At 59.2% G+C, this 115,343-nt stretch carries 86 protein-coding genes, 1 tRNA gene and 6 pseudogenes (2 of these 93 cut by a window edge); 55 read left to right on the forward strand and 38 right to left on the reverse strand.

Annotated elements, in window-relative coordinates:
• Together IFR23_RS13265 and IFR23_RS13270 are read right to left on the reverse strand one after the other, a co-directional pair.
• Positions 1-165, reverse strand: partial view of an O-antigen ligase family protein gene (locus IFR23_RS13265; protein WP_192976336.1) — the start only. 1,197 nt of this gene lie to the left of the window's left edge; 165 of the gene's 1,362 nt are visible here — the first part of the coding sequence; it begins with the start codon at positions 163-165; its stop codon lies off the left edge, out of view.
• Positions 166-351: 186 nt separating this feature from the next.
• Positions 352-1,986, reverse strand: coding sequence for a hypothetical protein (locus tag IFR23_RS13270; RefSeq protein ID WP_192976337.1), 1,635 nt, complete (start codon positions 1,984-1,986; stop codon positions 352-354).
• A gap of 50 nt (positions 1,987-2,036) precedes the next feature.
• Here IFR23_RS13270 and IFR23_RS13275 point away from each other — a divergent pair, with 50 nt between their 5' ends.
• The 8 genes from IFR23_RS13275 to IFR23_RS13310 are packed head-to-tail and all read left to right on the forward strand — an operon-like array spanning position 2,037 to position 10,671.
• Positions 2,037-3,410, forward strand: coding sequence for a glycosyltransferase family 4 protein (locus IFR23_RS13275; RefSeq protein WP_197978443.1), 1,374 nt, complete (start codon positions 2,037-2,039; stop codon positions 3,408-3,410).
• Positions 3,407-3,979: a dTDP-4-dehydrorhamnose 3,5-epimerase gene (gene rfbC / locus IFR23_RS13280; protein WP_192976338.1), complete on the forward strand. Its 573-nt coding sequence runs from the start codon at positions 3,407-3,409 to the stop codon at positions 3,977-3,979. The genes IFR23_RS13275 and rfbC overlap by 4 nt, the downstream gene beginning before the upstream one ends.
• Positions 3,980-3,992: 13 nt before the next feature.
• Positions 3,993-5,045, forward strand: coding sequence for a dTDP-glucose 4,6-dehydratase (gene rfbB, locus IFR23_RS13285; protein ID WP_192976339.1), 1,053 nt, complete (start codon positions 3,993-3,995; stop codon positions 5,043-5,045).
• Positions 5,042-5,953 (forward strand): dTDP-4-dehydrorhamnose reductase, encoded by a 912-nt coding sequence (rfbD, locus tag IFR23_RS13290; RefSeq protein ID WP_192976340.1) that lies wholly within the window; start codon positions 5,042-5,044, stop codon positions 5,951-5,953. The genes rfbB and rfbD overlap by 4 nt, the downstream gene beginning before the upstream one ends.
• A complete protein-coding gene (gene rfbA, locus IFR23_RS13295; protein WP_192976341.1) occupies positions 5,950-6,828 on the forward strand; it encodes a glucose-1-phosphate thymidylyltransferase RfbA in 879 nt (292 codons plus the stop codon). The genes rfbD and rfbA overlap by 4 nt, the downstream gene beginning before the upstream one ends.
• 43 nt (positions 6,829-6,871) lie before the next feature.
• Positions 6,872-8,134: a rhamnosyltransferase WsaF family glycosyltransferase gene (locus tag IFR23_RS13300; RefSeq protein ID WP_192976342.1), complete on the forward strand. Its 1,263-nt coding sequence runs from the start codon at positions 6,872-6,874 to the stop codon at positions 8,132-8,134.
• Between the two features lie 23 nt (positions 8,135-8,157).
• Positions 8,158-9,213, forward strand: a complete 1,056-nt coding sequence (locus IFR23_RS13305) for a rhamnan synthesis F family protein (protein WP_192976343.1) — start codon at positions 8,158-8,160, stop codon at positions 9,211-9,213.
• A complete protein-coding gene (locus IFR23_RS13310; protein ID WP_274599186.1) occupies positions 9,214-10,671 on the forward strand; it encodes an oligosaccharide flippase family protein in 1,458 nt (485 codons plus the stop codon). It abuts the gene before it with no gap.
• Between the two features lie 169 nt (positions 10,672-10,840).
• Here IFR23_RS13310 and IFR23_RS13315 read toward each other — a convergent pair.
• The 3 genes and pseudogenes from IFR23_RS13315 to IFR23_RS13325 all read right to left on the reverse strand — a co-directional run.
• Positions 10,841-11,221 (reverse strand): annotated as a pseudogene (locus IFR23_RS13315) (DUF4158 domain-containing protein); the annotation flags it as partial.
• A 1,034-nt stretch (positions 11,222-12,255) separates the two neighbouring features.
• Positions 12,256-12,381: a hypothetical protein gene (locus IFR23_RS20445; protein ID WP_274599187.1), complete on the reverse strand. Its 126-nt coding sequence runs from the start codon at positions 12,379-12,381 to the stop codon at positions 12,256-12,258.
• Positions 12,382-12,547: 166 nt separating this feature from the next.
• Positions 12,548-12,763: pseudogene (locus tag IFR23_RS13325) on the reverse strand (transposase domain-containing protein); the annotation flags it as partial.
• A 52-nt stretch (positions 12,764-12,815) separates the two neighbouring features.
• Between IFR23_RS13325 and IFR23_RS13330 the strand changes: the two are divergent.
• A complete protein-coding gene (locus IFR23_RS13330) occupies positions 12,816-14,375 on the forward strand; it encodes a hypothetical protein (RefSeq protein WP_192976345.1) in 1,560 nt (519 codons plus the stop codon).
• Between the two features lie 52 nt (positions 14,376-14,427).
• Here IFR23_RS13330 and IFR23_RS13335 read toward each other — a convergent pair whose 3' ends face one another.
• A complete protein-coding gene (locus IFR23_RS13335; protein ID WP_192976346.1) occupies positions 14,428-14,583 on the reverse strand; it encodes a hypothetical protein in 156 nt (51 codons plus the stop codon).
• Here IFR23_RS13335 and IFR23_RS13340 point away from each other — a divergent pair.
• Positions 14,582-14,752, forward strand: a complete 171-nt coding sequence (locus IFR23_RS13340) for a hypothetical protein (protein ID WP_192976347.1) — start codon at positions 14,582-14,584, stop codon at positions 14,750-14,752. The two genes, IFR23_RS13335 and IFR23_RS13340, sit on opposite strands and share 2 nt — an antisense overlap.
• A 2,405-nt stretch (positions 14,753-17,157) precedes the next feature.
• The gene (locus IFR23_RS13345; protein WP_192239743.1) at positions 17,158-17,421 is read left to right on the forward strand and encodes a hypothetical protein; all 264 of its coding nucleotides are present in this window, start codon (positions 17,158-17,160) and stop codon (positions 17,419-17,421) included.
• Between the two features lie 527 nt (positions 17,422-17,948).
• On the opposite strand, the gene IFR23_RS13350 is transcribed toward IFR23_RS13345, so the two are convergent.
• Positions 17,949-18,782 carry a type 1 glutamine amidotransferase gene (locus tag IFR23_RS13350; RefSeq protein ID WP_192976348.1) on the reverse strand — a complete coding sequence of 278 codons (834 nt, stop codon included), beginning with the start codon at positions 18,780-18,782 and terminating at the stop codon, positions 17,949-17,951.
• Positions 18,783-19,349: 567 nt separating this feature from the next.
• On the opposite strand from IFR23_RS13350, the gene IFR23_RS13355 reads away from it, so the two are divergent.
• The 3 genes from IFR23_RS13355 (at position 19,350) to IFR23_RS13365 (ending at position 20,383) form a co-directional block, all read left to right on the forward strand.
• A tRNA-Lys gene (locus tag IFR23_RS13355) sits at positions 19,350-19,449 on the forward strand.
• A 350-nt stretch (positions 19,450-19,799) separates the two neighbouring features.
• On the forward strand, positions 19,800-20,054 hold the full coding sequence (locus IFR23_RS20635) for a type II toxin-antitoxin system HicA family toxin (RefSeq protein ID WP_192976349.1): 255 nt from the start codon (positions 19,800-19,802) through the stop codon (positions 20,052-20,054).
• Positions 20,051-20,383 (forward strand): type II toxin-antitoxin system HicB family antitoxin, encoded by a 333-nt coding sequence (locus IFR23_RS13365; protein WP_192976350.1) that lies wholly within the window; start codon positions 20,051-20,053, stop codon positions 20,381-20,383. Before IFR23_RS20635 ends, IFR23_RS13365 begins: the two co-directional genes overlap by 4 nt.
• Before the next feature lie 278 nt (positions 20,384-20,661).
• Here the strand turns inward: IFR23_RS13365 and IFR23_RS13370 are convergent, their stop codons facing one another.
• Positions 20,662-21,219 carry a hypothetical protein gene (locus IFR23_RS13370; protein ID WP_192976351.1) on the reverse strand — a complete coding sequence of 186 codons (558 nt, stop codon included), beginning with the start codon at positions 21,217-21,219 and terminating at the stop codon, positions 20,662-20,664.
• A 310-nt stretch (positions 21,220-21,529) separates the two neighbouring features.
• Between IFR23_RS13370 and IFR23_RS13375 the strand changes: the two genes are divergently transcribed.
• The 13 genes and pseudogenes from IFR23_RS13375 (at position 21,530) to IFR23_RS13435 (ending at position 42,763) form a co-directional block, all read left to right on the forward strand.
• A complete protein-coding gene (locus IFR23_RS13375; protein ID WP_192239739.1) occupies positions 21,530-21,727 on the forward strand; it encodes a hypothetical protein in 198 nt (65 codons plus the stop codon).
• A gap of 743 nt (positions 21,728-22,470) precedes the next feature.
• Positions 22,471-22,749, forward strand: a complete 279-nt coding sequence (locus IFR23_RS13380) for a hypothetical protein (protein ID WP_192976352.1) — start codon at positions 22,471-22,473, stop codon at positions 22,747-22,749.
• Positions 22,750-22,819: 70 nt separating this feature from the next.
• The gene (locus IFR23_RS13385) at positions 22,820-23,461 is read left to right on the forward strand and encodes a hypothetical protein (RefSeq protein WP_192239737.1); all 642 of its coding nucleotides are present in this window, start codon (positions 22,820-22,822) and stop codon (positions 23,459-23,461) included.
• 646 nt (positions 23,462-24,107) lie between these two features.
• Positions 24,108-24,245 (forward strand): annotated as a pseudogene (locus IFR23_RS13390) (IS481 family transposase); the annotation flags it as partial.
• 267 nt (positions 24,246-24,512) lie between these two features.
• Complete coding sequence (locus IFR23_RS13395) at positions 24,513-31,607, forward strand: autotransporter outer membrane beta-barrel domain-containing protein (RefSeq protein ID WP_244655670.1); 7,095 nt, start codon at positions 24,513-24,515, stop codon at positions 31,605-31,607.
• Between the two features lie 1,015 nt (positions 31,608-32,622).
• Positions 32,623-33,381, forward strand: coding sequence for a helix-turn-helix transcriptional regulator (locus tag IFR23_RS20450; RefSeq protein ID WP_274599188.1), 759 nt, complete (start codon positions 32,623-32,625; stop codon positions 33,379-33,381).
• Between the two features lie 111 nt (positions 33,382-33,492).
• Positions 33,493-34,047: an acyl-homoserine-lactone synthase gene (locus IFR23_RS13405; RefSeq protein WP_192976354.1), complete on the forward strand. Its 555-nt coding sequence runs from the start codon at positions 33,493-33,495 to the stop codon at positions 34,045-34,047.
• A gap of 67 nt (positions 34,048-34,114) precedes the next feature.
• A complete protein-coding gene (locus IFR23_RS13410) occupies positions 34,115-34,735 on the forward strand; it encodes a GntR family transcriptional regulator (RefSeq protein WP_192976355.1) in 621 nt (206 codons plus the stop codon).
• 154 nt (positions 34,736-34,889) lie between these two features.
• Positions 34,890-35,807 carry a nucleotidyltransferase and HEPN domain-containing protein gene (locus tag IFR23_RS13415; protein WP_192976356.1) on the forward strand — a complete coding sequence of 306 codons (918 nt, stop codon included), beginning with the start codon at positions 34,890-34,892 and terminating at the stop codon, positions 35,805-35,807.
• Positions 35,808-36,369: 562 nt separating this feature from the next.
• A complete protein-coding gene (locus IFR23_RS13420) occupies positions 36,370-36,939 on the forward strand; it encodes an RNA polymerase sigma factor (protein WP_192976357.1) in 570 nt (189 codons plus the stop codon).
• Between the two features lie 32 nt (positions 36,940-36,971).
• Positions 36,972-37,970, forward strand: a complete 999-nt coding sequence (locus tag IFR23_RS13425) for a FecR family protein (protein ID WP_192976358.1) — start codon at positions 36,972-36,974, stop codon at positions 37,968-37,970.
• A gap of 120 nt (positions 37,971-38,090) precedes the next feature.
• Positions 38,091-40,649 (forward strand): TonB-dependent receptor, encoded by a 2,559-nt coding sequence (locus IFR23_RS13430; RefSeq protein WP_192976359.1) that lies wholly within the window; start codon positions 38,091-38,093, stop codon positions 40,647-40,649.
• Entirely contained in the window at positions 40,643-42,763 is a 2,121-nt protein-coding gene (locus IFR23_RS13435) for an Atxe2 family lasso peptide isopeptidase (protein WP_192976360.1), read from the forward strand. Before IFR23_RS13430 ends, IFR23_RS13435 begins: the two co-directional genes overlap by 7 nt.
• On the opposite strand, the gene IFR23_RS13440 is transcribed toward IFR23_RS13435, so the two are convergent.
• From IFR23_RS13440 to IFR23_RS13450, 3 genes are read right to left on the reverse strand one after another with little or no spacing between them, the layout of a single operon-like run.
• Entirely contained in the window at positions 42,737-44,533 is a 1,797-nt protein-coding gene (locus IFR23_RS13440; RefSeq protein WP_192976361.1) for an asparagine synthase-related protein, read from the reverse strand. The two genes, IFR23_RS13435 and IFR23_RS13440, sit on opposite strands and share 27 nt — an antisense overlap.
• Positions 44,530-45,198: a lasso peptide biosynthesis B2 protein gene (locus IFR23_RS13445; protein WP_192976362.1), complete on the reverse strand. Its 669-nt coding sequence runs from the start codon at positions 45,196-45,198 to the stop codon at positions 44,530-44,532. Before IFR23_RS13445 ends, IFR23_RS13440 begins: the two co-directional genes overlap by 4 nt.
• A gap of 44 nt (positions 45,199-45,242) precedes the next feature.
• Positions 45,243-45,362, reverse strand: a complete 120-nt coding sequence (locus tag IFR23_RS13450; RefSeq protein ID WP_192239727.1) for a benenodin family lasso peptide — start codon at positions 45,360-45,362, stop codon at positions 45,243-45,245.
• A gap of 583 nt (positions 45,363-45,945) precedes the next feature.
• Here IFR23_RS13450 and IFR23_RS13455 point away from each other — a divergent pair.
• Positions 45,946-46,290 carry a hypothetical protein gene (locus tag IFR23_RS13455; RefSeq protein ID WP_192239726.1) on the forward strand — a complete coding sequence of 115 codons (345 nt, stop codon included), beginning with the start codon at positions 45,946-45,948 and terminating at the stop codon, positions 46,288-46,290.
• A gap of 4 nt (positions 46,291-46,294) precedes the next feature.
• On the opposite strand, the gene IFR23_RS13460 is transcribed toward IFR23_RS13455, so the two are convergent.
• The 3 genes from IFR23_RS13460 to IFR23_RS13470 form a co-directional block, all read right to left on the reverse strand.
• Positions 46,295-46,480: a hypothetical protein gene (locus IFR23_RS13460; protein WP_192239725.1), complete on the reverse strand. Its 186-nt coding sequence runs from the start codon at positions 46,478-46,480 to the stop codon at positions 46,295-46,297.
• A 259-nt stretch (positions 46,481-46,739) separates the two neighbouring features.
• Positions 46,740-47,009: an SOS response-associated peptidase family protein gene (locus tag IFR23_RS20565; protein ID WP_192976363.1), complete on the reverse strand. Its 270-nt coding sequence runs from the start codon at positions 47,007-47,009 to the stop codon at positions 46,740-46,742.
• 164 nt (positions 47,010-47,173) lie between these two features.
• Positions 47,174-47,725, reverse strand: coding sequence for a hypothetical protein (locus IFR23_RS13470; RefSeq protein ID WP_192239723.1), 552 nt, complete (start codon positions 47,723-47,725; stop codon positions 47,174-47,176).
• 798 nt (positions 47,726-48,523) lie between these two features.
• On the opposite strand from IFR23_RS13470, the gene IFR23_RS13475 reads away from it, so the two are divergent.
• The 12 genes and pseudogenes from IFR23_RS13475 to IFR23_RS13530 all read left to right on the forward strand — a co-directional run bounded on the left by IFR23_RS13475 (position 48,524) and on the right by IFR23_RS13530 (position 61,952).
• Positions 48,524-49,120 carry a lytic transglycosylase domain-containing protein gene (locus IFR23_RS13475; protein ID WP_192976364.1) on the forward strand — a complete coding sequence of 199 codons (597 nt, stop codon included), beginning with the start codon at positions 48,524-48,526 and terminating at the stop codon, positions 49,118-49,120.
• A complete protein-coding gene (locus IFR23_RS13480) occupies positions 49,117-50,445 on the forward strand; it encodes an LPD7 domain-containing protein (RefSeq protein ID WP_192976365.1) in 1,329 nt (442 codons plus the stop codon). The genes IFR23_RS13475 and IFR23_RS13480 overlap by 4 nt, the downstream gene beginning before the upstream one ends.
• Positions 50,446-50,454: 9 nt before the next feature.
• A complete protein-coding gene (locus tag IFR23_RS13485) occupies positions 50,455-50,787 on the forward strand; it encodes a TrbC/VirB2 family protein (protein WP_244655671.1) in 333 nt (110 codons plus the stop codon).
• 1 nt (position 50,788) lies between these two features.
• Positions 50,789-51,124, forward strand: a complete 336-nt coding sequence (locus tag IFR23_RS13490) for a type IV secretion system protein VirB3 (protein ID WP_192976366.1) — start codon at positions 50,789-50,791, stop codon at positions 51,122-51,124.
• Positions 51,117-53,483 (forward strand): VirB4 family type IV secretion/conjugal transfer ATPase, encoded by a 2,367-nt coding sequence (locus IFR23_RS13495; protein ID WP_192976367.1) that lies wholly within the window; start codon positions 51,117-51,119, stop codon positions 53,481-53,483. Before IFR23_RS13490 ends, IFR23_RS13495 begins: the two co-directional genes overlap by 8 nt.
• Complete coding sequence (locus IFR23_RS13500) at positions 53,416-54,207, forward strand: type IV secretion system protein (protein WP_244655672.1); 792 nt, start codon at positions 53,416-53,418, stop codon at positions 54,205-54,207. Before IFR23_RS13495 ends, IFR23_RS13500 begins: the two co-directional genes overlap by 68 nt.
• A 316-nt stretch (positions 54,208-54,523) precedes the next feature.
• A complete protein-coding gene (locus IFR23_RS13505; protein ID WP_192976368.1) occupies positions 54,524-55,570 on the forward strand; it encodes a type IV secretion system protein in 1,047 nt (348 codons plus the stop codon).
• A 557-nt stretch (positions 55,571-56,127) separates the two neighbouring features.
• Positions 56,128-56,732 (forward strand): annotated as a pseudogene (locus IFR23_RS13510) (virB8 family protein).
• 1 nt (position 56,733) lies between these two features.
• Positions 56,734-57,738 carry a TrbG/VirB9 family P-type conjugative transfer protein gene (locus tag IFR23_RS13515; RefSeq protein ID WP_192976369.1) on the forward strand — a complete coding sequence of 335 codons (1,005 nt, stop codon included), beginning with the start codon at positions 56,734-56,736 and terminating at the stop codon, positions 57,736-57,738.
• Position 57,739: 1 nt separating this feature from the next.
• Entirely contained in the window at positions 57,740-59,026 is a 1,287-nt protein-coding gene (gene virB10 / locus IFR23_RS13520; protein WP_192976370.1) for a type IV secretion system protein VirB10, read from the forward strand.
• 3 nt (positions 59,027-59,029) lie between these two features.
• Positions 59,030-60,064, forward strand: a complete 1,035-nt coding sequence (gene virB11, locus IFR23_RS13525; protein ID WP_192239712.1) for a P-type DNA transfer ATPase VirB11 — start codon at positions 59,030-59,032, stop codon at positions 60,062-60,064.
• 1 nt (position 60,065) lies between these two features.
• The gene (locus IFR23_RS13530; RefSeq protein WP_192976371.1) at positions 60,066-61,952 is read left to right on the forward strand and encodes a type IV secretory system conjugative DNA transfer family protein; all 1,887 of its coding nucleotides are present in this window, start codon (positions 60,066-60,068) and stop codon (positions 61,950-61,952) included.
• 488 nt (positions 61,953-62,440) lie between these two features.
• Here the strand turns inward: IFR23_RS13530 and IFR23_RS13535 are convergent, their stop codons facing one another.
• Positions 62,441-63,430: a zinc-dependent alcohol dehydrogenase family protein gene (locus tag IFR23_RS13535; protein WP_192976372.1), complete on the reverse strand. Its 990-nt coding sequence runs from the start codon at positions 63,428-63,430 to the stop codon at positions 62,441-62,443.
• Positions 63,431-63,485: 55 nt separating this feature from the next.
• Positions 63,486-64,253: an NADPH-dependent F420 reductase gene (locus tag IFR23_RS13540; RefSeq protein WP_192976373.1), complete on the reverse strand. Its 768-nt coding sequence runs from the start codon at positions 64,251-64,253 to the stop codon at positions 63,486-63,488.
• A gap of 86 nt (positions 64,254-64,339) precedes the next feature.
• Between IFR23_RS13540 and IFR23_RS13545 the strand changes: the two genes are divergently transcribed.
• The 7 genes from IFR23_RS13545 (at position 64,340) to IFR23_RS13575 (ending at position 72,657) form a co-directional block, all read left to right on the forward strand.
• A complete protein-coding gene (locus IFR23_RS13545; protein WP_192976374.1) occupies positions 64,340-64,720 on the forward strand; it encodes a winged helix-turn-helix transcriptional regulator in 381 nt (126 codons plus the stop codon).
• Between the two features lie 1,205 nt (positions 64,721-65,925).
• On the forward strand, positions 65,926-67,707 hold the full coding sequence (locus IFR23_RS13550) for an EAL domain-containing protein (RefSeq protein ID WP_192976375.1): 1,782 nt from the start codon (positions 65,926-65,928) through the stop codon (positions 67,705-67,707).
• A 175-nt stretch (positions 67,708-67,882) separates the two neighbouring features.
• Positions 67,883-68,197: a phosphonate transporter gene (locus IFR23_RS13555; protein ID WP_133021470.1), complete on the forward strand. Its 315-nt coding sequence runs from the start codon at positions 67,883-67,885 to the stop codon at positions 68,195-68,197.
• An 11-nt stretch (positions 68,198-68,208) separates the two neighbouring features.
• Positions 68,209-69,498: a sensor domain-containing diguanylate cyclase gene (locus IFR23_RS13560; protein ID WP_192976376.1), complete on the forward strand. Its 1,290-nt coding sequence runs from the start codon at positions 68,209-68,211 to the stop codon at positions 69,496-69,498.
• A gap of 298 nt (positions 69,499-69,796) precedes the next feature.
• Positions 69,797-70,954 (forward strand): type II toxin-antitoxin system HipA family toxin, encoded by a 1,158-nt coding sequence (locus tag IFR23_RS13565; protein ID WP_342344960.1) that lies wholly within the window; start codon positions 69,797-69,799, stop codon positions 70,952-70,954.
• Positions 70,951-71,937: a helix-turn-helix domain-containing protein gene (locus IFR23_RS13570; protein WP_192976378.1), complete on the forward strand. Its 987-nt coding sequence runs from the start codon at positions 70,951-70,953 to the stop codon at positions 71,935-71,937. The genes IFR23_RS13565 and IFR23_RS13570 overlap by 4 nt, the downstream gene beginning before the upstream one ends.
• Before the next feature lie 192 nt (positions 71,938-72,129).
• Positions 72,130-72,657: a recombinase family protein gene (locus IFR23_RS13575; protein ID WP_192239894.1), complete on the forward strand. Its 528-nt coding sequence runs from the start codon at positions 72,130-72,132 to the stop codon at positions 72,655-72,657.
• A gap of 289 nt (positions 72,658-72,946) precedes the next feature.
• Here IFR23_RS13575 and IFR23_RS13580 read toward each other — a convergent pair whose 3' ends face one another.
• Entirely contained in the window at positions 72,947-73,411 is a 465-nt protein-coding gene (locus tag IFR23_RS13580) for a GAF domain-containing protein (RefSeq protein WP_192976379.1), read from the reverse strand.
• A gap of 524 nt (positions 73,412-73,935) precedes the next feature.
• Between IFR23_RS13580 and IFR23_RS13585 the strand changes: the two genes are divergently transcribed.
• Together IFR23_RS13585 and IFR23_RS13590 are read left to right on the forward strand one after the other, a co-directional pair.
• The gene (locus tag IFR23_RS13585; RefSeq protein WP_192239896.1) at positions 73,936-74,178 is read left to right on the forward strand and encodes a DUF6894 family protein; all 243 of its coding nucleotides are present in this window, start codon (positions 73,936-73,938) and stop codon (positions 74,176-74,178) included.
• A gap of 408 nt (positions 74,179-74,586) precedes the next feature.
• The gene (locus IFR23_RS13590; protein ID WP_192976380.1) at positions 74,587-75,093 is read left to right on the forward strand and encodes a GNAT family N-acetyltransferase; all 507 of its coding nucleotides are present in this window, start codon (positions 74,587-74,589) and stop codon (positions 75,091-75,093) included.
• A gap of 360 nt (positions 75,094-75,453) precedes the next feature.
• Here IFR23_RS13590 and IFR23_RS20285 read toward each other — a convergent pair.
• Together IFR23_RS20285 and IFR23_RS13605 are read right to left on the reverse strand one after the other, a co-directional pair.
• Positions 75,454-76,112 (reverse strand): annotated as a pseudogene (locus IFR23_RS20285) (IS110 family transposase); the annotation flags it as partial.
• A gap of 1,300 nt (positions 76,113-77,412) precedes the next feature.
• On the reverse strand, positions 77,413-77,934 hold the full coding sequence (locus IFR23_RS13605) for a transposase (RefSeq protein ID WP_342344961.1): 522 nt from the start codon (positions 77,932-77,934) through the stop codon (positions 77,413-77,415).
• 167 nt (positions 77,935-78,101) lie between these two features.
• On the opposite strand from IFR23_RS13605, the gene IFR23_RS13610 reads away from it, so the two are divergent.
• Complete coding sequence (locus IFR23_RS13610; RefSeq protein ID WP_192976384.1) at positions 78,102-78,836, forward strand: Crp/Fnr family transcriptional regulator; 735 nt, start codon at positions 78,102-78,104, stop codon at positions 78,834-78,836.
• 659 nt (positions 78,837-79,495) lie between these two features.
• On the opposite strand, the gene IFR23_RS13615 is transcribed toward IFR23_RS13610, so the two are convergent.
• On the reverse strand, positions 79,496-79,798 hold the full coding sequence (locus IFR23_RS13615; RefSeq protein ID WP_192976385.1) for a hypothetical protein: 303 nt from the start codon (positions 79,796-79,798) through the stop codon (positions 79,496-79,498).
• Positions 79,799-80,197: 399 nt separating this feature from the next.
• On the opposite strand from IFR23_RS13615, the gene IFR23_RS13620 reads away from it, so the two are divergent.
• Positions 80,198-82,336 (forward strand): prolyl oligopeptidase family serine peptidase, encoded by a 2,139-nt coding sequence (locus IFR23_RS13620; RefSeq protein WP_192976386.1) that lies wholly within the window; start codon positions 80,198-80,200, stop codon positions 82,334-82,336.
• 240 nt (positions 82,337-82,576) lie between these two features.
• On the opposite strand, the gene IFR23_RS13625 is transcribed toward IFR23_RS13620, so the two are convergent.
• Genes IFR23_RS13625 through IFR23_RS13640 form a run of 4 tightly spaced genes read right to left on the reverse strand, consistent with a single transcriptional unit; the run spans position 82,577 to position 86,901 of the window.
• The gene (locus tag IFR23_RS13625) at positions 82,577-84,799 is read right to left on the reverse strand and encodes a molybdopterin cofactor-binding domain-containing protein (RefSeq protein ID WP_342344958.1); all 2,223 of its coding nucleotides are present in this window, start codon (positions 84,797-84,799) and stop codon (positions 82,577-82,579) included.
• Positions 84,796-85,287 carry a (2Fe-2S)-binding protein gene (locus IFR23_RS13630; RefSeq protein WP_192976388.1) on the reverse strand — a complete coding sequence of 164 codons (492 nt, stop codon included), beginning with the start codon at positions 85,285-85,287 and terminating at the stop codon, positions 84,796-84,798. Before IFR23_RS13630 ends, IFR23_RS13625 begins: the two co-directional genes overlap by 4 nt.
• Positions 85,284-86,573, reverse strand: coding sequence for a cytochrome c (locus tag IFR23_RS13635; RefSeq protein WP_192976389.1), 1,290 nt, complete (start codon positions 86,571-86,573; stop codon positions 85,284-85,286). The genes IFR23_RS13630 and IFR23_RS13635 overlap by 4 nt, the downstream gene beginning before the upstream one ends.
• A 19-nt stretch (positions 86,574-86,592) precedes the next feature.
• Positions 86,593-86,901, reverse strand: coding sequence for a hypothetical protein (locus IFR23_RS13640; protein ID WP_192976390.1), 309 nt, complete (start codon positions 86,899-86,901; stop codon positions 86,593-86,595).
• A gap of 90 nt (positions 86,902-86,991) precedes the next feature.
• Here IFR23_RS13640 and IFR23_RS13645 point away from each other — a divergent pair, with 90 nt between their 5' ends.
• Complete coding sequence (locus IFR23_RS13645) at positions 86,992-87,654, forward strand: Fe2+-dependent dioxygenase (protein ID WP_192976391.1); 663 nt, start codon at positions 86,992-86,994, stop codon at positions 87,652-87,654.
• 82 nt (positions 87,655-87,736) lie between these two features.
• On the opposite strand, the gene IFR23_RS13650 is transcribed toward IFR23_RS13645, so the two are convergent.
• Both IFR23_RS13650 and IFR23_RS13655 read right to left on the reverse strand, forming a co-directional pair.
• On the reverse strand, positions 87,737-88,117 hold the full coding sequence (locus IFR23_RS13650) for a low molecular weight protein tyrosine phosphatase family protein (RefSeq protein ID WP_192976392.1): 381 nt from the start codon (positions 88,115-88,117) through the stop codon (positions 87,737-87,739).
• Between the two features lie 8 nt (positions 88,118-88,125).
• Positions 88,126-88,818, reverse strand: a complete 693-nt coding sequence (locus tag IFR23_RS13655; protein ID WP_192976393.1) for a phytanoyl-CoA dioxygenase family protein — start codon at positions 88,816-88,818, stop codon at positions 88,126-88,128.
• 908 nt (positions 88,819-89,726) lie between these two features.
• On the opposite strand from IFR23_RS13655, the gene IFR23_RS20290 reads away from it, so the two are divergent.
• Positions 89,727-90,806 (forward strand): ABC transporter ATP-binding protein, encoded by a 1,080-nt coding sequence (locus tag IFR23_RS20290; protein WP_244655685.1) that lies wholly within the window; start codon positions 89,727-89,729, stop codon positions 90,804-90,806.
• Here the strand turns inward: IFR23_RS20290 and IFR23_RS20640 are convergent.
• The 10 genes and pseudogenes from IFR23_RS20640 to IFR23_RS13710 form a co-directional block, all read right to left on the reverse strand.
• Positions 90,729-91,100, reverse strand: a pseudogene (locus tag IFR23_RS20640) (Fic family protein); the annotation flags it as partial. The gene IFR23_RS20290 and the pseudogene IFR23_RS20640 overlap by 78 nt on opposite strands.
• Positions 91,081-91,299: an antitoxin VbhA family protein gene (locus IFR23_RS13670; RefSeq protein WP_192976394.1), complete on the reverse strand. Its 219-nt coding sequence runs from the start codon at positions 91,297-91,299 to the stop codon at positions 91,081-91,083. The gene IFR23_RS13670 and the pseudogene IFR23_RS20640, both read right to left, overlap by 20 nt.
• Positions 91,300-92,016: 717 nt before the next feature.
• Entirely contained in the window at positions 92,017-100,503 is an 8,487-nt protein-coding gene (locus IFR23_RS20570; RefSeq protein WP_192976395.1) for a calcium-binding protein, read from the reverse strand.
• 80 nt (positions 100,504-100,583) lie between these two features.
• Complete coding sequence (locus tag IFR23_RS13680; protein ID WP_192976396.1) at positions 100,584-101,978, reverse strand: HlyD family type I secretion periplasmic adaptor subunit; 1,395 nt, start codon at positions 101,976-101,978, stop codon at positions 100,584-100,586.
• Positions 101,975-104,122 carry a type I secretion system permease/ATPase gene (locus IFR23_RS13685; protein ID WP_192976397.1) on the reverse strand — a complete coding sequence of 716 codons (2,148 nt, stop codon included), beginning with the start codon at positions 104,120-104,122 and terminating at the stop codon, positions 101,975-101,977. The genes IFR23_RS13680 and IFR23_RS13685 overlap by 4 nt, the downstream gene beginning before the upstream one ends.
• A 104-nt stretch (positions 104,123-104,226) precedes the next feature.
• Positions 104,227-104,901, reverse strand: coding sequence for an IS5 family transposase (locus IFR23_RS13690; RefSeq protein WP_197978445.1), 675 nt, complete (start codon positions 104,899-104,901; stop codon positions 104,227-104,229).
• A 902-nt stretch (positions 104,902-105,803) separates the two neighbouring features.
• A complete protein-coding gene (locus IFR23_RS13695; RefSeq protein WP_192976398.1) occupies positions 105,804-106,310 on the reverse strand; it encodes a MucR family transcriptional regulator in 507 nt (168 codons plus the stop codon).
• Between the two features lie 86 nt (positions 106,311-106,396).
• Complete coding sequence (locus tag IFR23_RS13700; protein ID WP_192976399.1) at positions 106,397-107,311, reverse strand: DUF4238 domain-containing protein; 915 nt, start codon at positions 107,309-107,311, stop codon at positions 106,397-106,399.
• 44 nt (positions 107,312-107,355) lie between these two features.
• The gene (locus tag IFR23_RS13705; protein WP_192976400.1) at positions 107,356-108,072 is read right to left on the reverse strand and encodes a hypothetical protein; all 717 of its coding nucleotides are present in this window, start codon (positions 108,070-108,072) and stop codon (positions 107,356-107,358) included.
• 522 nt (positions 108,073-108,594) lie between these two features.
• Positions 108,595-109,095 (reverse strand): hypothetical protein, encoded by a 501-nt coding sequence (locus IFR23_RS13710; RefSeq protein ID WP_244655675.1) that lies wholly within the window; start codon positions 109,093-109,095, stop codon positions 108,595-108,597.
• Positions 109,096-109,226: 131 nt separating this feature from the next.
• Between IFR23_RS13710 and IFR23_RS13715 the strand changes: the two genes are divergently transcribed.
• Both IFR23_RS13715 and IFR23_RS13720 read left to right on the forward strand, forming a co-directional pair.
• Positions 109,227-110,000, forward strand: a complete 774-nt coding sequence (locus IFR23_RS13715) for a hypothetical protein (RefSeq protein ID WP_192976401.1) — start codon at positions 109,227-109,229, stop codon at positions 109,998-110,000.
• A 232-nt stretch (positions 110,001-110,232) separates the two neighbouring features.
• Positions 110,233-111,078, forward strand: coding sequence for a hypothetical protein (locus IFR23_RS13720; protein WP_192976402.1), 846 nt, complete (start codon positions 110,233-110,235; stop codon positions 111,076-111,078).
• Between the two features lie 272 nt (positions 111,079-111,350).
• Here IFR23_RS13720 and IFR23_RS13725 read toward each other — a convergent pair whose 3' ends face one another.
• Together IFR23_RS13725 and IFR23_RS13730 are read right to left on the reverse strand one after the other, a co-directional pair.
• On the reverse strand, positions 111,351-113,339 hold the full coding sequence (locus IFR23_RS13725) for a DUF262 domain-containing protein (protein WP_197978446.1): 1,989 nt from the start codon (positions 113,337-113,339) through the stop codon (positions 111,351-111,353).
• A 35-nt stretch (positions 113,340-113,374) separates the two neighbouring features.
• Positions 113,375-115,343 carry the 3' portion of an ATP-binding protein gene (locus tag IFR23_RS13730; protein ID WP_192976403.1) on the reverse strand. The gene runs 1,499 nt beyond the window's last position, so 1,969 of the gene's 3,468 nt are visible here — the last part of the coding sequence; the start codon falls outside the window, past its right edge; its stop codon occupies positions 113,375-113,377.

Here is a 115,343-nt window from a genome sequence, read left to right on the forward strand (position 1 = left end):
CGTTAGCATCGCGATGACGAGCGTCTCACCGAGACCCGTGACGCCCCCCCCAGCCAAGGTCAGCCCCGTAATCTGAACCAAGATCGCGATGACCAGCGATCGTTCGCCATGCGCCACCCGAAACATGGCCATCGCCCCGTTCCGGCCGGCTTTGTTTTCGGCCATCCCCTTTGCGGATCGTCCGTGTCGAGAGGTCTGCGAGGGTCGCGATCTGGATCGTGAGGTCGGCGCCATACTATACCCGGTAGATGAACATACGCGCGCCTTTAGCGTGGCAGGTACACTTCGTCACGCGTCAACACTGTCGAGGCCGTTGACGTCGAGAACCAGCGCCCAGCTTACGCTACCGGATTACACTGGCGTAGAGATCGCTACCCACTCGCCAGACGAGCGGATCCACCCTGTTACCAGCACGTCACCCGAACGCGAGACGCCACGTGTCGGCGCCAGATGCTTACAATAGGTTCCATCGGGAACGTTGCCTAGCGTATCGGTCGCACGAGGCCTGTCCCAGCCCATGACGCGACCCGTCACGACCGCTTCGCTTCCTGCAAGCGATTGCGGTGCGCCTTCGATGATGAGATCGCCCTCGATCCGCCCCGACAGCCTCAAAGCCGCCTGTCGGATCGCAACACGTCCGACGATGCAGGATGCCGCATCGACCGTCACGGTTTGATTAACGATGCGCAAAACGCCGTCCTGGGCCACGAACCGCGATCCGCCAAGAACGTGCAGATGTCGTATCCGACCGTCTCCGGTCACGACCACGCCGGTGGCACGGCTCGCAGTCAGGATCAATTCGCCGTCTACCCGTCCCTTTTGCGGCCGTAGAGCACGTATCTCGCAGCTGATTGCGACCGCGCTCAGTCCGGGCGGCATGAAGCCAAGTTCGATAGAATCGAGACGCGTGCCGAGAAACGTCCATTCGGCTCCGATCGCCAGCCCATGAACCTGCCCGCCCGTTACGGTTACTCGCCCATTCTGGCTGTTCGCGGGGGTCATCGTCGCGATTGGATTGTAGAAATTGACGACTCCACCGGTCGCATCGACCTCGATCGGGATATTGCCTTCCACGCGAAAGTTACGACACTCGGCTTGAGCACTGACGACACGCATCGATGCGCGGTCCGGGTTGTTCGCCTGAAAGCGCACCGATCCAAATTCGCACGAGCCGCCCAGAAGCCAGGTTGGTGTTCCTGCGACTGCGGTGATGCGCTCGCTATGTATCTTCGCAAACGCGCACATCAGCGTGTTGGGATGGACATACATCGCCTGCATCGCCGCCAATTCGACCTGCACGCGCACCCAGACGCTTTCGTTGCAGTTACCGGTGGGCGAGCCGCTGACCTCAAACGCGTAGTGGCGCGCGTTGCCACATTCCTCGACGCTTTCGGCGAGAAACGTCGTGTCGAAGCAGATGGTATGACGGATGCCGAAACCCGAGAGCTTGTAGGCCCGCGCGTAGCGGATCATGCTCGACATCAGCGGTTCCTTCTCGTCCGGATGACCGAACTGGATACCATTCACCGCCGGTCGCGTGTCCTTGACGATTCTGCCATCCGGACCGAACTGGGCCTCACCCGTACCGTAGATCGTGACGTTGAAATCCGGGACCAGGCCGGTGACGGTCAACGCGGTGTATCCGCTGCCACTGACATAGAACCCTGGATCGGTCACGCCGTAGCTCTGCCGATCAAAGACGACACCGACGTTGCGCGCGACCAATGGTCCGCTGATCCGGACCCTCAGACCGCCGAAATGGGCCGTCCGCCCCCCCGCCTGCGCGCAGGCATCGAGAAAGGCCTGCACACGGCGTGTCTCGTCGACATCGTCGCGACCGGTAATGCCGAAATCGGTGGCCGACAATATCTGGCGGGTCATGCTGCCGGGTGCCGTCGTCGCCGCACGATCGCTCGCGGACAGCAGCATCATCGGCGCGACGCCGACCATTGCTCGACGTACGGGGTCAACAGGAATTTCAGCCATCTCGATCCTTCAAAGAGCCAAAAAAAACGACAACGCGAAATCGCAACGGCATGTCCAGCCGCATGCGGTGCGGCGATCATACTATAATGACGAATGGTCTAGTTTGCGTCCGTGAGCGGCTCGCGCACGTGGTTGACGCTCTCTTTCCCTCTACGTACGGGCCTGCCATGCAAGACGGTAGTAGCGCGCTCCCCTCCCCTCCCCCACTTCCCGAGAAGGACTTGATGAAGGTCGCGATCATCCATGACTGGCTGACGCTGAAGGGCGGCGCGGAAATTTGCCTGGAGGAGTTCTTGCGACTGTATCCACAGGCTGATTTATTTTGCGTCGTGGACTTCCTGCCTGAACACGAGCGCGACTTCCTGCAAGGCCACCGCATCACGACCAGCTTTGTCCAGCGGCTGCCAGGCGCTGCCAAACGCTACCGGTCGTATCTGCCGCTGATGCCGATCGCGATCGAACAGCTCGACGTGACTGGTTACGATCTGGTCCTGAGTTCGTCTGCGTCAGTCGCCAAGGGCGTCATTACCGGCCCTGACCAGATTCATGTCGCCTATACACACAGCCCCGTCCGCTATGCCTGGGATCTTCAGCATCAGTACCTCAACGAAGCCGGGCTGGTTCGCGGCGTCAAGAGCTGGTTGGCGCGGATCGTCCTTCACTACATCCGATCCTGGGACAGCCGGACTGCCAACGGTGTCGATCAGTTCATTGCCAACTCGCAGTTCATTGCTCGTCGCATCCAGAAGGTCTATGGCCGAAAGGCGACCGTGATCTACCCGCCCGTCGATATCGACCGTTTCACGGTCGCCGACCGACGCGAGGATTTCTATGTCACGATCTCGCGGATGGTTCCCTACAAGCGGATTCCGCTGATCGTCGACGCATTTGCCAGAATGCCCGACAGGCGGCTGGTGGTGATCGGCGACGGCCCGGAAATGGCGGCGGTGCGCGCCGTGGCGGGACCAAATGTGACAATTCTGGGGAAGCAGCCCGACACCGTCGTCGTCGACCATCTGCAACGCGCCAAGGCGTTCGTGTTCGCTGCCGAAGAGGATTTCGGCATCGCTCCAGTCGAGGCGCAGGCATGCGGCACGCCGGTGATCGCCTATGGCAAAGGCGGTGCCCTCGAAACGATCCGTGGCTATGATGGCAGCGATCAGACCGGCGTGTTCTTTGGCAATCAGTCCGTTGAGGCGATCGTTGCCGCAGTCGAGCATCTCGACCGCCGCCTGTCCGCAATCTCGTCAGACGCGTGCCGTGCCAATGCCGAACGTTTTTCCACTTCGCGCTTTCGCCGGGAAATCGTGAATTTTATCGACACCGCGATGATTGCTGGCCCCGGCCATGCCGGCGATAATGTTGCGTTGTCTCAAGACCTGCGTTGCGATCCCGCCACGATGCCGGTAACCGCTCGGGAATGATTGACCAATCCTCCCCCGTCCGGCTAATCGCCCCAAAACGCTTTGGCGATGCCCGCGGCTGGTTCACCGAAGTCTATTCGGAGCCGACCTTCGCGAAGCTGGGTATCGACTGCACATTCGTGCAGGACAACCACTCGCTGTCGGTGCCTGCCTACACATTACGAGGCCTGCATTTTCAGACTCCTCCCCATGGACAGGACAAGCTGGTCCGGTGCGTTCGGGGACGAATTTTCGATGTCGCGGTCGATATCCGCAAAGACTCGCCAACCTTTGGCAAGTGGGTAGGCGCGGAACTGTCTGCCGATAACGGGCATCAGTTGTTTATCCCGATCGGTTTCGCGCATGGCTTCGTGACGCTCGAGACAGATTGCGAAGTAACCTATAAATGTTCCGACGTTTATGCACCCGCACATGATGGCGGCATCCGCTGGGACAGCGTCGGCATCGACTGGCCAATGCCAGCCGGCACCAGCCCCGAATTGAGCGACAAGGACCGTATCCAGCCGGGCCTTGCCGAATTCGACAGTCCGTTCGCCTATGATGGCCGGCCGCTCGTCCCCCTCGCCTGAAGGACAATATTCCATGCGCATTTTCGTCACCGGCGGGGCCGGCTTTATTGGATCGGCCCTCGTACGCCACCTCATCGAGAACACCGACCATGAGGTGCTCAACTTCGACAAGCTGACCTATGCCGGCACGCTGTCGACGGTCGAGCGGGTCGCCAATTCGAACCGCTACCGCTTCGTCCAAGGCGATATCTGCGACGCAGATGCGGTGAAGGCGGCGATCGCCGAATTCAAGCCCGACGTGATCACCCATCTCGCGGCCGAGAGCCATGTCGACCGTTCGATCGACGGCCCCGGAGCTTTCATCCAGACCAACATGGTCGGCACTTACACGATGCTCGCCGAGGCTCGCGCCTATTGGCTGGAACTGGACGAGACCGCCAAGGCGGCATTCCGCTTCCACCATATCTCGACCGACGAAGTCTATGGCTCGCTTGGCGATACCGGTCTGTTTACCGAAGAGACGCCGTACGATCCGCGCTCGCCCTATTCGGCGTCGAAGGCTGGGTCGGACCATCTCGTCTCGGCCTGGGGCCACACGTTCGGGCTGCCGGTGCTTATCACCAACTGCTCGAACAACTACGGGCCCTATCACTTTCCCGAAAAGCTCATTCCGCTGATGATCGCCAAAGCGCTCGATGGCGGCGACCTGCCGGTCTACGGCAAGGGCGATCAGGTCCGTGACTGGCTGTTCGTCGAGGATCATGTCCGCGCGCTGCATGCGGTGTTCGAAAAGGGCCAGCCCGGTCGCACCTACAATGTCGGCGGCAACAACGAGAAGCAGAACCTCGAGGTCGTCAAGACGCTGTGCGCGATCCTCGACCGGCTGCGTCCGCGCGCCGACGGCAACTCCTATGTCGAGCAGATCAGCTATGTCGCCGACCGCCCTGGTCACGATAAGCGCTATGCGATCGACGCTACCCGCATCAAGGACGAGCTCGGCTGGACACCCGCCGAGACGTTCGAGACCGGGATAGAGAAGACCATCGCTTGGTATCTCGACAACGAAGCCTGGTGGCGTCCGCTGGTCGCTGACAAGGCGTCTGAGCGCCGCGGGGTCGCTGCATGACATCGGCCACGAAGGTGGTGCTGGTCACCGGTGCAGGCGGGCAGCTTGGGACCGAGCTGCAGCGCTGCGCCTGGCCCGAGGGCTGGACGGTCGTTGCAGTCGATGTCGCCGAACTCGACCTTACCGATACCATAGCGATCCGCGCGCGCGTGGCGGCAGGGCATGACGGCCAGCCGTTCGCCGCGGTCGTCAACGGTGCCGCCTATACCGCAGTCGACAAGGCCGAAACCGATATCGTCACCGCCTGGGCGGTCAACGCAATGGCCCCGGCTGCATTTGGCGAAGCCTGTGCGCAAGCGGGCATACCGCTGATCCAGGTGTCGACCGACTATGTCTTTGCGGGCGACAAGACCGGTGCGTGGGACGTTGGCGATCCGGTCGGTCCGCTCGGCGTCTATGGTGCTTCCAAGCTCGGTGGCGAGCTCGCGGTGCAGACCTCGGGCACGCGACATGCGATCGTGCGGACTGCCTGGGTAGTCTCAGCGCATGGCAGCAACTTCATCAAGACGATGCTGCGCGTCGGCGAAACGCGCGACAGCCTCTCGGTCGTCGCCGACCAGCGCGGCAGCCCGACCAGCGCGGCCGATCTGGCACAGGCCCTGGCAACGATCGCGGTACGCCTTGTCGAGGACGCGAACGCGCCCACCGGCGTCTTCCACTTCTCGAACGCCGGCGATATCAGCTGGGCCGATTTCGCGACCGAAATCTTCCGCCAGTCGGCCGCGCGAGGCGGCCCTTCGGCCAATGTCGTTCCGATCCCGAGCAGCGACTATCCGACGCCTGCCGCACGCCCCGCCAATTCGCTGCTGAGTCACGCCGCGATCCAGACCGCGTACGGCATCGCGCCACGCCCCTGGCAGGCGGCGATAAGCGATATCCTAGACGAATTGATCGGAGTAGCGAAGTGAAGGGCATAATTCTGGCCGGCGGGTCTGGCACACGGCTTCATCCGGCAACGCTGGCGGTGAACAAGCAGCTTCTGCCGATCTACGACAAGCCGATGATCTATTATCCGATGTCCGTGCTGATGCTGGCCGGTATCCGCGAGATTCTGATCATTTCGTCACCCGAATATCTCGACAATTACCGGCGCTTGTTCGGCGATGGATCGGCGCTCGGCTTGACCATGGCCTATGCCGAGCAGCCAAGCCCCGACGGACTCGCACAGGCTTTCACGATCGGTGCGGACTTCATCGGCGACGATCACGTCGCGCTGGTCCTGGGCGACAACATCTTTTTCGGTGCCCACCTGACTGACCTGTTGGCCAGCGCAGTCGCACGCAAGGACGGCGCAACGGTGTTCAGCTACCGAGTCGACGATCCCGAGCGCTACGGCGTTGTCGAACTGGGCGAAGGCGGCAGGGCGCTGTCGCTCGAGGAAAAGCCCGAGGCCCCCAAGTCCAATTACGCCGTGACGGGGCTATATTTCTACGACAACCGGGTCGTGGATTATGCCCGCAACCTCAAGCCTTCGGCGCGGGGCGAACTGGAGATCACCGATCTCAACCGAATCTACATGGAAGCCGGCGACCTGTTCGTCGAACAGATGGGCCGCGGCTATGCATGGCTCGATACCGGCACGCATGACAGCCTGCTCGAAGCTGGCGAGTTCGTCCGCACGTTGCAGCATCGCCAAGGCGTCCAGGTCGCGTGCCTCGAGGAGATTGCGTTCGAACAGGGCTTCATCTCGGCCGATCAGGCGCGTGCAGCCGGCGAACGGTTCAAGAAGACCAACTACGGCAAGGCGATCCTGCAAGCCGTCGACGGCCAAAAGACGCGATAATGCGATACCCCGCCCTGCGGGGTTCGTCATACAAAGGCTGATCATGACATTTCTTCGTCCGATGTTCGGCCTGCTGCCGGTAGATCTGCAGCGCTCGATCCGCCAGACGGTACAACGACGTCGTGCGGCAAGGCCTCAGACAGTCGACGTGCTGACCAGCAAGGCTTTCCCCAATTTGCGTCCGCTAAAGATTGTGCCGGCGTTGGCAGGCCCTTGCGTCACGATGGTCACCGACAGCGTCGCCCCCGGTCAATTGATGGGCGGGGTCGGCACCGCGGTACTGCTCGCGGCCAGCATCGCGCACGCACGCAATTGGAGGCTTCGGATCGTCGTGCGCGAATTCCGCTGCGACGACCTCGCTGTCCGTACCCTACTCGCTTTGCAGAAAGTCGTTTTCGACGGACCGATCGAGATCATTTTTTCCGATGGCTCCTCGTCCGATCCGGGAGTTCCTCTGAACACGGACGATCTGGTCATCACCACGTCTTGGTGGGGGACGTGGTCTACCCGCAGAACGGTTCCGGCACGACAGATCGTCTATCTTCTCCAGGAAGACGAGCGAATGTTCTATGCGGGCGGCGATCAGCATCTGTTGTGCGACGAGACGTTGAACGATCTTGAGATTCGCTATGTCGTCAACAGCACATTGTTGATGACCCATTTTCAGGCGACCGCGACCCTTGGTCCCGCAAACCATGGCATAGCCTTCGAACCGGCTTTTCCCGATACCATCTATTACCCTGAAGCTCGTGGTGCGCGACGCAATCTCGTTTTCTATGCGCGACCGGATCATCCCCGGAACTTGTTCCTGCGCGGTATCGAGGCGCTCGATTTCGCGTTCGCGGCAGGGCTGTTCCCGGCCACGCAGTGGGACGTACATTTTTTCGGGGTCAACGTGCCGCAGGTCACATTCCCCGGTCGGCCTATACAGGTCCACAACACCCTGCCCTGGCATGACTATGCCGCGTTGATGCGGCGCGCCGATCTCGGTTTCTCGCTGATGTATACGCCCCACCCCAGCTATCCGCCGCTCGATTTGGCCGCGAGCGGCGCCGTGGTGGTGACGAACCGCTTTGGGCCCAAGGGAGAAACGGCGCAGTATTGCGATAATATCATTTATTCGCCGCTCGCGGTCGAAGCGCTGGTCGAGGGGTTGATCAAGGGCATTGCACGAGCCGAAGACACGCCCTCCCGGCACGCGGCGTACGAGCGGGCGGACCTGAACCGCGACTGGGCGACATCGTTCGCGCCCGTCCTCACGGCGTTAGCGGATGATGCGGCCATCGCGGTTTCCCACCCCGCGTGACGTCTGCCAATGGCGCTAGCCCCGTGGAAATAGACGAGCACCGTATTCGGCAGGCGCGGCGCGTATGCCTGTTCGCGCATTACCACCAGGACGGGATCGTTGCGGTCCACGTCCTTCACTACCTGAGGGCGTTGCGTGATGCGGGCTTCGTCACGGTGGTGCTCTCGACTGCATCGCTCGACACCGAAGGGTGCGACGCGTTGCGCAACGCCGGAGCAGACGTCATCCTGCGAGAGAATCGTGGCATGGATTTTGGCGGCTGGATCGAGGCCTGCCGACGCTTCTTCCCGCTACGTGCGGACCTGCTGCTGCTTGCCAATGACAGCGTCTACGGGCCGCTTTCCGATCTGTCGGCATTCGTGGACCGGCTTCTTGCACATGAAGCCGACTTTTACGGCGCCGTGGAATCGCAAGAGATCGCACCGCATCTGCAGAGCTGGTTCGTCATGTTGCGCCCCGCCGCTTATCGATCGCGGGCTTTTACCGAACTCATGTGTACGCCTATGCCCGAGATGGCCGACAAGCTGGCCTTGGTGACCCGCTACGAAGTCGGTCTGACACAGCATCTGGCCGCAGCAGGACTACGCTATTATGCCGCATTCTCGCTTCGAGGGCGTGATGGCATCGCTCGGCGCTATCCGTACAATCCTGCCCACCTTCTGTGGCGTGAGATGATCGATGCGGGCGTCCCGTTCGTCAAAATCGAGTTGTTGCGGCTGAACCGCATGCGCGTGACCGATACCGCCGCCTGGCCGATCGTCGTTGGATCGCATACGCCTGACCTCGTCGCCATGATCGAAGCCGATCTGACGGTACGGAGGCCCCTGCCCCGGCCTGGCTTCGGCATGATGAGCGCGTGGCCGCAAATCTACTGGCCAGAAATACGTGCGACGATCGTGTCAGATTATCACGCATCGCCGCACGGCCGCGGCATCACGGGCCTGCTGCATCTCGCGGTGGCACGGTCGATCCTTGCTTTGACACGAGTGCCGCGTCGGCTTCACGCCCGCTGGCTATCCCGGCAAAGGCCATCGCAGCCAAGCGATTCACAGCCAGGCCTACAAACGAAAGAGCGTTGAATGTCAGTTCGTCGTTCCCTCGTCTGGTCCTATGGCGGCCAGATGACGACGCTGGTGGTAACGTTCGCCACCTCGATCGTCGTCGCTCGATCGCTAGCCCCACGGGAAATGGGTATCTACGCCTTGGCGGTTGCGGTGTCGGGGGTTCTCGGAGTATTTTTGACGTTCGGCACCCAGGCTTATCTGGTTCGGGAGGAGGCACTCGATCCGCGCGCCGTCCGATCGGCGTTTACCGTCAATCTGCTGCTCAGCCTCATCTTGTCGTCATGCTTGGCCATCGCCGGACTGGCGGAACTCGCATGGCAGCAGTCCGAGCTAGCGATCGTCTTTTTCATTATGGCGATCGGGCCTTTGTTCTCGGCGTTCGAATTCATACCGGTTGCGCTGTTCATGCGCGATATGCGCTATGATGTAATTTCGGCAGTTTCCGTACTGCGCGCGATCACCACTGCCGTGGTTACGCTTAGCTTCGTACTTTCGGGCAGCGGCGCTCCTGGTTTGGCAGTGGGACCCGTAGCGGCAAATCTGCTGTGCTCACTGACGTTCATGCTGTTACGTCGCCGGGACTTGGTGTTTCGTCCCGGTTTCTACCAGTTTCGGACAATCATGGTGTTTGGTGTCCAGATGCTGTCGATCAGCGGGGTCGCCCAACTCGCGCAACGCAGTTCCGACATCATTCTCGGCCAGATGCTTGGACTAGCCGCTTTGGGCCTCTATGCCCGTGCCTCGGGACTCGCAACGCTGATTTTTCTCAACGTCTACGGCCTCGCGACCGGTGTGATCTTCGTTCAACTTTCACGGGACCTGCGCGAAAAAGGCGAAATGCATCAAACGTTTGTGCGCGCGCTGCGGATGATAACAGGTGCCATGTGGCCGCTCTTGATCGGGATCGCCGTACTGGCGGGGCCGTTGGTCTTGACACTTTACGGCGCCAAGTGGCTGCCCGCGGCATTACCCCTTGCCTTGCTGATGATAGCCCAATTCATCGTGCTTGGATTTGGCATGAACTGGGAATTGTTCGTGCTGCGCCAAGAAACCGGCCGGCAGACTAAGATCGAATTGACGCGCGCTGTCATCGGTACCGTAATCTTCGCAATCGGCTGCATGTTCGGCATTGCTGCGGCGGCTTTAGGCCGGATTGGGGAAGCCTTGGTCGGCTATATACTCTATCGCCCGCATATCGATCGCTTGGCGGGTACCGTCCCCGGAGAGATACGAGGAATCTACGCAGAAAGCCTGCAATTGACCGCAGTTGCCGTCGCTCCAGCGGTCGCCGTCATGGCGTGGTGGCACTGGTCGCCTCACGTCCCTTTGCCGTTGGCTGGCGCAGCGATAATGCTCGGTATACTGGGGTGGTTCGCCATTCTTTACAAAAGACGTCACCCGATCGCGCAAGAGGTTATGCTGCTGGCACGAACCATCGGGCGTTTAATCCCGGCCCCTAGAGGTCGCACATAGATAACTTCCAGCATCTCGATCTGAAAGAACGTCGCAAGTTATGCCGGCAATGCCACTGGCTTTGTCGCCTGTTCCTGCGTGCACTCTACGCGCTCTGGTTCCGGATCACGCCGCCAGCAAAGAAACATCGGCAGGGCGCCACGGCTGCCACACCCGCCTTAGCTTGAGCGCGTCGGCAACTTCCTACCGCAGGCAGCACGATCCGGTCGAGCCGCAAGCGATCGACCATGCCGGCGACGATTGCCTCGCCCCGATCGGTCGAAGTGGCGATCTCCGATCCCAGCGCCAGCATCGATCGCACGTCGGTTCGGTCGAAGGCGCGCAGACCGAGATACGCTTCGATCTCCGCGCGATGCTCGCGCAGCGTAGTCGCGCGAGCAGAATAGTCGGCGAAGTCGTCGGTTCGGCAACCGATCTGGTCGGCGAGCAGCGACAGCATGGCGGCAGGCACCGCCTCACCCGGCAGCAGCGCACGCCCCGGATGGCGCAGGTAGCAGAGCTGCACCGCATAGCCGAGCCGGTTCGGTCCGCGCCGGCGCCGCGACACCTGACCATCCCAGGATGGTTCAGCTGACACTGTTTCGTAATTGACGATAGCTGCCAGTGCGCACCGCGGTAGCGGAGACGCTTCAGTGCACTACTCAAGCGCTAAGCGTTAACGCCTTGCTGTCGTCGAGCTTTGTCTGCATCATGGCCCACGCAGGGTAGATCAAGCTGGCAACCATCCTGTGGGATCTTCCCGCCGGGCATTATCACGTCCGTCCATAACGGTCGGGCGGTCCATGGGTCGCCCTGGTGGCATATGCGCATCAAGTCGCCTCAAGACTCACCTCGCTTAACATCGCGTCTTCTCAAGATGCGGTGATGCTGGCGCGTGAGGTGCGGTCATGCCGCTTCATCCGACTGCCCCCGATCATCGGTCTCGCCGAACGCGCGCCGGCGCGCGCGCATCATGAGCGGCAAGGCGGCGCCGATAGCGAGGGATCGTAACCCGGTCTCCGCAGATCTAGCCTCTGATCTGCCCGGTTCGGGTGACCTTGATGCGCTCTACCGCGAGGAAGCCCCTCGTCTCGCCCGATATTTNCACGGATCAGACCGGCAAAACAATCTATATCCCGCCCCCCGTGCGCACTGTACAGCCTGAAGATCGTTCCGGACCCGTCGGTGGGCCGGTCAGCAATCCCCTTTCTAGCATTCAGACGCCCCCTTCCGGGGGGTGCTAACATCGCCCTTTAGGTTTTGGTGAGTCGAAGACAGCTAACGACTTAGCCCCCCCTTAATTTTGGCATCGCGACGACGGATCTGAGATGCCGATCCGTTGACCCAGGGTACTTCGCGCGCCTAGGCAAGCGTGACGATAAGATTAGCCAGCGGCCGGGAGTACGCGCCCTTGCCTCTTCCACGTCCTCGACACCAGAGCGGTCGCGACATAGATTTATCCGGTACCAGGCAACCCTGGAAGATGAAGGACCTCGCAGCGGCCAGCGAAGCTCAGCGAGCGGCATGATACGCAATTTGTCGAGCTGTCGAGTACGCATCAGATAGAGGCCGCGGATTGACGGCTCGTGGAGCCGGTCTGGTACGTTAGTCCTTGTCGAGAAAGGCCTCGAAACCTTCTTCGGCCAGCGCGCTTTGGAAGGCTGCATCAGCGTCGCGATCGGTTTCGAACTTGGCGTCCCAGACGATCGAGGTGTTGTGATCGTTGACCACTTCGAGCGACTACCCTCGCTCGGTAGCTAGACGGACGATGTGGACTTCCAGTCGCCGGCCACCTTGCTCGATCGACCGGTTCAGCGAAGATTCGATCAGTTCGGGTTCAGGTTGGGAATCAGTCATCAGACAGCCTCTTACACGAGCGGTGTTTTGCGAAGACTATCTATTCCCAGGGCAGCAGCTCGTGAAGCCGGGACTGCGGCAGATCAGCGATGCGGGCAAGTACATCGGTAAGCCATGTGAGCGGATCGACGCCATTGAGCCTGGCGGTGCCGATCAGGCTGTACATCAACGCAGCGCGCTTACCGCCGCGATCCGAGCCGACGAACAACCAGGCTTTCCTGCCCCGCGCTATGCTGCGCAGCTCTCGCTCGTCCGCGATCCGCGCCGACCGCTCGATCAACGCCGGGTCGACGCGATGAAGTGGCTGCATGGTTCGAGCTATCGTACTCGTCGCCGGAGTAACCTTCGCCTTTGCCGAAGCCATCCGCGGTTCGATCCGCGTCTGCGGACTTGATGCTGACGTTGTCGACGGACTCGGGTGTGTTGCGCTCGGTCATCGGGATCCCCTTTTGTCCGGCAAGCTTAACGCACAAGCCGACACCCCGGGCGCGGATCCATCATCCGGCCAACAACCACTTCCTCGCTTCCGCGGGCTCCCCGCTGAAGTATTGAACGTCTCGGCGTCCTGCAGCTCGCTCGACCTGCATTCGTGCAAGCGTCTGGCTCGTGACGATCGCAATGCGCTTGGATTTGGTCGCGTGGTTGTTCAGGACCCGCTGGAACCCGCCGATCGCCTCTTGGGACTGGATCAGCATCTCACGCATGTCGACCAGGGTGAGGTGCTGGTTCGGACCGCACTGGAGCTCGCGATGAGCGATGTTGCGCGCCTGTTCGAACGCGTCGATGTCAGGCTGGGCGAAGAACCCGCCTATGATGATTGTCACCAGGTTGAGTGTCGGGGCGGCGGTTATCGTGAAGCGTGGGGCCATTTCAGTTTAATATTAAGTGAGCGTTACCAAAGCGTTGCACCAACGCCCCCGATCACCGGATCGCAAAAACGAGGTGAGATATCCAGTCGCATGGGGCACCTAGTTGTTTCGCTCCGCTGCTTCACTGCGAAGAGTATCCACGCCGATATCGGCGATCCCGATTTCGCCCCGCGCCCAGCGGGCAAGCAGATTGAGGTACCAGGCCTGATCTTCACGCGACAGATTACCGGGTCGGTCCAAGCGTTCCAACGAATGGCGGTCCGTCGGCATTCACCGCTCCTCCACGATTACAATTCCGATCAAGCTCGGTGCCTAATCTTGATTTATTCCAATCGCACTTACAAAAGTTTGGTTCCGCCGGGCTCCACAGCGGTCGGATGTTGGCAGGAACTAACAATAGCTGACACGCAGGATCGGATTGAGACGATGGCGCGGGCGGGCAGGACAAGTACGAAAATCAAACGTCAATCGAAGACCCCGGCGCAACTGATGGCTGATGCGGTGGCGACTAAGGGCGAGGCCATCGGGGCACCGGCGATCCAGGTCGCGCGCGGACTGCGTGCTATCGTCGATGTGCCCTTGCGCGACGCCGGGCGCGAGCTGACCGAGCACACGCTGATCAACCGGGGCGGTACTCCAGTCGCGCGCTGGAAGGCTCCCAAGTTGCTGTCGGATAGCCACGTCGCGGCGATCGACCACTGCGAGACACTCTGGTCGCGGCTGGGAGGCAAGGCCTTGGTCATGGACCTCGCGCGCATCCCCGGCGCTGGGCAGGGTAACGGGTGGGCAGAGCAGGAAGCGCTTGACGATCTGAAACGGATCAAGGGCTACGTGCCGCCGAAGTACTGGAGCCTTTTCGAGAACGTGTGCCGCTTTGACATGGCCGCGGGTTTTGCTGGATCGGACCTCACGGCCTGCCGAATTGATCAGGTGAGCGCCGCTCGGAAGACCGTGCAGTTCGGGGCTGACATTATCGCGATGAAGGAGCAATTGTTCTAACTATTGACAGGTATTGCCCTCTCGCAAGAAGCCCGGCGAGAGGGCGGATCGGCTACTTCTTTTCAGCAACGCCAGCACTCACTGCGACTGGCGCGGCGGGGGCAACGATCATCGGTGCCGAGGCCGGAACCACAGCAACCGAGATGTCCTCGTCAACGAATGCGTTCACCGGTGCACCGAGCGGAATTTCGGCGCTGGTGCCGGTCATGAAGAAGCCAGCGATCGGGAGCAGGGCAACGGCACCGACAACGCCAGCCGTGCCCGTTGTGCCCTTAAAGATCGCCGTCGAGCCGCTGCTGGAGGTGCTGAACGAGCATGTCCAGCAGCACCTCGCCTCCTTCGGCAAGCCGGAAGCCGACTTCGCAAACGCAGAGTAAGGACGAACGGCTAGAACGATCGTGGCGGCGAGGGATCACCCCGCCGCGACGCATCAGCGTCCCCGAGTGGGCCGATCGCTTCCGCAAGCTGGCGCCTGAAGCCGGCTCGACGTCAGGCGATTGGTCGACACGGACCGTAGAGATTGCACGCGGGCCTACCGTCCATTTCGGATGGCGACGCTCGTCGCCGGCACCAGCCCATGATGGATGGGCTTCGGCGCCATGCGCTTTGTCCTCGTCCTCGCGAAATCGATTGCGGGCCAGCTTTCGGCGGCCAAGGTCGAGTGACGTAACGGCCCGCCCCCAGGGTCAGCCAAGAGCGGGCCGGCCATTCACTTTCCGGGTCGTGGCTGAGCATAAACGCCAGAGCAGCAGAGAGGTTCACCGGTAACGGCCCGCCCTGATAGCCAAGAGAGATACAGGACGGGCCGACTAGGGCCGGAGGACAGCCTTCGCCCATGGTTTATGGGTACTGGGAAAGAGAGCCGCAAGTTAGGCGCAGCGGCCAGCCTATCCGGAAAACTGCTGAGAAAAACGGATAGGCTGACCGCCTCGGTAGCCCGCGTATCGAGCCTCGCAGCGGATCAGCGTGGGAGCAAACCGCGCTGCGGGTAAACAGGTACGTAAACCTGTCCATTCCAGACGCAAAAAAATTTGAGCTTTAACGGCCCGCCTCAAGCGCCGTGTGAACGCGAGACGGGCCGGCCGGAGCTTTGGAGCAAACCCCAGCGAAGCCTGAACCGCTCGCCGAGAATATCGCCTCACCTTGGAAGGAATATACATGACGATGGCTAATGAGCCGGCGTGGCTTTGCCATGCCCGGTCCCTTAGTCCCGACATTCGAACATTTCCGGCGGCCGATATCGTAATTTCGATAATGGCTGACCGGGGGGCGTGCGATGACCCGGCAACTGATGAGTTCATACCCTCACGTCCGGGTCACAGCCGTGACTACGGGTCAGCGTGGACGACGCACCGCTTGCCGCAATCTACCTCCTATTGGATCGCAGTCACGGTGAGCCCGACTTGCGCAGGGCAATCTAGAATGACAGCAATACTGACGGGTTCTGGCAAATGATCCGACGACGAGTCGAGCCGCACCCTGCGGGAGCCAGATCCCAAACGTAAGAACGGAGTTGAAAAATGCACCGTAGAAACCGTTTTGCAGTACTTTCAGCAGTTGCGTTAATTTTCGCGGGAGGTGCGCCAGTTTCCGCACAAACCTATTCCTGCGGAACAGACGGCACGGAGTACGCTCTTGCCGCCGGTCCCGTAGGTTCCGAAGCATATGAGAATGCGCTCGAGCAGTATCGCGCATACTGTAGCGAATATGGCGGTGGTGGCGGTGGCAACTACGGCGGCGGCGGCGGTAGTGGCGGCGGTGGTGGTATTGGTCTGGGAGACCTATGCACCCAACACCAGTGCGTCAGTCCTCAATAAAGTACTATGACGCATCAGCTGCCAGGTCTGGTGGTCGAATGCTAACGAGCTGACATCTGAAGGCTCACTCGGGGGCTCGCTCATCGGCCGAGCCCCTGGAGCAACTGACCGCGCGGAAGGAGGCGGATGCGGCGATGGCTAAAATCGAGGCCATCGCCGGTACGTCAACTATCTAATGCACCGCGGCAGGGAGGCGTCTTGGGAATGCTCTACCTGCCGCGACACCCCGTAGGTAACGGGAATTAGAGAAGGTGCAACCACTCATTCGTCACCACTTCGTTCAGCGGCGGTGCTTGAATCAGGTTGATCGAGATCACCACCTTTTTTGGGGCAATCTACCTGTCCCGTTAACTTTCCAAACCCAAAACGGTTGAATGCTTTTCCCCCACAATTTCGATCTCATCGAGCTTGAGTCGGGCCGTCGGCGTCATGTCGTATTGGCGTCTCGAGCTATGACCGTGCCGCTCATCGAGATGCACTTGAACCTCGCGGCGTACTACGAGGAAAGCTTCAATGTGCTGTCTGGATTGGCTACGACCCGAGGCGAAGCTACCGATGCTGTCACGCGCATAGCCTGTAATAATGTGTCTGCTCTTGCCGTGCCGCAGAAGCCATGCTGCGAAACGCGGAGAGTGCGCCCCTGATCGGCAAGCGGATGAAGGAAGACGACGCGACTGCGGTCTTCCAGGCGATGTACGGTAGCGGGGCCTATATCCCGATCCGGTTCGGAGGCGGTTTACCTACCCTGCCGGCCCCGGTCCCTGATGTTGCGAAGCCCGCCCCTCCCCGCCAGATGCGGCCGGCGCAGCGACCGGTGTACGAGCCCTACGCGTTCTATCCTGATCCCCACGGGCCAGAGTGGGATGCATAACCAAGCTCGATCCGTAGCGGACATATTCGAACAAACGGCTATCTTAGTCGTTCGACGTGCGTGGCAGGCAATGCCGCACTCCTGGAGAAGCTTTATGAACATCAAATTTTTGACGATGGCCACGGCTGGCTTGGCAATGATCGCCGCCCCTGTCGCAGCAAGCGCAGCCCCTGCGAATTCCGCATCGAGCCTCTCGGTTTCGAAGCCGGTTCGTGCCGGCACGGCAGCAAACGCCAAGAGCAAGCTGGCCGAAGGTTCGAGCATCGTTCCGCTCGTGATCGGCGCAGGTGTCATCGCCGGTGTCGCCTACCTCATAATCGATCATGAGGACAAAGACGACAACTCCGACAGCAACTAAAACAGGAGGTCCGGTGCTGCGGCATCGGACCTTACCGACTCATGACTCTCTATCCTGATGAGGAAGGGCTGGAGTTCGTGGCTCGGCCTGTTCGCGGCTTGGCCTAATGTCGCCTGCTACCCTTGGCCGCTAACGACACTCTCCCATCCGGTACTGACGCCAGTATCTATTCCACCGTACAGCCGCTCCGGAGGCGACCGCCGCACATGAAAGCGATCGGCCGTCGGGCAGCATGCATCGCGCGACGACACGACTGTAGCTCTTGCCGGTCGCCTCGCATCGCAACGTTCTGCTCAGCACAAGCCGTTCGACGATTTGTTGGCTGCGCTTGGCGGCGGCATTGTCGCACCGATAGTTCATCCGACGCGAATCTGCAGCCCGGCAGGGCGAAGCATTTTCGAAGTCCGGCGCCTGCACCCCCGCGATCCGAACCTTGATGCCGTTCGAGCACCACAGGGGGCCGTCGCCATCGTGAACGCGCGTTACGGTACAAGCAAACGTAGTGGGAGCCGCGGCAAGAAGCACGATCAGCATTTGGCGAGATGCTCGAGGAAATTCGTTAGTTCGAGCCTGCGGCTCTCCTCATCCGCGAACTGGTGATCTACCCCTAGCGCCCAAAGAGCAGTTGTTCGGCCCGCGTCACCCTGCAGCACATCGAGTTGGTCGGCTCGGCGTTCGACATCTCCTACGGTCTCCGCCAGCCCAGCATCGACAATGTCTGATGCTTGGCGACGTAACGCTACCGCAATTTCACCTGGGGCCAGTTCTGGATGATACTGGACGCCCCAGAAAACTCCGCCACCATGCCGTATCTCGACGGCCTGCACATGGCTTACCGCGTTGCTTGCCAGCAGCGTTGCGTTAGCTGGCAGTGTCTCTACCTCATCGCCGTGGATCGCGGGAGCATCCCAGCAAGGACCCCGCCCGCTCAGTAAGGGGTGATGGCGGCCTTCGTCGGTAGGGGTAATCCGGCGCGAGATGCCCGCCTCCATTCGTTTCATCTTGCGGACAGTCCCTCCCGCGGCAGCGACTGCGAGTTGCAACCCGGCACACGAGCCGAACGATGGTGTTCCGGAGGCGAAGACGCTTGTCATGAAGGCCAACTGCCGGCGGACCTCGGCGCTATTGTCATAGACGTGCAGAGGGGCGCCGGTGACGAAGACGGCGTCGTATTGAGCCAAATCAGATGGCATGAGCGACGCCGCATCGGCGTCAGCTGGTGCAACGATCGTGACGTCAGCTTCAGGCCGCAATTGGCTGAGTGTGGCCGCGTAGGTTTCGCCTGAGCTTTTACCGGCATGCTTGCGCCGCTCGTCACGTTCGGTTGCCGTTTCACTCTCGGCGACTAGGAATTTAGGCAAACGAAGTCCTTTTGCGGCGGGCCGGGGGAATAGCGGCTCGTCATTCGCTAACGATCTCGATGACCATATGGCACAACTCGGAACGATCATCTGCCTCGCGTCGTACTAGTGCTGATGCTCTACGACACTTGCCCTTGAAACGGTCCACGCCCGCTGTAACGCCAGACGGAAGGTACATCGTCGTCCGCGGACGCCTGTGGCGGCGAGCAAACCCGCATCTGCCCGATGATGAGCGTACGGCACTCGTTACGCAACTGATGAACGCGCGACGGGCGGTACGCGCAGCACTGGCATCCCCTAATGACCCAGCCTTGGCAGAAGCGCGCGCCAGCGTGAACGCTGCGAAAATCGGCTTAGGCGAACGCGGACCGGTGTGGTGGGACGATGACGTCGACCTGAACCGGCACCTGGCTCGCAACACGTCCTATGCCGAATGGTATGACACTCTCGATCAACAGACATGATCAAAGCGCCGCGATGCGATGTAGAAAAGGGGAGTGCGTGCCGGTAATTGTGACGCGCTAACGCGTTCTGACAAATAAGGCCTTCCCTCGGTAACTCTACACGGTACAGATCGATAAGATGTCGGGACCGACGCTAAAAACATTGGATAAACTGCTGACTCTTAATCAGCGGGTCCTTGGTTCGAGCCCAAGTGTGTCCACCATCCTCCACTTTAAATACAAACGATTTTCTCGGTGGCGGAGCTTTGTTCTCCCGACATGTTCCGACACGGTCTTCCGGCAATTTTGCTTGGAAGCTTATGCTTCAACCTCATGTCCGAGGCGTAATTTTGGCCATGTCATCAGAGCCATCGATGCACCCTATGGCTTTGCCCCGCCCTACCAATGCTAGCGGGACCGGCTTTCAGACGTGTTCGAGCAGGTTCCCCGCCGCCCCCACAAAGCGGAACTGGGCCGGCCTTTGTTAAGCAAGCCTTTTAGTGGCTCCGTTTTGATACCACGGTGATATCACTTTCTGCTTGCAATGCTGACAGTGCTGTCACTATATGCTTGCATGAAGGGCAGGCATTCCAAGACGCTCAAAGCGGTTTTTAAGAACCCAGTGTCAGGAATAATCAACTGGGACGACATTGAGTCCTTGCTGAAGGCTGCCGGGTGCAACGTAATCGAAGGCGACGGATCGCGCGCCCGGTTTGAGCGAGATGGCGTAATAGCTAGTTTCCACAGGCCGCACCCCGCCAAGGAGGCGAAGTTTTACCAAGTCCGTGACGCTCGTGACTATTTGACTAAGCTAGGAGTTGAGCCATGACCGACATTGTGTCCTATAAAGGCTTTTCGGCACGTATCGAGTTTGATGCCGATGACGGCATTCTTGTTGGCAGGATCGCCGGCATAAACGATGTAATCGGTTTTCACGCAGATGATTTGCGTGGCATCGTACCTGCGTTTCATGAGGCAGTTGACGATTATATCACTACATGTAAGCAGATCGGCAAGGAGCCTGAGCGGTCTTATTCTGGCAAAATAATGCTGCGTGTATCGCCCGAGCTTCATGCCAAGATTGCACTTAAAGCTGAGTTGACTGGAAGAAGCCTCAACCAGCTCGGTGAGCAAGCACTCATGGCGGTTGCCGAATAAGAAGATCGCGACACCTACTACAGGTGATGTATATAACGCGAGTAAGCCACCCTAGCCGCGCATAGCCAGTAACCTCGTCAGGTCTCGCACGCTGGTGTAAATGCTGTTGGTACAAACTAGCGCGAGGCCTAGGGCAACGCCGTTTCTACGGGGTAACTAAGTCAAGCAGGTGAGCCCGCCGTGCTGCGCCAATGCGCCGGGCCTTTTCAGCATTCGCCTTGTTATACATCCGAGTAACAGCCAGCGTCTTATGCCCTGAAACCGCTCGCACGTCGTCCTCACCCGCGTCGCCGATCTCCGTGATCCCCATGTCGAAACCCGGTAAACGTCATATCCTTGGGTAGGCCGGCTTCCACGCAGATTTGGCGATGGATCGACGACATGCGCCGTTCCCTGTACTTTTTCCCGCTGCGCTCCTCAAGCACGATCATCTCGGCGTCAGCGGTGACCATCGTACGCGACCGAGCAAGCTCCTCTTCCAGTTCAGGATATAGCGACACCGTCTCTGGCTTGCCGTCTTCACCGGTCACGACGATCGACAGCGGCAACGTGACCGGGTTACCGGTCTTGGACTGCGCCAAGCTGATCTCTTCGCCTGGCCGATACCCTGCCCACTCGATGCCACGCCGCTCGACACCGTCCGGATCCCCAAATCCGAACGCGTCCCAGACGCGCTGACAGCATTCAAAGCACAGCGCGACGGCAGTCGCCATTGACTGGAAGCCCAGCTTACGCGTTGTCTCGCGGTAGAGGTTGTACTCTGCCCTGCTGGTCTCGCGATTGCCCTTAGCGGCCGTGCTGGACAGGCCCATGCCTTTGAGCGGGTTCTCCTTCACACTGGTGACCGGTGATGACGAGCTGCCCAAGTCTAGAAGAGCCGGCAGACCTGCATGGCGTACGACGCCTGAGGGCCGCGCATGCAGAAGCGGACAGTCCCGCGCCGTTCCCACTCGCGCAGCTGAGCTTCAGCGACACCGGTGTAGGCGAGCGCCAACTCCCTATTCATTGCGACAGGCCAGTCAGGCAGCCGTTCTAGTGCAAGGCCCATCAGCTGCCGCTCCAGAGGGTTGGGGAGGTATAGGATGACGGCCGGGAGCCCGCAGACCGAAGTCGCGCGTTCAAACCCCTCCAGCAAAGGAGCAGACCATGACCGACGGCAATCCTACCGACCCGAGCGCAGCTGACTTCAAGGAAACGGCCAAGAAGAGCACCGAAGCCGGGATCGCCGATGAAAGCGCGGCGTACGAGCAGGCGATCGAAAGCGACGACGAGGACAACGACCAGGTCGCCGAGGGCAAATGGAAGTCGACCGACGACGGCAGCGGCACCAGCGAAACCGACTGAACGCGAAGACGCCGGCACGGTGCGTGAAAGCCTGACACCCGCACCGTGTCGGCCGGGCCGAAAAGTTGCCCACCAAGCTGATACAACCAAATCGAATCCATACTGCCCAGTATCAATATGGTTTCCCCGGCGGCGTGCTATGAATGCCGGGTCGAAAGAAAATAAGGGGGACATGCCATGAACATTCCTTGGAATGAACTGGCAACGCTGGTCCGTATCACGGACCGGTCTAACGGCGCGGAAGCTGACAGACAGATCCTGTTTGAGGGTCCGCTGTACCGCGTGATCGCGAAAGTTGCTGGTACCCCTAAAGATGGGCGCCGCGGCTTCTCGGTTTCGCTACCCGATCGCCGAGTCCGGCCGCACACGTTCGACGGGCATGCCCTTCTGGCTCTGATTGCGGATCCAACCCGTCCGCTATGAGGCGACGCCGCATCTCGCCTGTAAGAGCGGCACAGGGCAAGTTCGCCTGCCGGAGCTGATCGATGGATCGTCATGCAGCAATTTTGCGGAACGGCGTCACGGTAGTGTCGATCTCTTCGCCCTGCCCTACTCGATCCCAACCATCAGGGCCGCCACCGGGGCCCGCCCAGCGCCCGCAATCGCGAGACGCGAAACGCGAGGGTCTCAGGAAAATAGCTTCCCTGCATCCCTGCGAGGCGGACAGCGACCTGCTCGATGCCAAGCGGCTGGCCGAGCGGTACGAGGACGAGGCGTTCGTCGGGATCAAGGATCTAGCGTGCGTGGCCAAGTTCACGATCGACAAGCGCGATCGCATTCTGGCCGAGTGGCCGCGCATCGTCCGGTTCGCCGCGGTCGAGTTCGCCGAGAAGCGCAACATGGCGTGCATCGCCGTACTGCACGTCCCTGCCCGCAGCGGCGTCCGGCGTGATGCGCATGTCCACCTGGTGGCGCCCGCTAGGGAGCTGGGGCCGGATGGGTACGGCGCCTTCCTGAGGCCGTTCGCCACGGACGCTGGCGGGCCGGAGATCGCGCGGGCTTGGGCCGCTCGGATGAAATAACACCTGTCCTTAACCCTTAGACTTGATGAAGATGTGTTCATGTCGCGAATCGCGTCAAAGGAGATGACTGATGACTGACGTGACGACGACGGCTGACAGCAACAGCAGACTGGCGCACCTGTTGAAGAGCTGGATGGTATCGCCCAAGACGATCGGCAATCGTACCTTTCGCGGCAGCTGCGTCGTCGCCGAGGTCATGCACGTCACCTATCAGCAGCAGTCGACGACGTTCGGCCGCACGGCTGGCGTCTTCGGTTTGAGCAAGGACGGCGACGGGTTCGTCACCGGGGGCGGCGGTTTCGTCGATACCGTGCACAAGGGCGTCGTGACGGCCGTCTTCCGGGATCAGGACGGCGCCGAGCAGACGCTGGAGCTGCCGGCTGGCGTCGCCGCGCGTGAAGGCGCAGTGACTCGCCTGGACATGATCGATTCGAAAGTGATCTCGGCAACGAACATCTCCGGCAAGGGCCGCTTGATCCGTGTCCTCGACGCCACGAGCTTCATCGACATGCCGCAAATCGGAAGGTTCGAGATCGCGCTCGCCATCATCGGAACGTTGATGGTCGTCATCGGCCTGCAGAAGGTCGACCTGTCGGTCGCATTTTGGGGATTGGTCGCCATAGGCGTAGGAGCTTTCAAGATCTGGCGCATCGCCAAGGCGAAGCGGGAACGACAAGAGCTTGAGGGATACATGGGTGAGGTCTGCGCTTAACGACGTGGGTCCAGCTTCTGGCTGGCTCGTACCGGACTGACAAACGCATAGGCTGGCGCTGGCCATCCACGCTCGCATCGGTAAAAATAGCCGATGAGATACTTCGACAATATGGTGACCAATGATCCGGCCGAGCCCCAGCTCGACATGTGGCTGGTCGATAAGTAGAGGCTCGGTCTAGACCCGTACCGGACTGGGCGCGGATGCCCCCGCCCCAATCCGCTGATCGATCTCTCACGATAATCGACATGCTCACCGATTCCAGCACAACCCTATCCAGTCGGAACCTCAGTCTAGAGGTGAGTAAATCTTACTGTAAGCACCATAGCTGTTCTTGGATATCACGAGGTTATAGAGATATGTTTCGCTTCCTCATCTCATCACAAGTTATCTGAAAAAGCGGGCTATCCGCTTGGGACTTAAATATATCGGCTAGATCGAGCAGGTCTTCATCTTGGAGCCCCGTAATCGATGCTTCAATTCGAGCAAGACGGATTGCCACACGAAAGCCTTCCTCGGCCCGCCGTTTAGTACGTATTTTTAACATGCCTGCTATTAACATGAACCAAGCAAGAATGGCAAAGTCCTAGGTGTTTGATCCCACGGTTTAAGGTGCGATCCTTTCGTTAGAATGGAAGGAAGCAGTATGGGACAGGTACGTCACGGGAGCGCCACGACCACGCACGCCGTCCGACCAGCAATACAGCGATCGCAAGCTTCGCTCTCGACGCTGAGCCGGGAGCTTGGGATCAACCCGAAGACGGTGGCGAAGTGGCGTAAGCGGGTCGCCCACGCAAATGACCGCTCGACGACCCAACTTCGCGGCACGGTAGCGGTTTGACGAGTAGCGGCATGAGGCCATTAACGTCGAGATCGAGGCGATCGGACCAGACATAATCGCCGTCCTTCCGCACAGCAGCTCGGAAGTGGGAGCAGGTCGCGTACATATCGATCAAACTGGCCAACAGTAATGGATACGCGTGGACACGCATCCGATAGAAAGATAATGCTTTCGTCATAAATATTGGGGGAATGCATGAAGGTCGGGGAAATGACGTCGCGCACGCGGCGTGTTCGTATGTGCGCGTTGCAGACGAGCGCGATGTTGGCAGCCGTGTTGGTTGCAGACCCGGCGTTGGCACAATGCTCACCCGATCCCACCGTCGCCAGCAGCACCACGACCTGCGCGGGCACCGACACAGACGGACTTTCGGTAACGACCTTCAATACGCGCATCATCGTGGCAAGCGGGGCGATCGTACGGCCAGGCAGTGCAGCGGCCGCAGTCACGAGCAACTCGAGCAGCGCCGTCTTTCAGGTCGACGGGCTGATCGATGGCGGGGCCGGAAAAGCAGGTTTGTTCGTGACCACTGCAGCGCCGTTCACGACTGTATGTGTCGACCCGTATGCGGGCGCCTCGGTCAACTATTGCACGCCCGGTTCCACCTACACGACCTATCCATCGTCCAGCGCCAACATCTCGATCGCACAAGGCGGCAGGATCACCGGCGCGCAAGGTATCCTACTGCGACGTGATCCCAGCAACACCAACGGATATGTCTCCGCATCGATCGACAATGCAGGTACAATTACCGGCACGGCAGGTCCTGCCATACTTATGGACCCGTCGACGGGCATCGGGTCAATGTCCATCACCAACCGTGCAACCGGACTGATCGGCGGGATCAGCGGCGCCGTCTCTTACATCACGAACGCGGGGACAATCGATGGGGGCAATATTGCAGCCCTTGCATCGAGCGTACAGGGGACGAACGTTATCAACACTGGCCGGATCGTCTCGAACGGCCAAGCTACGACCCTGAGCAGCATCGGTTTTCTATACGTCAACAACGCAGCGGATGCGGTGATCGGAGCCAGTACAACCGCGATCAACACTAGCGGTGCGCTGTCGCTGGTCAACGCCGGCACGATCAACGGATCGGTCATCTCGACCGCAGGATCCGGATTCAGCAGCACGATCGATACGCGCCAGGGCGTGATCAACGGCGATCTTGTGCTGGGCGCGGGGAACGACACGCTGCGTGCGCGCTATGACGTCGCGACGGGCCGGATCGCCTCGATCACCGGAACGATCGACGGTGGAGCGGGGAGCGATACGCTGGCGATCGGCGTCGATGCCAATGCGGTGTTCACCCGCGCGCTGCTGCCGACCAATTTCGAACTGCTCGGCTTCGACCTGAGCAACAATGCGGTGGCGACGCTGGCCGCGGGCTTTACGTCCGGCACCGGCGTATCGGTCAGCGGCACCGGCGCGCTCGTCAACCAAGCCGCGCTCGTGACCAATGGGCAGGCCGTGGTCGCTGCATTCTCGTCCTATGGTCTCGACTTCACCAACCAGGGGTCGATCACCGCAGCGCTCGGCGGCATCGGCCTGTTTGCCGTGGGTACGCCCGCGACAGTGACCAATTCGGGCACGATCACCGCCAATGGCGGCTCGGGCGTCCAGACCTATACGACGCTGACCAACAGCGGCACGATCACCGCGACCGGAACCGGCGCTGCGGTCATCTATGGCACGCTGGCGAATAGCGGTACGATCCGTTCGACCGGGGGTATCGGCGCCACGATGTCGGGCGGGAGTTTTAGCGCATCGACCAATGACGGGACGATCGTCGGCGCGACCACCGGCCTCTCGCTGTCGAGCGGACGACTGGTCAACACCGGCGCTATAACGGGCGGCACCACGGGCGTTTCGCTGGGATATAGCAGCACGCTGATCAACGCCGCCTCAGGCACGATCACGGGCGGTACCGCGGCAGTCAGCGGCACCGGATCGCCCGTCGTAATCGTCAACGCCGGCCAGATAGTCGGTACGGTGAACCTGGTTTCGCCTTACAGCTTCGATTCGAGCAACGATGTGTTCGTAGACGCGGGCGGCACGGTAACCGCCGCGATCAGGTTGGGTGGCGGTGACGATATGCTCGTCCTCGACTTGGCAAACATAGACACGCGACCGCTCGCAGGGGCGATCGGCGGGGTCGATGCGGGCGCCGGCTATGATACGCTGCGCTATCGGGTCAATGCCGATGCCAGCGCGGCACTGGCACTGACCAACGGGTTCGAGGGTCTCGCCTATGAACTAACCAACGCCGCGGCGCTGACGCTGACCGCCGCTACACCATTTGCCACCACGATCGGGCTGACCGGCAACGGATCGGTGACGCTGAACGGGACGATCTCGGCAACCGATCGGACGCTGATCGATACCGGGATCCTGACGGTCGACCAGCTGACCATGGGCACGGCAGGGCCGGCACAAGCCCTGACGATCACCAACGCCGGCACGCTGGCGCTAACCACGACCACACAGTACAACTCCTATTCGACGCTGGCAGCGATCGCCGCAGGGACCGCCGACGTCACCAATAGCGGCACGATCACTGTCGCCAATGCGGCCGGCCGCTATTATCCGGCCGTCGCGATCAGCGGCGGGAAAACGGTCACCAACAGCGGCACGATCACCCTGACCGGGGGCGGCACGGCGATCAGCAATGCGCGCGATATCGTCAATTCGGGCACGATCACGGATATTTCCGGCACGGATATTTCCGGCACCGGTGCCGGCGCGATCGGCGTGACGTCCTTCAACACGCTGGCCAACAGCGGCACGATCAGGGTCGACGGCACCGCCGTGCAGGGCGGCTATTACAGCGCCGTGCAGATCACCAACAGCGGTACCATCGAGAGCCGCAAGGCGACCGCCGTCACGCTGAGCTATGGCAGTGCGCTAACCAACGAGACGACAGGGACGATCAGCGGGCTGACCGCGATCGACCTTTCGAACGGCGGGACGATCGTCAACCGCGGCTCGATCATCGGCGATGTCGCGGCGGCGTCGCCCTACGCCTATGGGAGTGGCCTCTACATCGCGGATGGCGGTACGGTCGCCGGGAACGTGACCTTCGGGTCGGGCTCCGACATCTTCCTTCAGACCGGCACGACGACCGGGGTGAGCGGGATTATCGATGGTGGCGAGGGCTCGGACATCTTCGGCTGGTCGCGCAAAAACAGCGACAGCATCGCGCTCGACCAGCGAACGGGGATCAATTTCGAAGCCGATTACGTCGAGGCGCTCGGCACCGACACGCGCGTGACGTTGACCGCGACGAACCGTATCGCAAGCGACCTGTACCTTCGGGGCGATGGCACGATCGTCAACGACGCGACCATCGATGGCGCCGCGCGGACCTATCTTCCGATCGGCACGGCCGGATTGGCCCAGACCAACGGACTGGCCGCGTTCGTCAACCGGGGGACGATCTCAGGCGGCGTGAACGGTGCGGTCTACGCCTTCACCAATAGCGGCACGGTTGGCGCGGAATCGCTGCTGTCGAACGCCGTGTACCAAGGCGTTTCGTCGGGGACGCTGTCCTTCGACAACAGCGGGACAATCGCCTCGTCCAGCGGTTATTTCGCCGCAAGCCTGGATGGCTATGGCATCGACGCCCTCACCGCCACGAACAGCGGCACGATCACCGGCGGGCTCGCGGTATCGGCCACCACGCTTGTCGATCAGACGGCGCCCGCCACGATCGCGCTCGCCAATAGCGGTACGATCACGTCCACCAGGGGCACCGCGCTAGTCATCTCGGCCGGCAGCAATTACTATCCTACCGGGCCGAGCGCGGTCACGCTGACCAATGGCGGTACCGTCACCGCGAGCGGAGCAGGCGGCGTCGCCGCGGAACTCTCCATATACGACAGCCTCGACTCGACTGGCAGTTCGACCTACGCGATCACCAATAGCGGGACCATCGAAGCGACCGGCAATGGCCTGACCCAGACCTATCAGTATTGGGACGGCACGACCTACACCTACACCAGTCCGGCGGTCGGTCTGCTGGTCAATGCTGGAACCAATGTGACCGGGACGATCGCCAACAGCGGGACGATCCAGGCGACCGGCACGTCCGCGGTCGCGCTGCTGGTAACCGGCACCGCGCTCGACCTGACCAACAGCGGCACGATCCGGGGCGGCACCGGCAGCGTGCTGGCGAACGGCGATCGGCTTGTCGGCACCAGCCTGGCGGGCGCGATCCAGAGCTCGGGCGACGCCGACGACCGTATCGTCAATACCGGCGCGATCTTCGGTTCGGTCGATCTCGGCGACGGTAACGACAGCATCGAGAACCGCGGCCGGATCGAGGGCAATGTCCTGCTTGGTGCGGGCGACGACAGCTTCCTCCAGCGCGCCGATGCGGTGCTGGTCGGCACTGTCGATGCCGGTGAGGGCAATGACGGCCTGATCATCGATGCGACCGTGGGCGGCGCGGTCAATGGTGACCAGTTCGTCAATTTCGAGCGTTTCACACAGATCGGCAGCGGCAACGTCACGTACGCTGGGACTTTCCGCTTCGACACGATCGGCGTGTCCGGCGGCGATGTGACGGTCGCGGCCGGACAGGTCCTCGCCAGCGCAGGTACGGTGACAATCACTGGCGGAGATGCGTCCGAAAGCGTGATCAATGCGGGCACGATCGCCGGCAGCGTCGACCTAGGCGGGGGCGACGACCGCGTCGTCAACACCGGCACGATCCAGGGCGCCGTCTTGCTGGGCGCCGGCAATGATCGCTTCGTCGAAGGCGTCGGCAGCAGCGTCGCGGGCGGCGTCGATGGTGGTGCGGGCGACGACCTGTACAGCGTCACGCTCGCCGGCAACCGCAGCGGTATCGGCCAGCGCAGCAATTTCGAGCGCTTGAGCGTCGAGGGCAGCGGTACGCTCGCGCTGACGCTCGACCAGGGCTTCCAGTCGATCGCGCTTGCCGGCACCGGCCTTGATGCTGCGCTGGGTGGCTTCACCATCGGCACCGTGACGGGCTCGGATGCAGCCGAGACGCTATCGGTTGACGGCGATGTAGGCGCGGTCTCGCTCGGCGCCGGCAATGACGAGCTGACACTCGGTACGATGCGCGCGACCGGCCTCTATATGGGCGGTACGGGCGCCGACCTGCTACGCTTCACCGCAAACGCGCCGGTCACGCTGGCGGGCACTGCAACGGGCTTCGAGCGCGTCGCGCTTGCAGGCGGCGCGCTGACCGTGGCGGGAACGCTCGGCACCAGCGGCACCGCGCTGACCTTCGGCGACGGTGCACAGAGCGTCGTCGTCGCGGCAGGCGGGACGCTCGCCGGCACGATCGATCTCGGCGCGGGCGATGACAGCTTCCGCCTGGCGGCAGGCGGTACGCTATCTGGCACCGTCTCGGGTGGAGCCGGGACCGACACCGCGACGCTCGAGCTGGCGGGCGACCGCACGCTCGGCGCGGACATGCTGCGCGACTTCGAGATTCTGAATGGCGAAGGCAGTGGCACGCTGACGCTGGCAGGCACTCAGACCTTTGAGCGCGTCAATGCTGCGACCAACCTGACGGTTGGCTCGGGGGCATCGCTCACGGCTGCGGTCGTGTTCGGCGCAGCCGATAACCGCTTCACGGTCGCAGGCTCGTTCGCAGGGTCGGTCGACGGCGGGGCTGGCCGCGACACCATCCTGGTATCGGGCGGCAGCGCCACGGCACCGACCGCATTTGGCGCGATCACGAACGTTGAAGCGTTCGGCATGACATCAGGCTATGCGACGATTGCCGGCAATGCATTGCTGAACAGTGTCGACATCTCGGGTGGTCGACTTGTCGGCTTGGCGGGATCGACGATCCGTGCGGCGCAGATCACGGTACGCTCGGGCACGACCTTCGGGTCGGCCGGTTCAGTGATCGGCGACATCGCGGTTGCCGGCACGCTCAGCCCAGGGGCTTCGCCGGGCACAATGACCGTGACGGGCAACGTCTCGCTTGCGAGCGGGTCGGTGTCGCTGTTCGAGATCACGCCGACCGTAGCCGACAAGCTCGTGATCAACGGTGGGCTTTCGATCGCGTCGGGTTCGACGCTCCGCATCGTGGCGGAAGGTGCGATCCGGCCGGGCACGTCCTACGACCTGATCGTCGCAAGCAACGGGATCACCGGCAGCTATACGACGATCGACAAGTCGGCGTCGCTGTTCGGGTTCGTCGTGCAGCGCGCCGACCGGATCCAGCTGCTCGGCCAATTCCTCGGCGATCCCGCGTTCAACCCACAGGTCACGCGCAGCATCGACTATGCCAATGCAGCGATCCAGGTGCAGCCGGCGACCAGTACGCTGTTCGCCGCCCTGCCCGCACTGCTAACTGCGAGCGGCGCATCGAACAGCCAAGCGTTCGCGCAATTGACGCCTGAAGCCTATGCATCGGCGACGCAGATGGGCGTCGACCAGACGCTGAGCCTGACCGACGTCGCACGCGGACCGGGCTTTGCGACCACCGACCGCGAGGATGTCGGCCTCTTCACCTTCGCGCAAGGGATCGCGCAGTGGCACACGCTCGGCGCCGATCGCGACGCGGGCACCGCGAAGGCCCGTGGCAGCGGCTACGGCTTCCTCGGCGGAATCGGCGTCGGCAACCGTGACTGGTCGGTCGGTGCGTTTGCGGGCTATCTCGACAGCCGCCAGCGGATCGGCGCGCTCGGCGCCGCGACCAGCACCGATGGTGTCGTCGCAGGCGTTCACGGCCGCTATGCGGCAGGCAATATCCGGATCGGCGCGTCGATCCTGTATGATGGCGGCGATGCCCGCACCACGCGCGCGCTACCGGGGACGAGCAGCGCAACCGGGCGCTACGGCCTGCACAGCTGGGCGAGCGACGTGTCGGTCGGCTATGCGCTGGCGATGGCGGACGACTGGACACTGACCCCCAAGGTCGGCGTGACCTATCTGCGCACCAGCCGAGACCGGGTGGGCGAGGCCGGCGGACCGTTCGCACTGACCGTGGCGCGCGATCGCCATGTCACGGGCTTTGCCGATGCCGGCGTGACGTTCGCGCGCAGCGAGGCGTCAGACGCCGCGTTCCGTCCCTATGTCGGGTTCGGCGCCCGCACCCGGATTGAAGGCAAGCGCGCCGATGCGGTTGCAGGCTATGCCGGTGCACCGCTGACGCTGACCGCGCTGGGCGCCCCGCGCGCGAAGGTGACCGGCACCGCATCGGCCGGCGTCGCATACCGCCTGCCGAGCGGCGTCGAGCTGTTCTCGACGGTCGAAGCGCAGACCGGCCAGGACGACCACCGCGAGAGCATCGCGACGGGTGTGCGGTTGCGGTTCTAAATAAAGAACGTGGCTACATGTCGACAATTCGACATGTAGCCATTTGCATGCTGCCGCCTGCTAATGCCGTGAATTACATGTTCTGTTTGCGCTGGTCTCGAATTCAAATCAGCACCCGCTCACCTTGCTGTCGAACGCGAGCAATATGGCCTTCCGTCGCACAAGCGCGATCAGGCGATGATCATCGGTTGCATGCTATCACGCCGGGCCAGCTTTGTTGGCTTTATGTCTGACGACCGGATTTGCATGCCGCCCATGCTGCCCTAAACGACGTCGAGGGCAGCCAGAGAGCAACTCCGGAGCGTTGCCCTCGGGCTGCGTACTGGACCTGCTACGGTTCGGACCTCGGCGGTGAACGGGTAGCCGCCATATGTGCACGCTAATCCAGACCTACTGCCTCAACGACGTCGAACTGCACGCCCTGGTTCCACAAGGTCCTCGCTCAGATCTCGAACTGTTCACAACCCCTGATTGACGAGCTGTTGCCGTGGAAACGGAAGGCCAGGCAGGCACGACCGTACCCATTTTCCGTTGCTTGCATCAGAGGATACGGCGCACGGTAGTACTCATCCGTCACGGGTAGGCCACAGAACCTGCAAGTCCATAACAGCCTGTTATATCGCAAGACACAACGAGGCTTTCCAGCAAGGTCGCCGTCGACAAACATGGCGCCTTCAGATGCCTGAACACGCGTCACCGCTCAGATACCTTTTTCCAGCCATTTTGGATAATCGCCTCACCAACCGTAAATACAGGATATGGCGCGAGCCTTTGATTCTTCCTCATACATTTTGCCATCCCGGTAGATCTTAAACCGTGAACAACAATTTGCTTGTAGTTTGTGTCGTAGCTTTCTTACAAATCGGCACCGGACGGCCGGTTCGCGACCGTTCGATCTATAGAAAGCAGACGATTCAGCGCGCGAGCGCGAGCCGTCGAGCAATAACTAGGGGCGGCCACTGTAACCGTATCGCGTGTCTGCAGGGCCGAGTGTATCGCTATGCACCTGCAAACGATGGTTGCCGATTTTTACGATGTCATGGAATTGGTCGATACGCAGGAACGGCTTTCAGATCTTATTACCGGGTTCTGTACCACCGCTGGGATCCCGTACTTCGCGCTTACACATCACATAGAATTCAGTCAAAAACCCGTTGATGCAGTCCACCTCCATAATTACCCATCTGATTTCGCAGCCTATTACCATCATAACGGGTTAATGATCCGGGATCCTGTTCACCGCGTAAGCGAGCAGAGGAGTGCGGGCTTTGCATGGGCCGCACTACCCGCGTTGACGAACTTGACCGCAGGTGACGCAGAATTTCTCCAAATGGCTTGTAACGCCGGTCTCGGCACGGGGTACACGGTCCCCATTCACATGCCGGGCGAACATACGGGATCCTGCTCATTTGCCGTTGCGCCAGGAACAAAATTTCCTCGTGAATGCATCCCATTGCTAGAAGCTTTAGGACGCTTTGCGTTTGAAGTCGCACGTCGGCTGGTAGGCACGCCAGCTCTACTTAATAACTCTCGCGCGCATCTAACAGATCGTGAACGCGAGATCGTCATCCTACTAGGTCACGACAAATCTGAAAAGGAAATTGCACGAATACTCGGCATTAGCCCCGATACGGTAAACGACCATCTTAAACATGCGCGACAGCGGTTCGGTGTCCGCAAAAGTACCCTATTAGTCATCTGTGCTCTCATTACCGGAGCGATTACGTGGTCTGATCTTATTTATCGATCGCCAATTCCCGTATTCGCGGGATAGCGAAAATCCGATGACTGCTGCCTAAATATCCTTTGGCAACTAAAGGATATGGTTATGCAGCTGATAACATGCGGGAGAAACGACGCTAATAACTGCGATATCCTTAATATTATGTTCGCCGCACGTAAATCGGTTTTCGTTGATCTACTGGGGTGGGAACTAGCCCTACGCGATGACCGTTACGAAATTGATCAGTTCGATGATTTACAGGCGCGCTACTTGGTCATCACCTGTAACGGTCGTCATGCAGCGTCCACGCGTTTATTGCCAACGACACGTCCGCACATCCTAGACACGTTGTTTTCGCACTTATGCGAAGAACCGGTGCCGACAGGGCCGGCCGTGCTGGAAATTACGCGGTTCTGCCTGGATCGCGTGCAGCACAGCGTCAAACGCCGTGCTGCACGCGATTTCCTTGTCGCCGCGCTGGTCGATTACGCAATAGTTGAAGCGGTAAAGACCTTTACCGGCGTCGCCGAGGCTGGTTGGTTCGAGCAATTTTCTAAATTCGGTTGGCTCTGCCGCGCGTTGGCACAGCCGCAGCAGCTTGGACCGAAAACGTTGATCCCCTTTCGCATCGACGTCGACGCTAACATTGTCGAGCGTATGATGGCGACCGGAATCTATGCCCGAACCGCGCCTCGGCCCACTGGAATGGCAGCGTGATCGCCGCCGCGCCCAATAAAGGACAGACTGGGATCGTGAGCCACCGACGACGTTGCAGGTATGGGTTATGAACTCGGCGCCCACCTTCGACCGGGTCTATACTCGTATTCGAAGTCGTATTCTGACCGGATGGTGGCGTCCGAGCGCGCGGATTGACCTTACGCTTCTTGCTGACGATCTGAATGCCAGCATCACCCCGATCCGCGACGCATTATACAGGCTGGTCGGCGAGCGGCTCGTCGTACTAGGCGTGTCTGAAGGGTTCGCTGTGCCCAGCCTCACTGAGCCCGACCTTCACGACCGCTACCGTTGGAACGAAATGCTGATCCTGCTCGCCCTCGGATCGCTGACCAAGTCACCGTTGGGGTTGCCAGTATCTCTGCTTGAGCCTGAAAACCTGGAAACGCACCCCGCGCGCCTGTTCCAAGAAATTGCCAAACGGGCAGGCCAGAGCGAATTGGTCGCCGCTGTAAACATCGTAAGCGATCGGCTTGCTTACGCGCGTATCGTCGAGCTCAAACTAGGCATCGCCACGCTGGGGGAGACGACTGATCTCCTACAGGCGCTCGACGATGGAGCGCTTGGCGTTCGGCGTGCGGCCATAACTCGGTATCATCGCCGACGCTTGCAGCAGTGCGGTCGCAACGTAAATGCCATCCATCGCGATGCAAGACACGATTATATGTAATACACGTATTCATCATATTCAATGGATAGCGGGCAGAGACGGTCGAATCCTGATCCGTCTGCGGTAGAACGAGAGGCCCGCATGCTGCAGGAGCGCGCCAGATATCGTTCGCTAAGGGTGTTGCGCGGACGCAGCACCGGTTAGGATAATAAGCATGCGAAACGATCTCGACCTTCTGCCGCCTACCAAGCGTGACGAACTGGACCGTATCGTCGCGACACTGTTCGAAGAATTCGGCTTCGTAACCGACGCTGCAACCGGGCGCCGCAAGGGCGCGCGCATTCTCAAGATCATATTATTCGGATCCTATGCGCGTGGCGATTGGATCGACGCCCCCCTGTCGGCCAACCGTTACAAATCCGATTTCGATTTGCTCGTCATCGTCAACCAGAAGGAGCTTGCGGACCGAGCCGCCTATTGGTCTCAGGCCGAGGAACGGCTGGTCCGTGAATATCTGATCGAGAAAACGCTTACCACGCCCGTAAATTTTATCGTTCACTCGTTACAGCAAGTGAATGATGGGCTTGCCCACGGCCGAACCTTCTTTCTCGAAATCGCTCGCGAGGGAATTGTTCTCTACGAATCTGATGATCGCGAACTGCACCAAGCCAAACCGAAGACCCCTGCTAACGCTTACACAATGTCGCAAGAATATTTTGACGAGTGGTTTCCATCCGCCATTAAACGGTTTGAGGGTGGCCAATTTTACACTGGCAAAGGCTATAGAAAAGACGCGGCTTTTGACTTTCAACAGGCCACTGAGCGTCTCTACAATTGCTTACTCCTCACGCTGACCTTCTACACCCCCTACAATCACAACCTCGCCTTCCTACGAACGCAGGCGGAGCGGCTCGATCCGAGATTATTTGCGGTGTGGCCGCGCGGAACGCGCAAAGAGCGGGCAATGTTTGAGAAGCTGAAGGACGCCTATGTGAAAGCGCGTTATTCAAAGCATTACCGCATTACCGACGACGAACTCGCATGGTTGAGCACCCGTATTGAAGCGCTCGGTCAAGCCGTTCACACGATTTGCACATCGCATATCGCCAAGCTGGAGGCCGCAGCTGCGTAGTTGCTCGCGCAGAAAACCCTAACCTTCTGCCACTGACGGGCACCATTTCTAATTCTTCAAGAATGCAATATCAGCAACCCGGTAGTCTCCTACGTAATTAGCTTAGCATAAAAGCCCGTTCAGGGGGGGCAATTGTAAAGATATGGGACCTGTCCGCCATCCCAGGATGGTTTAACTGACACTGTTTCCTATCTGACGATAGCTGCCAGTGCGCACCGCGGTAGCGGTCGAGACGCGTCAATGCACTACTCAAGCGCTAAGCGTATTAACGCCTTGCTGTCGTCGCGCTTTGTCTGCATCATGGCCCACGCAGGGTAGACCAAGCTGGCAACCACCCTGTGGGATCTTCCCGCCGGGCATTATCACGTCCGTCCATAACGGTCGGGCGGTCCATGGGTCGCCCTGGTGCAATATGCGCATCAAGTCGCCCCAAGACACACCTCGCTTAACATCGCGTCTTCTCAAGATGCGGTGATGCTGGCGCGTGAGGTGCGGTCATGCCGCTTCATCCGACTGCCCCCGATCATCGGTCTCGCCGACCGCGCGCCGGCGCGCGCGCATCATGAGCGGCAAGACCGCGCCGATAGCGAGAAATCGTAACCCGCTCTCCGCAGATCTAGCCTCTGATCTGTCCGGTTCGGGTGACCTTGATGCGCTATACCGCGAGGAAGCCCCTCGTCTCGCCCGATATTTTCGTCGTCACGCGCGCCAAACCGATGAGGTGCCCGACCTCGTCCAGGAAACCTTCGCCCGGCTGATCGCTGCCAAAGCGAGCGAAACATGTCGGCGTCCAGCTGCTTATCTGCAGCGCATGGCGCGTAACCTGCTGATCGATCAATCGCGGCGTCCGCACACACGCCTCGCGCGGTTCCACGTCTCGATCGACGACCAGTGCGAAGTCACCGGGCAGCCTGAACAAGGCCACGCGATCGAAGCCGACGACGCACTGCGTATGTACGGTCAGGTGCTGGCCGCCCTGCCCGACCGAACCCGGCATGTCTTCACTCTTCATCGGGTAGACGGGCTCGGCTACAAGGCCATCGGCGAACAGTTGGGGATCAGCGTGCCGACTGTGCAATATCATGTCGCCAGAGCACTCATGCAGCTGGACAAGGCTTTTGATCGCGGATGACAGGCGTAGATCGTTCAGATCGCAAAGGGGCGATGCGCGAGGTCGCCGCGACGTGGTTCGCCGTAATGCGGGGTCCCGATGCGGAAGTCCGCCGGGCAGAGTTCGAGGCATGGCTCGCGCAGGATTCGCTGCACCGTGAAACCTACTCGCGGATTGCGGAAATCTTCAGCCTCGGCAAAGGCCTCGCGACACCAGCATCACGGCAGCAACCCGCAGCGGCGGTCCCTGACCGCGGTCGTGCACGGTATCCAATCATTGCCCTGTCGCTTGTCGTCGCGACACTTGGTGGCGGTGCGTGGATGATTGGTCTCGCGCAATCGGCTCTTCACACCAAGCCGCAATCCATACGGGCAGAAACGGGGCCTTTGGCCTTGAATGCGCGCTATGCGACGCGCCGGGGGCAGATCAGTCGGATCCGTCTTGCGGACGGATCAACGATCACGCTCGACACGAACAGTTCGATCGCCGTGGCTTTCGATAAGACGAGCCGGCTCCTGCGTCTGCGCTCTGGTCGCGCACGGTTCGATGTCGCGCATGAAGACCGCCCTTTCGTCGTCAGCGCTGGCACCGGTAGCGTGACGGCTCGTGGAACAGTATTCGATGTGGCCGTGCAGTCGACGGGCACGGTCGCCGTCCGGCTGTTGCGCGGTGTGATTGATGTAGCGCTGTCTAGCAACACGGCAGAACGACTGACGCGCAAGCCGGTGGTAGAACGCCTGAGACCGGGCCAGCAGGTCGTCATGGCCGGTACGACGCTGACTGGTGCGAGAAGCCTCTCCAGCCCGATCGATGCAAATTGGCCCAACGGTGAGCTGGACTGTGATCGCGCGTCGCTGGCGACAGTCGCACGCGCCGCCAACCGCTACGGCAATATACGGATTGCCCTTGCTGACCCCGCCCTTGGTAATCTGCGCGTATCGGGCGCCATCCGCATCGACGATTCCCGTAAACTCGCCGACAGGCTTGCGCTGCTGTTCGATCTGCGTGTCGACCATAGTGATCCCACACGGCTCGTTCTGCGCGCGCCGTAAATATTTCGACCCTGTCTCATAATCCGTCGCTGCGATCCGTCGATGTCCTGATCGTCGCATCAATTGCGGCGGACACAAGGGGGCAGAATGGGACATCACGACCGACGCATCCGACGCGCCATGCTGGCAACAGCCATACTCGTAAGTGCAGTATGTTCGACACCTGCATTCGGCCTGACGAGCCCATCACAGGCCTATCATCTGCCGGCACAAGGCTTGGAAGCGGCGTTACGTGAAGCAGGGCGCATATCTGGCCGGCAGATCATGTTTCCGGCTCATAGCGTAGCCGGTAGGCAAGCGCCGCGCGTCGAGGGGGTCTACACAATCGAACAGGTCATCGACCAGCTCCTGGCTGAATCGGGGCTGACGGCGATCTATGACGGCGATGCGATCCTTATTCGCGCTGCCGACCACACCCCGCCCGTCGTCGGCGCAAGCGACGCAATACCAACCCCGCCGTCTGACATCGTCGTCACCGGTTCACGAATCCGCGGCACACCGATCGCGTCCCCTGTCATAACGCTTAGCCAGGAAGCGATCCGCAACACAGGACAGGCCACCCTTGGCGACGTAGTCCGCTCGCTGCCGCAAAGCTTTGGCGGGGGCCAGCAGCCCGGGATCGGTCTGAACGTTCCTGGGAGTAGCGGTGGCGATGTCGGGGGTGGATCTTCGATCAACCTGCGAGGGTTGGGCAGCGATGCGACGCTGACGCTGCTCAACGGACACCGCGTCTCCTATGGCGGTGCGCGGCAGAGTGTCGACGTGTCGGCGATCCCACTAAGCGCAGTCGACCGACTAGAGATCGTTCCGGACGGCGCCTCGGCGATCTACGGGTCCGATGCCGTTGCCGGGGTGGCCAACATCGTATTGAAGCGCGATTACCGCGGCATAGAGGCGCGGGCCGGTCTGGGCGTTTCAGCAGACGGCGGAAACTTCACCCAGCAATATGGCGTGCTGAGCGGTACGACGTGGCGTTCGGGCGGCTTCGCACTTGCCTATGAGTTCAACCGCAACACGCAAATTACGGCGTCGCAGCGTGACTATGCAAAAAGTGTCACCCCCGGGCTGACCCTCTATCCGGCCATCAAGAGCCACAACGTCTTGTTTACCGGCCACCAGACGATCGGTGACAACCTCACAGTGTCGCTCGATGCGCTGTACAATCGTCGAACCGAGGCGCTCGCCTACCCGCTTGATGAAAGCGGGGATCGTGCAATCGCGCATGGCGAGCGCACGGGTGGCGCCCGGTCCTTTGTCATTGCCCCTTCGGTCGAATGGCGGGTCGGACAAGACTGGCGCATCGCGCTTGCTGGATCGGTTGCGCAGGATCGCACCCGGTTCCTGACCCGGGAGTTCACCGGTACCCGGCTCGATTACACCAGCGCCGGATGCTATTGTAACGACCAGCAGTCGATTGAACTGAATGGCAACGGAGCGCTTGCCACCCTGCCCGCGGGCAATCTCAAGGTTGCACTGGGCGCTGGATATCGATCGAACGGGACGGCCTTTTCGGCAGGCTCAGGCAACACCCAGAATTTCACACGCGGCCAAGACAGCTCTTATGGTTACGCCGAGCTCAGTCTGCCGATCGCCTCACCGGACATGGCCGTGCCCGGCATTGCCCGGCTCAATCTCACTGCTGCCGCAAGGTACGAGCGCTATCCTGGGATTGGCGACGTAGCGACACCCAAGATCGGTTTGATCTACGCACCCGACGCGACCTTCGACATCAAGGCCAGCTGGGGTCAGTCGTTTCGCGCGCCGACCCTGCGTCAGGCGTTTCAACCAACCGGCGTGGTCCTGTACCGCGCCGCGCAGGTAGGCGGTACAGGGTATCCGGCAGGGTCGACCGTTGCCCTGGTCAGCGGCGGGAACGCCGACCTGCGCCCAGAACGCGCCACGAGTTGTTCGGCAACACTCGTCATCCATCCCCCCGCCCTCCGCGGTGCGCAGCTCGAGATCAGCTATTTCGATACCCGGTATCGCGACCGCATCGTCACGCCGATCGACCGCGCGTCGCAGGCCCTTAGCAATCCGATCTATGCTGATTATGTCACCCGCAATCCCACGGCAGCCGAGATCGCCGCGCGGGTGACCGCGTCGCCGTCGTTCGTCAACGCAAGCGGTGCCCCCTATAACCCGGCCACGATCGTCGCGATCGCAGATGCAAGCAACGTCAATGCAGGCAGGCAACGGATCCACGGCGTGGATGCGTTGGCACGATACCATTTCCAGATCGGTGGACCCGACCAATCCATCGATCTGAGTGCGAATGCGACCTATCTGACGAGCAATCAGCAGATCACCCCTACACTGCCCGTCACCACGCTCGCCGGCACCATCTTCAACCCACCACATGTCCGGGCGCGTGGCGGCGCTAGCTGGCGTGATGGCGCACTCACCCTCACGACTACGCTGAGCTATATCGGCAGCGTCACAGATACGCGCGCCGTACCCAGCCAACGTGTTGCAGCGATGGCACCGCTCGACCTGACGGTTCGCTACAACACGAAAGGCCCCCAAACATTACGGGGGATCGATATCGCGCTGAGCGTGCAGAACGTGTTCAACGACACGCCTGCCTCGATTGCGGGCATTTTCTTCGAAGCGCCGTATGATTCCACGAACTACTCGCCTGTCGGTCGCTACGTCGGCCTATCGATCGCCAAATCATGGTGAGCCGCTCTTTTAGAGTGATGATCGGGATCATGACGACGGCTTGGCTGCTCGGCCCCATGCTCGCCGGAGCCGACTGCTTGCCTCCATCGATCGCGCCGGCGGCAAAGCGTGCTCACACCATCACTCCAGACGATCTGGTGCGCTTGCGCGATATCGGGACGCCGGACTCCTCGGCAGTAGATATGCCAAGCCCGCTCGCAATCTCGCCAGATGGCACCATGGTAGCATTCGTCCTCAGCCAGGGTGACCCGGATACCAACAGCTATTGCCGCATGCTGCTCGTCGCCGACATCAAGCCGGGCGCCGTACCGCGGGTCGTGGATCGGGGCGGCGCATTCATGATGGTCTCGGCCAATGTCCGCGGATTGATGGTCCCTTTTGGCTTGGCCGCAACGGTGACGCCGGCATGGTCTCCCGACGGTCGTTCGATTGGCTATCTGCGCCGGGACAATGGAACCACGCAAGTTTGGCGGGTCGATGTCGCGACTGGAACCGCGAAGCCCGTAACCCGCTCGCCGGTCGATATCGAGCAATGGATCTGGGCGTCGAACGGCACCATGGTCGTCTCAAGCCGTCCCGGACAGATAGCGATCCGCGCACAGGACACAGCGGAGGGACGAATGGGGTGGCGTTACGATGCCCGCTTCGCGCCGACCTATGGCCCCCACCCCCAGATGCGCGGGACTGTACCGGCCGTGATCGAAGCGATCGACTTGCGGGCAGGCACGATCAACAAAGCAAATTCCGTCCAGACTTTTCGCTTGGAAGCCAGAGAACGGGGCGGAAATGGGACCAGACTGGTCAGCGCGAAGGGCGCAACTGCCTGGTTGGATGCCGATGATGCTTCACCTGCTACTCCTCGTCGGCTCCACTTTACCGATGCGGACGGCATACAGTCACCATGTACAGCCAGCGCCTGCGTAGGGGGTATCGTCCGCCTTTTCTGGACCGCGACCGAACGCGGGGTTTTGTATCTGCGTCGCGAGGGGTGGGCAAAAAGCCAATTGGCGTTCTACCGATGGATACCAGGCACTGGCGCGCCCAAACGTTTGTGGGTCACCGACGACGTGCTGCTTGGCTGTCTCACGCATGCATCGCGCCTGCTATGCTTGCGTGAGACGTCCACATCACCGCGGCAGATCGTCGATCTTGAGGCGAAAACAGGTGTCGCAGCGCCAATATACGATCCAAATCCCCAGGCCGCTCGGTGGCAGTTCGGTACCGTCGAACGGCTGACATGGACCAACGACTACGGACTACCGGCATGGGGCGATTTGGTTCTGCCCCCCAGCCACAAGACCGGTAAGGCACTGCCGCTGATCGTCGTCCAGTATCGCAGTCTGGGATTCCTGCGCGGTGGGACCGGTGACGAATATCCTATCTTCGCACTCGCTGCGCGCGGCTTTGCCGTTCTCAGCCTTGAAGTACCACAAACGATAGGCCTTGCTTTCCCAGGCCTCAAGGATTGGGACGCGGTCAATCGTGCCGGTCTTACCGACTGGGCCGACCGCCGCAGCCAGCTTTCGTCCATGATGACAGGCATATCGCTGGTAGCGGCGCGGGGGCTGATCGATACCCATCACATCGGCATTACTGGTGTCAGCGATGGCGCGACCAGCGCGCGGTTCGCGCTGATCAACAGTCGTGTCTTCTCGGCCGCAGCCGTGAGTTCGAGCAGCCTCGAACCCAAGACCGCCATGACCTATGGCGGTCCCGCGTGGGCCGACTTTAATCGTATGCTTGGTTACCCCCGCGCAACCGACGAAGCGCCAGCTTTCTGGAAGCCTGCATCCCTTGCCCTTAATGCATCGACAATGGACGTTCCCCTGCTGATCCAGGCATCAGACGACGAATACCTGCTGGCACTCGAAACCTTCACAGCGCTGCGCGAACACGACAAGCCGGTCGATATGGTCGTCTTTCCCGACGAGCATCATATCAAGTGGCAGCCAGCGCATCGACTGGCGGCCTATACCCGGGCGATCGATTGGTTTGCTTTCTGGTTCCAAGGTGTAGTCGACCCTGATCCTGCAAAGGTTGCCGACTATCAACGCTGGTCGATGCTACGCGCTGAGCATTCCGATGTGTCAGCTGGGAACAGAAAGCCTGGTTAGCGATTGCGCTTGCAATAGCATCGATCGGACCCAGGCCTCGGTATCCACCAGTTGCATTACTCGAATATAGCCTGCGCCCTTAGCCAGCCGCGCCGGATGCATCGTCTCTGCCAGCGCAGCCGTATCAATAAGACCTTCGGCAGCAAGAAGCCCGTCAAATAGCATACTCGATATTTGACGATGGTTGACCTCGATAAGCTCGATAAGAAAGCTGTCCGGCAAGCCTTTGTCGCGTCGGTCGCAAATGCCTGAGGGCAGGACACCCCGAAACGCGTTGCGGGCGACTGCCCGATTTTGGCCGTCTTGCGTCCACAGCCAGCTCGGGACGCGTAAACATGCCTCAGCGACAGGTTGCGTGATCAGGGGAGAACACAAAGGGATAGCGGTTTGGGGATCGCGCGATTGCACGACGCTCGAGGCTGCGACAAGAAGAGCAACGTGCGCCGCACTGCCGGGCAGAACGCCTTTAGGCGGTACAAGCCACGGATGGTCAGTCGCTCCCCGGGCCATTGCGCAGGCTTTGGACGATAACAAACGTAGATCGGCGTGCCACCGATTAGCAGGCCCCCGCGTTGCAGCACGCCAGATTGCGCGGCGTGCCACGTACGCGGTTCCGGTATCAGCCGCGATCCCTATCGATCGCGCCGTGCGCCAGAAATGCCCCCATCCTCCGGTTCGGTAAAGACAGTCGGCAACGGGCGCCGGGGATTGCAAGGCTGCGAACATGTTGTCGCCCCCGCCCCCATCGAAGATCGCGGTTGCGCCGTATTGGCGCGCGAGCGCACTTGCAACGTACAGGCTGGCTTGTGCGAAAGCGCGTGCCGTCGGGCGGGGCAAAGTGCGGGCCTCAGATACAGCGAGATCGACCAGGTCTGTACTTCGTATTACCTCGCTTAAGGGTATCCCCATATGCCTAGCAACGGACTGCGCGTGCCTACGCTCATCACCGCCTCGGTCTCGCGTCACCATTGTCACCGCTACACACGGCGTCTCAGTCTTGGCCAGGCTCGCCGCCACGATCGAAGAATCGAGACCGCCGGACAACCGCAGTAGTATCTTCGAATGAGATCGGGCCTGTGCGGCGACGCTGGCTTGAACGGCGTCGCGTACGCTGTCTGCGGCCTCGTCTGCATCGCGTATACGTACATCAGCATCGACAAAATCCCAGACGCGCCAGGGCTTATCTACGGTATACCGGCCCGCCCTATCGCTCAGTCGTTCGCCACCCAAAAGTTCGTTCAGGCCTTCGAGGCAAGTCTGCTGCGCATGAAGATCGCTGGCTACCAGATGTCGCACGACAGCGGACCATAGAACTTTGAGGCTATACCCACCGAAGCGACGCAGCAGATCGATGTCGGAGCCAACCAGAATGCCGAATGGTGATCGCGCCCAATAGCAGCCTAGGTCCCCGAACGGGCTGCGAAGAACGTGAACGCCGTCTTCAGCGGACGTTGCGATGAATGCGACATAGGAGCCCCAACAGGCACGCAGAAGCGATGCGCCCTGCGTGCGCACGGCCATGCGGGCTGCTTCGGCATCGAACGTATGCAGCGTTGTAGTGGATTGCCTTGCATGAAGCCGGCCAACGACGGCACCTTGGTCGCCAATCGCGACAAGCCCATTCTGCTCGGCGATCACAACCACTCGCGGGCCAACGTTTTGTACGGCGAAAGTCCCGGCCTCGGCAATCACCCTGGCGTAAGCGGCTTCCCACGCCAACCGTGTAGCCGGATCGAACGCGAGCAGCGCAAAATAGCGGTGCGTCGTCATACAATCAGGATCGGCGTAAAGGGAGCAACGGTACCCGGGTCGTCGCTGATCAGCATATTGTCATGCTGGACCCAACAATGGGCTTCAAAGGGTCTTAGCTTCACGCCCAAGACAAGATCAGGTGCGACGCCGCGCGCAACCATGGTCCGTGTAATGGCGATCGATCGCACCAAGCAGTGTCCACGGAGGGTTATCAGGCGGTCGGCGGCCATGAAAGCGCAGGCAACCTCGGCTGGATCACGCGCCGACCGAACACCGAGCACCCGTTTCTTGCATAGCCTGGAGCGAGCGATACCGTTCAAAACGCGATCCAACGACCGGCATTTCAGGTCCACGGCAGCAAAGGCATATTGCGCAAGTGCAGTGATTACCGAGGAGGATGTTGCTTCGATACCGCGATTTCTTCCGGTTGGGGTGTGACACGCTAACGGGGCGCAGAGCGTTGGACGGATTGCACCATCAATGCTGCGTACAATGTCACGATCAACCAACCGATGAATCGCAAGCTGGTTTGTTGGGTCGGTATCATGCCCCGAGCACAGACGAAGGCACGCCGTGTTGAGGCTGGGGGCCAACAGGAAATAGCGATCCGCGGGGAGATCGAGAAAGACAAGGCTTCCAGCGACATCGCAGGCGTGCAGACCAGGGCGAAATATGTATCCCATACAAGCGATACGGCGCGCGGAGTGGCCCGCGCGCCGCCTTTCGCTCAGTCGTCGGAGAGGCCGGCGAGTGCGCGCTGCAGAATTTCATCCTGCCCGGCACCGACCGAACCCTTGGTCTCGACGCTAGCTACGCCGAGTTCGATGAGATCGTCATTGCGCTCCATGATTAACTCCTTCGATTGCCGCGAGATTGCAGCACGAAGAACCTGCGCGTGGAGGTGCAGGATACCAATCTTATACGAAGCTTATTTTTTGCGCTGCCGCGCCAAGCTCCGGATCAGCCGGACACTGGCAAACATACCCCTGCCGCCGGCCCTCACTTCTGCGCGGTAAGCGACCCGGTCGGCGTTGAACGTCAGATCGACAAGCGAGGCAACACTGAGTCCTTGTGCTTACATCTTCGATGCCATTCGCATCCGAGATATTCAATAGGGTATGCTTGAGGCGCAATAAGTGTTCACGGCCGCCTCTATCTATTATAATCTGACAAATCTGAGTTTAATGAAGATAGATGCCTTTGCTAAACTCATGCGGCTAGAAGCATAACATCACGATCTCGCTTCGAATTGAGCAATGTCAGATTCAAACCGTTGTCAGCTGTGACGGCATTGTAGGATTAAAGTTCGAGTGCAAGACGCGGGTCTCCACCATAGACGACGGACATGCCGCAGGTGCCGACATAACGAGCCTTGGCCGCGCCGAGCCGAGCCATATTGCATTTAGCTCACAGTGCCACGAGTAGGGCCCATGCCTCACGCCAGCAACATCGTCTATTGCGACGGCCCCGACAGCCCGCATGCGTTCGACATCGTTCCACTCCAGCCTCGCAAGGGTAGTCTGGATGCAATGTGCCCGGTCTGCCAAGGCAGAGGCCAGTGGAACACCGAGATCGATCTCGTCAGTTTCCGTTGCAAGCGCACTGCTTGCGATCGTTGTCACGGTGCTGGCTGGGTGGAGACCGGCGCCGATCCCGTCGGACTGCCCGATATCGAGATCGCACCAGGGGGCTACCCCCGGTGGACCCTGCGCTACGAACCTGCTGACGAAGTCTCCCAGATTGATCCGGAAACGCCAAACCTGTCGCAAGCCTAACCCGTTATCGGTTTGGGTCAGGCGCCCCAAGCTTCGCTGCGATCCGCGCAACTTCCTCGTCGCTAGGCTCGTCCGGCACTTCCTCACCAGGCAGGAGTGCGTCATCGGGGATGCCCGGTGCGGTACTGGCAATCGGCTCGTCGATGGCACGTTCGTTGGCACCGTCCGTGATCTTTTCTTTGTTCGCCATGTCTGTCTCCTTCGTTGCGCTAAAACGCACAGGCGACGTTATGGAGCCAAAGCGATCAGTGGCGAACCGTCCCTACTGTTTGGACGACGCGGCGATAAAATCTACCGCAACCGCTATCCGGCGCCAGTCTTCCGGATTGGCGGTATCGCGGAGGATATCGAAGAGCCTCGCTGCGAAATGCTCAGGCTCATCGTCCCCGAATTCTGCAGTGATCCTCGACGCCTTCTCCCAGACCTCCCGATCCGACAAGGCCGGCCGTTCAGGCAAGAGGGGTACTTACACGCGTCGGGAACACGGGACCCCGCACGGTCATACGATCGGTAGAATATGGGCGCTGCAACGCAAGCACGTCGTCATAGCTGCCGGTGAGCCAACGCTCGTGATCGTCCGGCCGCAGAATCGTAATCATCGCCTTCGGGTATATTGGCGCAACCAGTTCGTTCGCGTTGCATGTCATTATCGCGAAGTAGCGCTTATCGCCGACGGATCGCCAGAAACCGGCAATCGCGAACAATGGCTGATCGGTCACCCCAAACCGCATTTCCCCTTTGATCTGCTTCTTGCCGTCGCCAAGATCGGTAGGCTCGCGCCCATTCGCAGAACTCTGTCAGCGGTATCAGGCACCGGTTGGCGGGATCGCTGAGCAACGAACGCCATTGCGGGAGATGAAGGGTGCGTACGATCCTGTTGCAACTAAAGGCGCCCCGCCAAGGCCCCAGCCGCTGCGGGAGTAATAGTGTATACCGCTTCGCGCTTTGCCCCACGATTATGATGGTCGACGCGGTAGCCTTGATAGTGTCTGCGGATGAGACCTGCCCGAACAAGGTCGGACACTGCGCGACTCACATTGCAACGCCCGGATTGCCGAACGCGAACCTTCACTTCTTCGTCGATCATGCGAGCAGCAGCCGTCGGGTCGGCGGGCAGCAACTGCTGCGCAACCAGCCCTGCCTTTACCTGCTCCACAATTGCCAACCGGCGGGGATCTCGTTTTGCGACGGGAATCAGGGCGTCGCAAAGCCAGTCCCGTAGCCGGATGCGCTGCTCCTGATCGATAACATAGGGTCCTGCGCTGCCGCTGTTCTTCCCTGCGACCTTCGCAATGAGGTTTAGAACCATGAAGGCGTAGCGCGGTCGCGCAGACACATCGGTGATCCTCTCAATCAGGGCCGGAAGGTTGAGACTCTCCGCGGTCCCCTTTGAGGGCGGCTCCGCGCAATCGAAAAGGTCAAGCTGCAGGAACATAATGTGAATCTTACCACGCCTAGCGGGAATGTGAATCCCGGACGTGGCGAACAAGAAACTTTTGCCACCTGTGACACTCTGCCGTTCCCCGGCGCGAAGCCTGGCGCGGCTAAGCCCCACAATATCAGCCTAGCGGCGACGGACGCTCATCTCCAACCCATGCGAGTTACACACCTATAATGCCGGTAATACATCTAATGTGGTTTGTTGTCCGAAAACTGCGCACGACAGTCGTACCAACGATGACACTTTGCCCGTTTAAGGTAAAGTGTCACGCATGACATGGCTGATGAGGCCGTATGACAAACTCCGGTTGCCGCACCGATCCATAAATCAACAGTGAAATCCCACATTATGGGCACTCGCGACGATGCCGGGAAAACACGGCAGTCGTACGCAATATAACCACACCGTACGCAGCAGCCACGGTATCACCGTATTTACGGTGGCTGCGCTTGGTAGGTGAAAATCATACACCGCCAGCTTGAGACCATCTCAGTAGAGATGAGCGGGCTTGCTAGGAGTTTCACGTCGAATGGATATTGCAGGTGCCGATAAGACGCCCGGCATGTGCAGCCTGGTACCGCTCAACGGGGTCGGCGTACAGCAGGCCTATAAACTCAACGCCGCGGATATTATCAAGGCCGTTCAGTATATAAATAGAGTTCCTGTATTCATACTGTGTCTTTCATACATTGGTATGCCGTTAATCTGCAGAAATCATGCTTTATGCCGCATCGGACCTGTCGGAACCTTACACTACCCGATTGATACCCACTACCGGCCGGTAGTCGAGCAATGACCCAGACCGTCGTGGCAATTACCGCTCTTGCGCAGCAATGTGCGCCGGAGGTCGCGACCGAGGCGGTTGTTCCACTCGTCATGACAGAAAGCGGCGGAAACGACCTGTCGATCAACATCAACAAGGGCCCGCGCGTGCGTGTGCGCTCAGTCGCACAAGGGGTGGCGCTGGTACGTCGGTATATCGCGGCTGGCTATACGGTCGATGTGGGCTTGGCTCAGCTGAACTCGGCCAATTTCGCGCGGCTGGGCGTCACGGTCGAGCAGGTATTTGATCCGTGCACAAACCTGCAGCTTGCCTCCTCAATGCTCCAAGAAGCTTATCGTCTCGCCAGCCGTCACTATAATGGTCTGGACGCTATCTCAGCGACCTATTCGCTTTATAACACCGGCACGCTGACGCGCGGCTTCCGCAACGGCTATGTCGATCGGGTGTGGTCCGCCGCGCGCGAAATGGGCTCGATTCAAGCGCCGCGCCCGATCCAGACGACGCCGGGCAGAGCACCGACAGCGCCCCCTGCCAAACGCTATGCCGATGCCGATAGCTGGGTGGTCGGGCAGATCGCCTCGAATGCTGTCGAGGTGTTCAAGTGAGTGCCGAGAACATGGTCGCGCGGGGCGATCGCACTATAGAGTCTACTGTCGAGGAGACGGCGACATTTCAGATGCCGCCCGAACTGGCGTATCAGTATCAGATCCGCGTTATCGAACCGAGCGACGGCAGCGAGCGTCGTGTCGGCATGTTCCTGCCTAGGGATCGGGAGATTCCGTCGATCGAAATCGTCGGAAACGGCGACCGGATTGTGGCGCGCAATGAAGACCCGGAGACGATCGCTGCCCTGACCAAGATCGCCAAGCACAATGATTGGAAAGGGATCGACGTCGAAGGCTCGCAGACGTTTCGTAAAGCCGTGTGGGCAGCTGCTTCCCGCGAAGGTTTGATCGTCCGGGGCTACGAACCGGAGTTCGGCGAGCAAGCGAAGATGGAAGAGATGCGCCGCGCCGATGCAACGCGCCGTCATCGGGGGACAACCGAGGCGCCGCCCCCTACCCCCGAGCAGGTCACGCCTATGTCCGCTGTCGAAGCGAACGTAGCGACGATCACACCAAGGACGGTTGATGCCGATCGCGATGCGAAAGCGCAGGATTGCCCGCCCGCAAGCAACGGCGCGGAGTTGTCAGATGCGGATCGCAGGTTGCTGCTGGGGCTAAGTAGTTTGATGCAAGACCGCAAAACGCTAGCCGAGACCGTGCACGAGGGCATGGATCCGGTAGAGCGCCAGTTGAAGAACGAGCGCCTCGGCCTGAACCGGGAAGTGCTGGACAACGCATTCGAGTGGGCGCTGGAAAGCCCAACGCTGGTCAGCGCCTTCGAGAAGGCCGGCTACGAGCCGGCTGAGCTGCGCCAGAAAGGCCGGGATGGGAAGTGGGACACAGAGATCGCCGACGCGATCTACGTCGTCCGGTCCGGACTCCACCGGGATGTGCTGACCGTCGAGCCCGACCCCGAGCGTGACGAGATCAAGGCGGACGTCGAGGATCGTTTGGTGGCGGAATCAACGATCGCGCGGGAACGGCAGCCCGAACCGGAACCCCAGATCGTTCGTGAGGAACGCGAGCGTGACCGCGCCGAGCGTGATCACGAGAGCGAAGACCTGGCGGAGCTGTTTCTGCACGGCGGAACCGAGCAGATCGCGGCCGAGCCGCGCCTCGTCGGCGCGCTCGAGGCACAAGCGGCGATGAAACTGCATATTGCCGCGGTTTTCGATGGTGACGTGGACCAGATGACAGCCGCGAACCTCGAAAGCCGCCAAATGATCTCGGACACGTTGCGGCGCGGCCTCGACGTCTCGGTCCGGGAGCCAACGCCAGTGCGGCAGATCGAACCGGTCGAACTCACTCACGACCTGGAGAGGTAACCTCAAGCCATGGAGACCGTCATGAAATTCAAACCCGAAATTGGCCGGATGATGTCCGATGCCCGCGCCCGGCAGCTCGTCGGCTTTGTCGGCGTGATGGCCCTCATTTCGATCGCGCAGCCGGCCTTTGCTGACGGAACCTCGATCGAGAGCGGCCTGAATACGATCAAGACCTGGATGACCACGGTAGCGTCCGTCGTCGGCGTCATCGCGGTGATGGCAGTGGGCTACGCCAAGCTGACCGGCCGGATGGATTGGGCTCGCGCCGTCACAGTACTGATAGGCATCGGGATCATCTTCTCGGCAGCGACGATCGTTGGCTGGATGGGCGGATCGGCCTGAGATGGACGAGAGGCTCGCCGAGGATAAGGTGTTCCTGGCCCTGACCAGGCCATCGGTGTTCATGGGATTACCGCTCGAGGCGATCCTGCCGATCATCATGGTCTGCATGGTGATGTGGGGGATTTTCCACAATCCCTTCTACCCGTTTGGCCTGTTCGGGGCGCTCTACTTTTCGGCGCGTTGGATCTGTCACTACGACTTCAATGCTTTCCGGCTGTGGGGGCTATGGTTCCAGACGGGATTTCTCTCGAAGAACCGCAAGTTCTGGGGGGGCGGGAGCTATTCTCCCGTCCGCCTCGCCAAGGGCGTGAAGCGAAAGCATTTCGGCAATGATTGAGTTCAAGCTCAAGCATAAGAAGACCGCGCTGCGCGAGGCAGACGACGTCAAGTTCCTCCTCTATACGCGGCATGTCGACGAGACCCTGATCGCGCTCGAAGACGGCTCGCTCATGCGCATGTACCGCGTCGACGGGCGACCGTTCGAGACCAGCGACGTCTCCGACCTCAATACCTGGCACAACAAGCTCAACATCGCATGGCGCTCGATCGGCGACGATCGCGTCGCGCTCTGGACGCATCTGGTCAGGACGGCGACCGACCCGGTGATCGAGGGCGACTTCCATTCCGATTTCGCGCGCGCTTTGCAGGACAAATATACCGCAGCGCTGCGGGAGAAGGTCCTTTACCACAACGAATTCTACGTCACGATCCTCGTGCGGCCGTCGAACATGGCCGGCGACCAGATCGCGCGCATCTTCGGAAAGCGCCCCCCGGGCGCCGAGATCGACGAGCGCGCGCTGACGATCATGGCGGACAAGTGCCGCGACTTTGAATCGCTCCTGGCCGATGTCGCACCCGAGCCGCTGTCGCTCTACGAGCATGGTGGCGTGCTGTTCTCGCAGCCGATGGAGGTGCTCCACTTCATCCTCACCGGCGACCGCATCCGCGTCCCGTTGCTCAACGGGCGGTTGGGCCAGGCGCTCTATACTTCGCGGATCATATTCGGGCGCGAGGCGGCCGAGATCCGGCTGCCGCACAAGTCGCATTATCTCGGCATGTTCGGCGTGCGCGAATATGTCGCCAGCACGCGAACGGGTCAGTTCAACAGCCTGCTGACGCTCGATTTTCCGTTCGTGCTGACCCAGAGCTTCGCGCCGCTGGTCAAGTCGGACGCGAGCGACCGGTTCACGAAGAAGCACAAGCAGATGGTGTCGTCGGACGATGCCGGCGTGAGCCAGGCAGAGGAGTTGCTCGACGGCGTCGACGACCTCATGGCGAACCGCTTCGCCATGGGCGAGCATCACTTGTCGATCTCGGTCATCGACGAGAACCCGAAGCGCCTCCTGGAGCGGTTGGCGATCGCGCGGTCGGCCGCGGCCGACACCGGGATGGTAATGGCGCGCGAAGATGTCGCACTCGAGGCGGCGTTCTGGGCCCAGCTCCCCGGCAATTTCGCGATGCGCGCGCGCCCCGCGGTCATCAACACCCGCAATTTTGCGGCACTGAGCCCGTTCTACACCTTCCCCGCCGGTCGCAAGTCCGGCAACCACTGGGGCGAGGCGGTAACGCTGCTCAAGACGCGCGCGGGCTCGTCCTTCTGGTTCAACTTTCACCGCACTGATGTCGGCCACACCCTCATCATCGGACCGACCGGCTACGGCAAGACAGTGCTGCAGAACTTCCTGCAAGCGCAGCTCGAAAAGACCGGGGCGAAGCAGATCTTCTTCGACAAGGACCGCGGCGCGGAGATCTTCGTGCGGGCCTGTGGCGGCACCTACCTCTCGCTGCGCAACGGCGAACCGACCGGCTTTGCTCCGCTCAAGGGTCTCGAGCCGACGTCCGCCAACATCGCCTTCCTGCGCCATCTGGTGCGGGTGCTGGTGCGCCGGGAGAACCGGCCGCTCTCGGTCGCCGAAGAGCGGTCGATCGACGAGGGGCTGGACGCGGTCATGCGGCTGCCGGCAGCGTCGCGCTCGTTCAGCGCGTTGCGCGAGATGCTCGGCTATGCCGATGCCGAAGGCATTGGTGCCCGGCTGGAGCGCTGGTGCCTGGGCGGCCCGCTCGGCTGGGCGTTCGACGGCCCGCAGGACGAGGTGTCGCTGTCGGAGCGGTTCATCGGCTTCGACATGACGGACTTTCTGGAAAATCCGGAGATCCGCACGCCGACGATGCTTTACCTGTTCCACCGCGTCGACGCACTGCTCAACGGCCAGCGCGTGGTGGTGGACATCGACGAATTCTGGAAGGCGTTGCAGGACGATGCCTTCCGGTCGTTCGCGCAGGACGGTCTCAAAACCTTCCGCAAGCGCAACGCCTTCCTGGTGTTCGGCACCCAGTCGCCGGCGGACGCGCTCGGTTCGCCGATCGCGCATTCGATCATCGAACAGACCGCGACCAAGATCCTCCTGCCCAACCCCGACGCCAAGCGCGCCGACTATTGCGAGGGGCTCGGGCTGACCGATGCGGAATACCGCCTGATCCGGGAGGAGCTGACGCTCGAGAGCCGGTGCTTCCTCGTCAAGCAGGGCCATACGTCGATCGTCGCGAAGCTCGACCTCCGCGGAATGCACGACGAGCTCAAGGTGCTTTCGGGCCGCGAGGAGACTCTCGTCGCCATGGAGGAGGCCATTGCCCTGGCGGGCAACGATCCTGCGGCGTGGTTGCCGCATTTCTACGCAAACCAAAGGAGAAGCTGATATGTCACTTAGACGGATCATCCTGTTTGCAGCCGCGCCGATTGCGCTGGCTTCAGCCGCATCACCGGCATCGGCGCAGGGCATCCCGGTGTTCGACACGACTACTCATATGCAGGCGCTGCAGACCGCCCGTCAGACGCTCACGATGGTTGAGCAGGGCAAGCAGCAGCTGGAGACGGCCGCGAACCAGCTCAACTCGCTTCGCAAGCTGACGAACGTCAACAGCATCGCGCCGCAGTTACTCAACCAGCAGGTCCGCAATATCCTGCCAAACACGACGATCGATGCCTCGACCCTGCTCAGCGGCGATCTGTCGAAGCTGGGCTCGCTCGGCTCGCTCGCATCGAATATCCAGTCCCGATACGCGCTATCGTCGTCGGGTTCGGATGCCGACGCGGCCTATAACCAGGCGCTGAAGGACGCGACCGGTTCGTCAGCCGTAACGGCCGCGCTGGGCGAAAACACGCTCAGCATCACACAGTCCCGGATGCAGGGCCTCGATCAGCTCCGCGAACAATTGTCGAGCGCCCGTGATCCGAAGGACGTCATGGATCTGCAAGCGCGTGTCGCGGTCGAGCAGGCGCAGCTCCAGAATGACATGCTCAAAATGCAAGCGATCCGAATGTCCCAGGAAGGTCAGGCGTCACTGGCTCTCGCGGCAACGCAAACTGCTGCGGCTCGCGATGCAGAAGCAACTTTCAACGATACCCTTGCAGGGAATTGACGATGCGGAAACGACTATCACTATCACTAGCGCTTGTGCTGGCAAGTGCTGGTTGCACACAACCTGTCCAAGTTCCCTCAGAATCTCAATTTGAGAAGAACCCGGACTTGCTCAAGACGTGGCTCGATAAGTGCCACCACGAGGAATACTCTAACCTGGGCCAAGAAGAGACACGGCACATGTGCGGTTCTGCTGAGGCAGCCGCCATAGCCAAGGTTCAGCAACAGGCAGGTAAGGAAGCTAACGACACATTCAGCAACATCCTTTCTGGAAGAGAATAGGTCGCTCCAAAAGCGTTGTTGCAAGGTGAATATCTATGTCCCTTTCACGCCCTTTCACGGCCATGTGGAACTACATATCCTCTGCGATCGACACTTCGGTATCGGGTCTTGGCTCTGGCCTTGTGACATTTGTTGTCGCGCCGCTCGGTATTGCCGCGACCATCTACTTTCTGTTGCTGGGTTTTGCGGTGTTGCGCGGAGCAATCCAAGCGCCATTACGAGAGTTGGTGTTCCAAGCCGGTAAAGTAGGCTTCGTCATAGCTGCGGCGAGTTCTATTGGTTACACAACATTTGCCGTCAATGTTGTAACCAACCTGCCGGATGAGATCATATCGGCCGGCACTGGAACCCCAGTTACGAACCCGGGAACGACTTTCGACTTGTATGTTGTAGATGTAGTGAAAATTACGCGGCCGCTTTGGTTAGCAAATGAAAAAGTGCAACGTCAGCAGGCAGGCGGTATTTTCAATGTTTCTCTATCGATCCAAAAGCTAGAGTATTTTATACTCATGATGTTAGCGGTATTTATTCTTTACATTTTTGCCGCAGTATCTGCAGTAGCAGGATTCTGCATCGTGATATTCGCAAAGCTATCGGTCGCGATATGTGTCGCCCTAGCGCCCTTAGCGCTCGCCTGTTTGCTTTTTGGCTCGTCGCGATGGTTGTTTGACGGGTGGTTGAAGCAGACCGCTAACTACATCCTCCTTATGGTCGTAATGGCGATCATGACGAGGTTCGTCACCAGCCTTCAAACCACTGCAATGAACGATGTCATGACGAGTATCGATCCTACCGGCAACTACTTCCTCACGGTCACAGGCGTGGGGATAGGCATCAACGCTGCGAAGGTGCTTGTCGCTGTCGTAGCGGCGCTTCTGATCTACGCCGTTGGGACCCTATTCTTCTTCCATTCGCCATCGATCGCCGCAGGTATTGCCGGTGGTGCGTCGTCAGCTGGCCACGGCTTCCTACAAACCGGTGCGAACATGATGGCGAACCGCCTCATGCTCAAACGCGCGACGCAGAACAACAAAGACAAGGTTGGGGGCGACCAGAAGGGCGGCTCCGCCACGCGTTCCTGAGTCCTGCCCCTCTTCAGATCATGCCCCTCAAAACCGCCAGCGCGGGAAAGATACGAACGGAGACGCTATGAAAAGCCTGATCATCGTCGTGCTAGGTGCGCTGGCGCTGAACGGTTGCACCGGGAGCCGTATCAAGCCCGCCGCGGTGTGCGACGGCAAGCATCGGCGTCCCGCCAATTTGTACGGTTCGGTGCTGCCGAGCCTGCCGGTGCCACTGCCGGCGTCGCAGCAGCGCGGGGGGCAGTCGGCCGTCGCTTCGCCCTCTGGATCCGTAAAGGAGCCGGCTCCGACTTCGACGCCAGCTCCTGCTCCTGCTTCGTCGCCGGCATCCGCTTCGATGCCGGGGCCACCGCCGACCCCGCCCATGGATACTGACGGCTTGCTGGACGCGCCAGCCGCGCCGGCCGCGACGAATGTTCCACCAGCGCCACGCCTGTCCCAGCGCAGTGGCGCGCTGACCTACTCCCCCTGCTGAAGGAATCGCCGCCATGGGCGTGGTGAAGGCCGAAGACAAAGAGGCATATTTCGAGACCTCGAGGACGTGGGAATATGACCGGATGCGCGCGGCGATCCAGTCAAAGCGGCTCGCCTGGGGCGTGGCCGCCGGCGCCTGCACCCTGGCCGTCACCTCGGCCGGCGCGCTCGCGATGCTGGCCCCGCTGAAGACGGTCGTGCCCTATGTGATCCGGGTCGACAAGGCGTCGGGTGAGACGCAGATCGTGACGGCGCTCAAGGGGCCGCAGCCGCGCACCTATGAGGATGCAGTCAACCGCTACTTCATCGCCCAATATGTGCGGCTGCGCGAAGGCTGGCTCAACGATGCCGCGCGCGAGAACGCCTACACGGTGATGCTCATGAGCGACCAGGCGGAGGGCGCGCGCTACCTGAACGGCGTCCAGTCGAACAACAAGAACGCGCCCTCCAACATCTACGGCGACAAGGGCTTCGTCTCGATCTCGATCCGGACGATCAGCTTCCTTAGCCCGACGGTCGCGCAGGTCCGCTTCAGATCATCACGTTCGGCCAGAACACGCCGATCGCGCAGAACTGGAATGCGATCCTGACCTTCAAATACACCACGGCGCCAGAACACGAGAAGGATCGCAACATCAATCCGCTCGGCTTCCAGGTCGTCAACTACCGCTCTGACCCGGAGGCGTGACATGAGCAATCACCCCAATACCTCAGACACCGCCGACCACACCATCGCCCCCTTACTGCCAGCACTGCACAAGGAACTGGCCGCCCGCCTGTCACCGCCCACCGAGCTGGTGGTGACGGAAAGCGGCGCGAAGAGCCGCCTCTGGCGCGGGGTCGGTGCGATCTGGCGTCGGTTTGTCGCGCTCTCGGTCGTCGGCGCAGTAGCGATCGCACTTGTGCCCCACCCCGCCTTTGCATCCGAGACGCCGGCGCCCGGCGCGAAGGACGCGCGCGTGCGCGATGTCAATTACGACCCCGACCAGGTGGTGAGGATCGTCGGCAGCTTCCGCCATGCGATCGAGATCCAGTTCGGCTCGGGCGAAACGGTCACCCAGGCCGCTCTGGGCGATACAGTCTCGTGGCAGATCGCACCGGTCGGCAATATCGTCTTCCTCAAACCCCGAGAGAAGGCGGGCGGCACGAACCTAATCGTGCTCACCAACGCGAACGGCTCGCCCCGGACTTATCACTTCAACCTGTCACTTGGGACCGGGGCGACGATGTACGGCATCCGCTTCCGCTATCCACGCGAGGAGCGCGCGATGGCAGCGCTGCAGGCGCAGCTCGCCCAGGCGCAGACCGCCAAAGCGATCGAGACCAGCATCACCCAGTCGGCGCTCGACCATGCCGTGATCGAGGGCACGCGGAACCTGAAATACACGGTCCAGGGCGACGCCTCGCTGCAGCCCGCCGAGATCTCCGACAATGGCGCGTTCACGGTGCTGCGCTACCCAGGCCATGCCGACATCCCCTCGATCTTCGCGGTCGACGTCGACGGCACCGAGACCATCGTGCCCTACGACGTTCGCGAGGACTTCGTCGTCATCCACGCGGTCTATCGCCAGATTCGCCTCCGGCGGGGAACGTCGGTGCTGTGCATCTACAACGAGGCACCGCTCAGCGACGATCGCAGCGATCGGACCGGCACCGTCTCCAATGTCGTGACTCGCAACGTGAAGGGGCAATAACATGGTCGGTACTGTCATTGACCGGGGCGGCGACGTCGCTGCCGACACGGTGCCCGGCGACGAGCGCGACAGCCCCGTCACGCGCAGCGGTGGATGGAGCAATATCGCCTTTATCGGTGCAGGCATCGGCCTGATCGGCGCCATGGGCGGCATTGCGATCGGCTACGGCGCGTTTCACCACAGCGCCACAGCAACGACGGCCGAGCAGCCGGCCAAGGCCAGCGACCGGTCCGTCGACGACGTGATGGGCTCGCCAGACGCGCAGCGGGAGGCGCTGGCCGGCCAACTCGGCCAGCCGGGCGCAGTGCCGACCGATATTTTCGGGCGGCCGATCCCCGCGGGCCAAGGCACGCAGATGGCGGACGCCAACGGCAACACCGTACAGACGACCGGGACGACGACGAACGGCCAGGAATCGCCCGCACAGCGTCGCGCCGAGCAGGCGCGCAGCATGGCGGATGCGGCACGCCGATCGCCGATCATGGCGTTTGGCAACACGGGCACGTCGTCGGCCATGTCCTCCCCTCAGGCTGCCGGCGTAGAGGGGCAGTCCCAACCACCCGACCCTCAAGGCGGGCAATCGACCGTCGCGCGCCCGGATTTCAGTGCGAGCGGCTTCGCCCCCCCTAGCCAAAGCGGGCAGACCACTGCCGAAAAGGGTCCGACCGACTTCCGCGGCCAACTGAGCCATGCCGCCATTCAGACCGTGCGGGCGACGATGGTCGCGGACCGCAATCTCCTCCTGAGTGCGGGTACGGTCATCCCTTGTACGCTGCAGACCGCGATCAACTCGACCCAGGCCGGGTTCGTGTCGTGCGTCATCAACCATGACGTCTATTCGGAAAACGGCCGCATCGTCCTGCTCGACAAGGGGACAAAGGTGCTCGGTCAATATTCGGGCGGCATCACGCAGGGGCAGGCCCGCCTGTTCGTGGTGTGGACCCGGGCACTGACCCCGCGCGGGGTGGCGATCGATCTCGGCTCGCCCGCGGCCGACAGCCTTGCCCGTGCGGGTATGCCGGGCGGCGTCGACACCCAGTTCTGGGCGCGGTTCGGCGTCGGGCTCGTCATCTCGGTGCTGGAGGATGCGTCGCAGATTGCGGGCCGGGCCGTTGCCAACGCTGGCAGCAACACGACGCAGGTTCCAGGACATACGGGGGAAACGGTTCTTCAGAACACGATGGACATCAAGCCGATCCTGAAGAAGAACCAAGGCGATACCGCGGCGATCTTCGTTGCCAAGGATTTCGACTTCAGCTCGGTCTACGACGTGAGCCTGAGGCGTTAAGCGATGGCCTCGAACCCTACGTCGCTGATCTACGCGCACAACGCGGCACCGATCCAGCGGCACCTAGCGCGCGACGATGTGAGCGAACTGGTCATCAACGCGCCAGGCATGGTCGGGCTCGAGACACGCAGCGGCTGGGAATGGCATGAGGAGCCCGCGCTCGACAACGCCGCGCTCATGACGCTTGCCAAGCTGATCGCAGGCCTGACCAAGCAGGACATCAATTCTGAATATCCGATCTGCTCCTCGGTGCTGCCGGGCGGGGAGCGCGCGCAGGTCGTGGTGCCGCCCGCAGTCGAGCAGGGCTTCATCTCGATCACGATCCGCAAGGCGTCGGGCGTGACGATGACGATCGACGATTTCGAGCGCGCCGGCGTGTTCAGCGAGGTCCGCGCGCACGGCCTCCACGCCGACGTCGACGGCGAACTGCAGCGACACCGCGACGCCGGCGACTGGACGGCGTTCTTCAGGCGGGCCGTTGAGGCACGCAAGAATATCCTGATCTCGGGTGCGACCGGCTCGGGCAAGACGAGCTTCTCCAAGGGGCTCATCAAGCTGATCCCGGACGACGAGCGGATCCTGACCATCGAGGACACCCGCGAACTGGTCGTGCCCCAGCGCAACCACGTACACATGATGTACGCCAAGGACGGCAAGAGTTTGCAGAAAGCCGGTGCCAAGGAGTTGCTGGAATCGGCGCTGCGGATGCGCCCCGATCGCATCCTCCTCCAGGAGCTGCGCGACGGTACCGCCTTCTTCTATCTGCGCAACGTCAACTCGGGTCATCCCGGCTCTATCACGACCGTCCACGCCAACACGGCCGAGGGCGCGTTCGAGCAGCTGACCCTGCTGGTTAAGGAATCCGAGGGCGGCAACGATCTCGATCGTCACGACATCCGGGCGCTGCTGCGCTCGCTCGTCGACATCGTCGTCCAGATGCACCGGCTGCCGCCGGGCGACGGACAGCCGGCGCGCTACCGGATGACGGAAGTGTGGTTCGACCCCGCGAGCAAGTCTCGCGAGGGAGGAGGGAAGTAGCGTGAGCGGTAAATGGGTGCGGAGCGACGGGGGGGCGCAACCAGGTGCGATCGCGTTCCTGGCTATCATCGGCCTAGCCGTCAGCGCGGCGATCGGCGCGGTGACGGTGCTATGGAGCGCACATCTCCTCACCATCCATACGCAGTGGGCGAAGGTGCCGACAGCACTCTGGGCGCTGAAGACCTATCCGATCGTCTACAAGCCGTTCGCGGTCGGCTTTGCCGTCGGTATCGTCCTGACGATCGTCACGATAATCTCATCGCTGTTCACTCGGCAGAAGCTGCACGGCGAGGCGCGCTGGGCGCGTATCGGCGAGGTACGCAAAGGCCAGATGCTCGCGCCAGCTGGAGTCGTACTCGGCAAGTTCAAGGGCAATGTGATGCGCTTCGGCGGATCCGAGCATGTCATGCTCGAAGCGCCGACCCGCGCCGGCAAGGGCGTCGGCATCATCATCCCGAACTTGCTCGACTGGCTGGGTTCTGTTGTCACGCTCGACATCAAGCAGGAGAATTACGCCAACACGGCCGGCTATCGCAAAGAGGTGCTTGGGCATCAGGTCCTGCTGTTCAACCCGCTTGATCCCCAAGGACATACGGTGCGCTGGAATCCGCTGAGCTATATCAACCGGCGTGATCCGGTCGAGGTCATCAACGAACTGCAAAAGATCGCGGCGATGCTCTACCCCGATCCGCTCACTGGTGAGAAATTCTGGGCCGAGGGCGCACGGACCGCGTTCCTCGGCATCACCGCCTATATCGCCGCGACTGTCGACGACGGCGAGGACGCCCTGCCCTTCACGCTCGGCGAGGTGTACCGCCAGTTCGCGGCTGGCAATGCCCAGAAGCGGTTCTCCAAGATCATCGCGCAGCGCGCAGCGGCCGGAAGGCCGCTCTCGACCGCGTGCGTTTCGGCCATTCAGGATTACACGAGCTCGTCGGCAAACACGTTTTCTGGCTTGCGCCAGTCGGTCACATCCAAGATCAATGCCTGGCTAAACCCCTATGTCGATGCGGCGACGTCGGAAAGCGATTTTGATCTGAGCGTGTTCCGCGACAGGCACATCTCGCTTTACCTGAGCGTGTCGCCGGACGATCTGGAGCGAGTTGCTCCTATCTACGGCCTGCTCTTTCAGCAACTCATCGACCGCAATGTCCGCGAGCGGCCCAGCGGCGACAAGCATCAGGTCAAGGTCCTGCTGGCACTAGACGAGTTCGCGAGCCTCGGCAAATGTAGCGTCCTGGCAAGCGCCTTCAGCTATGTCGCCGGCTATGGGTTGCGGATGTTGCCGGCGTTTCAGTCGCTTGAGCAGATCCAGGGCGTCTACGGCGACAAGGTCGCGGCCGACATCGAGCGCAACTGCGCGGTACGGCTCGTCCTGCGGCCGGCCGGGCTGTCGGAGGCCAAGAAGATCTCCGAGCAGCTCGGCAGCTACACCTTCAAGGCGCGGTCGCGGTCGATGGGGACATGGGGCGGTAGTGGCGGCTCGACGTCGGTATCCGAGCAGCGCCGGCCGCTGATGCTGCCCCAAGAGGTCGAACTGCTGCCGGAAGACGATCTCATCGTGTTCCGGCGCGGCATGTACGCGACCTATGGTGTGAAGATCCGCCATTATAAGGAGAAGACGCTGGCCGAGCGGACGAAGATACCGGCGCCGCAGATGCCCCAGATCCGTGTCGATCCGGCCGTCTCGGCCAACAGTCTTCGCGTCATCAGCGCAACCTCGACCGACGACGCTGGTGCAGCAGCCGGATCGCTTGGTTCGGAGACAGGAACGGGCAGGTACCGATTGAACACTGCCGCGATAACTGCGGCGAAGGCAGCTTCACCGAAGGATCGTGTCGCGGAGCTGTTCAGGGGTGTTGTCCTGGAAAAAACCAGAGCCGCGTGACCGCGACGTCGGCCGAAAGGTCGCCGAAAGGTCAGCGCTCGATATCGCCGTGGTCGATGTCGCGGATCGGGAATGCCGATAATTGCAGCTGCCGACGGCACATTAATTGTTGTCATGGAAGCGGTACAACAACGCTGTCACAAACCTGCCTATTTCTGCTTCAACCACGGACGTCTTGCGAATTTTTGAAACGGCATCTTTTTGGGAAAAGCTGAAGCTCCGCGATGTCGACTACCGCCACGCGCCTTACCGAAAACTGCCGTTCCGCTCCCCACCATTATCGCCTTAAAGCAGCCGAGCGTGCGAAAAACCCGGTCTCAAACAAGACTTGCGACAAACAGGTGTTTTCAGGACATACCATTCCACTGGCCGGCAGCGGTTTCCGTGTCGCAAAAATCAGTATAGTTGCGACATGTCTTGGTGCAGCCGCTAGTCTGCGTGGTCCGCCTCATAGTGGGAGAGCCAAAAGCGGCTCTCCCACTCGGGGATCACACAGTTACGACGATCTTGCCGATCTGCTCGTTGGATTCCAGGAATTCCGTTGCTTCCTGGATTTGGTCGAACGGGAAGGTCCGCGACACCAAAGGATCGAGCTTGCCGCTTTCCAGACCCTCGGTGATGAAGGTCTTGGCTCGCGCGAGTGCGTCATCGTCGCTGACGATCTCTGTGTAGAGATAGCCCTTGATTGTCAGGCTCTTACCCAGCACCGCGAATTGCGGGAACGGACCGTCGTCCGGGCTGAGCGCACCATACTCGAGCAGAATGCCACCCACGGCCATGACCTCGGCAAACTGTGCAATCGCAGGACCGCCGATCGGATCGAACACCACGCGGGCGCCCTTCCCGCCGGTGATCTCCTTCACACGTTCTGCAAGGTCGCCGTCGGCGGTGGCGATCACATGGTGAGCGCCCGCATCCGTCAGCGCCTGCGCCTTGGCATTCGTACGGGTGGTCGCAATCACCGTAGCCCCGACACTGCGAGCCACCTGGATCGCCGCGATGCCAACGCTGCTCGATGCGGCTGACACGATGACAAAGTCCTCTGCGGTGACCTTCGCCTGATCGATAAGCGCACCCCAGGCGGTGACATACTGCATCCAGGAGGCTGCTGCCTTCTCGAATGAGAGGGCGGCGGGGTGCTTGACGACGTAGCGCGCCGGGATGTTGATGATCTCACCGTAGGTCGACCAGCGCGACATATCGAGCGTCGGGATGACGCTAACGGCATCGCCCTCCGCGAAGCCTGACTCGTCGCTACCGGTGGTCTTGACCGTGCCTGCGGCCTCGTAGCCGAGCCGCGAGGGGAACTCCGCTTCTTGCAGGTAAGCGCCGTTGCGGAACATTACCTCTGCACGGTTCAAGCCGATCGCTCGAACTGCGATCTGCACCTCATCGGCGGCAGGTGCAGGAACCTCGATGTCATCGATACGCAGAACGTCTGCAGGCCCGTATTCGTGAAAGCGTACAACGCGGGTCATGGTCTGATCCTCTGGTAGATAGATGGCTATTGGAATGGAGCGGTTCGGGCGGCGTTTACATATTGATGGCGCGGACGAGGCGAACGCCCCAGTCCTCGTCAGGGTTCGTGGTTCCGTCACCCAGGCGCTCCTGCATCACCGCAACCGCCAGATCCCGACGCTTGGGCAACCTGTCCTTCTCCGCAGCGGCGAGAGCCGCAGGAATCTCGGCGAGGGTCAGGTCGGTGCAATAGACCGGCGCGCCGGCCTGCTGACGCCACGAAGCCGAAAGTGAGCCGGCATCGAAGGCATCCAGGCCGGTATCGCTGACCAGCGCCATTGTGATCTGCCGATCGCGCTCACGATCCACTGCAACGGGAATGGCGATCCGATCCGGTGTCCCTGCCGATTTGCCCTTCTTGGCGAGAGAGGCGGAGCCGATCGCATTCCATGCCTTTGCGATCGGGCGGCCAAGTTGCTCAGCCACCCACAGGCTTTCGACCTGTCCGTCCTCGATCGCCTGGATCTTGGAGTCCCGGAACGGGTAATAGTTGGAGGTGTCGATCACGACCGTCTCGTCAGGCAGGCGAGCCACCAACGGCGCAATTGCGGCAATACGGTTGAGAGGTATCGCGAGGATGACGACCTCGACGTCGGTCAGCGCATCCTCCGTCGTCACGGCGCGGGCGCCGGCTGACAGGAGCTCGGGATCGATCGTCTCGGGCCCGCGCGAGTTGGCCACCTTTACCTCATGGCCCGCCTCGCTCAACCTGGTGACGAGTGTCTTGCCGATGTGCCCTGTCCCAAGAATGCCGATCTTCATGTGTCGTTCCTCTGCGATCATTGCTTCGCACCGGGAATTATGGTCAGGTACCAGAAGTGACAAGAACCTACCGAAAGGTGGGTTACCCACCAAAAGGTAAGTGAGCTATGCAGCGTGACTGGCAATGCGAGGACCCACAGCAGCAGCTTGTCTGGGCTGCGGCGACCAGCGAGGCCCTCCGCGTCCTGGAGGGAAAGTGGAAGATGGTGATCATCTTCCAACTGTTTGCCGCGCGGGTGCCTTTGCGCTTCTCCGAGCTGGAACGACGTGTCGAAGGCGTGAATCAGAAGATGCTCATTCAACAGCTGAAAGAACTGGAGAAGGACGGGATCGTCACCCGGACGATTTATCCTCAGGTTCCTCCCAGAGTCGAATACGCGTTGAGCGAGATCGGCCTGGCGCTTGGGCCGTCTATCGAAGCCCTTATCGATTGGACGTTCATGCGGCGTGAGGCCGAGACGCCATCTAGATCTGGAGAGTTAGGGTAACTGCCACTTTAGACGGCAGCTAATTCGATTATCGCACCGAAAACGGAATGGCCGCTTTCCTTCCCACCTCGCGACATTCGTTGGCGGATCGGAAGACGGGGCCGAACCCCGCGAAAGGGGGCAAACCTAACGGCTGCCGGCGCTCAGCTAAGGGTTAGATCGCAAGACAGTCGGACCCTCGACAACTTCAGGTTCGTCACATAGGCTACAGCAAGATCGGAATAAGGAGTGGAAGATGAAGGGGAATGCCAGAGAGCGATACCTGCCGGTTGTCATGTTTCCCGCGATCATGCCCATCATGCTATTACCTGGAATGAAAGCTGATCTTTCGCCTTATCTATATTACGGCATGTGGGGCCTCTCTCTCGGCTTGGCGGTTATAGCTGTGGCCTGGCTGGAAAAGGGTACGCCGCGCCAATTCGCGAGGCGTGGAACGCGAGCCTCGTAAGGATAAGTCGAATCTCGCCCTTGAGCCTTTCGAGAAGGCGGTCGCGCTGCGAGATGTCGGTTGTTTCCGGTCGACATCTCAACGGCGATTAAGCCGTTTTGCGTCCCTTTTCTGCCATTCCTGACCAATTATTTGTGTCCGCTACCATTGGCTGTAGAACGGTCGCATGAGGGCTCACCAACCCGACCGGTACGCAGTCTCCATTTGGCTACCTGCCCTGATTGGCAGCAGCCATTTGTGGCTATGGTGGGATAACATAGCGCCAAACCCTGTCATGCTACTGGGGGGCATCTTCTGGCTACTGTGCGCAGTCGCGACACTGATCCGACGGACGCGCAAACCTTCGACGGGACGGTAAAACGTCGCTATGCGTCAGGCTTAACCTAAAGCGGCCTGACCGCTTCCCAACTCGTACATTCCCAAAGTTCGATCTTTTGGGAAAGCGCGGGCCGTCTCGATCGCCGTTCGTTTTTGAGAACGCCGGATCGCGGGCTAACCATACTTAGCGCGGTGCGGCGCGGTGGGAGTAGCCAGCTCAGCGCATGGTAACGAGCAGAGGGTTGGCACCCGTTCACCTTGTAACTCGGATCAATCCTTCCTGAGCTACGGACGCGATCACCGTTCCGTGTTGATCGTGAAAGCGTCCGTGAACTAGCCCCCTATTCACAGTTAATGTGACGCAAGTTAATCCCTCGCTATGACGTGAGTTTAGAACCGTTAAGGTTTTGAATATAGGTGTAAACGCGAAGGAGTTCGTGTGCGCAACCAACATGAAACGTCCCGCCTGGACGCGCTGCATCAGCTAAAATTGCTCGATACCCCCGCAAGCGAGAGCTTCGACCGTATAACCCGGATGGCGAGCCAGATCTTCGGTCTGCCGGTTGCCGCGGTATCGCTGACTGATCACGATCGGCAGTGGTTCAAGTCGCGCGTCGGTGTTGATCATTGCAGCATTCCACGAGCCGGGGCTCCGTGTGCGGAGGTTGCCGAGTCTACGCAAGCGTTAGTCATCGAGGATTTCCTTGAGGACCCTGATTATGCCGAAAGCCCTCTGGGTCGTGCCGGTACCCGCTTCTATGCTGGCGCACCGCTAGTAACCAATGAGGGATATGGCCTCGGTGCGTTATGCGTATTGGGCACTGAACCGCGCAAAGCGTCATCTGCCGAACTTGCCGCTCTTGCAGATCTAGCCGCCATGGTCATGGCGCAGATCGAGCTGCAGCATGCTTTCGGTCGGATCGATCCCATCAGCGGAATGCCGACCAGAAACCAGTTTCGTGAGGATCTAATGGATCTGGCGCGAGACCATGCGGGAAAGCAGTACTTCGCCGTCGTGGTGGATCTGGCCCGCGAAGATCAGATCAGCAGAATCACGCGTGCCATGGGAGCTGCCCGCGTCGACCAAATGGTACATGAGGCGGCCCAGGCGCTGCGAGCTGCGCTTGGTCCGGGCCGAAATGCCTATCAGGTTGGCACTGCACAATTCGGGTTTATCTCGCCATCGGACGTTGAGTGGTCGGATTATATCGAGCTCTTGCGAACAAGTTTTGCATCCATGCGGGCTTCGTCGTCGGTCCGGTTTGTCACGAACGTAAATATTGGCGTCCGATCTTTCGTCGCAGGGTCGGTATCGGTTGACGACGTTATTCGTGGTGCAACGAGTGCTGCCCAAGACGCGAGGGAAGCGGAAGGAGCAATTGCGCTTTATTCACCGGCACGCGACATCGCGCATTGCCGCCAATATGGCCTTTTGCAAGACTTTGGCACAGCACTCGAGGCAGGCAATCAACTTCGGCTCGTTTATCAACCTCGGATCGACCTTTCTACGGGGGCGTGCATTGGCGCAGAGGCGCTACTGCGATGGCGTCATCCAGTCTTGGGCGACGTGTCGCCTGCGGAATTTATTCCGATCATCGAACAGACGTCGCTTGCCCGACCTACTACGCAATGGGTTCTTGAAACGGCAATGGACCAGCTGGCGGCATGGCAACGTGGTGGGCTGGCTATGACGCTATCTGCTAATATCTCGGCCGCTAATCTCGGCGAAGCAGACCTTAGCGAGAGGATTACGACTGGGCTTGCCCGGCGTGAGTTGCCGTTTAGCTGCTTGGAAATTGAGCTAACCGAAAGCGCGATTATGGATCAGCCCGATCAAGCGCTAGCTATGCTGCGAAGGTTCAGAGATGCAGGTGTTTGCCTTGCTATCGATGACTTCGGCACCGGCCATAGCAGTCTGGCCTATCTACAGCGTCTGCCAGCACAGATCGTAAAGATCGATCAGACGTTCATACGCGACCTGAGCAGAGCGACAGGATCCGACTTTGCTCTTGTGGAAACGATGATCGGCTTGGCTCATAGGCTGGGCTACCGTGTGGTTGCAGAGGGCGTGGAAACTGCAAAGGCGGCCGTCATTCTGGAAGAGCTTGGCTGCGAAGAAGCCCAGGGCTTCTGGTTCGCGCGGCCAATGGAAGCCGACCAGTTTGTCATGTGGCTTTCAGACCGGCGTGAGGCGTCACTAGCTTTTCCGTACGCTGCCTGACGTTACCATAAGCCGGGCCTGCGCGGCCTGCATCGATGCACAGCTAACCGGCGCATTTGCGAAAGTTTGGTATTTAATTAAGCAGCTTAGGCCATAATGCCTCGCTGAGGAGCTATTGATCGTGTCACCAACAAACGTAGATTTCGAAACGGTCGGACTGCACGACCTTGAGACGATGAGCACTGCAGACCAGGATGCGTTGCCGTTCGGAGTGGTCGGCTTTGCCGCTGACACGATCGTGCAGGTCTACAATGCGACCGAGGCTCGTATGTCAGGGTTGGATCCGGCCACGGTGGTCGGCGTTCCGTTCTTCGACGCGGTCGCACAATGCATGAACAATTTCATGGTGGCACAGCGGTTCGAAGACGAACCGGAACTCGATGACGTCTTCCCTTACGTTCTGACGCTTCGCATGCGGCCGACCAAGGTGCGGTTGCGGCTGCTCGCGACGGCGCAGACGCCGCGTCGCTACGTACTCATCGAACGCTAAAGGCTAGCCGAATGACCGATACGTCGGGCGAGGAGGAACTCCTCGAATTTCTATACGCCTGTCCGATCGGACTGATCGAATGCGACGCGACTGGCGAGATCGGATTGATGAATCCGCACGCCATGCAGCATCTGCTGCCGCTGGCGGGATCGCGCGGCGTCAGCAACCTATTTTCGGCGTTCGAACATCATGCCCCGGAACTTAGAAGCATGGCGGAAGCCTTTGCATTGCCTACAGGGCGCATTTGTGACGGTCATCGCGTTTTCGTAGACCTGGGACCAGGCAAGAACGGTGCGACGCCGAAAGTCCTTGCCTGTTCGTTGGTCAAACTCGGCGCTGACAGGTTGATGGCGACGCTCACAGATATAAGTCAGCAGGTTCTCCAAGAAAACCGACTGCGGCAGGCCGATACCTGGTTCGCAACGCTGCTCGATGGCGTCAACGGCTACGCCGCGCTGACGATCACGCCGGACGGCCAAATCGCAGCAGCTGACACCTGCTTTGCCCGCCAGACGGGGTATGAGCCGGCCGACGTTACCGGTCACAACCTTGCCGATGTCCTCAGCACAGATTTGCCTGGCGGCGATCTGCGTCTGGACGAGCAGCTGGCAATCGCTGTCCGTGAGGGGTGGCATCTTCAGGAAGGGTGGCAGCAACGCGCCGATGGCGAACGCTACTGGTGTCAGCGTCTCGTCGTCGCTCGCTCGGCACGCGACAATGCGACCTTACCCCGATTTTCGGTTGTGCTTCGTGATGTACCGCGTCGCGACACTGCGACCGAAGACGTGCGGCGACTTCTGACATGCGACCATCTAACCGGCGCGGCAAATCGACGGCATTTCAGTCAGGCAATGGCTCGCGAACAGCAAAGCTGGCGTGAACTTCGTCAGTCGCTCTCGCTGGTTGTACTCGATCTCGATCACTTCAAGGCTGTCAACGACGCACACGGCCATCCGGTAGGTGATACGCTTCTATGCCGGGTGACTGAGGCGTGCACCGCACTCCTGCCACCACGCGGTATCTTTGCGCGCTTAGGGGGCGAGGAATTTGGCGTTCTGCTTCCGCGCTACGATCGTAATCAAGCTATGGAGCTCGCCGAGCGACTTCGCGAAGCGATTGCCGATGTCGTCATCGAAGCTCCATTGGGCACTCTGCGGGTAACGGCCAGCTTGGCCTGTGCGACGCTCGACGAGACCGAAGGGTCGATCGAAGGGCTCATCGCGTTGGCTGACAAACGTCTTTATTCCGCAAAGCATGCCGGACGGAACCGCGTCTTTGTGGCTGAGACCGAGGTTGCGTGACTAAGCACCGCCTGCAACGTTCAGCTGTGCATCGGATCATATGCGGCGTCGTCGCGGCCGAGCTACGCCGTCAGCGCGGTACGCTGGTCTACGGTAACCATCTTGTAAATATACGGGTACATCCAATACGATCCAGCAGCCATAGGTCGCAAAGACTGACACAAAATCGATATGTTTAGCTATCTTAAGCGTATGCTAAAATTAACCGAAAATGTCAGTTTTTATTGACATACTGGCTGTTCAATGGCATTGGGTCGATAAAGCTTGACAGGAAGCGCCTATTCCAGACCGTATTGCCATTGTTACCTACAAGGGCACACCTGCCGGCGAGCTTAGCGAGCTGGAGGGAGGCGATAGCCGCTTCGTGTACAAGGATGCGTGGCTGACGCCGATAGCATGTGCGCTGCCGATCGAGCAGCCGGACCATTATCACCGCAACGGCCTTATCCCTTTCTTCGAGCATTTAGGGCCAGAGGGCTGGCTGCGCGGCCGTCAGGCACGTGCCGGCGGGACAGCCGAACAGGATGATTTAGGCCTGCTCTTAAACTATGGTGCCGACTGCATCGGCGCAGTTGGCATCCTTCCGGCCGAAGGTCCGGCGTTCGTCGCACCTGATGAACCCAATGCGCTGGAAGAAGCTGCAGCGCTCCCGGGCCGTACTTTGTCAGGCGTCCAGAAAAAGCTGCTCGCCTTTCGTGGCGAGAAGGGGTTTGAGCCGTGCGTCAAGCCGTCGGATCCGGCGACGTACATCGCGAAATTCAACCGCGAGGATTTGCCGACGCTCGTACAGAATGAAAATGTCTCGCTCGAACTGGCCCGCGAGGTACTGGGCAAGGCCGAAGTCACTGCCGCCAAGCCTGGGCAGCTCGCTGGCATCGAGGGTTTGGCTCTACTCGTCGAGCGATTTGATCGTCAGGGTAACGAAAAGCTTCGTCTCGAGGACTTCGCGCAGATTCTCAGCAAGCCCCGCGGCCGTGAATTCGACGGTAAATACCATTCCTCATACGAAGAGGCGGCAACCGCCATCACGCGCTTCTCCGCGCGTGCGCGGATCGATCTCGCCCGCTACTTCCGCCTCGTCGTGTTCAATCTCACACTCGGTAATGCCGATGCGCATCTGAAAAACTTCTCGCTACTCGAAGGCAGCGGCGGACTGCGCCTCAGTCCCGCTTATGACCTAATAAACACGCTGATCTATACCAACTATGAGCGCAACGTAGCGCTCGAAATCGGCGGCAAGAAGCGCGCGTTCGACACACTCGACCGCGGGCTGATCGAAGCGCTCGGGGTCTCGATCGGACTGCCGGCCCGGGAAGTGTCACGATCGCTCGACGTCCTGGCCAAGGGCTTCGCCAACGCCAAGACGCTCGTCCTTGGCCCTCGGGTCCAGCCCGACGATTTCCGGTTCAAATACCGCGAGATCATTCTCGAAAATGCCGCAAGGATCTTCGCATGACCGACTGGCCCATCGATTGGCGAGCCGTCGTCGACGAAGCGATTCGCCGGCGTAAGCTGGAAGGCCTGACCCAGTCGGCGCTGGCTACGCTGGCCGGCGTCAGCCGGCCGGTCGTCGTCGCGTTCGAGCAAGGCGAGATCAACCTGCGCTTCGAACGCGTGATTGCAATCCTTGATGCGCTCGGGCTTTTCGTCCAGCCTGGGCGGTCCGACAGCCTGAAATCCTTCGTGCACGAGGCTCGCAAGCGCTTCACCGAGCTCACTGCCAACCTTGCGGATGATCATCCCTCGCGGCAGCCGCTCGGTCATAGCGAGCAGGCTTATTCGATCGATGGCATCGAGGAGCCGCCGACGCTTTCTCAGCTGCGCAACATTCTCGCCCGCGCGCCCAAAACCTCAGGCTGGACGCCGTTCTGGGTGCCGACCAAGGACTCGATCAAACCGACATTCTTCGACGGTCTCCTCGAATGCTGGCTAGGTCGCCCGTCCGATGATCGAGTGTTCAATGATCCGGCGTCGAGCGACTTTTGGCAGGTGTCCCGCGCAGGCACCGCCTTTCTCCAGCGCGGCTATCAGGAAGACGGGCGCGATCTTGATGCTGGAACCTTCTTTGATCTTACCCTGCCAATCTGGCGGACCGCCGAGGTACTGCTCCATGCCGCCTGGCTCGCGCGGCAACTCGGTGCCAGCGGGGAGGATCAGATACGTTTCACCGGACGTTACACCGGGCTGTCAGGCCGCGAGCTCATCAGCTGGGCCAAACCGGGGCTGCGCCTCGCTCTAGAGGAGCGCCACCGCTCGCGTGCCGACAGAGTCGACCTGACTACTCTGACCAGCGCCTACGAAATCGATGTGGATCTAGAGAAGGTTGTCGGCGCGATCGTGCGCCCGCTCTATGAACGGTTCGATGGCTTCGAAATTCCCGATGCACTGATTACCGGCCAGATCTTCGATTTCCGGCGCCAGACGGCGGACTATTTCTGACCTCTGAGAGCATATCCAGCTTGTGCGTCGGGCGCGGTATCGCTTGCTGATGAGTGCCGCCCAGGATGCCGAGCCGGAGGCGCATCTATATATCGCCTGCCATTCCATCTTTGGGCGTTTTGCCATTGAAAATGCGACCACTAGCAGCGGCTTCCTTCCAAGATTCGAACGGCGAACAAGTAGGACGCACCCATGTTGATCGGTTACGCCCGTGTCTCAACGACCGATCGGGATCTGACGCTGCAACTCGATGCATTGGCAAAGGCTGGCTGCGAGAGATTGTTCACCGACAAAGCGAGCGGGGCAAAAGTCGATCGGCCAGGTCTAGCAGAAGCGCTGCATTTCGCACGCGCGGGAGACACCCTCGTGATCTGGAAGCTCGATCGGCTTGGCCGCTCGATCCGAGGTCTGATCGAGTTGGCAGCGGGCCTGTCCGCCCGCAATGTGGACTTTCGCTCCCTGACCGATGGGTTCGACACGGCTACTCCTTCTGGTCGACTCCTGTTTCATATATTGGCCTCGCTCGCAGAGATGGAACGTGAGCTGGTGAAGGAGCGCACGATTGCGGGCTTGGCGGCGGCTCGCGCAAGAGGCGTCACCAGTGGTGGCCGAAAAGCAGCAATGACGCCCGACAAGATCGACACTGCGCGTAAGCTGCTACAAGTTGGTCTATCGACCTTCTATCGCTACTGCCCAGGCGGCGCGGGCCTTCCCGATTGAGGATCGAATTTCGAGAATGGCCGGCATTGGCAAAAACGCCCACATCCGGACACCCGCGCATGTGATCCAAGCTCCCGATAACGGCCGTTCGTTCAGCTCATCTTCCTTGACTCGCTATAAGCGGGACCGGCCGCTTTTCTTCCCATTTCAACCATGCCGCTAACGTCCACACCTGGACGTTTATGCGGGCGTTCTGCGCTCCGCCATAATCGTCTGTGCCGGACAATGCGCCCCGTGCGGACTAGGCCTCGCGACGAAACACTGCCCGTTATCCTAACTCACGCCTGGATCAAGCGGCGGATAGTATCGAGGCGATCCTGTCTGCAAACCCCTTCAACATCGAGACTTTGCCGAGATCAGTTAGCTTCCGCGGTTCGGGATCGATGGCGCAAAGGGTCCCATAGAACGAGCCGTCAGCGAGGACGACTGGGAGTGAAACATAGCTTTTAAACCCGTATAGAGCTGGGGCGGGATGGCTTAACCACTTAGCGTTCCCCGCCACGTCGTCTATCACCACGGTATTACCGTGCTCGCGTATGTCGTTGCAGATGGTCGTTGAAACCCTCAGTTCCTCACCTGGCGACATCCCGAAGTCGATCTGATCGACGACCTGGCAGGCTATCCATCGTGTATCGGTAACCCGAGCAAGGGCGACAAACCCCATTCCGGTTGAAGCGGCAACTTCATCTAAAATCCGGCGGATACCGTCATCATCACCGTCGCGAGCGGCGCCAGCTGCAAAGTCATCGAGCATACTCGTCGTTACACGGTCCTGCCGTTAAACGGCAACTGGTCCGAACCGTCACGTATCAATTGTGTTTGAGTAGATACCGCTTTCCCGAATTGGTGTTAATGAACCCGGTGCCCTGCACGTGCAAATCGCGTTCCCGTCGTTTGATGCAAACTTAGAATTGCTACTTCAACCTTCGTACAGCTTTTCCAACGCTGAAACCGGAAAGCCACGCGAAACGCTCTGACATTTTGTCATGAAAATTAAAGGGGCATTGGTCTGGAACCCCTTCACGTTGACCGCTTTTCAAGCCCGCTTCATACGCATCGCGTAACATTGGTTCGTTTGGTTCCATTGACCGGCAACGCTCGAAGGCAACAATCGGATTGAGCGAGATCGATACAATCTCGGTGTTAGAACGCGAAATTTCCGAACGTTGGGTAGTACGAGATACCTCAGAAACACCCCCGGGAACCTTACAAAGGTTGCGATGCGACGGAATATCACGGGTGAATGACCGCCCGTCGGTATGTCGACATAACTGGGCTATGCAGCGTTATTTCGTAAACCTGACTGAACACGGTCGCCTGATCACAGACGATGACGGATTTCTTGCCTCGGGACGGGAGGCCGCTCGGGAAATGGCCGTCGCAGGCGCCCGCGAGATGATGGCGGCTGATATATTGCTCGGCAAGTTGTGCCTATCGACGTCGATTGAGATATTGGACGATAATGGGGTCGTCCTCGACCAAGCGCGGTTTAGGGATCTTGTTCGTGTATCTGGCGGCTAATGGCGGAATTGATTGCCGAGCGCATGGCTTTAACGGCGTCACGCTTTCCCTCAGTTGACGCCCTGGCGGTGCTCATAGCCTCAAGCTCAACCAACGTTAGCGGCCGGCCCAGGGCTCGTTCGAAGTAGCCCTGAACCTTACTTGGTTTCATTTCGAATAAATAACAAAGTACGAAATCTGCGATCTAACCTATGTTTTGCTGGTTAAAAAAAAGGGCGACAGCAACCGGCATTAGGCAATGTAAATGCCTCCAACTCAGTCATTCCGCTTCCCTGCCCAACCCGTACATTCCGGAAACTCGATCCCAATGGGAAAGCGCCGGCCGTCTCCACCGCCGTTCCCAAACGGGAAAGCGGCGCAGACGGCAGGTCACTTCCATAATGCTGTCTGGGTGCGCATGATGCGGCCATGATTGATACCGACCGCCTCTCGCTGACCAAGCCAACGCTCGCGGACTTTGATGACGCGTATGCGATGAGCAGCGATGCCGAAGTTGCAGAGTCCATCGGCGGCAAACCCGCAAGCCGGGAGGATGCTTGGACCAAACTCTTACGGAATATCGGACATTGGGCTTCTTACGGCTACGGTATCTTCACCGTTCGGGAGAAAGCCAGCGGTGCCTTCGTCGGCGAAGTGGGGTTTGCCCACTTCTCGCGCGGGCTAGGCGAAACCTTCGATCCATTCCCGGAGGCAGCATGGGTCTTAGCCACCAGCGCGCATGGCAAGGGGTACGCGACCGAGGCAGTCGCCGGTACACACACTTGGATGGATCGGCACCAGAATCCTCAACGTACCGTCTGCATCATCCACCCCGACAATCGGGCTTCGATCCGGGTAGCCGAGAAGCTGGGATATGTCGGTTTCGGTGAAACCGAGTACCGAGGCGCGCGTCCTACGATGTTCGAGCGCCGGTGAGCCATTTCCCGTCGTTTAATATCGACCCCGAAGTCAAGGTTTGAAGGCATAGATCATGCTCGAGGCGACGATGGAGCCGCTCCGGGGTGGTCGACTGAAGCAATCGCCTTTCCGTGGTCGTCGAGCGTGTACGTATACCGGGTGCAGGGTCGTTTACGCGGTCGGGACGGTGCCTGCCGCAGGATGGCTATTCGCGGATCGAGATCTTCCAAGGTTTCTCACGCAGGCTGCTCGCTGGGGAGCCGCTGCAACGGGAAAGGCGGAATGATCCAAACCACGCCCCGGCAGGGACGTTTCGGCGCGTCGGGTAGAAGCGACGCTATGGCGTAAGTTCGTTTGGCAACTCCTCTGCTGGCATGGTCATGCTGTGGTCACCGGCCGGCGCTCGAAGCATGCGCCGGACTTCAGCATCGCGTGCATGACGACGGAAAGCTTGCGCGCGATTGCGATGGCGGCACGCTTGAAGCCGACCTTCTCCCGAAGCTTGATCCCCCACTGGCGTAAATCGCTGTCGGCATGGGCGCGCGTCAGGATGACGGTCGCGGCTTCGTAGAGCAGTCCTCGCACGTAGACGTCACCCCGCCGCGAAATATGCCCGTCATAGTCGACCTCGCCAGATTGATAGCGTCTGGTTGTGAGCCCCAACCAGGCGCCAACCGAGCGTGATCTGGCGAAGTTGGCCGGGTCCTTGATCGCGGCGATAAAGGAGCAGGCGGTCAAGGCGCCAACGCCAGGTATTGAGTGAGAAGCTGGCACTGTTTGCTCTGTCGGGCGGTACCGACGAGCTGCTTGCTCAACCCAGCAACCTTGACACGGAGTTCCCGCCACACGGCCAGAAGCGGTAGGATGATCAGCGCTAATCCCGGATGAGACCCCGCCAGATCGCAGACATGGCCGTCGAACACACGGCCTAGCCCCTTGGGTACGATCAGGCCGAAGGTCTTCATCAGGCCGCGTATCTGGTTCGACAGCTGAAGCTGCATCTTTAGCAACTGGGTCCGCGCGGTGACCAACGCCTGCTGAGAAAGTTCGGTTGGCCGGATTTGCCCAATTTCAGGCATTTCAACATGCGAAGCGGTTGGCCGATTGCGGACAACGGCTATCGTTGTCACAACGGCACAATGCCGATCAAAACTATCTTCAGATCAGTAGCGCTCTTATGCGTCTCCGGCTGTGCGAGTAGCGCGGCGACGGTACAAGATGACCCGAGCACAGGGCTAACTCTGACGGGTCAGCCGTCTGATCTACAGGTTTTTTTGAATACGACAAAAATAGTACCGCATCAGTGGATAGTTGAACGTAGGTCGAGCAACGAAGATGGCGTGGCTTCGATCAGATTGCGGTGGCCTAGCCGTCCGTCGCCGAGCGATGTTGGCTCGATAGTCATCATAGCTCAAGCAGCCCGGTTGAATAGATTGCAAATTACTAATACCTCCATTGTTGAGCTTACCCCTTAAAAGTGACGGAGTTATTTTGCCTTTCTCTCCAACCCAGATATCATCGAAAGTCAGTCCCGATCGAGAAAATGATCTTGTCAAAACCGCCCCTTGCAGACATTCGAATCTTATATCCGACGGGCGGATGCGCAGATGCAGCGCCGCATCTAAAACTCATCGTCATGGTCGGCTTGCCGGTACTGATCGGACAGTTCGCATTCGACTGGATTGAAAGCGACTTACAGTCCGCCATCAGTCACCTTCCTACGAGAACCCTCCTCATCCTTGCTGTGGTGCTCGTGTGGGCCGCATTTCGGGAATACCGCGAGTGTAGAAAGAGGACCGTCCGCTAACCTCTCAACTCAGCAATTCTCGAAATTCGATCCCGGTCGAGAATGGTCTGGAAGGGTATAATTGCCCGATTGCGGGCATCTGTTGGGCAGCGTAGCTGTGCTGGATGGCGACGAAAGACCGAGACACGAGCCGAACTTATGGTGCGTTCGGATGCTTGACGGCATTCTTCCTCCCGGCAGCATTGCTGTCGAGTCATCTCAATGGCACGCTGACATGGTTAAAGGCGGTAGCCTACGTTGGGCTCGCCGCTCTTCTCATGGCTGTTCCATTGTTGTTCGCTGGTCGGAACCATACCGACTAATAAATTGCTAAAGCCAGGTATTACCGAAATTCGATCGATTCCGAGAACGCTCCGGCCTTCTCGATCACCGTTCCAGACCGTGCGAGAACTCGCCGTCACATGGGCACGGACGTCTGTTGTTAAACGGTGGAGCTGGGCGCAAATATTCTTGAGTTACTGCCGTGGTGGCGCTGTGGTGGCTTCAAGGGGAAGCCATTGAGCGCTGCGCAGCAGATTTGGCGAGCTTGATCAGGCCTGTACGACCTTGATCAACCCCGGCACGCCGATGAGGGTAATGGCTCTTCTTAGATTGTAGGCGAGCGCGGTCAGACTGAACTCGGCGCGAACCTTCTCCAGCCCGCGCATCAGGAATGCGCCCTGGTTCATCCATTGCTTGATCGAGCCGAACGGGTGTTCGACCGTCTCGCGGCGAACGGCAAGAATATCAGGGCGTGCAACCAAGCGCGCCGCCATGCGGTCCAGCACCGCCTCGTTTTCCCAACGGTTGATGCGCCGCCAGCGACTGCTGGTACAGTTCACCTTGATTGCGCAGTCCGAACAGGCGGCGGGGTTGGAATATTGGATGTTGGCGTGGCCGCGCGTCACCGCGCGATAGCTGATGTCGAGGGTCCGGCCACCCGGGCAGTGGTACGCGTCCGCCTCGGCATCGTAGCGAAAGAGATCCTTAGAGAAACGGCCATTGGCGATGGCGCTGCCCCGTCTCGGCCGGGCGACGAAGGGTGTGATACCATTCGCCTCGCATGCTTCGATGGCTGCCTGCGGGCTGTGTTTTCGCCTTCAACAGCTTAACTTGAGGCTAAGGCACGGTAACCGGGGCAAGAACCGCATGGGAAGGGCTCTTGCTCCTACCGAGATCACAAGATCGAGGCTGCGCTTCACAATTGCAAAACCGGGCACAGCCGATTTATCGAAGGGTTATGACAAAACTGCTGCCCTTGCACCGATTTGAACAATTTGGCTTGCTTAGCGAAGCTGAGCGCGAGGCAGTCTTGGCTCTGCCGGGCCGGCCATACACGATCGAACGCGGCCAAACGATTCTCCGGGAAAACGATGAAGCAAGAGGCTTCTACCTGCTTCTGTCGGGCTGGGCCGCGGTATGGAACGTCATGCCAGACGGCGGGCGACAGATAGCAAAGATCCATTTGCCGGGCGAACCGCTTGGAACACCAAGCATGGCAATGAGACGCTCGACCGAGAATGTGTTAGCAATAACCGAGGTCGTGATCGCTAATGTGCCTCTCGCTCGCTTTGGCGCACTGTTTGAAACACACCCACGCGTTGCCGCCCGATTTTTGTTGAGCGTTCAGCAGGAACGCATCGTACTTATGGATCGCCTTGCCGCGATCGGTAGAGTAGGGGCTGAAGCAAGTGTGGCTTCCTTTTTACTCGATATAAAAGAACGTTTAGAGCCGCTTGGCCTTGTGCAAGATAACAGTTTTGACCTGATGGTAACTCAAGAGCAGATAGGCGATGTACTTGGTCTTACTTCTGTACATGTAAGTCGCGTACTTTCATCGCTAACGTCTCGGGGGCTTATTGAGCGCAATGGAAGGCATTATCGACTGCCTAACGCCGATTTGCTATCGGCCACAGCGGCCCGGCCTGAGCGGCAACCTTTTCCCGATCAAGATTGGCTGCCTGCCGCACGCTAACGGTCGCCATCGAGCCTCCACAAACCGGACTTAGGCGCTAGGCACAGGTGGGTGAACGCGCCCCTCCCCTACAACTTCCGGCCAGACCCACATCCAGACATTCAGGTGCTCATTCCCGCCTCCCAACTTCAGCCATTCGTTCATCGGGCTGAGCGGTAGCGTTTGGCGGACGATCCATTTCCTCGACGGCTTGAAAGGGAAGGAGAGCGGACGGTCTGCTATATGTCTTTCGTAGTCAAAAGCGGCCAATCCACCGCAACGCTATAGAGTTGTGCCTGCCAGTTCAGTGACGAGGAACATTAGCGCGGTCCAAATGATTACCAAAATCGTCAGGACAGCGTTTAAAGGCCCTTGGGATTTTCGCAGTACTACGAACAGAGCGATTGCCGCGATAGCATGCGCGACATAGAAAATGTGGAAGTAATGGTAGGCTGCTACACTTTGAGCGCCTAGCTTTCCTACTCGGTCTGGATGAATATAGTTAAACGAGATTTTTGCCACCAAAAAGCTGATTACAAAGTGTGCAAAAAACCAAAGCCTTTGCATTTTCTCGCCCTTCTGTGTTCGAGCCGTTCCGCCAGCGTAGGCTGCCTTGGTGAACGTTCGGTTTCAGACACCCTTTGATAAGCACGGAGTGACCGGGATTGGGCGGTTCAAGCTTACGCCGAACCGAACACTGACTCATGCCAATACATTCCCGGTACAGCGAACCAATCCGCGTTCCCTGGCGCTTTGAACGCGGCAAGCTGGCGCATTTCGATGGCATAACGTTGGTGGAAGGCGATCAGTTCGCGAAGGTCGTCGTCATTCGGATGACGGGCAAGCCGGATGTGTAGTCCATCGCCTCGTCCCTCATAGCCCAAGACAACTTCCATCCGATCGAGCCATGCAAAGAACAGAGCCTCGTCGTTCTGGTGAAAGTAGCGAACGCGGTTGGCGATGAGGGTTGAGGGTTCTGCCATATCCCTCCGTCCCACGGTTGCAGACTATTAAGCAATGACCGGTTTTGAGTATCCGCAGATTGGGCCTGAACGGCGGACTATGGGCGAACGCGCCCTGCCCTACGGTTTCCGGCCAGACCCATTGTCGGCCATTCGCGCTCCCTCCCCGGCTTCCCGACTCCAGACACTCGTTCATGCTCAGGCATTCTGCTTATAGCTCGTGGTATATCGTCAGGAACGTGGTGTTGGGATGGGTTAGGCCTCTCGGACTTGGCTCCCATGCTGCATTGTCTTCAGCGCTTGCCGAACCGACAAGAAACTCTCGCATTCATGAAACATAGCTTGCGCGTGGGTTAAAATCTGCAATCTTTAGATTTTCATTCCCTTCTTAGTCGGTCGAGTTTGCTGGAGCATATCCGAATGCTGTCACGTCTATCTGTTCGTATCACTCTCTCATTCGGGGTTCAGATTTTATGCTCCCCGGTCGGGGCATCGGACCGACCAAACCCAGCAGCCGTTCAGGCTGTCACTGACGACTATTATGGTGCGAAAGTTGTCGATCCCTACCGTTGGATGGAAAACGGCAAGGATCCTCGCTGGATGCCCTGGCTGAAAGCAGAGGCCACTGCCGCCCGTCACGCCCTTGATGCGATTCCTGCGCGCGACCGTTTTCTTGCAAGTGCCACGGCGCTGTCTGGTGATCTGACCACGGTGCAAAAGGTCGTTGCCGTCGGCCAGACCCAGTTTATCCAGCGACGGAAAGCCGGGGCGGAAGATTCAATGCTTTTTGCGCGCATAGGGAATGCGCCAGAGCGGATGTTGATTGATCCCGCAAAGATTGCGGGCGGGGATCAGGTTCTTGATTGGTGGCAGACATCGTCCGACGGGCGATATGTCGCGGTTGGGCTATCAAAGCGGGGGAGCGAGGCCTCGGTTCTCCACATCGTAGAAACGGCATCGGGCCGCCTGCTTCCTGATCGCATCCCCAATACCGACTTCGGCGTGGTCGGGTGGTTACCTGACAACAGTGGATTTACTTATCTTACTTTCGTCGGTCAGAAAGGGACACCAAGCTACTATATTAATTCCGAGCCACGGCTGCATTTGCTGGGCACATCGGTGCCTGATCGGCTCCTGATCAACCGTGCAAAGTCACCGGTTCCGCTTGGCGCGGAACAGTTTGCGACTGTATCGGTCACCTCGGGCTCCAACTCGGCAGTGCTGGCAGTGGAAGACGGACGCCGGGAACAAGCACTTTACCGAACCGATATCGGCATGCTCTCTGCCGGACCCGCCACTTGGACACGGATCAGTGACTTCAACGACCTCGTTGTCGGCGCAAAGATATCTGGAGACAATCTCTGGCTTCTTTCACGGAAAGGGAACAGCAACGGCAGCGTCATTCTGACGTCGGCCTCCAAGCCGAACCTAGCCTCCGCGAAGCAGGTGGTCATTCCGGGCAATCCAGTTTTAGAAAGCATCTCGGCGACTAAGTCAGGCGCCCTCGTGCAGACCATCGAGGGTGGACAATCCGGGTTATGGCGCGTGAGCACTTCGGGGGCAGCGACGCGTGTGGCGCTACCTGTTTCCGGCACGGTTCGTTGGATTGAAAATGAACCGACGTCGGACACGGCGTATGTCAGCCTTGCCGGCTGGTTCACACCGGCAAGACCCTATAAGCTCTTAGCGGATAACACTGTCCAGGATATGGGTCTGGTACAGGCGCCTCGCAGTCTTGATCCGAGCCGCTACGAAGTCCGGACGTTGACCGCCACGGCGCGGGACGGAACGAAGGTACCGTACACTGTGGTGATGCGTAAGGACATCACCTCCAATGGCCGTAATCCGCTGCTGATCGAGGCTTATGGCGCCTACGGCATATCGCTAACACCTGACTACCAAAGCCAGCTTATCCCTTTCCTCGATCTTGGCGGTGTATTCGTAACTGCGAATGTCAGAGGTGGTGGTGAGTTCGGGCGCAGTTGGCATTATGCCGGTAAGGCAGAGACCAAGGCAAATACCTGGCGTGATGCCATTGATGTCGCCGAGGCATTGGTCAAAAACAAACTCACGTCTCCAAAACACATGACCATCATGGGTACATCAGGAGGCGGCGTGATGGTTGGCCAAGCCGTCAACGAGCGACCGGACCTATTCAATGGGGCCATCGCCAACGTCGGCTTCATGAACCCTATCCGTTACGTTTCCGAACAGAACTTTGCTGATATTCAGGAATGGGGCGGACCGATCACCGACGAAAAATCGTTTAAGACGATGTTCGATCTTGACCCGTACGAGCATATCCGGTCAGGGGTTCGATATCCGGCAACACTCGTTGTAAGTGGTATAAACGATCCGCGAGCTGCTACTTTTCATAGCGCGAAATATGCCGCCAAGCTTGCCGCAGGCACGGCCAGCGGTGAGCCCGTACTTCTTCGTATAGATTTTGACGCAGGTCACGGAGTAGGATCGACACGAACGCAAAGGGAAGAACTTTGGACCGATATCTATAGCTTTGCTCTTTGGCGCGGAGGATTAGCAGGTTTTCAGCCGAAGTAGTTCGCGAGATCGTAGTTCATCAGACAAGTGTTTTTATACCAGGCGAAACCAAGGCCCGGAACAGATCTGCGTACCGTTGGCATGCAGGATGCGGTGGCGTTTAAGGCTAGTATAAGATTGCTAATTGCATGTGACGGTGACCCACATTCGAACACTCAAGCTTGCTTCTGTCAGCCCCAACTTTCGCCGCTCATTCATGCTGCCCTACGTATCTGATACTTGGCGCGCAGAGAGCAAAGGTTACGCCTGAGACAACAACCGGCTGATCAAAGGCATACTTCTCAGCCGTTCCCCTGTAGCTGAAGCCAGAGCGTTCGCCAGCGCAGCCGCGGTCGGCCCCTGGGCACATTCACCGGTACCGAGGAAAGGCGTGCCCGGCCGGTCCACGACCTCAACCGTCACGCTGAGCGGGGCATCGGCAAACCGGAGTATTGGATAAGTGCTCCAGTCGTAATCGGTCCGGCGCGCACCGTCGTGCCCGGCCGCTTCGAGTGCGGTCCAGCTCAGCGACTGGACGATGCCGCCCTCCACCTGATTGCGGATGCCATCCGGGTTGACGGCTTCGCCGCTGTCCACGGCAGCGACGGCGCGGTGGACGATCAGCCGGCCTTCGCCGGGGATACGCTCGACGTCGAGCGCGATGGCGCAATAGGCCCCGTGGTTCTTGTAGCGGGCAAAGGCAAAGCCTCGCCCGCGATTGGGGGCGGATCGGTATCGCGCCCAGCCAAACCGTGCTGCGGCCTGCCGGATCACGGCGGCCGCATGTGGATCGTCCAAGTGCGCCAGCCGGAACGCGACTGGATCGCGGCCTGCTGCAGCCGCGAGCTCGTCCATGAAACTTTCGAGCGCGAAGATGTTCAGGTGTGCACCCAGTCCGCGCAGCGCCGAGACGCGTACCGGCATGTCGGGCAGGAAATGACTGACGATGGTCTGGTTGGGGAAGCGGTACAGCGGGATTGCATTGCGGTCGCCGCCGCCATTGGGCTGCGGGATCGGTTTCGGCGGGGTCGGCTTGAACGGCGGTACGACTTCGGCACCGGCGAGAAGATCGCCCGCCGCGACCGGTCGCGTGCTGTGCGTATTGCTCCACACCTGATGCCGCCAGTCGACGATCCGTCCCGATGCATCGAGCGTCGCGTCGACCTGCGCGAGCATCGCCGGGCCGAGCGGTTCCCAGCCATGTTCCTGCTCGCGGCTCCATTGCAGCCGCACGGGGACGCCGGGCATCGCGCGGGCGATCAGCGCAGCGTCCCCGGCCACATCGTCCGCACCGTTATGCCCGTAGCACCCTGCCCCCTCGCGGTGGACGCACCGGACGCGGTCGGCGGGTATCGCGAGCAGTTCGGCGATCGCCTGCCGCAACGGCTCGACACCCTGGCTATGGGTCCATACCGTCAGCCGGTCCTCCGCAAACAGCGCCACCGCACAGGACGGCCCGATCGCACCATGCATCAGATAGGGCCGGTCATAGCGTGCAGACAGTTGCTGGACGCCGTGCGCGCCGGGATCGTCGCGGTGGTTGTCGATCACCTGGCTTTCCCGCCGCATGGTCAGCAACCCGGCAGGCATCGGCGGTAGCCCCGGCACCGCGGCGTCACGCACCCAGCGGCCGCGATTGGCAACGCGAAGTGCCTGTTCGAGCGGCCATTCGCGAGGCCCGACGATCGCCGCGAAACGGCCGACCTCCACGACCCTGGCAACACCCGGTTGCCGACGTAGCGCACCGTGGTCGGGCGTCAGTTGCGCGCCGGACGATGGTCCGCGGAGGACCCGCGCGTGCACCATGCCGGGCAGCCGCATGTCGTGCACATAGCTTGGCAAACCGGTCAGCTTGGCGGGTAGGTCGACGCGCGGTACCGGCTTTCCGATCAACCGCCGCGCCTCCCGACGCTTGCGTGGTACGTCCGCCCTTGCGCGCACTGTGAGGGAGGTGGATGCGGCCAACTTCGCATAGGTCGCGCGCCGTCCCTGCCCGTCGAGCACGGCGCCATCGCGCGTGAACAAAGTGGTCGCCGCCACGCCCCACCGCGTCGCGGCTGCCTCGGCAAGCAACAGCCGGACGTTGGCGGCGGCGTTGGCGATCGCGGTGCCGCTCTGTTCCAGCGTCTGGCTCCCCGCGGTCACACCCTCGTTCGGCGTCAGGCCCGTGTCCGCGGTGATGAGGTCGATCCGGTCGATTGCGACGTCGAGTTCGTCGGCGGCAAGCTGCGCCATCGCGGTCTTCACGCCAGTGCCGAGTTCGACCTTGCCCGTGAACACGGTTACGCGACCGTCCGGTGCGATCCGGATCCAGGCGTCGAGATCGGGAAACTTGGCCAATGTCCCCGGCAGTTCGGGCGCGACCGTCGGTGGCCCGCCACTACCCTCGCCACCGCCGGTTTGCGCCAGCGCGGCAGCCGGCGCGAGCGAGAATGCGACCAGCAAGCCGCCCAGCACGTCGCGGCGTGACGCCCCGCTGTTCACGTCACGGGTTCCGCGGCATCGATCACGCCACCGCTGCGCATCACCGCGGCCCTCCGCACTGCGCGTAGGATCCGCATGTGCGTCCCGCACCGACATAGCGAGGGTGCCATCGCCGTCCGCAGTTCGTCCTCGGTCGGCGTCACCGTCTTGCGTAACAGCCCCTCCGCACGCGCCATCATGCCGGGGATGCAATAGCCGCACTGCGCCGCCTGCTCGTGGAGAAAGGCGCGCTGGACGTCACCCGGTTTGGCGGCCGTGCCCAGTCCCTCGACCGTCGTGACTTTTCGCGTGCCGATCGCACTGATGGGGAGGACGCAGGAGAACACCGGTTTGTCGTCGACCAGCACGGTGCACGCGCCGCACTGCCCCAACCCGCACCCGAACTTCGCGGCATGCAGTCCCAGATCGTCGCGCAGCACGTAGAGGAGCGGGGTCGCAGGGTCCACGTCGACACGTGCTGTTGCGCCGTTGACGGTCAGGTCGATCATTCGCCCTCCTTGCGTGCCTTGGCGACGTCTTTCTCGAGGTTCTTCCACGCCGATCCGGTACCGTGGCGCATCTGCAGATATGCGACGATTTCCGCCACGTGTCGGTCGTCGAGAGCATCGGCGAACGCCGGCATATAGGGCCCACGTGGCGAGACGGGCGGATGGAGACCCTTCAGGACAATCTGGATCGTATCACGCGGGTTGTCCTCGTGCAGCGGTGTGCCAAGTGGCAAGGCGGGACGTCCCGCAACCATCATCGCCGCGCCTGGCTCGTGGCATACTGCGCAGGCCCCCTCGTAGAGCCGCGCACCGTCGGGATGACGCTGCGACGCCAGCGCCTGGCGATCGGGCAGCGGTGGCTCGAACCGTGCAGCAGGCGCAGCGCGCATTTGCCATGCATAATACGTCGCCAGCGCATGAACATCGGTCGGTGCTGCACGGGCCAGGTTATAGGTTACCGACCCCATCGGCCCCGCCGCAGCGGCATGCGCGGTGCTCAGCCCGGTGCGGAAATAGGCATCGAGCCGCTCCACGGTCCACGCCCGTACAGCAGGAGAGTGCGCGTTGATCGGGGGCGCATACCAGCCACCCGACCATCCGCCGTCATACGCCTGCGCGCCGCGCTTCTCCTGCTGCAACAGGCCACGCGGACTGTGGCAGGCGGTGCAATGCGCCAGCGTCTCGCCGATATAGCGTCCCCGGTTCCAGGCGGCTGACTGGCTGGCGGCGGGCGTGATATGCTGGCGTCGGAAGAACAACAGCTTCCATCCGACAAGCAGGGGACGAAATCCGAGCGGCGGGATCATCGTGTTGGCCGGCGGCACCGAACGCACGGCCGGTTGGGTCATCAGGAACGCGTACAGCTCCCCCAGATCGCTTTCCGTCACGTTCGCATAATGGGTGTAGGGGAAAGCGGGGTACAGATGGCTGCCGTCACGCCCGACGCCTTCACGCATCGCGCGCCGAAACGCTGCCGGAGACCATGCACCGATTCCCGTCGCCGGGTCGGGCGTGATGTTGCTGCCGTAGATCGTTCCGAACGGCGTCTTGACCGGATACCCGCCTGCATAAGGACGTCCGCCTGCAGACTGGTGGCAACTGACGCAATTTCCTAGCCGGGCCAGATTAGCGCCGCGCACGACGAGCGCCGGATCGAACAGACGAGGATCGGGGCGCGTCACGGTTGCGATTGCCGGTCGGTATGCGATGATCGCGAAGATCAGGACGCAAACGCACAACGCCGCCGCCGCCCATATGAGCTTGCGCGTGATGCCGGACCGGCTCATCCTCGCTTATGTCCGGCGATCAGCGTTCGCCCTCGCCTTCGCCGCTCTCGTTTTCACCGCCCTCATATTCGCCTTCGCCGCGCTGACCGGCATGCTGTTGCGCGGCACGCGCGCGCCGGGGATTGCGGACGACGTGGCGCGACTTGGTCGAGCCCACGACGTGGCGCCCCTCGCCTTCGCCCTCACCCTCGCCGCGCTCGTTCTCGCCACCTTCGCCGACCTGGTCGACCGACGGCGCCGGTGGTTTAGCTGCCGCTTCGGCCAGGATCGCCTGGCCGGATTGCGCAACGACGAAGGCGCCGACGCCCATCCACAACTTCGTACGCATACTAATTCCTTACTCGCCAACGCGTTGGCCGCATTGTCTGGGACTGGTAGAGCGCCCGCCCGACATCCTGTCGATGCTGCGAGAACCCTGATGTTGATCATGATTGCCAACGTTCTGGACGCCGACAATCTCCAGTCGCTGCGAGATAATCTCGGCAAGACGCGTTATGTCGACGGGCGCCGGACCGCCGGTCGCGAGGCCCGCCCAGTTAAGCGCAACGAACAGGTCGACCGCGCCGACCCGCTGCTCGCGGACATGCAAGACCTCGTAATTGACCGGTTGCTCGCGAACCCCTTGTTCCGGATGGCCACGCGACCGCACGTGGTTCGCCCACCGCTGTTCAGCCGCTACGAGCCCGGCATGGCCTATGGCAGCCATGTCGACGACGCGATCATGGGCGGCATGCGCACCGACGTGTCGGTCACGATCTTCCTGTCAGAACCCGACACGTACGAAGGCGGCGAACTGGTGATCGAGTCCGCATCGGGCGAACAGGACGTAAAACTCGCGGCAGGAGATGCAGTGGTCTATCCGACGACGGCACTGCACCGCGTCGCGCCGGTTGTCTCCGGCGAGCGCCTAGCCGCCGTAACCTGGGTACGCAGCCTGATCCGCGATGCCGATGCCCGCGAACTCCTGTTCGATTTGGAAACCGCACGGCACGCCCTGTTCGACCGCCTTGGCAAGACGCCCGAACTGGACTTGCTGGCAAAGACGCAGTCCAACCTGCTCAGGCGCTGGGCCGAAGATTGAGACCGACCTTTGAACCACTAGGTAACGCTTGACCCAATAGACGACATTCAGACCGGCCTACTCACATCCCAAAAACCGCCGTTCATTCATGTTCCGATTGTGACCGCTTCTCGGTTGTCCTGGCGCGTGCTGGTAGGTGCCTACTCACCTTCGTCTCGAGCAGCCGGACCAGCTCCGGCTGCATAAACGCAAAATTGTCCGGCACATCGAGGCAAATCACACGCGTGCCTGTCAGAGCCGCCCGGAAACGACGCTGCAGCTTGCTCCGTTGCGCCTTCTCCATAACGAAGATCAGGTCAGCCCAGCTAACGAGTTCAGCCGTGAGCGGGTTCTCGGCATCATGGTTGGTCCCCGCGGAGTCTACCTCGAGATCTTCCCGACGCGAGAACACCTGCTCGGCGGTAGGGCTTCGCAGCTTGTTCTGGCTACAGACGAACAGGACCGTTCGGACGCGCGCGCTCAATCTGCCACCTATACACCATGCCAGGCGAGTGGGTATGGCGCAGCATCAGCCGAATAATCGACCTGGAGCACGCGACGGCGTCGCGGGGGATCAGCAGCCAGCGAGGCGTGTACGATAGGGGTAGCGTAGAGCCAAACGTCGCCGCGTTCGGCTAGACATAGCCGCTCGCCGGAGGTCGTTACCAAGCGCTGCACTTCGGCTTCACTCAAGCGACCGAGCCGGTGCGAGCCAGGCACGATGCGCAACGGAGCGTTGTTCGCATCCACTTGATCCAGGTGCACGCGCAAGGTCACCATGCGCTCGAGGATATCAAACGGCGGTTCGACTTGAATCAGGCCGGACTTCAACGTCCACGGTCCAAACCCATCTGCGCCAACCCGCTCCCTTACCACAATCGTGCGGTCCTGATGCCAGCCGAGCGCCCAGTTACGCTCGGACGTCTTGTCGAACAGGATCGCACGAACCGGACGAGCGTCGGGTCCGAGCGCGGTGGCTGCTATCCCACCGATCGGTCCAGCGACGCCTAGAAACGGCTTAAGCTTGCGTCCTTCCCCGATCCGAACTCCAGGCACATTCGTTGGAAGCGCAGCCAAGGCGGCCTCAAGGCGAGTAAGCGCGGTTTCATCCAGGGCCTGGGCGAAGAGTTCGGCCCCGTCCTGGTCGAGGTCGAGATCGGCGGTCTGATCAAATCTCGCAAGCATGTTGATGAAGGTAGCCGAGACCTCTGTCGTGGTCGACCTCTCGACGACTACGACAGCGGTGATCCAGAAGCGGACATTTACCCTGAGCTACTAGCTTCCCGACTTCGGCCACCCATTCATGTTTTTGGCTTCGGGATTTCTGCCTGGCTGGACCGAACGACAGCGAGAGATCCAAGGGTGCCCCTCTCAGCTATTTCCAGATGGCAAAACCGCTACACGCCCCTGCCCTTGGCGGGTAGTGGATGCAGATGACCCTTGCGCATTCGGCTTCGATACCTGGGCGGCCGGCCCTAACATCTTCTGGCAAACCATAGATGGCGGTCGCCAGCAGGCCCGGTCGCGGAATGCCACTTCCGCCAACCACGTGGCGTGAGCGGCTCGGCGCGCTTAGGAACCTGCCGCCGTTCCTCGCCATGGTTTGGCGCACCAGTCGATCTCTGACTGCAATCACGCTCGCGGTTCGGCTGGTAAGGGCTCTGCTACCGGTAGCGACCTTGTTCGTGGGCAAGCTCATCATCGACGAGGTTGTCCAACTACGTGGGCTTTCCGCCCCTCCCGTTAGCCTTGCCGCATGGCTGGGATCAGGTCTGCTCGGCCGCTTGGAGGCGCTGCTGCTCGCCGAACTTGCTCTCGCCATCACCTCCGATCTTTTGGGCCGGATCGTATCTTTGGTGGATGGCCTACTCTCGGACCGCGTCAGCAATGATGCCAGCGTCCGCCTGATGGAGCACGCCGCCACCCTCGATCTTGCCGACTTTGAGGATGCTGCCTTCCAGGACCGCATGGATCGCGCGAGAATGCAGGCAAGCGGGCGCATGTCGCTGATGGGCCAGCTATTCGGGCAGGCGCAAGACATCATCACGGTCGTGAGCTTTGCCGCCGGGTTGGTCGTTTACGCACCCTGGCTGATGGTGCTGCTCGCCGTCGCCCTGATACCTTCGTTCCTGGGTGAGGCGCACTTCAATGCGTTGAGCTATGCGCTAAGCTATGTACGCACACCGCAGCGTCGCGAACTCGACTATGTCCGCCAGGTCGCTGCCAGTGCGGATACCGCCAAGGAGGTCAAGATCTTTGGCCTCAGCGCGTTCCTTATCGACCGCTACCGTACGATCTCGCGCGACACCTACGATGCGAGCCGCCGGCTTGCGCTCCGTCGCGCCGTCTGGGGTTCCGGCTTCGCTGGGCTGGGTACGATCGCCTATTATGCGGCTTACGCCTACATCGCCTGGCGCGCGGTCGCCGGATCGCTGTCGATCGGCGACCTCACCTTTCTCGCCGCATCGTTCTTGCGGCTGCGTGGGTTACTCGAAGGTCTGCTGAGCGGTTTTTCTGCGACGGCGGGCCAGGCGCTCTACATCGACGATCTGTTCTCGTTCTTACGGACCGTGCCCGGGATCAGGTCACCCGAGAATGCATTGCCCTTCCCCTCCCCGGTCCGGCAGGGCTTCGTCTTCGAAGACGTTGGGTTCCGCTATCCGGGTGCGGAGCGTTGGGCGGTACGCCATTTGTCCTTCGCCCTGGCACCGGGCGAAGTGCTGGCGCTGGTCGGCGAGAACGGCGCCGGGAAAACGACACTCGTGAAGCTGCTTGCCCGGCTCTACGACCCCGTAGAGGGTCGCGTGCTGGCGGATAATCTCTTCAAGCCGATCCACATTTTTGAACCGTCGAAGCGTCTGAGCAGCTTCCAGCATAAGCCGGTTGCCATCTTGTTGAGATGGGCGGACCGCATCGATATTTGGATATGTTCGGCGCAAAACCTCAATATCACGAGCCTTGTAGAGTGCGTCACGCGTCACCGCATTTGCGTTGGTAGTGCTCCAATCAAGACTGTGCCCGGTTTGTTCAGCCAGTTGCCTTGTGAAGCTCCGAAGCGTTCGGCTGTTGCCTTCCGAGAAGGGATGCAAATGGTCGAGATCGCCATAGAGTTTCGCCATACTGGCGGCGAAGTCTTGAGTGGAAAGCCCCCTGAGGGCGTCGCCGCCGCGTAGCTCACCCAGCACAGCATCCAGTCGTGCGTCCACTTCGGGGCGCAAGGCATATTCGACCCTATGAGGATGAATAGGTTCGGTTTCGAGCCGGCGATCTTTACCGTGTGAGGGTGCGTCGGGACGATATTCGCCGGGCGCGTACTTCGGGAGGTCCTGGAAAAGAAATCGATGAAATTCACGCAAATGCGCTGCGTCGTATTGCCCATCAATCGGTTGAGCGATGAGCTTTCTTATACGATTTGCAACGAGAGCTGCCTCGATAGCCTCGACGCTGCTAGGCGGTTGCGACACCACAATATTCCAAAATAGCTGTATCAAGGGCTGAACTATCGAGCTTGCCAGCTACGTAGTCGGCGAACAGGGCCTCGGTCTGAGCGTCCAGTACGAAACCCTCCATCCGCACGCTGCCTCGGGCAAAGTCGATGGCGTACTGCCGACGAGCCTGTTCATCAGCGCTGATCGGAGCGGTTTTAATTTGCCGGTAGACGTTCATCGCGTTGCAAACTCAATGCGGTCAGAGGCAATCATAGACGCCAATGTCTATGATGTATAGGCTTTCGGAAGCGCGGGCACGGCGGTTCCGCTGAACAAGATCTTACGACTGCGACGCCGCAGCGCTACGGCTCCAAGTGCCAGACCAACGCAGCTTGCAACGATCGCCCACCGGATTGATCGCGCCGGCCGGGCAAGGTCTACTGGCGTTGTAGTAGCGCCATCGATTAGCAGCAAATCGCCGGAGCCCCAGGACAGCGAGCCAGCCGAGGCGATCACATCGGCTTCATAATTGAGTGCAAAATCCGCACAAATTTGCGGAAGCCCGTCACTATCAGGTCGCCGAGCCCAAGGCCGCTTCCCACGGCCATCCCGGAATAGCGTACGGCGTCCCCTGCATGAATGTCATCGGCAGGCCGTCGTTCATAACATCGCAGATATTCGCAACGACCTGCGCTACCAGCTGTTCATCCGGTCCGCCATTCTTAAATCAAATGTTAAATGACGATTTCATAAAGGGTAACATTCTGTCAGGACAATTGTTTGGTACTAAGTTTCAGCCGCACCGCAACAAGCGTTACGGCTGAAACTTTACATACGTCTAAACGAAAAGTCCTCAAAGCGCCGTCGACGTAATTACAGCCAAAAAAAGTCAAACAAGAGTTAACTGAGAAACACGAATCGAGCATCATCGACGATGTTACGTCACTTCGAAAAATTAGAAATCTCGAACGTGATTGGAAGCGTATAAATTAGCTAATTTAGTAGAGTGAAAAGCGGGTGAGGCGCTATCAGATCCTGTAATACTTCCAGCAATATCACCCATTGCTCTACTATCATCTAAAACGTGAGCCCATTCAGAAAATGGGTCGAACGCAACTTTGATATAACCACTTCGAAAGTCTGGCATATCGACATCATTCCGCCGCAACGCTGCTGACGAATTCATCTCATCGCCTTCGTCCGGCGACCCGCCTACGTTCTCCGGGGCGATGGGTGTGGGCGTCGTCGCATTGGCTCTCGCATTGATTTCATCGCGGTCCCAAATAACCCCGTTCGCGAATTGAACATTTTGTAATCCCACAGACGTACCGGTAAACTGATTGGCAGCCGTAAAACTATCACCGGTTGCATCAAGATGAATGGTAAGTGAGTCACCATCCCTAGAAATGGTTACTCCACTAGGATCAACGTCTGTAAGTAAAAGATTATCAGTTCTGGTGATATACGATGCGTAATCAAATAAGGTATCATGTCCATCACCTGCGGCAAACTGGATTGATCCACTACCATAGTAGCTAGTATACAAACTATCGTTTCCAGCACCTGGATTAACGATAAAGTTAGTATCAAGATTTAGCGTGTCATCTCCGCTTGTGCCAGAAATATGCGGTGTGGACTGCGTTCCACTTAATGGCGATGCTACAGATACAACCACGTCCTGATAGACCAAACTGTTATTCTGATCCTTAATCTCGACCGTGAACTTTACGTCGACTGTCTCACCCGGAGCGAGCGCGTCGAACGTTGATGATGGCGCAGAAAAGCTCCAGGAAACTTTTCCATCACCATTCACACTCGGTTCTGTCGTGATGCCCGCTGAAAGGTAATTTAGCATTTCCTCCCTATAAGGTAGAACGGCATAGGACGAAGTTTCATAATCAACGGACACAACGCTCACTGAGTGAATATCGCCCGCGTCAGTGTCTTCGAAATCCACGTATCCGTTGCTCGTCATCGTTGAACTCGACGATGGTAATATTAGGGATGTATGGATCTCGGAACTCGAACCGATGATAGGTGCCATCCCAGACGATGGAATGTTAGCCTTATCCGTAAAGTACGAGGCCGACAAATTACTGCCGTCGGCGAACGCGAAATTTGTCACCCCCTGCTTATAACCGTTGCTGGGTACGAACTGATTATACAATACCAACCTATCGGATGAGCCCAATGATAAAATCAAATTATCACCATACCGGGAGGCTACGAGATCGGTGGCTGTAATGCCCGAACCGAATGCCACCGTATCGGTATTTTGGTTATAGTAGCTGCCATCAATAACCGTTAGAGCGCCGTAGCCCGAGTTGAAAACATATGTGTCGTCGCCTGCCCGCCCGGAGATAATTCTGGAGTAGCCTCTGCTATCAAATGTTTCGTTCAAATATGTACCTTCAATCGAAACCTTACCCGGATGCCCGCTATTAGCCTCAAGGAGAAGACGGTCTTCATCCCAAGCTGTTCCGTCTGCAAATTCGACTGATTGCACACCGTCTTTCGAAGAAAACTGACCTGCATCGAATGTAACACTATCTCCATTTCCTAAATCCAACTTGTAGAGGCCATTATATGATAGGCTGACAGCAACGTCCTCTGGGGTGATTGTAGAGCCGAAGAGTAGTCTGTTGGCTGGGCTGGGGGAGTTATCGTACTCTTTGATTGTTAAAGCGCCATACGTTCGATTGTAGATGAACGTGTCGCCGCCACCATTTCCTACCGCGGTATAGACAAGGCCCTGAGTATCAAGCGTATTTGCACCGAAATCCCCGCCGATCGCAAACTTCCCGGCAACTGGTGTCGCCATCTTAGCGAGCATATCAGCATACGTTAGTACCGTGCCGTCAGAAAATGACAGTGCACCGATAATCGGATCATCTCCGATCATCTCATAATCGATCCGTATTGTTGACCCATCGACACCGATGTTCATGGCTCCGGATGCGGAGTAGCGATCGGTATTGGGGGAGATATCTACGTCACTCGGAAGAATATCTGGACCAAAGGCAATAGTCGCTACTTTACCAGGTGACTGTGAATAGTCCTGGATGGATATGTCTCCATATCCTTTCCGGTAAATGATTGTGTCATTCCCGCCTCCACTCATTACATAATGGGAATAACCGTTCGGATCAATGACGTTCCCTTCAGCGTCACCATACAGGGTTCCATCGTTGTTGGCCGATCCGGTATCGGCAATAGCGAGTAGCTGTTCGTAGCTTTGAGAAGTTCCGTCGGCAAACCGGACCTGCTGAACGCCATATGAGGTATCGGAATCGCTGTTAAGCGCGTTACTGATAACAACCTGATCGGTATCGCTAATGAAGAGGTAAAGATTGGCCCCATCACTTTTAACGGTGATGTCCGACAGCAATATGCCTGCTCCAAATGTCAAAATATTATCGGGGTGGCTATGAACGTCTTGTTCATCGATAGTAACCCGCCCGCTGCCAAGATTGTAATGGATGGTATCACCGCCCCCAAAGCCCAATACCTGGTTTATGCCATCGTCAATGTATATGTCTTCCGCGGATTGCGTCCCTACGGCATAATTAATTATGCCCTGCGTGTTACTGCTACCTTCAATTAGATCACCTAAGGTTTGTACGACACCATCGGAATATTGAATTACCTGAGACGTGCGTATGCCCTTTCTCATCAGATCCGATATTACGACGGCCGTGCCGTTCGATGAGGTGACAGTGACTGCGTTTCGATCCGAGCCTAGGGTTGCAGTGGCGCTTGTGGACGCAAAGCCAACAATAATTGTCGGAGGGGCGGCCTGGGGTACAAGCGCCTCATTGATGGTATGCTGCTGTCCGTCGTCCGATATGTCCCAATGGCCTTGCGCTAGGGCCCTGATATCGGCTGTCGACCATGAAAGACCACCGTCAAACAACACCTGCTGGACGCCCGTCGCGGTCCCCCCGGCGAAGCTTGCGGCTCCAATCAAAGTGACCGTCTCGCCGCTGTCTAACGTTAGATTAATATCGCCAGCTGGCGTTGCGGACACTGACACGTTCGAGGGATTAATACCCGCATCAAAGACAAGCACGTTTGTGGGTAAGGCGGCATCGTCATGTTCAGTAATTGATAGCGAGCCATGGCCGTAGCCGTAATGAAACGTGTCACCTCCCCCGTTTCCAATTATACTGCTGGCAAATCCGGCACTATCAAAATCATCGGACAAATCTGTACCGTATAAAACTGTGTTTAAGGTGCTGGAAACCTGAGACCTTTTTACTAAATCGCCATAGCTCCAGGCTGTTCCATCAGCAAATTGGATCGATTGAACGCCGTATGAATAATTGCCATCACCATTTAGTGCTGACATCAACTCGACCTGGTCGTTGAGTCCATGCGATAAGCTGACATTTCCTGCGGCGTCGGCGGTAACGGTTACATTCGTCGTATCGATGCCCGCGCCGAGCTTTAGAATGTTGACCCGATTGGGTGAAGACTCTTGCTCTGAAATTGTGAGATGGCCGTAACCTGGGTTGAATACGAATGTGTCGCCCCCCCCTCCGCCGACAGCGGTAGTGGCTAAGCCATTACCATCCAGGTAATTGCTACTCGCATCACCGTATATCGTGCCGTTGGATGTAGAAGGCGTACCAAGCTTGGCAATGAGGTCCGCGTACGTCCACACAGTGCCGTCATTGAAGCTTACAAATTGAACGCCGTAACTTTGATTGTCGGTGGATTTCAGGGCACCTTCCAGGACGACCGTATCGCCCTGTCCAGTGTTGAGGGTGATATCACCCAACAAACCTCCTTCTACAGAAACGTCTGCGACATTAATACCTTGCCCAAAAGCCAATAGGTTTTTGGATAGGGCATTATCATCGTTCTCGGCGACATGAACCTCGCCATATCCACGGTTGAATATGATCGTGTCATTACCTCCACCACCGACAACCTTGTGAGCAAGTCCAGCGGTATCCAACACGTTCGACGACCGATCGCCGAAAATCGTGCCTGTGCCAGCAACTGCCGTGGCCACTTTCGAGAGAAGGGTTTGATAGGTCCAGTTTGTTCCGTCAGCAAAGGCGACCTTTTGGACGCCGAAATTCTCTACCTCATTGCTTTGAAGCGCGTTTTGAATCGTTATGCTGTCACCTTGGCCAAGAGCGATGACTATCGACCCGTCTGACGTTCCTGATACGGCTACGTCGGTCGGTAATATGCCGGCCCCAAGATTGATGGTGTTAGTCTGGTCTAGCGAGTAATCGTGTTCAACTACTGTTACGGCGCCGTAACCAGCGTTATAAACGAAACTGTCGCCACCTCCATTGCCTACGGCTGTGTGTACGGTGCCTGCCGTATCAAGGATATCTGCACCGCTTCCGCCATAGATGGTGGTCTTCCCTATCGTGGGCGTATTAGCTTTGCCCATAAGGTCGTTGTACGTCCAGGACGTCCCATCTCCGAACGTCACTGACTGAACGCCGTAGCGTACCGACGCCTCGCCAATCAAAGCTCCAACAAGGGTGACCTGATCGCCATTTCCTAGGGAGAGCACAAGATCGCCACCGTCGGTCCCTTCAACGCTGACGTCTCCTGCCATGATGTCCGCGCCAAACGCGAGAACGTTAGTCGCGCCTACATTTGTCTCCACTTCGTTAATGGCAACAGCGCCATACCCACGCGCATAAACGAATGTGTCGCCTCCGCCACCGCCGACAAGGCTGGTCGCAAAGCCGGCGGGGTCGAACGTGCTTGCGCCGCTATCGCCGTACAGTGAAACATTGTCAGCAGAAGCGACTTGAGACATGGATAGCAGGTCGGCGTACGACCATACGGTCCCGTCATCGAAGCTTATCGACTGGACACCGGTGGATTGTTGATCGTTGCCATTAAGAGCATTGGCAATGATAACCTGCACATTCCCATCTGCGAGTAGTTCGATATTTCCCAACTGATCAGCGCGGGCACGAATATCCCCGCTGTTAAAACCGGAGAGGATGAGTGCATTAGGAGTCGCAGCGGTATCGGCTTCAACGATGGTTATCGGCCGATCGCCGCGACTAAAGAAAAAGGTATCGCCGCCGCCGTTTCCAACCAACGATGTGGCAACGCCGCCGCCCGCCAGGAAGTTCGCCGACCGGTCGCCATACAGCGTCTGGTTAGATTCCGAGGGGTAGTCGGCCATTTGTAAAAGATCTTGGTAAGACCAAGTGGTTCCGTCCGAAAAAGCGAAGGACTGAATACCGTAGGTAAGATCTGGCGTGCTAAGTAGAGCCTTCGAAATTGAAATAGTATCGCCATAGCCAAGATCTAAAACGATAGATCCATCGCTACGACCCGATACCTGGATCGACCATGGGTCGACTGAAGCGCCAAAAGCTAAGGTATTAGGTATGCTACCGTCATAGCTTTGCTCATCAATCGTGAGTTTGCCATACCCTGACTCATAGGCAATTGTATCCCCACCCCCGCCGCCAACAACGGTGGATGCCAATCCTCCTGAGTTGAGGAAATTCGCCGACTTGTCGCCAAAAATAGTCTGTCCAACAATGTGGGCTGTGCCAACTGCTGCCAATAGGTCGTTGTAGTTCCAGATAGTACCGTCGGTAAATGACACTTGCTGAACGCCGCGGGTGATCCCATCGGACGAGTTCAATGCGCCTTTGAGGACTATCTTATCATAGCCGACAAACGATATGATGATGTCACCACCGGAATTCCCTGTAATAGTAGCATCAGACGCGACCAGGCCGATGCCAAGCTGCAATATGTTGTTCGGACTCTGTCCACTATCTTGCTCATCAACCGAGAGGAGGCCATATCCCTTCTCGAATATAATGGTATCGCCACCGCCGGCACCGGATACCCCAGTGTACACCCCCTTCGAATCGAGTGTATTGGCGGTAGAGTCGCCGAGGAGGATTGGGGAGCTTCCGTGGGTTCCGTCTCCATCAAGATCCGTTTCTCCAATCGGCCCGCCGCCGGGAAAGCCGGGGAATCCCCCACCACCGGGAAAGCCCTCGAAGGGTACCCCATATGGGTTATCATCCCCCAAATCCGGGCTGGGTGAGGCGACGAGATTAGCCTCGATCATCGCATTGATCTTATCCCACGCGGTTTGTTCACCGGCCGGTCGAGCGAGCCATTCACTTGACGTTGGGTCGAATAGACCGCCCACCTTCGTCAGCTGATCATTAAGCATATATGTGCCAGCGCTAACTGCCGCCCACGCTGCTCCTCCGCCAAGGACTGGACCGTACCAGCCCCCAATCCCGCCACCAATCGATAGCGCGCCAAGTGTATCACGCGCTAAGTTATTTTCGAAGAATTTGATCCCGCCGTAACCCTGCTGCCAGCCTGTGATAGATATGTTCAGTGAGGCCTTAACGGTCGTTTGGCCACCCTGAGATCCGTCAGTTGACTGATCAGAGAAATATACGTCGCCCGACGGTCCTGAGGGACTATCAGCTGACTTAACGTAAGTTACGGCACGAACATTTATAGGGCCGCCGCTGTAAAGATCTTCTCCATTGATCCAGTAGTGCCGCCGAAGGTGATCAGCAGGTTCGTCAAAGGTATCGTAGAGGTTTGGCTGAGTTGCACTCGTTCCCCAACTACTGGAAAACTTGTTGAATACACCGGCATTACCCGGACCATCGTGATTGCTATCATAGCTCATACCTAGAGAAGTCGCGTAAGCACTACTTCCATCAAAAAGCTTTCCATCGACAAAAAGCCTATCTTTTTTACCAAAACCTACGATACCAACGTGCCCGCCGATCATATCTTCGGTCGTGACGTAAAAGACGTTTCCTTGTTTCGCGTCCGCGCTACCGATTGCTACGTCACCGGACTTCAGGTGGAATTCGGCACCTCCCGAGCCACCAATGAAGATGCTATGCCCGCTGCCATAGAACTCCGTCTTTAACGACCCACCTACGAAAGTGTTAACGCCTGATACGTTTGTTTTATCACTCCCGGCTGTGATCACCGCCTTCGATCCAGTTGCATCTACACGCGACGCGCTATCTCCCAATATGACGATATCAGCGCCGCCGCCGCCGATGATATCGTCCTTGCCCCCTGAGGCTACGAATATATCGCCGCCTATATTCCCCGTCAGGCGATCTGCGCCCTTACCGCCGATAAGTATGTCACCAGCGCTCCCGGCGTAGAGGAGATTGTGGTCAACGGATGCGCCACCGCTGTTCGCGAAGCCCCCTACAGGTCCGTTTCCCGCAATGAGCATGTTATGACCTTCGTCGCTGCCGTGAAGCCGGTCGACGCTACCGCGGTTATCATTTCTAGCGTTCAATAACCCTTGGCCAAAATTGTAGCCGGAGGCTCCAATAATAATCGATGCTGACGTCGCAGTAAGGTCGAGGTAAGAGACGGATTGATTCACGGATGTAATACCTGCCGGTCCTACGAGATTGGTACCCGGGTTACCATCAGTCCATCTTTCGTTCGATAATCCTGAAATAGTGCGGAAGTCACTAAGGGAGAATTCAGTCAAAGCACTTGAAAGGGAGTTGCTGTGGTCACCAAGCAAATTATTTACCGAGGATAACCCCTGAAGATCTTCGGAGACACTAGTTATAGATGCATTAACGCGACCTAATGGCGAAAGGATGCCAGCGGCAGCGTCTTTAAATGTTTGAGACTGACTTCCGTCATCGAGAACGAGCCCGTCTTTCGTTCCCGATACGACGACGTAGTTTGCGTAGTTATACGATGTATAATAGGACTTTTGAATAAAACCGCCATCAACAGTTCCTCCGTGGAACTGATAGTATGCCGACCCATCAACATTACCGAAAAATGCCGATACAGCTGCAACGTTTTTAAAAGATATTCCGGAGTCTACGCTTGTATTAATAAAAGGGCTGGCTTTTCCGTCACCATAGGAATGTCCGAGATGGCCTACGCGGTTAGGCTGGCTCGGAAACGCCTTGGCGTATATGAGGTTTTCGGCCGCAACAGCTACGACTTCGCTTAATTTGTAAATATCTCGGTCGCTATTGAAAATCTCGGGCGCGGCGTATTCTGTTTGCGCGTGATATAATTCATGAAAGAATGTCCTCGAGAGATATTGAAAAGCATCACCAGTAGTCGTCGAAATAATTGTTCCTGGTAGACCAGCGATTGCCGCGTCAACATTGTTTGAACCAAGCTGAATCGTGGGTCCGAAAAAGGGAAACTTGGCTGGTTCCGTATTGGCAGGCGAGAGGTAACCATCAGCATCCGGAACATAGAAAGAGTTAGAATACGGATTCACCTCAGTAAATACGTATGCCGCCTGATTTGTTTCGCTACTTTTAACGACATATATCGTCTTATTATTAAGGCCCGCTAGGCTGCCCGATATAACCGAGTTCCCTAGTAGTTGCTTTAACAGATCTTGAATCTTTTCGGCTTGCGAAACGCTAAAGCTTGCATCGATTCGATAATCTATTGCCACTTTATATCTCCTCAATATGTTTTAAATCGAAGGTATAGGTTAAAATTCAACCGTATGTCTTAGCGTTTCGCCACGGGCCTTTACCGCTCATGCCCGGCGTTTAAACGGGCCTCGTTGACGGGGCTCATCAGGTAGCTAATGATGCTTCGTCGGCCAGTGCGTAGGTCTGCTATGACTGCCATTCCTGGAGTGAGCGGCACCATCGATGCGTCACGCAGTAAGGTCTCGCGTCCTAATATGACTCTAACCGTGTAGATTGACCCCAGCTTTTGATCTTCGATGGAATCTGAACTAACGCTCTCAACTTTGCCGGGGACGGTTCCATACCGGGTAAATGGAAAAGCTTCGAGCTTTATAGCGGCCTCCTGACCAGCCTTAATAAAACCAGCGTCCTTATTAAGTACCTTAACCTCAGCGATGAGGACTCCGGTACTCGGAACGACAACCATAATAGGTTTCGCTGCTTCGACAACGCCGCCGACGGTATGAATGGCTAGCTGTGCTATCGTCCCATCTACCGGGCTGATTAAACGCTGAAGGCTGGACTTTTGCCTTGCTTTGGTTAATTCCTCTCGTCGTAGGCGAGCTTCGTCTTCGGACTTTGTAAGCTCTGTCAGGATTTTTGTTCTTACCTCTGCCGCGTTTTGCGACATGCTACTTTTAGCTGACGCAATTTGTGCAGTGGCTTTCCGGGCGGTCTGATAGGCAATGTCTCGGTCCCGCGCAGCCGAAAGACGTTGTCGGCGCATTTCGATCACCTTTAACTTCGATACAAACCCTCTTGCGAGAAGGTGTTCGTTGGCGTCAATTTGTTCGTCTAGCAGTGGTAAGGTTTCCGTAAGCTTGGCTGCTTGAACGCTGGCTTCGCCCTTGGCTGCGACAGCTACCTGACGTTCTGCCAGCCGCGCGCCAGCAGTAGCCGTAACGTCAGCCAATTGCGCACGGGCTAATTCTCTTTGAATGGCTGCCATTTCCGGCGACGTGCCGGCTGGCGGCGTGAATCTTAGCCCGTTCCCATCGAGGGCAAGTAAAACTGCCCGAGATCGCGCCGCATCGAGCTCGGCAGTTTCCAAAGCGCGTTCAGCCTGTACAGTTTCGGCTGTAGAGACGGTTGGGTCTAGTTCAATTAAGGCCTGCCCCCTAGCCACATGCTGGCCGTCATGAACGAGTATCGCCCGTACAAGTCCATCTTGCGCGGGTTGGATAATTTTAACGCTATCGGCTGGAATTAGCTTTCCCTGCGCTGATGCGACAACGTCGATTTTGCCAAATGTTACCCATACAACCGTAAAAACTAACCCCATTATCAGTAACCAAGAAGTTACACGTGACGTTGGGGAAACTGGCCGCTCAATGATCTCCATTGCAGCAGGTAAAAAGGAAATCTCGTCTACCCCGACAAGCTTTCTTGCGCGTAGCTTTTCTTCGGAAAGTGCGGAACGTATAGCATTCCAGTGACGACTAAACGAACTCATGCCTCTGCCCCGCCGCTGTCCATCTGCCGTCGGTGAAGACTGGCATATCTTCCGCCCGCTTTTAGTAGATTATCGTGACTTCCAACCTCGACAATTCGTCCTTTTTCGAGCGTTATGATGCGGTCGCACTGTCGTATTGCGGATAGACGATGGGCAATTATCAAAACCGTTCGGCCATGCGCTATTGCTTTTAAGTTGTTCTGAATTATTTCTTCGCTCTCTGCGTCGAGTGCGGACGTTGCCTCGTCGAGAATGAGGATACGTGGTTGGGTTACCAAAGCCCGCGCAATGGCTATACGTTGCCGCTGACCGCCCGATAAATTTACGCCGCGTTCTTCGACGATCGTATCGTAACCTTGAGGTAGGGTTAGTATAAACTCGTGTGCACCAGAGAGCTTGGATGCTGCCATGACGTTCTCAAGGGGCATAGCTGGGTTGGCGAGTGCAATGTTCTCGCGGATCGAGCGGTTAAATAAGAGGTTTTCTTGCAGCACTACGCCGATTTGACGGCGAAGCCACGCGGGATCGATCTGCGCTATATCAACGCCATCAATCAATATTCGGCCGGCAGCCGGGGCATATAACCGCTGAAGCAGCTTAGTTAGAGTGGATTTTCCAGAGCCCGACGATCCAGCGATGCCCAAAGTGCCGCCAGCTGGAAGGTCGAAGGTGATGTCTTCAAGTGTCCAAGGACCTTCGAGGCCATAACGAAACCTTATTCGGTCGAATTGTACGGCCCCTTTAAGAGAAGGGAGGGTGACTCGCGATCCGGCGCCCGCCTCGGCCGGCATATTAAGAATGTCACCTAGACGATCGATTGAAAGGCGCACCTGTTGAAAATCTTGCCAGAGCTGCGCCATACGAATAACTGGACCTGAAACACGCTGCGAGAACATGTTGAATGCTACAAGTCCGCCGACAGTGAGACCGCCCCCTATAACTTCCCGTGATCCAAAATAGAGGATGGCAGCTAGGCTTAATTTGGAAATAAACTGGATCGATTGGCTACCTGAATTGCCTAAGTTGATTACATGTTGATTGGCCACGCTATAACCTGCAAGTTGCCGTTCCCAGCGCTCTTGCCATTGGGGCTCGACTGCGGCGGCTTTGACTGTCTGCATTCCGGAGACGGTCTCAACTAGCAGTGCGTTGTTTGCTGAGCCGCGCTCGTATTTCTCGTCGAGCCGTCTACGCAGCGGCCCTGTGACCGCGAGGGAGACGCATATGTATCCAGGAATAGTTGCTACGACAATCCAAAAAAGTGTACTTGAATAAAACCACATTGCGGCTAGAAAAACTAATGTAAAAACTGGATCTATGAGCACTGACAGAGAGGCGTTAGTCAAAAACTCCCGAATGGACTCAAGCTGTCGCACCCTCGTTACCGTATCTCCAACCCGCCGTCCTTCAAAATATGAAAGCGGTAGGCTGAGCATATGACGAAAAAGCTTAACTCCCAGTTCTACGTCCAGTTTTTGACTGGTTTCTGAGTATAGGCGGGTTCTTAACCACCCGAATGCTGTCTCCCAAAGCGAGACTGCGAGGAACCCCACAGATAGGACCTGTAAGGTATCTAATGTGTTATGAACCAAAACCTTGTCGATGACATTCTGGAAAAATAGCGGGGCGGCAAGGCCTAGTAAATTAATAGCAAGAGTAATTAATAGGACTTCGCCGATTAATTTTCGGTAGCGTAAAATCTGCGGTACGAACCACGTGAAGTCAAAACGACTACTTCCGGCGGTCACGCTCTCCCGCGTGGTAATAAGTACGATATCTCCGGACCATATGTCGGCAAGCGCTGCGCGCGTACGTTTCTCAATTGGATGGCCGGGTCGTTGAATCAATACTTCGTCGCCTGACGCTCTACCGATAATGAACCATCCGTTAGATCCGGATGCCATAACTGGTAAAGGCAGTCTGGAGAGTTTATCAAACGTGGTGATACTTGCTTTAGCTCGGACGCCTTCACGGCGCTTTGCTAGACGAAGGACGTCTTCCTTTGTCGCCGCATGTTCGTGGCCTAGCTCATGCCGTAGCTGGTCAGGATCCGCGATAATCTTATGAATCGCTAGCAGCATTGCCAAGGCGACGAGCCCGGTTTCTGAATTACCCGCAAATCTATCATGTACGGCGCTTGCCACACTTTCCTCCCAAGCGCTGCAGCGTGTCAAAAACTGCGCGTAAGCGATGCTACGTGAAAGGCGTGTGCGGTCAACCTCGTAATCGCGCGTAGAGATCAGCGATTCTAGGCCACGTGGACAAAGGGCAGCCACAGCGTAACTGATGCGAGCGCGACGAAGCCGAGATATGACTCTGCTGTCTTGTCATAACGCGTTGCGACACGGCGCCAGTTCTTGAGCTTGCTGAACAAGCGTTCGACGAGATTGCGCCAACGGTATTTCTCGCGATCATGCGGTATCGGTATGCGGCGGTTACTATTGGTTGGAATGACCGCCTCGATATCCGCCCTGGCGAGTTCCTGGCGGATGGCATCGGCGTCATAGCCCTTATCGGCAAGCAGGGCCTCGATCCGGTCAGCCAGCATCCCGAACAAGGGCCCGAAGCCCTTCACGTCGTGGGCCTGGCCCGGCGTCAGGACGAGACATAACGGTCGCCCCTGACCATCACAGCGGGCGTGCAGCCCTTCGACAAGCTCAGGAGAGCCTTGGTTGTGAAGCCGCCTCGCGAACGGCCGAGCCCTTCGAATTCTTGATCCCTTTTTTAGCCCGACAGCGCAGTGGCGCGCCCGGACTACGGTGCTGTCGATCATGTCGGCGCTGACATCCCGCTCGACGACAGCGGCCAGGGTCTCCAGCATGGCTTCGAACACGCCCGTCACCACCCAGCGCCGATACCGCCGGAACACGCTGTTCCACTTGCCATATTCATCCGGCAAATGCTGGCATTGCGCGCCATCCACACCATGCCTTCGAAATAGGGCCGGTTGTCTCCCGCGGGTCGGCAGCCACGTCCTCGCTCCGACGGCAGCAGGGGCCCGATCAGAGCCCACTCATCATCCGAAACCCCAATCCGCTCGCCCAAAGCCGCCTCCAAAAGACAGCCTTGAATTAACCGATCAGACGCGCGTCAACCTTTGTCCACGTGGCCTAGTAATGCGCACATGTCGCACTAAAAAGATTCCTCACGCTTTATTATGAGAAGCATATGCCGGCCGCTCTTCCCGTAAATCATATTTTTGAGATATCACGACGTGCTGATGTGTTTTGGACCGATCGATCATGATGGCTACGGCGCGGGGATAAGTGCCGATATGATTAATTATCGGGCTAGAGATCCATGTTGCTTGGGGGGTAAATATCAGCATCTGGGTCTATAAGAGTGCCGCATTTAGTAGTTATTGCACCTGGGAAGAGCCAGTGCATCGTTGTGTTATATGACCTTGCGTATGTTCCGGCCCACATATCAAAAATCGACGGTAAAACATCAGTAACAGTTAAGGCGTTGCTATATATCTCACAATTTGTACCCGGGTACAAATTGTTCATCGAAGACGATAAGCCTCCGTCGATATAGTGACGGAATCCAACTATTCCTGTACCGAAAGCGGAAATCGCTCCAGTAAAATTGGGGAACACTAGTAGGAAGATCGCCACGGCGAATGTCGATCCGATGCGCGCACGCGTTAGCCGTACACGGGAAGGCGATGATCGTTGGTTATCCATTTATACATTCTATCGGACGGAAATAATCGGTCAACGGCGGGTTTCCGTAGATATCTGCTCTAATTGGCACGGTTCTGTTAGCGGTGAACGGTACGTAGTTACGGGCTAGCTCCCTGTGTCGAGGAGCTAGCCCAACGAATTATTCCGCTTGTGCTTCTTCGGTTTTGCGCTTGCGCGGAGCCGGAGCCGGTTTGGCGTCTGCCTTAGCGGCATTCGTCGGGCCAGGCTTGCGACCCAAGCCGATGCTCTTGGCCATCGTGCGACGTGCTTCTGAATAGGTAGGAGCGACCATGGGGTAATCAGCCTTCAGGCCATAACGCTCGCGATACTCCACTGGCGTCATACCGTTAGTGGCGAGGTGACGACGCAGCGTCTTGTACGGTTTGCCGTCGATCATGCTGATGATGTGATCGGGGCTGGCAAGCGACTTACGAGTCGTCACTGCCGGGGTATACTCTTGAGCAGGTGCTTCGGACTCCGCAGCCGTCACGTTTCCGCCGACCAGCGCTGAAACAGTCTCGTACATTTTGTTCAAGAAAGCCGGAACGTCGTCAGCATTAGTACGCGTGTTGGGATTGGCTAACCAAGCGATTGTCAATTCCGTGGCCAGTTCAACGGGATCCAGGTCGAGGGTAGTGTCAGACATAATAAGCTCCATTTCTCAAAGCGCATTTAGTTAGCTGTTTCGTTTCTGGCAATCTCAGAGGGCGCGCAACGCAATCTAGTGCTCAGCTAGGGCGCATTCGGTGTTGCTGCATACTTTTCAGCGAACAGTTTGGCGATCGATGTCCGCGGAGCAAGACCGAAGCGGTTCTCAATGAACCGCTTTTGCGACATGTTATGTGCGCCAACGAAATACTTTGCTCGGCCAACAATCTGCGCGTTGGCTGTCTTGACCAAGTCTGGTTCGCCCATCCCGATAATGGTATCGAGTGTCTTCTTATTATTAGTCGCGATGAATACCTTGGTTGGGCTGATTGGCATGACGATGTGGCCATCATCTTTCCCGAGTCCGTTGGACGTGATTAGCACTTCATCAGATATGAGAAATGCTCCCCGCGTGACCTCTGCCACGCTCCAGCCCATTTTTATAATGTGCTGCCCAAGCCCTTTGTTTTGCATGACGTGCGGCAGCTGAATCAGCGCGGCCGTAAGCGGAGCCATAGGCTGGTGCAGTTTCAGGAACTCCTCAGCCATGGGAGGATCGTGGGGACCCTTCTGCGCCTCGTATTTCGCCTGAATGTCGGACGTCGGCGTATCGTACACTGCCGCGAAGCCGGCTTTGTAAGCAGCGAGATTGTCAGGCGTCCGCAACATCAGCGATAGTAGAAACCGCGTCCACGCACTCCTGTGGGTTTGATCCAGGTCTGCGAAGTTCTTGGCAAGGAGCAGCTTGTGCGCAATGGCCGCCGTGTCATCGAGTGTCTTCATAAAGCCCTGCTCGATGGATTGGGCAGTCTCGGGCGGATATTCAGGTATTTCGTAAAGGCGTTCGCGAAAGCCCACGGCTCGTGTCGGCTTCCGATGCTCCACGATCTTGCCCGGCGTCGGCTTTTGGAACCGGTGTAGTTTGCCGTCCACCGTCCACTCGTGAAGCAGGAACTGCGGTATGTAGTGATGGTCCAAGGGCGGATTGTCGGACTTCATGCTTCCCATATAGCCAAGTTTACCAGCTTGAAACATAGGCAGATCTACGGGCTTTCAGGGCCATTGCCGTTCGCCTGCACGTTTCGGCAGAACTCATAGAGCGCTGGGAATTCCAAGTCGCGGATGCCCATGACGTTCAGCGCATTATAAGCACCTGCCCATGTAACTGTCTCATCCACATCGTCGTTAGCGAAGCGAGCAAAATCGAAAAGAGCCGATGCCTGCGCGTAGATCGTCGCGCATTGCAGGATATAGACATCGACGTTGTGGGGAACGCCCACGCGCTCGCCGAAGTTAACACGCCCCAGTTCCGCGCTTCGGCTTTGCAGAAGCTGAACCTCCGAAAGCATCTTTCGCAGCATCTTCGTGACGTTGGGATCGTCGGTTGCTTCGATCATCCGTTCGAGCGCAGCGATGGCGTCGGACGGGGGTGGCACTGGTTCAAGGAGCAATCCCTGCAAATGGTCTCGCTCGACGGCCCATTTGAACGTCTTGAGCCTGTGAGCCGTGTCCGTGGCGTAGTTTGCCATTGCGCTCAGGGTCAGCGGCAGCGTCGATCGCGCGGCTGTAAACCGCTGCTGGCGACGCGTCGCCTCTTGGACATCGCTCTGCCTGATTTGTTTGAGAACAAGCCGTCCGGCCCAAACTGCCGCGCCAAGAGCGATTAGAGATCCGACGAGCGTCTGCCAGTCGTATAGGGCGGTGATGGCGCAATCGACGTTTCGACAAACGTGCCAAACTATCGGGGTGGTTGCCACCATTATGCACGGCCTCCGTTGCCTTCGTTGGCGGGAAAATGTCGGTAGATGGTCGCGACCAAAACACCAACCGCCCCCGCAACGTCCTGTAGACGGTCGCCGACGGCAATAAGCTTTGTTGCCGCGGCTATTTTCTTTGGCGTCATGACGGACTTTCGAACCCTTCCTCGGCCGCCTCTTCCACGCGCTGCCAATACACCGGCCATCGTCCGTTCGCGGGTATGCGAGAGACTGTCGTCGTGCGTGCCGATCGGCGCTCGGGACCAGTCGGATTCCTGCGCTGTCTAGCCTTCGAAAACTCTGCCCCTGTGATCGAGCTAGCCACGGGATGAGTTTGGCTCCGACATCCCGGCAAGTGCATGAAATGCAACCAGGATTAGCCAGTTTTGCATTCGCCATTGCCCGAGCTGCCGGATACCAAGGTGACGCCTTTCAGGCATCCTCTCCTAAAAACTTCCCGGGTCGCTTTTGGCGGCCCCTTTTTTTGCCCGGACGAAGCCGGCACAGCGTTTCCGAGGCTCCGTGCTACCGGACGTGCGCGTACAGCGAACGGCTGTCATCGAGCATGCTGATGGGTGTCGGGGTGATCCAGTCCGCCCCCCGCATCGGATATGGGCCGTAGAACAGATCGCCGAGCGCACGCCGGTAATGTGCGTTCATCCAACGTCGACGGCGATGCTCAGGACCATCGTAAATCATGTGGCAGCGCTGGCAGAGCGCGGCGAGCTGGTTAAGCGCGCTGTCGCTGGGATCGTGATTGAGATGCGCGCAGGCCAGCACCACCGGCGTCCATTTGCCTGCATCGAGGATATTCTCGGTCGGTCGGCGAACACGTCGACCGTCGCCGTTACGCCAATACGACCGGCCTTTGTCCCACCAGCGTCCGTCGCCCATGTGGAAGACCCGTTGCCCGTGTGGGCGCCCGCAATGTTCGCAGCGTCCGCCTGCGCGCACGAAGCGGACCAGATGCGATAGCTGGGGCCAATCGATCGGGTACAGGAAGACATGTTCGGGGCGGATCGGCATCGGTGCCGTCCACCAACATCATCGCTACGCGTATGTCTAGCGACGTTCTGGCGCTTTGATGTTCTTGCTATGTCCTACAGGCAAACATTCGTGCATTCGACAGTCAGCTGAGTCGAAACGGATCGAATGCGATGGGCTATTCAGGAACACATTGGCCGGAAGGGCTGAACGACGAAGAGGCGCTGCAGCGTCTGCAAACGCTGTGCCTTGGTGCCTGCGATGGCATCCAGGATTTGGCAGACGATACGCGCTACAAGGCGCTCCGCCGGGCGCTGCTTGGCCGGACCGACCTGCGGCCGTTGGCGCCGGCCTTTGTCGCGGCGCAGCCCAGCCTTGAAGCATTCGTACGTCATGCGCGAGAGACCAAGGATCGCACCCTGCGGCGTGAGATGGTCCGTGAGCAGTTCAAGGCGCTGTGGGACGAGGTTCGCGGACCGGATGCCGTCAGCTCGGCGACGTGGACCGGACGCCCTTCCCTGCGCGAGCATGCCGCTGTCATTCAGGCGTTAGCGCCTGTTGCTTTGGAAGCCGTTCAGCGGCTGATCGACGATGAGGAGCTCGCTCGCGACAATGGTGGGCCGGTCGATGCCGATCGCGCGGTAGCGTTGCAGCAGCTCAAGGCGCTGCATCATGCGCTGGGTAATTTAATCGCGGCAGTCGATCAAGGTCGATCGCTCGAGCCGGTGTTCGAACGGCTTCGGCTTGTCCGCCAGGAGGCGAAAGTCGCGATCGGTAAGGCAACGGCCGCGCTGCCGGTCACGACGTCGGCATTGATCGCGTTCGGCAGCGTGGTTGGTATCGTCGAATTCTTCGTCGGCAATGTCGTCGTTGCGGTCGCTGCCGGCGGGATCGCGGGCAACACGCTCAAGGACGCGATGCTAAAGAAAGAGGTAGCTGCCAGTTAAGAACCTAGTTCCGCAACCTGTTAGCTACTCGGTACCGTCGACCCTTCCGTTATGTACATCGCGCATTCGGTCAATAGATTCTTCGCGCTACAGTGAGGCAGGTGAGATCGGCGAGTCGCCGTCTGGCAAGTCCCGTGACTTGTGATGTGAGATGGGCCAAGCTTCGCTCGTGAACCTTACCTTCCGCCATGTGCCCCAATGGGAGAACCGACCTCATGTCGTACTACGGCCGATGTCGACCTTTGGCCGGTATTGGGTAGACCCAATCCAGCTTCAGGAGGCTGTCGCCCACGAGGCCGAGAGCGTAATGTTTACTGCGTGCCGTTACATTCCAGATGGCAAGAGCCGGGATTATTATACCGAGTTCGATGATCTCGCAGACGTTGAAGTTCGGTTTCTCGCTGCAATGGTCATGGCTGTAGGCTTAGACGAAGGTGTGGTGGCTCCGTACCCTGTGTTGGACTCGTTCGCCCTCGAATACGACGGCCCGCTAAATGACCCGGGTTTCCTACAAGCGGCCGGAAAAGCTTTACGGACGGAAATTACAGGAATGCGTCGCTTTCCTACGTCACCCCCGATTCTGGCGGTCGACGGAGCTCCGTTCATGTATCACCATCAATCGCTGAATTCGGCACGACTGACAGAAGTATTTTTGGCAGTCAGCACGGACGACGATCTCATGATGCGGGGCCTTCACGCTCTACTAAAGTCTCGAATGGTCGCCATGCACGTCGAGTTTGCAGAAGAGGCAAATTACCCTCTTTACGTGGCCTTAGACGCGCTCTTTTCGCTTATCCGGCGGCATATCGTAAAGATGGGCAATCCTAATCCATCGTCATACGATGCCCAAATTTTCGTTCACGATCTTTTTGATGAAGAGCAGTCTGGGACACGCTTCTTCGAAGAATTCTATGACGACCGGATTATGACAATGCATCCGGACAACAGATACGGAATTTTCCGCCACGCACCGATCTCTAATTGTGACTTTCACTCGCTATTTGAGATGGTGCGAGAGGTCTACCGTGAAGTCGCCATTCTCTCGAAGATAGCTTCACCACCTCGCCACAGCCCCTAAGCTGCTTCGGGAAGCTCCGATTTGCGAGCAGGGTCCTTTAACGACTGCAAGCGCCTCGACCTATGAAGGCGCCAAAGGCGCCAAACCAAATCGCGACGCTGTGCCGTCCTGCCTTGAAGGCCTCTGAAAACACTAGTCTCGAGGGCGGCGATCATACCCAATGACGATGCGACCATCAGCTATCGCTCGACGCAGCACGTGCGCTCCCCGTTAACGACGAGCCCGCCCCGCTAATGCAGGGCGGCACCCAGACGAATATAACCCGCGACGACTTAAAATGTATCGATGTAGGGCCAAATAGAGGCGGCCAACGTCGCAAGATGTTCGCCGCGTTGCTTTATATCGCTCTCGTCCCATGTCGCTCGGTTCGCGAACCACTTATTCAAAAATAGACCGGTGTGCTCGGCGAACTTTTGATTCTTCTCCGCGAAACTTTTGTTCCCGGCCGATATGTTCAGGCCACCCGTTATTAAAGTGAGGTTGCCAAGTGTATCGAGCGCGTTTGCTCTTGATATCGATTCCGGCGTGCCGTTGTATGGTGCAGTATAGGCACCATCGGCAAAGGGCCAATCCTCGGTCCAGGTCCGGGGCAGTACATGCTCCACCCACAGGCCAGCCGGGCGCTCATGCTTCTCGGCAAACGTCGATCGCGAAGCCATCTCCAGCTCCCAGAGAATATCGACGAGCCGAGGTTGGGGCGAAATATCGTAGGCGGCCTTCGAAAGGATCCCCGCACGAAGTTCATGATCGTCAGGAAAGCGGACGCTCGCTCCATCCTTACCTTCAAAGAAGGCACTGAAAGAGTCAATCGAGGCTCCATCCTGACGGAATTTCGCTGCCAGCGTTTGAAAGACGTTATTCAAGTTCTTCGTCGTTAGGCCGCACAGCGCCCGTCGTACGACATAGGAATACAGCAAACGCGTGACCGCATGGCGCGTGGCGTGAGGCACGCCGGCGGTCCCCAACTGCATCGCCACCGGATAGACGGTGGTCGTCTGCCACGCCGCCATCTTCCGACCAAACCATGCAAGGTCCGGGTCGACGTCTTTACGGCCTTCCAACGTCTCGTAGAGTGGCGAGTAATGCTCCAGCAGCTTAAGCTCGTCCTCCACCTCCTCGAAACGAGGTTTGCCCTTAGGCACCGCAAACGTCCGATATTCCGCGTAGAGCTCGCGCATTGAGATTTTGCCGCCCGTTTCGGCCGCCAGCGTGTGGGCGAGGAAGTGATCGATCCTTGGTCGGGTCGGCCGAGCATTGGGTGCAGCCTCACGCCACCAAGCGTCGTCGAGCGGGTCCCATAGCTTTCGGTAAAGCTCCTCTACCTGAGCACCCTGTTTTTCCGCCCGATGGAAGATGTTATTACGGACGAGATCCATCGCAAGGAGCGGTTCGCCTTTGGAGTTCAGCGTCTCGAAAATCACTTGGGCGTCGTCGTTCTCGCCGAGGCTGATGACGACCAGCTTCAAACGTTCGAGGACAGCGTTCATTAGGGCCTCGAGCCGCTCCGCGGCTAGTTCGGTATTCTCCGCGCCGTCATCGCTTTCTATGGAATCGTCGCTCCCTTCCTCTGGCGGTGCGTCGTCGCTTGGCCCTTCGACAAGAAACTTTTCGATCCACGCAATGAACAGCACATAGGCTCGGAATGCCGGAAACGAGGTGTTTTTGGGGACGTTCGAGCCCCAGAACAGGAAGCGGTACTTTGCGACAACAGCGGCATGTTCCAGGTCCAGCAAGTCGTGGAAAAGCTCGCGGTCGGAGGGGGTCGGTGTCAGTTTGAAGCGCGTGAGCGGGTCTGTGTCCTTGCTTTTCGTATTGTTGAAGAGGTAGCCGTTCACGTGCGCGATGAAGTCGACGAAGCCGTGTCGTCTGGCGACCTCCCGCAATGCCACAAGAAAGAGCTGGAACGTCGTTAGGCGCTGCTGCCCGTCAACGACCTGCACAACTGGGGTCTTGCTAATCTGCGAGCCGATATCCACCGGGGCAATGATCAACGCTCCCATGTAGTGCTCGAACCGGCTTTCGCCTGACAGCACCTCGGCCGCCTTAGCCTGAACGTCCTCCCAGAACGGCAGGAGCCGGTGCTCGGCCCATTGATATTTCCTTTGGTACAAGGGAACGATGAAGCGTCGATCTTCCTTCAGGACCGCTTCAACCTTGTGATCGTCTGCATCCATTTCGGCTAATCCCTCGTGTTCAAGCGACGCGGAATGGCACGCCCTTTGATAGCCGGAAAGCAAAAGCAGTGTCTTCAGAATAGCCAAGCTGCGCCCCCGAGAAGCCAAGTCTCGACTAGGGCCTACGCAGCGATCGATCCGGCTGTCTCAATCACATGAAGCTTAAAACCCTCAGAACCGACAGCGTTGCGCGCTACATCGATGAGGTGAGCGTGATGACTGAAAACAATTACTTGGCTGTGCGCGGCCGCAGCCGCAAGGACCCGGAGGAGGGCACCGGCCCGTGCATCATCAGCGGTGATAAGCAGATCGTCGCATACGATTGGCAAGGATCCAGCGCCCGCCCGCCCCTCAATCGAGCCGAGACGTAGCGCCAAGTATAGCTGGTCACGTGTCCCCTCACTCAAAGCCTCGACACCGACTTCGCAACCGTCGGACCGCTGCGCTAAGATGATCGGGCGATCGTCATTACCATAGCCAACAGTTAGTCCCTTGAAGGCACCGCTCGTTACCCCGGCAAATAGCACCCCCGCCCTCGCAATTAGGGGTGCCTGATTGGTAGTGCGGTGCCGATCAAGCATCCATCGCAGCAGTGCCGCGGCGCTCGCCGCCTGAATGTGCTCCTCGGCTGCCTGGGCCAATGCAGCGGTGGTATCGGAGGCCATCTGCTGCGCATCGGCAGCCGCACTGTCACTTGCGGCCCGCCCCGCTTCCTCATCTGCCGCGTTCAGCGTTCGCCCGACAATCTCTCGTTCCGCGGCAACCTCGCGTCGACGATCCTCGATCCGGGTACGGGCGCCAGATGCCTCCTCGACGGTCAAGCTGGCAATCTCGGCCGCAAGCGCCTCCAGCCCGGTGCCATTATCGGCGCCGGCAAGTTCGACGAGCGCTTCGCGCTCTGCCAGCCTGAGAGTGTCTCTCCTCGCTACTTTGGCGATGATACTATCTAAATCCGCTTCGACCACAGTATTAGCGGCCTCCATAAGCGCGCCGACGGTCGTGCCGATGGAGGCAAGCCGGCCCTCGATGAGGTCGAGGTCCCGCCCAATGCGCTGGCGGTCGGCTTCAAGGACTGCAAGCGCGTCGCGCGCGCGGATCGCCGCGCGCAACGATATGGCGAGTTGCCGCACCTGTTCAGTCGCGTCGCCGGACCGCGGTGCACCGATTTCGGTGAGCACTACCGCCAGCTCTGCGTCAAAGGACGCAAGGTCCTGTACGATGCTGTCCACCTGTCGCGCGATCGTCTCACGCGCTCCTGTTTCCTCCGTGACATGGACGAGGGCTTCGAGCGCGTCGGCAAGAACGGTGTCGTCGGCGTTAGAGGGAAGCGCGGCTTCACGGATCAAGGCGGCACGGGCGAGATCGTGGGATGTGGTGTCACGCCGGACCGCGGCGCTCTCGAGAGCGAGCTCATCCAAGGCGCTCTCAATCTTCGTGATCTCCGCCATGAGCCGACCGCGACCGGTGATCGCGACGCTCAACGCCGCGGCATGACTGCGCGCGAGCGTTACGAGCGCTGGATCATCGGCTGTCGTCACCGGCCCTCCTGCCATTGATAGTGTCTTGGCAACCGCAGCGCCTGCCGTCGCAAATTGGGCTGCCAGCGCTTCGAACGTTGCTTCCGATGTGGCTGCGTCGCGCGCGGCTTCGAGAACGGCCGATCGCTTGGTGAGCCATGCTGACAGGTCTGCTGGCGCGACAGTTTGCATAAAGCCAAGCGCTTGCAGTCGCGATGCCCAGCCCTCTTCGAGCAGGGCTAGCTCCGTCCGGTATTGCCCCTCCCGACGCCGGGCAGCCGTTAGCAGTGCATTTGCTTCATCAAAGGCAACGGTCGTCAGAACATACTCGGCAATGCGGGAAGCTTCTACGTCGCGCCGATCAGCAAGATGATCGGCATCGGAGATCGATCGGTCGAGCGCTTGCCCGAGCGCTTCGTTGTTGCCCTTTTGAGGCGCACCAAGGTACTCCCGAACTTGGCCGACCAGAGCATCGCGTTGCTGTCGAGCCGCTGCGACTACGTCGGGCGTCGGAAGGGATCCGCTTGCGATCAGGCCTTTCAACCTCGCTTCCGCACGGATCGCGCTGATTTCG

The organism is Sphingomonas sp. CFBP 13603 (genome assembly GCF_014892665.1).
Lineage (GTDB): Bacteria > Pseudomonadota > Alphaproteobacteria > Sphingomonadales > Sphingomonadaceae > Sphingomonas.

Excerpts from the sequence above, each read along its gene's own strand:
- IFR23_RS13270 (WP_192976337.1), bottom strand. The coding sequence starts at position 1,986 with ATGGCTGAAATTCCTGTTGACCCCGTACGTCGAGCAATGGTCGGCGTC.
- IFR23_RS13275 (WP_197978443.1), top strand. The coding sequence starts at position 2,037 with ATGTCCAGCCGCATGCGGTGCGGCGATCATACTATAATGACGAATGGT.
- rfbC (WP_192976338.1), top strand. The coding sequence starts at position 3,407 with ATGATTGACCAATCCTCCCCCGTCCGGCTAATCGCCCCAAAACGCTTT.
- rfbB (WP_192976339.1), top strand. The coding sequence starts at position 3,993 with ATGCGCATTTTCGTCACCGGCGGGGCCGGCTTTATTGGATCGGCCCTC.
- rfbD (WP_192976340.1), top strand. The coding sequence starts at position 5,042 with ATGACATCGGCCACGAAGGTGGTGCTGGTCACCGGTGCAGGCGGGCAG.
- IFR23_RS13300 (WP_192976342.1), top strand. The coding sequence starts at position 6,872 with ATGACATTTCTTCGTCCGATGTTCGGCCTGCTGCCGGTAGATCTGCAG.
- IFR23_RS13310 (WP_274599186.1), top strand. The coding sequence starts at position 9,214 with ATGTCAGTTCGTCGTTCCCTCGTCTGGTCCTATGGCGGCCAGATGACG.
- IFR23_RS13330 (WP_192976345.1), top strand. The coding sequence starts at position 12,816 with ATGGTTCGAGCTATCGTACTCGTCGCCGGAGTAACCTTCGCCTTTGCC.
- IFR23_RS13340 (WP_192976347.1), top strand. The coding sequence starts at position 14,582 with ATGAAGAAGCCAGCGATCGGGAGCAGGGCAACGGCACCGACAACGCCA.
- IFR23_RS13335 (WP_192976346.1), bottom strand. The coding sequence starts at position 14,583 with ATGACCGGCACCAGCGCCGAAATTCCGCTCGGTGCACCGGTGAACGCA.
- IFR23_RS13345 (WP_192239743.1), top strand. The coding sequence starts at position 17,158 with ATGAACATCAAATTTTTGACGATGGCCACGGCTGGCTTGGCAATGATC.
- IFR23_RS20635 (WP_192976349.1), top strand. The coding sequence starts at position 19,800 with ATGAAGGGCAGGCATTCCAAGACGCTCAAAGCGGTTTTTAAGAACCCA.
- IFR23_RS13365 (WP_192976350.1), top strand. The coding sequence starts at position 20,051 with ATGACCGACATTGTGTCCTATAAAGGCTTTTCGGCACGTATCGAGTTT.
- IFR23_RS13375 (WP_192239739.1), top strand. The coding sequence starts at position 21,530 with ATGACCGACGGCAATCCTACCGACCCGAGCGCAGCTGACTTCAAGGAA.
- IFR23_RS13385 (WP_192239737.1), top strand. The coding sequence starts at position 22,820 with ATGACTGACGTGACGACGACGGCTGACAGCAACAGCAGACTGGCGCAC.
- IFR23_RS13395 (WP_244655670.1), top strand. The coding sequence starts at position 24,513 with ATGACGTCGCGCACGCGGCGTGTTCGTATGTGCGCGTTGCAGACGAGC.
- IFR23_RS20450 (WP_274599188.1), top strand. The coding sequence starts at position 32,623 with ATGGTTGCCGATTTTTACGATGTCATGGAATTGGTCGATACGCAGGAA.
- IFR23_RS13405 (WP_192976354.1), top strand. The coding sequence starts at position 33,493 with ATGTTCGCCGCACGTAAATCGGTTTTCGTTGATCTACTGGGGTGGGAA.
- IFR23_RS13410 (WP_192976355.1), top strand. The coding sequence starts at position 34,115 with ATGAACTCGGCGCCCACCTTCGACCGGGTCTATACTCGTATTCGAAGT.
- IFR23_RS13415 (WP_192976356.1), top strand. The coding sequence starts at position 34,890 with ATGCGAAACGATCTCGACCTTCTGCCGCCTACCAAGCGTGACGAACTG.
- IFR23_RS13420 (WP_192976357.1), top strand. The coding sequence starts at position 36,370 with ATGAGCGGCAAGACCGCGCCGATAGCGAGAAATCGTAACCCGCTCTCC.
- IFR23_RS13425 (WP_192976358.1), top strand. The coding sequence starts at position 36,972 with ATGCGCGAGGTCGCCGCGACGTGGTTCGCCGTAATGCGGGGTCCCGAT.
- IFR23_RS13430 (WP_192976359.1), top strand. The coding sequence starts at position 38,091 with ATGCTGGCAACAGCCATACTCGTAAGTGCAGTATGTTCGACACCTGCA.
- IFR23_RS13435 (WP_192976360.1), top strand. The coding sequence starts at position 40,643 with ATGGTGAGCCGCTCTTTTAGAGTGATGATCGGGATCATGACGACGGCT.
- IFR23_RS13440 (WP_192976361.1), bottom strand. The coding sequence starts at position 44,533 with ATGACGACGCACCGCTATTTTGCGCTGCTCGCGTTCGATCCGGCTACA.
- IFR23_RS13445 (WP_192976362.1), bottom strand. The coding sequence starts at position 45,198 with ATGGGATACATATTTCGCCCTGGTCTGCACGCCTGCGATGTCGCTGGA.
- IFR23_RS13450 (WP_192239727.1), bottom strand. The coding sequence starts at position 45,362 with ATGGAGCGCAATGACGATCTCATCGAACTCGGCGTAGCTAGCGTCGAG.
- IFR23_RS13455 (WP_192239726.1), top strand. The coding sequence starts at position 45,946 with ATGCCTCACGCCAGCAACATCGTCTATTGCGACGGCCCCGACAGCCCG.
- IFR23_RS13460 (WP_192239725.1), bottom strand. The coding sequence starts at position 46,480 with ATGGCGAACAAAGAAAAGATCACGGACGGTGCCAACGAACGTGCCATC.
- IFR23_RS13470 (WP_192239723.1), bottom strand. The coding sequence starts at position 47,725 with ATGTTCCTGCAGCTTGACCTTTTCGATTGCGCGGAGCCGCCCTCAAAG.
- IFR23_RS13475 (WP_192976364.1), top strand. The coding sequence starts at position 48,524 with ATGACCCAGACCGTCGTGGCAATTACCGCTCTTGCGCAGCAATGTGCG.
- IFR23_RS13485 (WP_244655671.1), top strand. The coding sequence starts at position 50,455 with ATGGAGACCGTCATGAAATTCAAACCCGAAATTGGCCGGATGATGTCC.
- IFR23_RS13490 (WP_192976366.1), top strand. The coding sequence starts at position 50,789 with ATGGACGAGAGGCTCGCCGAGGATAAGGTGTTCCTGGCCCTGACCAGG.
- IFR23_RS13495 (WP_192976367.1), top strand. The coding sequence starts at position 51,117 with ATGATTGAGTTCAAGCTCAAGCATAAGAAGACCGCGCTGCGCGAGGCA.
- IFR23_RS13505 (WP_192976368.1), top strand. The coding sequence starts at position 54,524 with ATGTCCCTTTCACGCCCTTTCACGGCCATGTGGAACTACATATCCTCT.
- IFR23_RS13515 (WP_192976369.1), top strand. The coding sequence starts at position 56,734 with ATGAGCAATCACCCCAATACCTCAGACACCGCCGACCACACCATCGCC.
- virB10 (WP_192976370.1), top strand. The coding sequence starts at position 57,740 with ATGGTCGGTACTGTCATTGACCGGGGCGGCGACGTCGCTGCCGACACG.
- virB11 (WP_192239712.1), top strand. The coding sequence starts at position 59,030 with ATGGCCTCGAACCCTACGTCGCTGATCTACGCGCACAACGCGGCACCG.
- IFR23_RS13535 (WP_192976372.1), bottom strand. The coding sequence starts at position 63,430 with ATGACCCGCGTTGTACGCTTTCACGAATACGGGCCTGCAGACGTTCTG.
- IFR23_RS13540 (WP_192976373.1), bottom strand. The coding sequence starts at position 64,253 with ATGATCGCAGAGGAACGACACATGAAGATCGGCATTCTTGGGACAGGG.
- IFR23_RS13545 (WP_192976374.1), top strand. The coding sequence starts at position 64,340 with ATGCAGCGTGACTGGCAATGCGAGGACCCACAGCAGCAGCTTGTCTGG.
- IFR23_RS13555 (WP_133021470.1), top strand. The coding sequence starts at position 67,883 with ATGAGCACTGCAGACCAGGATGCGTTGCCGTTCGGAGTGGTCGGCTTT.
- IFR23_RS13560 (WP_192976376.1), top strand. The coding sequence starts at position 68,209 with ATGACCGATACGTCGGGCGAGGAGGAACTCCTCGAATTTCTATACGCC.
- IFR23_RS13570 (WP_192976378.1), top strand. The coding sequence starts at position 70,951 with ATGACCGACTGGCCCATCGATTGGCGAGCCGTCGTCGACGAAGCGATT.
- IFR23_RS13575 (WP_192239894.1), top strand. The coding sequence starts at position 72,130 with ATGTTGATCGGTTACGCCCGTGTCTCAACGACCGATCGGGATCTGACG.
- IFR23_RS13580 (WP_192976379.1), bottom strand. The coding sequence starts at position 73,411 with ATGCTCGATGACTTTGCAGCTGGCGCCGCTCGCGACGGTGATGATGAC.
- IFR23_RS13585 (WP_192239896.1), top strand. The coding sequence starts at position 73,936 with ATGCAGCGTTATTTCGTAAACCTGACTGAACACGGTCGCCTGATCACA.
- IFR23_RS13590 (WP_192976380.1), top strand. The coding sequence starts at position 74,587 with ATGATTGATACCGACCGCCTCTCGCTGACCAAGCCAACGCTCGCGGAC.
- IFR23_RS13610 (WP_192976384.1), top strand. The coding sequence starts at position 78,102 with ATGACAAAACTGCTGCCCTTGCACCGATTTGAACAATTTGGCTTGCTT.
- IFR23_RS13615 (WP_192976385.1), bottom strand. The coding sequence starts at position 79,798 with ATGGCAGAACCCTCAACCCTCATCGCCAACCGCGTTCGCTACTTTCAC.
- IFR23_RS13620 (WP_192976386.1), top strand. The coding sequence starts at position 80,198 with ATGCTGTCACGTCTATCTGTTCGTATCACTCTCTCATTCGGGGTTCAG.
- IFR23_RS13630 (WP_192976388.1), bottom strand. The coding sequence starts at position 85,287 with ATGATCGACCTGACCGTCAACGGCGCAACAGCACGTGTCGACGTGGAC.
- IFR23_RS13635 (WP_192976389.1), bottom strand. The coding sequence starts at position 86,573 with ATGAGCCGGTCCGGCATCACGCGCAAGCTCATATGGGCGGCGGCGGCG.
- IFR23_RS13640 (WP_192976390.1), bottom strand. The coding sequence starts at position 86,901 with ATGCGTACGAAGTTGTGGATGGGCGTCGGCGCCTTCGTCGTTGCGCAA.
- IFR23_RS13645 (WP_192976391.1), top strand. The coding sequence starts at position 86,992 with ATGTTGATCATGATTGCCAACGTTCTGGACGCCGACAATCTCCAGTCG.
- IFR23_RS13655 (WP_192976393.1), bottom strand. The coding sequence starts at position 88,818 with ATGCTTGCGAGATTTGATCAGACCGCCGATCTCGACCTCGACCAGGAC.
- IFR23_RS20290 (WP_244655685.1), top strand. The coding sequence starts at position 89,727 with ATGGTGCTGCTCGCCGTCGCCCTGATACCTTCGTTCCTGGGTGAGGCG.
- IFR23_RS13670 (WP_192976394.1), bottom strand. The coding sequence starts at position 91,299 with ATGAACGTCTACCGGCAAATTAAAACCGCTCCGATCAGCGCTGATGAA.
- IFR23_RS13680 (WP_192976396.1), bottom strand. The coding sequence starts at position 101,978 with ATGAGTTCGTTTAGTCGTCACTGGAATGCTATACGTTCCGCACTTTCC.
- IFR23_RS13695 (WP_192976398.1), bottom strand. The coding sequence starts at position 106,310 with ATGTCTGACACTACCCTCGACCTGGATCCCGTTGAACTGGCCACGGAA.
- IFR23_RS13700 (WP_192976399.1), bottom strand. The coding sequence starts at position 107,311 with ATGAAGTCCGACAATCCGCCCTTGGACCATCACTACATACCGCAGTTC.
- IFR23_RS13705 (WP_192976400.1), bottom strand. The coding sequence starts at position 108,072 with ATGGTGGCAACCACCCCGATAGTTTGGCACGTTTGTCGAAACGTCGAT.
- IFR23_RS13710 (WP_244655675.1), bottom strand. The coding sequence starts at position 109,095 with ATGCCGATCCGCCCCGAACATGTCTTCCTGTACCCGATCGATTGGCCC.
- IFR23_RS13715 (WP_192976401.1), top strand. The coding sequence starts at position 109,227 with ATGGGCTATTCAGGAACACATTGGCCGGAAGGGCTGAACGACGAAGAG.
- IFR23_RS13720 (WP_192976402.1), top strand. The coding sequence starts at position 110,233 with ATGTCGACCTTTGGCCGGTATTGGGTAGACCCAATCCAGCTTCAGGAG.